At 48.6% G+C, this 104,099-nt stretch carries 75 protein-coding genes, 3 rRNA genes and 2 pseudogenes (2 of these 80 cut by a window edge); 36 read left to right on the forward strand and 44 right to left on the reverse strand.

Going from position 1 to position 104,099, the window contains the following annotated elements; all coding sequences use genetic code 11:
• Positions 1 to 1,689, reverse strand: partial view of a hypothetical protein gene (locus NX722_RS16480; protein WP_262563923.1) — the 5' portion only. The gene continues 732 nt to the left of window position 1, outside the view; 1,689 of the gene's 2,421 nt are visible here — the first part of the coding sequence; its start codon is at positions 1,687 to 1,689; its stop codon lies off the left edge, out of view.
• A gap of 394 nt (positions 1,690 to 2,083) precedes the next feature.
• Here NX722_RS16480 and NX722_RS16485 point away from each other — a divergent pair.
• Positions 2,084 to 2,491: pseudogene (locus NX722_RS16485) on the forward strand (PrkA family serine protein kinase); the annotation flags it as partial.
• A gap of 734 nt (positions 2,492 to 3,225) precedes the next feature.
• Here the strand turns inward: NX722_RS16485 and glgB (NX722_RS16490) are convergent.
• The 4 genes from glgB (NX722_RS16490) to pgm all read right to left on the reverse strand — a co-directional run bounded on the left by glgB (NX722_RS16490) (position 3,226) and on the right by pgm (position 10,152).
• Positions 3,226 to 5,424, reverse strand: coding sequence for a 1,4-alpha-glucan branching protein GlgB (gene glgB, locus NX722_RS16490; RefSeq protein WP_262563924.1), 2,199 nt, complete (start codon positions 5,422 to 5,424; stop codon positions 3,226 to 3,228).
• Between the two features lie 158 nt (positions 5,425 to 5,582).
• The gene (gene glgA, locus NX722_RS16495) at positions 5,583 to 7,043 is read right to left on the reverse strand and encodes a glycogen synthase GlgA (protein WP_262563925.1); all 1,461 of its coding nucleotides are present in this window, start codon (positions 7,041 to 7,043) and stop codon (positions 5,583 to 5,585) included.
• Complete coding sequence (glgC, locus tag NX722_RS16500; protein WP_262563926.1) at positions 7,033 to 8,256, reverse strand: glucose-1-phosphate adenylyltransferase; 1,224 nt, start codon at positions 8,254 to 8,256, stop codon at positions 7,033 to 7,035. Before glgC ends, glgA begins: the two co-directional genes overlap by 11 nt.
• A gap of 207 nt (positions 8,257 to 8,463) precedes the next feature.
• A complete protein-coding gene (gene pgm / locus NX722_RS16505) occupies positions 8,464 to 10,152 on the reverse strand; it encodes a phosphoglucomutase (alpha-D-glucose-1,6-bisphosphate-dependent) (protein WP_262563927.1) in 1,689 nt (562 codons plus the stop codon).
• Between the two features lie 41 nt (positions 10,153 to 10,193).
• Here pgm and NX722_RS16510 point away from each other — a divergent pair.
• A pseudogene (locus NX722_RS16510) lies at positions 10,194 to 11,540 on the forward strand (IS1182 family transposase); the annotation flags it as partial.
• Between the two features lie 416 nt (positions 11,541 to 11,956).
• Here NX722_RS16510 and glgX read toward each other — a convergent pair.
• The 4 genes from glgX to lamB (NX722_RS16530) form a co-directional block, all read right to left on the reverse strand.
• Complete coding sequence (glgX, locus tag NX722_RS16515) at positions 11,957 to 14,131, reverse strand: glycogen debranching protein GlgX (RefSeq protein ID WP_262563928.1); 2,175 nt, start codon at positions 14,129 to 14,131, stop codon at positions 11,957 to 11,959.
• A 55-nt stretch (positions 14,132 to 14,186) separates the two neighbouring features.
• On the reverse strand, positions 14,187 to 16,448 hold the full coding sequence (gene glgB, locus NX722_RS16520) for a 1,4-alpha-glucan branching protein GlgB (RefSeq protein ID WP_262563929.1): 2,262 nt from the start codon (positions 16,446 to 16,448) through the stop codon (positions 14,187 to 14,189).
• 76 nt (positions 16,449 to 16,524) lie between these two features.
• Complete coding sequence (locus tag NX722_RS16525) at positions 16,525 to 18,993, reverse strand: glycogen/starch/alpha-glucan phosphorylase (protein WP_262563930.1); 2,469 nt, start codon at positions 18,991 to 18,993, stop codon at positions 16,525 to 16,527.
• A gap of 697 nt (positions 18,994 to 19,690) precedes the next feature.
• A complete protein-coding gene (lamB, locus tag NX722_RS16530) occupies positions 19,691 to 21,022 on the reverse strand; it encodes a maltoporin (protein WP_265442362.1) in 1,332 nt (443 codons plus the stop codon).
• A gap of 331 nt (positions 21,023 to 21,353) precedes the next feature.
• On the opposite strand from lamB (NX722_RS16530), the gene NX722_RS16535 reads away from it, so the two are divergent.
• The 7 genes from NX722_RS16535 (at position 21,354) to malQ (NX722_RS16565) (ending at position 30,901) form a co-directional block, all read left to right on the forward strand.
• Positions 21,354 to 22,367 carry a LacI family DNA-binding transcriptional regulator gene (locus NX722_RS16535; protein WP_262563933.1) on the forward strand — a complete coding sequence of 338 codons (1,014 nt, stop codon included), beginning with the start codon at positions 21,354 to 21,356 and terminating at the stop codon, positions 22,365 to 22,367.
• Between the two features lie 138 nt (positions 22,368 to 22,505).
• Positions 22,506 to 23,384, forward strand: a complete 879-nt coding sequence (locus NX722_RS16540; RefSeq protein WP_262563934.1) for a hypothetical protein — start codon at positions 22,506 to 22,508, stop codon at positions 23,382 to 23,384.
• Positions 23,385 to 23,739: 355 nt separating this feature from the next.
• Positions 23,740 to 24,918, forward strand: a complete 1,179-nt coding sequence (malE, locus tag NX722_RS16545; RefSeq protein WP_262563935.1) for a maltose/maltodextrin ABC transporter substrate-binding protein MalE — start codon at positions 23,740 to 23,742, stop codon at positions 24,916 to 24,918.
• 69 nt (positions 24,919 to 24,987) lie between these two features.
• The gene (gene malF / locus NX722_RS16550; protein ID WP_262563936.1) at positions 24,988 to 26,523 is read left to right on the forward strand and encodes a maltose ABC transporter permease MalF; all 1,536 of its coding nucleotides are present in this window, start codon (positions 24,988 to 24,990) and stop codon (positions 26,521 to 26,523) included.
• A gap of 2 nt (positions 26,524 to 26,525) precedes the next feature.
• Complete coding sequence (gene malG, locus NX722_RS16555; RefSeq protein WP_262563938.1) at positions 26,526 to 27,416, forward strand: maltose ABC transporter permease MalG; 891 nt, start codon at positions 26,526 to 26,528, stop codon at positions 27,414 to 27,416.
• Between the two features lie 91 nt (positions 27,417 to 27,507).
• Positions 27,508 to 28,641, forward strand: coding sequence for an ABC transporter ATP-binding protein (locus NX722_RS16560; protein ID WP_262563939.1), 1,134 nt, complete (start codon positions 27,508 to 27,510; stop codon positions 28,639 to 28,641).
• 79 nt (positions 28,642 to 28,720) lie between these two features.
• On the forward strand, positions 28,721 to 30,901 hold the full coding sequence (gene malQ, locus NX722_RS16565) for a 4-alpha-glucanotransferase (RefSeq protein ID WP_262563940.1): 2,181 nt from the start codon (positions 28,721 to 28,723) through the stop codon (positions 30,899 to 30,901).
• Positions 30,902 to 30,968: 67 nt separating this feature from the next.
• On the opposite strand, the gene NX722_RS16570 is transcribed toward malQ (NX722_RS16565), so the two are convergent.
• On the reverse strand, positions 30,969 to 33,125 hold the full coding sequence (locus NX722_RS16570; RefSeq protein WP_262563942.1) for a TonB-dependent hemoglobin/transferrin/lactoferrin family receptor: 2,157 nt from the start codon (positions 33,123 to 33,125) through the stop codon (positions 30,969 to 30,971).
• Between the two features lie 704 nt (positions 33,126 to 33,829).
• Here NX722_RS16570 and NX722_RS16575 point away from each other — a divergent pair.
• Entirely contained in the window at positions 33,830 to 34,807 is a 978-nt protein-coding gene (locus NX722_RS16575; protein ID WP_262563943.1) for a hypothetical protein, read from the forward strand.
• Between the two features lie 22 nt (positions 34,808 to 34,829).
• Here the strand turns inward: NX722_RS16575 and NX722_RS16580 are convergent, their stop codons facing one another.
• The 6 genes from NX722_RS16580 to NX722_RS16605 are packed head-to-tail and all read right to left on the reverse strand — an operon-like array spanning position 34,830 to position 43,399.
• Positions 34,830 to 35,276: a hypothetical protein gene (locus tag NX722_RS16580; protein ID WP_262563944.1), complete on the reverse strand. Its 447-nt coding sequence runs from the start codon at positions 35,274 to 35,276 to the stop codon at positions 34,830 to 34,832.
• Complete coding sequence (locus NX722_RS16585) at positions 35,269 to 40,839, reverse strand: hybrid sensor histidine kinase/response regulator (RefSeq protein WP_262563945.1); 5,571 nt, start codon at positions 40,837 to 40,839, stop codon at positions 35,269 to 35,271. Before NX722_RS16585 ends, NX722_RS16580 begins: the two co-directional genes overlap by 8 nt.
• A complete protein-coding gene (locus NX722_RS16590; RefSeq protein WP_262563946.1) occupies positions 40,840 to 42,132 on the reverse strand; it encodes a methyl-accepting chemotaxis protein in 1,293 nt (430 codons plus the stop codon).
• Positions 42,125 to 42,637, reverse strand: a complete 513-nt coding sequence (locus NX722_RS16595) for a chemotaxis protein CheW (protein WP_262563947.1) — start codon at positions 42,635 to 42,637, stop codon at positions 42,125 to 42,127. The genes NX722_RS16590 and NX722_RS16595 overlap by 8 nt, the downstream gene beginning before the upstream one ends.
• Positions 42,634 to 43,011, reverse strand: coding sequence for a response regulator (locus NX722_RS16600; protein ID WP_262563949.1), 378 nt, complete (start codon positions 43,009 to 43,011; stop codon positions 42,634 to 42,636). The genes NX722_RS16595 and NX722_RS16600 overlap by 4 nt, the downstream gene beginning before the upstream one ends.
• Before the next feature lie 13 nt (positions 43,012 to 43,024).
• Positions 43,025 to 43,399, reverse strand: a complete 375-nt coding sequence (locus NX722_RS16605; RefSeq protein ID WP_262563950.1) for a response regulator — start codon at positions 43,397 to 43,399, stop codon at positions 43,025 to 43,027.
• Positions 43,400 to 43,724: 325 nt separating this feature from the next.
• On the opposite strand from NX722_RS16605, the gene pilB reads away from it, so the two are divergent.
• Positions 43,725 to 45,440 carry a type IV-A pilus assembly ATPase PilB gene (gene pilB / locus NX722_RS16610; RefSeq protein ID WP_262563952.1) on the forward strand — a complete coding sequence of 572 codons (1,716 nt, stop codon included), beginning with the start codon at positions 43,725 to 43,727 and terminating at the stop codon, positions 45,438 to 45,440.
• Between the two features lie 44 nt (positions 45,441 to 45,484).
• On the opposite strand, the gene NX722_RS16615 is transcribed toward pilB, so the two are convergent.
• The 3 genes from NX722_RS16615 to NX722_RS16625 form a co-directional block, all read right to left on the reverse strand.
• The gene (locus NX722_RS16615) at positions 45,485 to 47,356 is read right to left on the reverse strand and encodes a hypothetical protein (protein ID WP_262563953.1); all 1,872 of its coding nucleotides are present in this window, start codon (positions 47,354 to 47,356) and stop codon (positions 45,485 to 45,487) included.
• Positions 47,357 to 47,398: 42 nt separating this feature from the next.
• Positions 47,399 to 48,610, reverse strand: coding sequence for a type II secretion system F family protein (locus tag NX722_RS16620; RefSeq protein WP_262563954.1), 1,212 nt, complete (start codon positions 48,608 to 48,610; stop codon positions 47,399 to 47,401).
• Positions 48,611 to 48,836: 226 nt separating this feature from the next.
• Positions 48,837 to 49,334, reverse strand: a complete 498-nt coding sequence (locus tag NX722_RS16625; RefSeq protein ID WP_322740934.1) for a pilin — start codon at positions 49,332 to 49,334, stop codon at positions 48,837 to 48,839.
• A 313-nt stretch (positions 49,335 to 49,647) separates the two neighbouring features.
• On the opposite strand from NX722_RS16625, the gene NX722_RS16635 reads away from it, so the two are divergent.
• Both NX722_RS16635 and NX722_RS16640 read left to right on the forward strand, forming a co-directional pair.
• Positions 49,648 to 51,579 (forward strand): DUF1631 domain-containing protein, encoded by a 1,932-nt coding sequence (locus NX722_RS16635; protein WP_262563955.1) that lies wholly within the window; start codon positions 49,648 to 49,650, stop codon positions 51,577 to 51,579.
• A 28-nt stretch (positions 51,580 to 51,607) separates the two neighbouring features.
• Complete coding sequence (locus NX722_RS16640) at positions 51,608 to 52,642, forward strand: LysM peptidoglycan-binding domain-containing protein (protein ID WP_265442363.1); 1,035 nt, start codon at positions 51,608 to 51,610, stop codon at positions 52,640 to 52,642.
• 44 nt (positions 52,643 to 52,686) lie between these two features.
• On the opposite strand, the gene NX722_RS16645 is transcribed toward NX722_RS16640, so the two are convergent.
• Complete coding sequence (locus NX722_RS16645; RefSeq protein WP_262563958.1) at positions 52,687 to 53,037, reverse strand: PilZ domain-containing protein; 351 nt, start codon at positions 53,035 to 53,037, stop codon at positions 52,687 to 52,689.
• A gap of 107 nt (positions 53,038 to 53,144) precedes the next feature.
• Complete coding sequence (locus tag NX722_RS16650) at positions 53,145 to 53,840, reverse strand: cyclic nucleotide-binding domain-containing protein (protein ID WP_262563960.1); 696 nt, start codon at positions 53,838 to 53,840, stop codon at positions 53,145 to 53,147.
• Between the two features lie 623 nt (positions 53,841 to 54,463).
• Between NX722_RS16650 and pilM the strand changes: the two genes are divergently transcribed.
• The 5 genes from pilM (at position 54,464) to NX722_RS16675 (ending at position 59,505) form a co-directional block, all read left to right on the forward strand.
• The gene (pilM, locus tag NX722_RS16655; RefSeq protein ID WP_262563961.1) at positions 54,464 to 55,495 is read left to right on the forward strand and encodes a type IV pilus biogenesis protein PilM; all 1,032 of its coding nucleotides are present in this window, start codon (positions 54,464 to 54,466) and stop codon (positions 55,493 to 55,495) included.
• Positions 55,488 to 56,090: a PilN domain-containing protein gene (locus tag NX722_RS16660; protein ID WP_262563962.1), complete on the forward strand. Its 603-nt coding sequence runs from the start codon at positions 55,488 to 55,490 to the stop codon at positions 56,088 to 56,090. Before pilM ends, NX722_RS16660 begins: the two co-directional genes overlap by 8 nt.
• Positions 56,074 to 56,808, forward strand: a complete 735-nt coding sequence (locus NX722_RS16665; RefSeq protein ID WP_262563963.1) for a type IV pilus inner membrane component PilO — start codon at positions 56,074 to 56,076, stop codon at positions 56,806 to 56,808. Before NX722_RS16660 ends, NX722_RS16665 begins: the two co-directional genes overlap by 17 nt.
• A gap of 8 nt (positions 56,809 to 56,816) precedes the next feature.
• Positions 56,817 to 57,338: a pilus assembly protein PilP gene (locus NX722_RS16670; protein WP_262563964.1), complete on the forward strand. Its 522-nt coding sequence runs from the start codon at positions 56,817 to 56,819 to the stop codon at positions 57,336 to 57,338.
• Between the two features lie 79 nt (positions 57,339 to 57,417).
• On the forward strand, positions 57,418 to 59,505 hold the full coding sequence (locus NX722_RS16675) for a type IV pilus secretin PilQ (protein WP_262563965.1): 2,088 nt from the start codon (positions 57,418 to 57,420) through the stop codon (positions 59,503 to 59,505).
• A 119-nt stretch (positions 59,506 to 59,624) separates the two neighbouring features.
• Here the strand turns inward: NX722_RS16675 and NX722_RS16680 are convergent, their stop codons facing one another.
• From NX722_RS16680 to NX722_RS16710, 7 genes are read right to left on the reverse strand one after another with little or no spacing between them, the layout of a single operon-like run.
• Positions 59,625 to 59,957 (reverse strand): hypothetical protein, encoded by a 333-nt coding sequence (locus NX722_RS16680; protein ID WP_262563966.1) that lies wholly within the window; start codon positions 59,955 to 59,957, stop codon positions 59,625 to 59,627.
• A gap of 2 nt (positions 59,958 to 59,959) precedes the next feature.
• Positions 59,960 to 60,376, reverse strand: a complete 417-nt coding sequence (locus NX722_RS16685) for a type IV pilin protein (protein ID WP_262563967.1) — start codon at positions 60,374 to 60,376, stop codon at positions 59,960 to 59,962.
• Between the two features lie 3 nt (positions 60,377 to 60,379).
• On the reverse strand, positions 60,380 to 63,688 hold the full coding sequence (locus NX722_RS16690) for a VWA domain-containing protein (protein WP_262563968.1): 3,309 nt from the start codon (positions 63,686 to 63,688) through the stop codon (positions 60,380 to 60,382).
• A gap of 22 nt (positions 63,689 to 63,710) precedes the next feature.
• Positions 63,711 to 64,184 carry a hypothetical protein gene (locus NX722_RS16695; RefSeq protein WP_262563969.1) on the reverse strand — a complete coding sequence of 158 codons (474 nt, stop codon included), beginning with the start codon at positions 64,182 to 64,184 and terminating at the stop codon, positions 63,711 to 63,713.
• On the reverse strand, positions 64,177 to 65,064 hold the full coding sequence (locus tag NX722_RS16700) for a PilW family protein (protein ID WP_262563970.1): 888 nt from the start codon (positions 65,062 to 65,064) through the stop codon (positions 64,177 to 64,179). Before NX722_RS16700 ends, NX722_RS16695 begins: the two co-directional genes overlap by 8 nt.
• Positions 65,061 to 65,588: a type IV pilus modification protein PilV gene (gene pilV / locus NX722_RS16705; protein WP_262563971.1), complete on the reverse strand. Its 528-nt coding sequence runs from the start codon at positions 65,586 to 65,588 to the stop codon at positions 65,061 to 65,063. The genes NX722_RS16700 and pilV overlap by 4 nt, the downstream gene beginning before the upstream one ends.
• Positions 65,579 to 66,073 (reverse strand): GspH/FimT family pseudopilin, encoded by a 495-nt coding sequence (locus NX722_RS16710; RefSeq protein WP_262563972.1) that lies wholly within the window; start codon positions 66,071 to 66,073, stop codon positions 65,579 to 65,581. Before NX722_RS16710 ends, pilV begins: the two co-directional genes overlap by 10 nt.
• Positions 66,074 to 66,238: 165 nt before the next feature.
• Between NX722_RS16710 and NX722_RS16715 the strand changes: the two genes are divergently transcribed.
• Together NX722_RS16715 and NX722_RS16720 are read left to right on the forward strand one after the other, a co-directional pair.
• Entirely contained in the window at positions 66,239 to 66,703 is a 465-nt protein-coding gene (locus NX722_RS16715; protein ID WP_262563973.1) for a helix-turn-helix domain-containing protein, read from the forward strand.
• A gap of 322 nt (positions 66,704 to 67,025) precedes the next feature.
• On the forward strand, positions 67,026 to 67,430 hold the full coding sequence (locus NX722_RS16720) for a hypothetical protein (RefSeq protein ID WP_262563974.1): 405 nt from the start codon (positions 67,026 to 67,028) through the stop codon (positions 67,428 to 67,430).
• A gap of 127 nt (positions 67,431 to 67,557) precedes the next feature.
• Here the strand turns inward: NX722_RS16720 and NX722_RS16725 are convergent, their stop codons facing one another.
• Positions 67,558 to 68,592: a type IV pilus twitching motility protein PilT gene (locus NX722_RS16725; protein WP_262568684.1), complete on the reverse strand. Its 1,035-nt coding sequence runs from the start codon at positions 68,590 to 68,592 to the stop codon at positions 67,558 to 67,560.
• 586 nt (positions 68,593 to 69,178) lie between these two features.
• Between NX722_RS16725 and malE (NX722_RS16730) the strand changes: the two genes are divergently transcribed.
• The 5 genes from malE (NX722_RS16730) (at position 69,179) to malQ (NX722_RS16750) (ending at position 76,383) form a co-directional block, all read left to right on the forward strand.
• A complete protein-coding gene (gene malE / locus NX722_RS16730; protein WP_262563975.1) occupies positions 69,179 to 70,414 on the forward strand; it encodes a maltose/maltodextrin ABC transporter substrate-binding protein MalE in 1,236 nt (411 codons plus the stop codon).
• 101 nt (positions 70,415 to 70,515) lie between these two features.
• Complete coding sequence (gene malF, locus NX722_RS16735) at positions 70,516 to 72,057, forward strand: maltose ABC transporter permease MalF (RefSeq protein ID WP_262563976.1); 1,542 nt, start codon at positions 70,516 to 70,518, stop codon at positions 72,055 to 72,057.
• Between the two features lie 38 nt (positions 72,058 to 72,095).
• Positions 72,096 to 72,983, forward strand: a complete 888-nt coding sequence (malG, locus tag NX722_RS16740; RefSeq protein ID WP_262563977.1) for a maltose ABC transporter permease MalG — start codon at positions 72,096 to 72,098, stop codon at positions 72,981 to 72,983.
• A 52-nt stretch (positions 72,984 to 73,035) separates the two neighbouring features.
• Positions 73,036 to 74,169 (forward strand): ABC transporter ATP-binding protein, encoded by a 1,134-nt coding sequence (locus tag NX722_RS16745; protein WP_262563978.1) that lies wholly within the window; start codon positions 73,036 to 73,038, stop codon positions 74,167 to 74,169.
• Positions 74,170 to 74,181: 12 nt separating this feature from the next.
• On the forward strand, positions 74,182 to 76,383 hold the full coding sequence (gene malQ / locus NX722_RS16750) for a 4-alpha-glucanotransferase (protein WP_262563979.1): 2,202 nt from the start codon (positions 74,182 to 74,184) through the stop codon (positions 76,381 to 76,383).
• A gap of 45 nt (positions 76,384 to 76,428) precedes the next feature.
• Here malQ (NX722_RS16750) and NX722_RS16755 read toward each other — a convergent pair whose 3' ends face one another.
• Positions 76,429 to 77,577 (reverse strand): MalM family protein, encoded by a 1,149-nt coding sequence (locus tag NX722_RS16755; RefSeq protein ID WP_265442364.1) that lies wholly within the window; start codon positions 77,575 to 77,577, stop codon positions 76,429 to 76,431.
• A 460-nt stretch (positions 77,578 to 78,037) separates the two neighbouring features.
• Here NX722_RS16755 and lamB (NX722_RS16760) point away from each other — a divergent pair, with 460 nt between their 5' ends.
• The gene (gene lamB / locus NX722_RS16760) at positions 78,038 to 79,519 is read left to right on the forward strand and encodes a maltoporin LamB (protein WP_262563981.1); all 1,482 of its coding nucleotides are present in this window, start codon (positions 78,038 to 78,040) and stop codon (positions 79,517 to 79,519) included.
• Between the two features lie 264 nt (positions 79,520 to 79,783).
• Entirely contained in the window at positions 79,784 to 80,560 is a 777-nt protein-coding gene (tcdA, locus tag NX722_RS16765) for a tRNA cyclic N6-threonylcarbamoyladenosine(37) synthase TcdA (protein ID WP_262563982.1), read from the forward strand.
• A gap of 75 nt (positions 80,561 to 80,635) precedes the next feature.
• On the opposite strand, the gene NX722_RS16770 is transcribed toward tcdA, so the two are convergent.
• Both NX722_RS16770 and NX722_RS16775 read right to left on the reverse strand, forming a co-directional pair.
• Entirely contained in the window at positions 80,636 to 82,378 is a 1,743-nt protein-coding gene (locus NX722_RS16770; protein ID WP_262563983.1) for a SufS family cysteine desulfurase, read from the reverse strand.
• A gap of 329 nt (positions 82,379 to 82,707) precedes the next feature.
• Positions 82,708 to 83,943, reverse strand: coding sequence for an ISL3 family transposase (locus NX722_RS16775; protein WP_262563604.1), 1,236 nt, complete (start codon positions 83,941 to 83,943; stop codon positions 82,708 to 82,710).
• 185 nt (positions 83,944 to 84,128) lie between these two features.
• Here NX722_RS16775 and NX722_RS16780 point away from each other — a divergent pair, with 185 nt between their 5' ends.
• Positions 84,129 to 85,058, forward strand: a complete 930-nt coding sequence (locus tag NX722_RS16780) for a hypothetical protein (RefSeq protein ID WP_265442365.1) — start codon at positions 84,129 to 84,131, stop codon at positions 85,056 to 85,058.
• Positions 85,059 to 85,503: 445 nt separating this feature from the next.
• On the opposite strand, the gene NX722_RS16785 is transcribed toward NX722_RS16780, so the two are convergent.
• Positions 85,504 to 87,021, reverse strand: coding sequence for an IS1182 family transposase (locus NX722_RS16785; protein ID WP_262563985.1), 1,518 nt, complete (start codon positions 87,019 to 87,021; stop codon positions 85,504 to 85,506).
• A gap of 339 nt (positions 87,022 to 87,360) precedes the next feature.
• Here NX722_RS16785 and NX722_RS16790 point away from each other — a divergent pair, with 339 nt between their 5' ends.
• On the forward strand, positions 87,361 to 88,080 hold the full coding sequence (locus NX722_RS16790) for a hypothetical protein (protein ID WP_262563986.1): 720 nt from the start codon (positions 87,361 to 87,363) through the stop codon (positions 88,078 to 88,080).
• 245 nt (positions 88,081 to 88,325) lie between these two features.
• Positions 88,326 to 89,615, forward strand: coding sequence for a BamA/TamA family outer membrane protein (locus NX722_RS16795; RefSeq protein ID WP_262563987.1), 1,290 nt, complete (start codon positions 88,326 to 88,328; stop codon positions 89,613 to 89,615).
• Between the two features lie 50 nt (positions 89,616 to 89,665).
• Here the strand turns inward: NX722_RS16795 and NX722_RS16800 are convergent, their stop codons facing one another.
• The gene (locus NX722_RS16800) at positions 89,666 to 90,613 is read right to left on the reverse strand and encodes a LysR family transcriptional regulator (protein ID WP_262563988.1); all 948 of its coding nucleotides are present in this window, start codon (positions 90,611 to 90,613) and stop codon (positions 89,666 to 89,668) included.
• Positions 90,614 to 90,879: 266 nt separating this feature from the next.
• Between NX722_RS16800 and NX722_RS16805 the strand changes: the two genes are divergently transcribed.
• Positions 90,880 to 91,341, forward strand: coding sequence for a hypothetical protein (locus tag NX722_RS16805; RefSeq protein WP_262563989.1), 462 nt, complete (start codon positions 90,880 to 90,882; stop codon positions 91,339 to 91,341).
• A gap of 97 nt (positions 91,342 to 91,438) precedes the next feature.
• Here NX722_RS16805 and NX722_RS16810 read toward each other — a convergent pair whose 3' ends face one another.
• Positions 91,439 to 91,870 (reverse strand): PTS sugar transporter subunit IIA, encoded by a 432-nt coding sequence (locus tag NX722_RS16810; RefSeq protein WP_262563990.1) that lies wholly within the window; start codon positions 91,868 to 91,870, stop codon positions 91,439 to 91,441.
• A gap of 329 nt (positions 91,871 to 92,199) precedes the next feature.
• Between NX722_RS16810 and NX722_RS16815 the strand changes: the two genes are divergently transcribed.
• On the forward strand, positions 92,200 to 93,186 hold the full coding sequence (locus NX722_RS16815) for a LacI family DNA-binding transcriptional regulator (RefSeq protein ID WP_262563991.1): 987 nt from the start codon (positions 92,200 to 92,202) through the stop codon (positions 93,184 to 93,186).
• A gap of 111 nt (positions 93,187 to 93,297) precedes the next feature.
• Here the strand turns inward: NX722_RS16815 and NX722_RS16820 are convergent, their stop codons facing one another.
• Both NX722_RS16820 and NX722_RS16825 read right to left on the reverse strand, forming a co-directional pair.
• Positions 93,298 to 94,368 (reverse strand): PLP-dependent cysteine synthase family protein, encoded by a 1,071-nt coding sequence (locus NX722_RS16820; protein ID WP_322740935.1) that lies wholly within the window; start codon positions 94,366 to 94,368, stop codon positions 93,298 to 93,300.
• 386 nt (positions 94,369 to 94,754) lie between these two features.
• Positions 94,755 to 96,175, reverse strand: a protein-coding gene (locus NX722_RS16825) for an ISNCY family transposase (RefSeq protein ID WP_262563791.1) whose coding sequence is annotated in 2 segments (ribosomal slippage) — positions 94,755 to 95,731 and positions 95,731 to 96,175 — 1,422 coding nt in all. Because the reading frame shifts where the segments join, the coding sequence is not laid out codon by codon here.
• A 443-nt stretch (positions 96,176 to 96,618) separates the two neighbouring features.
• Between NX722_RS16825 and NX722_RS16830 the strand changes: the two genes are divergently transcribed.
• Positions 96,619 to 96,774, forward strand: coding sequence for a hypothetical protein (locus tag NX722_RS16830; protein WP_262563993.1), 156 nt, complete (start codon positions 96,619 to 96,621; stop codon positions 96,772 to 96,774).
• A gap of 153 nt (positions 96,775 to 96,927) precedes the next feature.
• Here the strand turns inward: NX722_RS16830 and hisA are convergent, their stop codons facing one another.
• Together hisA and NX722_RS16840 are read right to left on the reverse strand one after the other, a co-directional pair.
• Positions 96,928 to 97,683 (reverse strand): phosphoribosylformimino-5-aminoimidazole carboxamide ribotide isomerase, encoded by a 756-nt coding sequence (gene hisA, locus NX722_RS16835; RefSeq protein WP_262563994.1) that lies wholly within the window; start codon positions 97,681 to 97,683, stop codon positions 96,928 to 96,930.
• 88 nt (positions 97,684 to 97,771) lie between these two features.
• Positions 97,772 to 98,611: a tyrosine-protein phosphatase gene (locus NX722_RS16840; protein ID WP_262563995.1), complete on the reverse strand. Its 840-nt coding sequence runs from the start codon at positions 98,609 to 98,611 to the stop codon at positions 97,772 to 97,774.
• A gap of 107 nt (positions 98,612 to 98,718) precedes the next feature.
• On the opposite strand from NX722_RS16840, the gene NX722_RS16845 reads away from it, so the two are divergent.
• Complete coding sequence (locus NX722_RS16845) at positions 98,719 to 99,165, forward strand: YaiI/YqxD family protein (RefSeq protein WP_262563996.1); 447 nt, start codon at positions 98,719 to 98,721, stop codon at positions 99,163 to 99,165.
• Between the two features lie 40 nt (positions 99,166 to 99,205).
• Here NX722_RS16845 and NX722_RS16850 read toward each other — a convergent pair whose 3' ends face one another.
• On the reverse strand, positions 99,206 to 99,970 hold the full coding sequence (locus NX722_RS16850; protein WP_262563997.1) for an META domain-containing protein: 765 nt from the start codon (positions 99,968 to 99,970) through the stop codon (positions 99,206 to 99,208).
• 246 nt (positions 99,971 to 100,216) lie between these two features.
• On the opposite strand from NX722_RS16850, the gene trhA reads away from it, so the two are divergent.
• On the forward strand, positions 100,217 to 100,891 hold the full coding sequence (trhA, locus tag NX722_RS16855; protein WP_262563998.1) for a PAQR family membrane homeostasis protein TrhA: 675 nt from the start codon (positions 100,217 to 100,219) through the stop codon (positions 100,889 to 100,891).
• Positions 100,892 to 101,029: 138 nt separating this feature from the next.
• Entirely contained in the window at positions 101,030 to 101,452 is a 423-nt protein-coding gene (locus NX722_RS16860; RefSeq protein ID WP_262563999.1) for an RING finger protein, read from the forward strand.
• Between the two features lie 59 nt (positions 101,453 to 101,511).
• Here the strand turns inward: NX722_RS16860 and NX722_RS16865 are convergent, their stop codons facing one another.
• The 4 genes from NX722_RS16865 to NX722_RS16880 all read right to left on the reverse strand — a co-directional run.
• Positions 101,512 to 102,162 (reverse strand): hypothetical protein, encoded by a 651-nt coding sequence (locus tag NX722_RS16865; RefSeq protein ID WP_262564000.1) that lies wholly within the window; start codon positions 102,160 to 102,162, stop codon positions 101,512 to 101,514.
• A gap of 134 nt (positions 102,163 to 102,296) precedes the next feature.
• A 5S ribosomal RNA gene (gene rrf / locus NX722_RS16870) occupies positions 102,297 to 102,412 on the reverse strand.
• A gap of 84 nt (positions 102,413 to 102,496) precedes the next feature.
• Positions 102,497 to 102,612, reverse strand: a 5S ribosomal RNA gene (gene rrf / locus NX722_RS16875).
• Between the two features lie 333 nt (positions 102,613 to 102,945).
• Positions 102,946 to 104,099 (reverse strand): 23S ribosomal RNA (locus NX722_RS16880); it runs 1,779 nt beyond the window's last position.

A 104,099-nucleotide genomic window follows, 5' to 3' on the forward strand; every position in this document is an offset into this window, starting at 1 on the left:
TTCTGCTTGTTGATAGAGTCTGGCAACCTCATCATTTTCAGGAGTGTCAGCACTTTTTTCATAAATTTCTGTTATTTCTGCAATGTATTTAGCCGCCCCTGCTTTTCCTGCTATTTTATTTGATGAAAGAAGATTGTTGACTGTCTTCAGCACAGTGCCTCTTTTAGTTGCAGAGCAGTTTGCCAGAATGTTTACCAGTCGTTCAAAGTTATTCTGTTCGGTATATTGATTAGCAAGACTGGCGATAGTTGCAATAGTGCTTAGCTTGTTCGAAGGTAATTCATTTAAACGAACGGACAATGGCTGCAGAAGTGCAACAAATTGCACATCAAGCCCTCCTCCCTGCGGGTTATTATCAACACTGTTGCAGTTTTGACAGATCAACTTATTCGTTTGCTTTGGATGACCACAGACGCTGCACAGACTTCCGTCAGGCTCACCACCTCCTCCACCTTTTTCCCCATTATTTCCATCATTTCTCTTATCCGTTTCATCCTGAGATTGTGTTACAGAAACAGGGTTGGTAGAACGGTTACCTGTCGTTCCTTCAGCCCCGGTGTTTTGAGACTGCGGCTCCTGATTCTGCTTTGTGCCTCCGGGGCGCCCAATGGGAGCAGGAGGTAATCCGGGAAGTAATTCGATACGGTTCAGTTCTTTAAGGCTCAGAGGTAAATCCTCATAGCGGTACCGGAAATTCAAACCGGGATTTTGCCTCATAAATTGTTCGTAAGTTTGCTGAGGAGTCTGCTGAGGCTGACTGCCGATAGCGCCAAGCACTGCCGGATCACGATGGTGGTTATATAGCTGCATGGTGGAGAAGAGATGAGCAGGAATTGGTATTTCGATGTTTCGCCATGCATCGTACCAGACTACCAGATAGATAACGGGTTCCGCCTCGTGAATGTTTGTTCCCCCGGTCATCGTCATTAAGATATCAGGCACCTTTAACAACCATTCATAGACGACCAGCCCCCTGTTTCCACCGGGACGTTTATAAAAATCACCCTTGTCATCGTGATGACTGAATGATCCTCCGGTGGCAAGCAGGTCACCAGATTTTTTATCATATGCCGGTTTCTCGTAAGGAATGAGCTTATTCTTCGATAAATACTTTGTTAAATGGTCGTTCTGTCGAGTGATAGATACCCGGTTGGGGCCAGTGATCGTATTGGTGAATACAGAGCATGAGGCATCGTAGTACCAGTCTCCCGAATTATAATCGAGATGCGCAGAACCGCTGTCGTCCTTTGATTGCAAAAATACAAACGCTTTGTTATTGCCAACCCCTTCGTATCTGAGGCTATGCTCATCACCACCGCCCCGGAGTTTAATGTTCAGCGGGGAACGCATAGTGGATAAATTGCTCACCCGGTTGAAACATAACCTGAGACTGACCCCTGAGGTATTTTCTGACTCCGTTTCTTGTTCACCTGCTTGCTGTTCATCTATTTGTTGTTCATCTATTTGTTGTTCAACAGGGGTAAACCACTGAACCACAAGTTCTCCAGGCTCAGGCAGCTCGTCAACCCTATTTTGAGTAGTTCGTTTCAATACCATCTTCACAGTGGTCTTATGTTTTGTGTATTCAAACCGGTCATACAGTGATGCAAATACAAGCTGAACATAAAACAAACAAATCAGGGCAAGGACAGGCAAAAACAGAAAGGAACAAAGCACTTTACTTTTCATTAAACATCTCTCCTGAGCGGCAGCAGAAGTTATTAACAGGAAGTTGTTAATAGGTTGTTAATAGAGAGCATCGTCCATGTTTTAAAGAGCCGTAATTATAGAGTGCCAATATTCAGTTGATCGGAATTATTTCTACTCTGGTCAAAAACTGAAAACGTATTCAGTCATTTTTTCCTTTCCTGTCCTGCATCAAATCGGCTGACAATAGCCAACAAAACCTATAGACATTTGTACCTACAATCTCTATAAAGTGAGATACAGGGATTCAATACATACCCACTGTCGCTCGGTCCCTGCAATAATAAATGCGCACTGACAGAACAAAATAACCAGCATAAATAAAAGTAGTACGCCGAAAGGTTCACTAGAGGCCAGGCGGGGGAGCCAATAAAAAATGTCTATATTTAAGCACTATCAGCAACGGTTCGAATCCACTCAGCAGGAAGAGATGAGCCTCCAGGAGTATCTCGACCTTTGCAAGGTGGACCCCGGGGCATACGCCAATGCGGCAGAGCGAATGCTGGAGGCCATCGGCGAGCCAGAAGTCATCGACACGGCCCGGGACCCGAGACTCAGCCGGATTTTTTCCAATAAACTCATCAAGCGTTACCCGACGTTTCAGGAATTCTATGGCATGGAAGAAGCCATAGAGCAGATTGTTTCCTACTTCAAACACGCAGCCCAGGGGCTGGAAGAGAAGAAGCAGATTCTCTATCTGCTGGGTCCGGTGGGCGGTGGTAAGTCCTCACTGGCCGAAAAGCTCAAGCAGCTGATTGAAAACGTACCATTGAGTTCAATGAAAAAAAGAATGGATTTGTTTTCTGACTGCTACCTGATTTCATCGGAAAAAACTTTCTATGAACAGTTAAATAGTTATATTTTTCACGATTTGATAAAATCGAACTCAGACAAAATTTATGACGGCACCCCCTATTCAATAGATGCTCTTAATTCAGAACTCCGCTGTGCTCGAAAGGCATTAGGCCAGTACTGGGCATTTTCATCTCAGGAAAGGTTGGCTGAAGTAAGAGAAGCTGTTAAAAAAATTCATTTCATTCCAGTTTATGGCAATATTTTTTCCCGAGAGTTCTTAAAAAGCATGGGGAACATATTAACCCATCATGATGCGGTAGTTCACGCTTTAAACCTGACCAATGTTTTTGAGTACCATCCAAAGATAAAAGAACGTTGCACTCCCTATGACACAGAGAACACAATTGAAAAACCCAGTGAATTAGCTGATATTTTGAAGTTCTCTCCACAGGCTATTATTCATAGTTCAAGAATATTGAGGTCGGATAAGGGGTCGCGCTTTGATTCACCAGCAGACCATTTTCAAGCATTAGACGATTCACTTTCAGAAGATACTGAAGAACCAGGCATAACTTGCATTACATCTTGATTTATTTATTATTTTCTACCTGTGACAGGTACTCAACAATGACTGAAGCAACGATCACCCAAAAAATTCCAGTAAACGACCAGGGGTACAGGCTGGCATAAGCGAAATGTACTAATACCAACCTGTATAAGCCATTACTTCAGCTTAAGCATGACAGTCGCCAGAGGCGGCAGCGTCAGCTTCAGGCTCTGCGCCTGCCCATGGGCTCCACTCTCTTCAGTCATAAACTTATTACCCGCAGACACACCGCTGCCCCCAAAGCCCTGATCATCAGAGTTTAACAACAGCTTATACTCACCCGCGGCCGGAACGCCTACACAATAATCATGACGGACGACAGGTGTCAGGTTGTTGATGACAACAACGGGATGACCATCGTTACAGAAACGTACATAAGCCAGTACACTCTGCTGATAATCGTCCTGTACCAGCCACTGGAAACCGTTACTGCAAAGGTCCCTTTCATGCAGCGAAGGCTCAGACTTATAGAGTTTGTTCAGGGTCTGTACCAACTTCTGAACACCACTATGTGGACTGTCTTTGTCATCTACAAGGTGCCAGTCCAGTGACTGATGATGGTTCCACTCGTTCCAGCTGCCCAGCTCACAACCCATAAACAGCAATTTCTTGCCCGGATGCGTCCACATAAAGGACAGGTAAGTCCGCAGGTTAGCAAACTTCTGCCAGTCATCACCCGGCATACGGGTCAGCAGGGTACCTTTGCCATACACCACTTCGTCGTGGGAAAGCGACAACACAAAGTTCTCACTCCAGGCATAAACCGTACTGAAGGTTATCTGGTTATGGTGATACGGACGATGAACCGGTTCCTGCTTCATGTATTCCAGGGAATCATGCATCCAGCCCATATTCCACTTGTAACCAAAGCCTAAACCGTCGTCGTACAGTGGTTTGGATACGCCGGGATAACTGGTGGACTCTTCAGCAATGGTCATCGCCGTTGGGCAACGTTCGTAAACTGTCTTATTAAAACGCTTCAGGAAATGAATTGCTTCAAGGTTCTCATTACCACCATTACGGTTCGGTTCCCATTCACCCTCATTACGGGAATAGTCCAGATACAGCATTGACGCCACAGCATCCACCCGCAGACCGTCGATATGGTATTCCTCCAGCCAGTACAGTGCACTGCTGATCAGGAAGTCCTGAACAAAAGGCTTGCCAAAATCATAGATGCAGGTCTTCCAGTCCGGATGCCAGCCACGACGGGGGTCGGGATGCTCGTATAACTCAGTACCATCAAATTTCGCCAGACCGTGGTCGTCATTCGGGAAGTGTGCGGGCACCCAGTCCAGAATAATACCAATGCCCGCCCTGTGGCACTGATCGACAAAAAACTTAAAGTCGTCCGGGCTGCCATAACGGCTGGTTACAGAAAACATGCCTACGGGCTGATAACCCCAGGATTCATACAGAGGGTGCTCGCTGACCGGCATCAGCTCAATATGGGTAAAGCCCATTTTTTTAACATACGGCACCAGCTCTTTTGCCAGCTCCCGGTAGTTCATAATGATATTGCCGTCTTTACGACGCCAGGAACCCGCATGAACTTCATAAACAGACAGAGGCTTGTCGTACAATTCACCACGCTGACCCATCCACTGACTGTCTTTCCACTGATATCTGCTGTCATCGTGGACAATAGAAGAAAGGCCGGGCCACTGTTCAGAATAAGTACCAAACGGATCAGCCTTTAATGGCAGCTTGTTGCCATCTTTATCATGAATCTCATACTTATAGAGATCCCCGGCCGTCAAACCCGGAACAAACAGACGCCAGACACCATCATCAGCACTGGCCATGGGATGCAAACGGCCATCCCAGTTGTTGAAACTTCCCACCAGGCTGACAGAGCGGGCGTTCGGTGCATAAACACGGAACAAAACACCTTTCACCTGACGTCTGGTGTTCAGGGCATGGGTCATCAGGTGAGCCCCCTGATGACGATGCAGCGCATCGTAATCCACATGCTCTTCACGCAGAGTGTATTGACCAAACTGGTAGGGGTCATACACCCGGAAAGTGTGTCCGCCTTCCCCGGTAATGCTCAGTTCATAATTGAACAGCTTGCGACGGCGTGGCAAATGCAACTCAAACAAACCCGATTCAAAACGCTGCATGTTACCCAGCATTTTACCGGAAGGCTGCTCGATAATCGCAATAGCGTCAGCATCCGGACGCCATACCCGTAGCACCAGGCCTTTATGATCTGTCGCTTTATGCAGGCCCAGACAAGAGAAAGGGCAAGCACAAAGCACTTGCCCCAGTTCCTGCTCTGCGGCAGGTATTGTCGATTGAACAGCAATATTCATTGGATAAATTATCCTCGTCATTCCACTGACATTGGGAAACCCGAACACCGGGTTCCCCAAAGGCAGGATTTTCCTGTTAAACAGTCATGGACTGGAAATGCAGCGTAGTCACCTCAGTTAAGGAGTCCGGATGGCAGTCGTGCATTGTCACCGAATTATCATCGAAGAGAGCGATACACCGAGCAATACGCATCAGCGGCCTGTTCCCAGGTAAAGCGCTTGCTCATGGCATTATCTTGTAACTGACTGAACAGCTCATGCTGATAATAAACATGCAAAGACGTTTGCAGACAGTCAAAGAGTTCCTGTGGATCAGTACTGTTGAACACAAAGCCGGTTCCCTTTTCATTGTGTTCAGCAAACCCTGCCACCGTATCACTCAGTCCCCCTACGCGTCTGACAATCGGCAGGGTGCCGTATTTCAGACTGTATATCTGGTTAAGCCCACATGGCTCAAACAGTGATGGCATCAGAAAAAAGTCAGAGCCAGCCTCAATCCAGTGTGCCAGCTGATTCTCAAACCCATTATAAAAACGACATTTGTCTGGAAATGCCTGAGCCAGTTCCTCCAGGGCAGCTGCCGTATGCGGTTCGCCAGAACCCAGCAGGACCAACTGCACATCATTGTGCAGAAATCGCCACAGGGCTGGAATCAGGTAATCAAAACCTTTCTGCCCCGCCAGACGGCTGACCAGTCCGTAAACCGGCTTATGATGATTCACCGGCAAACCCATACGTTGTTGCAGTGCCGTTTTACATTCTGTCTTACCGGTACGGTCAGCCCGGGAAAAACGTGCCGGAATCAGCGTATCGGTTTCAGGGTTCCACTGTGTGTAATCGCAGCCATTCAAAATACCGGACAAATCCGTTTCCCGGCGTTTAAAGCTGTCCATCAGGCCGTGAGAGCCCAGGGGCGTCAACAGCTCTCTGGCATACTGAGGACTGACCGTATTAATCTTGTCCGCAAAAGCAATTCCGCCTTTGAGAATATTGATCATGCCAAAGTCTTCAAAACAGGCCGGATTGAAGTAGCGCCAGGCAATACCCAGACTGTCGATTTGAGAAACATCGGTTTTCTGCTGATAAGCCGCATTGTGAATTGTCAGCAGTGACCGGGTATCGACAAAGAAAGGATTGCTGCACTCATCCACTCTCAGATAGTAAGGCAACAACGCTGCCTGCCAGTCATGGCAATGAACGACATCCGGCTTGAAATCAAGGATGCGGCAGGTTTCCAGAACCGCCTTGCTGAAAAAAGCAAAACGACGACTGTTGTCGTGATAACCCTGACCGCCTTCGCCGTAGATACCACCACGGTCAAAGAATTCATCGTACTCAATAAAGTACACGTCAGTACCACGGAACTGACCATGACGAATCCCGAACCACAGGGTTTCATGATGATTCATGCGTACACCGCCACCTGCGATGGACACGGTTTCCACCTTGCTCAGCGCAGCGCGGTAAGCGGGCATGATCACCTTAACCCGGTGGCCGGCAGCTTCCATCACCGGCGCCAGGGCGCCAGCCGCATCGGCCAGCCCCCCGGTTTTAACGATTCCGTCGAATTCAGACACTGCGAAAACGACGTTGAGATTCAAGTTCAGGTCAGAAGCCAACCTTGGTACCTCTTGGAATAACAACAATGCCGCTGTCTGTTACCTTGAACAGTTTGCGATCTTCATCAAGGTTCACGCCAATTTTCGTGCCGGGAGCAATCTCAGCGCGCTTGTCGATAATGGCCTTGCGGATTTCGCAGCCTGCGCCAATCTTCACATTTGGCAGGATCACAGAATCAGAGATATGAGAGTGATCATCGATTTCAACGTTATAACCGACTACAGACTGATCCATGAATACATCGTTGACGATACAGCCGGTACCAATCATGGAATTATTAATATGCCCTTCCCGCACATTACGATCGAAAGCGATCAGTGCCGGTGGGTAAGGCGGTACATACGTATTGATTGGCCATTTCAGGTTGTGCAGCTCAATCGGCGGGTTTTCAGACAGCAAGTCCATATTGGCCTCCCAGTAAGCGTCCAGCGTACCCACATCGCGCCAGTAACCGGTTTTGTCACTGCCCGGCACTTCGTTTTCCGCGAAGTTGTAAACCATCACCTTCTCTTTCGGGAACAGCTTTGGAATGATGTCCTTACCAAAGTCATGACTGGACTCTTCGTTCAGGTGGTCTTCACGCAGAACACGTTCAAGGCACTTTCGCTCGAAAATGTAGTTACCCATGGAGGCCAGAACAAAGTTCGGGTTACCAGGAATCGTTTTTGGATTGGTCTTTGGCTTCTCTTCAAAACCGATCATACGACCAGTTTCGTCAATTTCGATGATGCCAAAGTGATAAGCTTCTTCCACCGGCACTGGAATTGCTGCAACAGTCAGAGCGGCGTCAGACTCTTCATGCAGGTTGACCATCTTGCGCACATCCATGGTATAGATATGATCGCCACCAAAAATCACCACCTGCTCCGGGTCCTGGGATTCAATCAGATGCAGGTTCTGGAAAATCGCGTCCGCAGTACCCTGATACCAGTCCTGACCTGTCCACATCTGGGCTGGCAGGGTATCAATAAACTTGTCAAACAGACCTGCAATCCTCCAGCAGCGCTGGAGATGCTTGTTCAGCGAATGAGATTTAAACTGGGTCAGTACATAGATTTTGTGCAGGTCAGAGTTAACAAAGTTACTCAGCACAAAGTCAATGATACGATACTGGCCAACAAACGGTACGGCTGGCTTGGCACGGTACCCGGTCAATGGCGACAGACGTGACCCTTCACCCCCGGCAAGAATCATAGAAAGAATTGAAGACACTAAACCTTACTCCCTCATAGTAAAAATACTTCATTTATCGTGCCGTCTTCCTTAATGCCTTTGTCGATCACCTGTTATTGCTCAGGTGTTGTTACTCCAACAAAGCTCCATTTCCCCCGCTGAGTTGACACAAAGCGGGAGCGTCGCCAGGAATAAAACCTTCCGGCTAATTCAATATTCAATGACTAAATTCTGATTGGTTTTTTATTATTCAGCGTTCCTGAAAACCTCAGACACCATAGCCTGAGCTTCTTCCTGAATCTGCTTCAGATGCTCTTTGCCCATGAAGCTTTCCGTGTAAATTTTATAAACGGCTTCGGTTCCGGAAGGGCGGGCGGCAAACCATCCATTAGCGGTTTCCACTTTAAGCCCGCCGATAGCCGCTCCGTTTCCTGAGGCGTGGGTGATTTTGGCCGTGATGGGGTCGCCCGCAAGGGTTTCTGCCCTAACCTTATCCGGACTCAAACCTGACAGAATTTTTTTCTGCTCATTGTCTGCCGGTGCCTGCAAACGTTCATAAACTGGGGAACCGTACTTTTCAGTCAGTTCGTCGTATAACTCGCCCGGATTCTTACCCGTTACCGCAGTAATTTCTGCTGCCAGCAAAGCCAGAATAAAGCCGTCTTTATCTGTACACCAGGTAGTACCATCACGGCGCAGGAACGCAGCGCCCGCACTTTCTTCACCACCAAAGGCCAGGTCGCCAGAGGTCAGGCCGTCCACAAACCATTTAAAACCAACCGGCACTTCACAGACTTCACGCTCCAGACCTTCAGCAACACGGCCAATAATACTGCTGGATACCAGTGTCTTACCAATACGGGCAGACTTCGGCCAGCCCTCACGATGGCGATACAGGTAATCAATGGCAACCGCAAGGTAATGGTTTGGATTCAGCAGGCCATGGGTTCTGGTAACAATACCGTGACGGTCAAAGTCAGGGTCGTTACCAAAAGCAATGTCGAAGCTGTCTTTCATGTTGATCAGTCCCGCCATGGAACAGGCAGAAGAGCAATCCATACGAATCTTGCCGTCTTTATCAACATGCATGAATGAGAATGTCGGGTCGACTTTGCGGCTTACCAGCTCAATGTCCAGACCATAACGCTCAGCAATAGGCTCCCAGAAGTACAGGCCGGAACCACCCAGAGGGTCTACGCCGATTTTCAGACCGGCTTTGCGGATCGCTTCCATATCCACGACATTTTCCAGATCGTTAACATACGGCGTAACGTAGTCGTATTCGGTCACATAATCCGATGCCAGGGCGTCAGTAAACGTCAGACGCTTAACACCTTTCAGTCCCAGTGCAATCAGCTCGTTGGCGCGATCCTGTACCCAGTTGGTAACGTCTGTGCCTGCGGGACCACCGTGTGGAGGGTTATATTTGAAGCCACCGTCTTCTGGCGGATTGTGCGACGGGGTGATAACAACGCCGTCAGCCTGAAGGTTCTTGTTTCGATCATTGTTTTGATTATTGTCACGATTAAAACTGACAATGGCATGGGAAATAACCGGGGTCGGCGTGTAACCACGACCTTCATGGATACGCACATCCACCTGGTTGGCAGCAAACACTTCCACAGCACTGATCAATGCTGGTTCAGACAGGGCGTGCGTGTCCATGCCAACAAACATTGGACCGGTAATGCCCTGGTCCCTGCGGTATTCGCAGATCGCCTGGCTTACGGCCAGAATGTGAGCTTCATTGAAAGTCGCCCGGGAAGAGGTTCCACGGTGACCAGAAGTTCCGAATTGCACGCGCTGGGCTGAAACCGCTGGGTCAGGACTGATGGTGTAATAGTCACTGACCAGTCGTGGAATGTTGGCCAGAATATCGTCTGTAGCAATTTTGCCTGCTAGGAGCCTGTCGGACTTAGAGCAAAAATCTGGCATAATTGCCAATAATCACTTTTCAAGCAAGCAACCTCTGACAAATGAAGAGATGGACTTTCAGACCCGTTGACCGCAGTATTCCAGACATGTTTCCCGCCAGTGTCGATGATTATTTGCCGGAACGTCATCTCGCCCGTTTTGTTGTAGAGGTCGTCGAGCAGCTCGATCTTGATCCGTTCATCAAGTCCTACAGCGGTAGAGGTTCCAAAGCCTGGCATCCATCGCTCATGCTCTCGCTGTTATTTTATGGCTATGCGACAGGTGTCTTTTCCAGCCGAAAGCTGGAGAAGGCTACTCACGACTCTATTGCTTTCCGCTATATCTGTGCCAATGAACACCCAGATCATGACAGTATTAATGCTTTCCGGAAGCGGTTTCGCAAGGAAATCAGCAACCTGTTTACCCAGATTCTAATGATCGCTAAAGAAGCCCAGTGGTTAAAAATGGGAACCATCAGTCTGGATGGCACCAAAATGAAAGCGAATGCCAGCAAACACAAAGCCCTCAGCTACGAGTATGCCTGCAAGCTGGAAAAACAGCTCAAGTCTGAGGTGGATGAGCTCCTGAAAATGGCAGAGAAAGCCGATGCAGAAGAGCAGCCTGAAGAGCTTTCTATTCCAGAGGAGCTCAAGCGTAGGGAAGATCGCCTTGCTGTTATTGCCGAAGCAAAAGCAGAAATAGAGCGTCGCGCTGAGGAGCGATACCAATACGAGCTGGAAGAATATGAGGAAAAAGTGGCTCGCAGGGAAGCGATCAGGGAGTCTGGAAAAAAGCCGAGGGGTAGAGAACCCAAAGCCCCAGAGGCAGACCCAAGAGACAAAGACCAGGTCAATCTGACAGATCGTGATTCCCGCATCATGCCAACATCAGGCGGCAGTTATGAACAAGCTTATAATGCGCAGGCTGCAGTTGATGTTGAAAGCGGACTGATCGTAGAAAAACACATTACTCAGGCAACAAACGACAAACAGCAGGTAGAGCCAGCCCTTGAAGAACTGGCAACTCGTGAAGACGAACTTGGCAAGCCCGAAGCGATCCTGGCAGACACAGGCTACTTCAGTGAGAGTAATGTGTCAGCTGTGGATAACTATGGCGCAACTGCGTATATCGCAGAGAAGCGTGATGCCCACAATAAACCTTTGATGGAGCGCTTTAAACCTGATGATCCTATGCCGGAAGGCGACGATGTAACAGCATTAGACCTGATGCGTTGGCGGCTGCAGACAAAAGAAGGTCGGGCTGTTTATGCCTTGCGGAAAAGTACGATTGAACCAACCTTTGGAATACAGAAAGAAGTGATGGGGTATCGCCAATTTCTGGTTCGAGGCTTTGCAGAGGTGTCTGCTGAATGGGATCTGCTCTGCACAGGCTTCAATCTGAAGAAAATGTTTGCCATGGCGATGGCGGACATTGAAAATTGGTTATTTATGATTCAACTTCTGGCTGCATACAGAGCTTTTTGGGCGATGTTTTACTATTTACGGGTAAGAGTGGCGGTTGTGAGAACAGCTTGCACAGTAGCTTAAACAGGCAGCAGGGTTATGATGCCGCCTTCTTTTCTGGACTTGTTACAAGTCCGACAGGCTCCTAGCGGATGCATGAGAGGTTCCTATTGATAATCAATAAAAATGAAGCCAGCGGTGCATTCGTTGAGGTGTTATGAGTCACCTGTAATATACGGCGGCTGATGTATAAAATACTCTTTATACCCAGCAAATTCACCAACGGTTATTACCTCAAATTATAGCGGAAGACACTTACCAAACGCCAGCTTATATGAAACAATTTCAATGACTTACCAAAGCTAACCTCTTTCCTCAATAATCACCAGACTATGCCCTTCCACAAGGTGCCAACCTCGGGTTAACAACACTTCCTGAGTGAATGGTTCAGCCCCGGCGGTGTCCATAAGGGTGAACCAGTAATTCTGACTATGTCGGTTAGTAAAAATAAACCGACGATTAACTTTTTCGTTATTCATCAGAATGTACAACGCCCCTGCGTTCGGGTCTGATTCTGATGCCATTATTTTCAGGACAAGACAGCCGCCTTCAACCTGCCCAAGCTGATGTTCATCTAACTGCGCACCCCGTCGATCCATCCAGCAGATATTTTTTCTACCACCATCACCCTGCAGCAACGGGTGTTTTTTACGCAGCGCAATCAGACCGGCGGTAAAAGCCTGCAGGTCTTTTGCCATCCAGGCCGATTCATCCTCCTGCCAGGACCAGTCAAGCCATGACAGTTCCGAATCCTGACAGTAGGCATTGTTATTGCCATCCTGAGTGTTGCCAAACTCGTCCCCCGCCATAAGCATTGGCGTGCCTCTGGACAGCATCAAAGTAGCCAGCATATTACGCTTTGCCCGCTGTCGTCTGGCCAGAACCGGTGAATGTGTCGTATGCCCTTCCACACCATAGTTGCAGGAGTAATTGTGGGCATCGCCATCACGATTATGCTCACCATTGGCAAGATTATGTCGTTGTTCATACGACACCAGGTCATTCAGCGTGAACCCGTCGTGACTGCAAATGTAATTAATACTACCGATGGGTCGATGATGGCCAAAGATATCCACAGACCCCACCATCCGCCAGCCAATATCTGCAACACGCTGATCGTCGCCGCGCCAGAACGAGCGAATGCCATCACGGTAACGGTCATTCCACTCTTGCCATTCACGGGGGAAGCCTGCCAGGCGGTAACCTTCAGGGCCAATATCCCAGGGCTCTGCAATCATCTTGCACTGTGACAGCACCGGGTCCTGATAAATGGCCTGAAAGAAGGCGCTGTCACCGCGAAAGACCCGTCCCTGCCGGGCCATGGTCGGTGCCAGATCAAAACGGAAACCATCAATCTGGTATTCTTCGACCCAGCTACGCAGGGCATCCATGGTCAGCTTCAGAGTCTGCGGACAATTAAAGTTCATGGTATTGCCACAGCCGGTATAGTTGGCGCTGTCGATCTTTTTATGACCACGGCCGTCTATGGTCTCGTCAACGAGATAGTAATCCCGTTCACTCAACCCCCGCAGACTAAGGCTCGGGCCACCGTGACCACTCTCACAGGTATGGTTAAAGACCACATCCATAATCACTTCAATGCCGGCACGGTGCAGCTCCCTGACCATGGTTTTCATCTCGGTAACCGGGTCATCAACCGCCAGTGAAGGTTCCGGTGCCATTAGACAAAGCGGGTTATAACCCCAGTAATTGCTCAACCCCATGTTATCCAGACGCTCTTCACTGACCCGGGAAGTTACAGGCAACAACTCAACTGCCGTCACCCCCAGCTGTTGCAGATAAGCGACAGACGCTGGATGACTTAAACCCAGGTAAGTACCACGGAGATGTTCGGGAATGGCTTTATTCTGTATGGAAAAACCTTTGACGTGCAGCTCATAGATAATACTATCGGTGCGGCTGGTGCCCGGCTTGCTCACCTGCTGCCAGTCAAACTCACGCTCCCTGACCACACTTCTTGGCATAACACCGGCGCTGTCTATCTCACTGATTTTCCAGACACCGGTTGATTTGGAGATAGAATAATCAAACAGTGCCGGATGCCAGCTGACTTCTCCCCTGATTTCACGACTGTAAGGATCAAGCAGAAACTTACGATTGTTAAAGCGGGGGCTGAGATCCGGATGCCACTGCCCATCAGCCCGATAGCCATAGCGCTGACCAGCGCCGATACTGGCAACGAACAGATGCCATACTCCCATGGCTGAAGGCAGCATCGCTAAGCGAGTCTCCTGATTTTCCTGGTTGAAAAGGCAGAGCACGACCCCCTGAGCCTCAGGCGCATACACCGCAAAATTAACGCCGTCAGCCTGTTCTGCAGAAGCCGTTAAAAGACTCTGTTCACCCTGTTTCATCAAAGTTGCTCCCTGCAACTCCGGACGTCCGGGAGCCGTCTCATAACTCACAGCGGTGTTTTGACCCGCTGCGTTTGGAAGAAGTTTGTTTTTTTCAGTCATTGTAAAAGGTACAGAGCCAAAAAAGTGCACGGGCAGACAATTTACTATCTGCATATCAATAATCAGGCATTAAGAAAACTGTCCCCAGAGGTGGTAACGTTAACACCAAGGATTGTTCATAACCATGAGCTTCGACAAACTCTGTCGATAAACTACCGGCATTAATCACACCACTGCCACCATAACAGGAACCATCGGTATTAATCAGTTCATACCAGGGATCCACATTCGGTACACCAATCCGGTAGTGATGACGAACTTCGGGAGTAAAGTTACAGACCACCAGAATGGGGGGCTGACTCCCTCCCCGACGAAGAAAAGCATAGACACTCTGTTCAGTATCATCGCCAATAACCCAGCAGAATCCCCAGGCGTCATAGTCCGACTGATACAAGGCCGGGTACTTGCGATACAACCTGTTCAAATCCCTGACTAACTGCTGCAAGCCCCGACTGTAATTGCCCCGTTCACTCTTTTCAGCTAACAACGGCCAGTCCAGCTGACCATCATGGTTCCACTCCGTCAGGCTGCCGATTTCTGCGCCCATAAACAGCAGTTTCTTACCGGGATGGGCAAACATAAAACCGTAGTAAGCCCGCAAACTGGCAAAACGACGCCAGTCGTCTCCAGGCATTTTCCCCAGCAGGGTACCTTTACCATGCACCACTTCATCATGAGACAGTGGCAGAATAAAATGTTCAGAGTAGTGATATTCCATGCTGAACATCAGTTCCCCATGGTGATAACGCCGGTACTGAGGCTCATGCTTCATATACTCCAGCGAGTCGTGCATCCAGCCCATATTCCACTTGTAGCCAAACCCCAGACCATTTTCGTATGTCGGCATTGAAACACCCGGCCAGCTGGTAGACTCTTCGGCAATGGTGACAGCCTCAGGATAATGCCCATAAATGGTTTCATTCAGTCGTTTAAGAAAATCTACAGCCTCCAGGTGCTCATTGCCGCCATGGATGTTCGGCTCCCATTCACCTTCTGACCGGGAGTAATCGAGATAAAGCATAGAGGCCACGGCATCGACCCGCAGGCCATCAATATGAAAACAGTCCAGCCAGAACAGGGCATTACTGATCAGGAAATCACGCACCGCTGGTTTACCATAGTCGTATATATGCGTCTGCCAGTCGGGGTGCCAGCCTCGTCGTTGATCAGCGTATTCATACAAAGGCGTACCATCAAAACGCCCCAGACCGTGTGGGTCCGAGGGAAAGTGTGCAGGCACCCAGTCCAGAATCACGCCAAGTCCACTCTGGTGACAACGATCAATCAGAGCCTTAAAGTCATCCGGCGAACCAAACCGGCTGGTTGGCGCATACAAACCTACTGGCTGATACCCCCAGGAACCCGTGAAGGGATGCTCCATAGGCGGCAGTAGCTCTATATGTGTAAACCCTTGTTCAACCACATAAGGAATCAGTTCGTTAGCCAACTCCCGATAAGTCAGCCAGCGCCCTTCGCGCCCTTCACTACCAGAACCACCAGAAGAGCCATCATCAAACGCCTGCTCTCTGCGCCATGACCCCAGATGAACCTCATAAATACTCATGGGCTGATGCTGTTGCCCCTGATGCTGCCAGTCCTGATCCTGCCAGCGATAACGCTTCTGGTCGTACACAATGGAGGCATTGCCGGGTGACTGTTCCGCATAAAAACCATAAGGGTCTGACTTATGGGGCAGCAGCTCTCCATCGGCATTTCTTAATTCGAACTTATACAGATCACCGGCACTTACGTGCGGTATAAACAGTCGCCAGATCCCATCATCACACCCCTGCATAGGGTGCAGCCGGGCATCCCAGCCATTAAAACTGCCGACAACTGCCACACTGCGGGCATGGGGTGCGTAAATCCGGAACATAACACCCAGAACATCCGGTCCGGGCACTGCTGGAATATTCACCAGCCGCGCGCCCATATAGCGATAAGAGCGATAGGGCTCAACAAACACCGGATTGAATACGTGATCACCAAACTGCCATGGGTCAATAAAGGTAAACGACTGTTGTTCTTTACTTTGGATTTCCAGTCGATAACAACGCAGTGGACTGCTGGCATCCAGACCCAACTCAAACAGACCACTGGCTACCTGCCGCATTTCCCCAACCCGTTCTTCACTGACAAGGTTAATCAGATGAACCGTCAGGGCATCGGGTCTCCATACCCTGACCACTTTCCCTTTTCCGGGGGAATGGCTGCCGGGAGGCCCGGTAGTCACATCATGAATACCCAATAAATCAAATGGCCGGGAACAACATCCATCCTTGAGGTCCTCAAGCAGAGACTCGATAGAATTTGTCATGGCAGAAACAGAAGTGAAAGAGAGAAAGGAGCAAGGTTTGCAGGGTCGTCAGACCCTACAAACCTCAGAAGGGAAATTACGCCATATTCCAGATGGTTTTCGCGTAATCCGTAATGGAGCGGTCAGAAGAGAACTTACCCATGGAGGCAGAGTTGGTTATGGCAGTCTTCCACCACAGCTCGGGCTTCTTCCAGGTCTCAACAATCTTGTCATGAGCGTCGCTGTAAGCCTGGTAATCCACCAGTGTCAGAAAGTAATCCCCACCCAGCAGTGAATCCACCAGCGGGCGGAAGGCATCGGGTTCTTCAGGACACAGGTCGCCAGACGCCAGCCAGTCAATAACGGCTTTCAGTTCTGCATTGCTGTTGTAGACATCTTCGGGGTTGTAACCACGATGACGCAGCTCAGCCACTTCTTCTACAGTCAGACCAAAGATAAAGATATTGTCGTCGCCGACCTCTTCTGCAATCTCAACGTTAGCGCCATCCAGAGTACCCACGGTCAGGGCACCGTTCAGGGCAAACTTCATATTACCAGTACCAGACGCCTCGAAACCGGCAGTAGAAATCTGCTCAGACACGTCGGCCGCCGGGATAATTTTCTCAGCCAGGCTAACGCGATAGTTAGGCAGGAAAACCACCTTCAGCTTGTCTTTAATACGACGATCGTTGTTTACACGCTCAGCAACACGGTTAATGGCATGTATAATGGTTTTAGCCACTTTATAACCAGGCGCAGCCTTGGCACCAAAAATAAACACACGCTGTGGTACATCCAGGTCCGGATTTTCCAGCAGACGACGGTACAGAGCCATGATGTGCAGCAGATTCAGTTGCTGACGCTTGTACTCATGCAGACGTTTGATCTGAACATCAAAGATAGCATCCGGGCTGATTTCAACATTGCACAGCTCTTTCACCACTGCGGCAAAACGAACCTTGTTGTTGCGCTTGATGGCGGCAAACTTCTTCTGGAATGCCGGGTCATCGGCATAGGCATTGATAGCATCCAGTCTGGTCAGGTCTTTGCGCCAGTCGGCCTCACCGTCCTTGCCAATGGTTTCATCAATCAGACTGGCCAGTTCCGGGTTACAGTAATCCACCCAGCGACGAGGAGTCACCCCGTTGGTGACGTTCACCAGTTTGTCCGGCCACATTTCGTTGAATTCCGGGAACAGTGAGCTTTTCACCAGACTGGAGTGCAACGCCGCCACACCATTGACTTTATGGCTACCCACAACAGACAGGTACGCCATACGAACCATCTGCTGACCTCCGGGACGCTCAGGCTCCTCGATAATAGACAGACGACGTTTCATGTTGTTATCACCCGGCCACTGAGCTTCCACTTCTGTATGCAGGAAGTGGTAGTTGATCATGTGAATGATCTGCATGTGGCGGGGCAGTACTTTAGTAATCAGGTTCTGCGGCCATTTTTCCAGCGCTTCCGGCAACAGGGTATGGTTGGTGTAAGCGAACACCTCACGACAGATAGACAGCGCCTTAGTGAAAACGATGTCTTCCTCATCCATCAGGATGCGCATCAGCTCTGGCACAGCAATCGCCGGGTGAGTGTCGTTCAACTGAATGGCTACTTTTTCAGCAAAGCCATCCAGGTTGTCACCGTTTTCACGCTTATAACGGGCAATCAGGTCAGCAATGGAACAGGCGACAAAGAAATACTGTTGAATCAGACGCAGCTCTTTACCAGCTGGGTGGTTGTCGTTTGGATACAACACCTGACTAACGTTTTCAGCCTGAATCTCTCCAGACCGGGACTCGTGATAACGGCCTTCGTCGAAACTGGACAGGTCAAAACCTTCTGCCGCACGACTCTCCCACAGGCGCAGCGTGTTCACCGTATCGGTACCATAACCGGTTACTGGCACATCCCAGGGCATACCCAGAATTTCCTGAGTATCTTCCCAGGCTGCCTTGCCAGCCCGCTCTGTTACCCGACCATACAGTTTTATCCGTTGTTTGCGTTTAGGGCGCTCGATACCCCACGGGCAGGACTCTTCCCTCCAGGCATCCGGGCTTTCTGTCTGCTTGCCACCAGCAAAGCCCTGTTTGAACAGACCAAAACGGTAGTTAATGCCATAACCGAAGGCAGGCAAATCCAGAGTCGTCAGCGAATCCATAAAGCAGGCTGCCAGCCGACCCAGGCCACCATTACCCAGAGCCGGATCGGTTTCATGTTCCAGAACGTCGGTCAGGTTGACGCCGAGGTTTGCCATGGCTTCTTCAGCCTGATGGTAAATACCCAGATTATGCAGGTTGTTCCCCAGCAAACGGCCAACGAGGAACTCTAAAGACAGGTAGTAAACCCGACGTGCTTTTTCATCACGCTCTTTGTGTCGGGTTTTGCGAATTAAATCCAGACCCAGCTCGCGAACGACCAGGCTCAGTGCTTCCCAGTATTCAGCGGGACCTGCCTCTTCCTGGTCAACACCCAGTGATTGCTGCAAATGACGCTTGATATTTTCGGCCAACTGCTCGGAATCAAGTTTTTTAGCAGCATACTGCTCAGTCTTGTTTACGCTCATGGCATCCCACTCTCTGTTTCTCAAAAACGTGATCGCATGACCTGAGGTTCATTATAATTCTGATTTCGGATCATTACGCATTTGTTCTAAATTATTCTTTGTGGGAACCAGTATTTAAAGTTTTAATTGCTTGTAAACGATTTCAGCTTACAGAGCCTGCATCTTACTTAAACGTCAGTATACGTATATTTCAGTCAGACTGAAGAATTCTGAAAGCCTTTCAGGTGTTGCCTCAGAAGAAGTCCAATGTCTTCTGCTTTCGTGGTTTTTTCGAGTATCTCATATAACAGCTCCGCCAGCTTCCGGAATACAATTTCTCTCTGATATGACACTAATATTGCCCGAATCACCGCGCTGAGATTTTCCAAAACAATCGAAAACAACCGCTTTACCCCATTTAAAATTTATGTTTTTAGAGAATAACTAAAATTGAGCCATCAGGGTTTATCCAATAAACATGCCTGAATCAAAGTATCAGAAATACTAGCCTATAAAACCTGACCTGTTGCATTATTTTGCGAACGATGACTGAAGCCCGGGGGATAAAATAATTGCGTAAAAAAAAGCCGGCACTGAACAGCACCGGCAAATCATAAAATATCTAGCCACTCACACATAAAGTAAGTCGGGAATTCAATTCCACTGACTTGAAAGGGGTACCTGAAAAGGAGGCGTGCCTCCTTTTCAGATCAGCTCCTTACCACCAGGCTTCCATCTGGACGCCGAAGGTGAAGCCGTCTTTGCTGCTACCGAATTTCTCGTTGTAGGCATCAGCATCAAACTTATCATCTTTACGGAATCCGTTAAGCGCCTGCTTGTCGTTCCACTTGGCATAAGTACCGAACACGCGGATGGTTGGACGAGCCCAGATGCTGGAACCGGCAGACCACTGTTGAGCAATGGTGATTTTGCTCATGTTGTAGGTCTTGCCAGAATCAATACCTACAACCTTCTTGTCAAACTTCACACGATCATAGCCCAGCTCAACCGCTGTGCTCATGGTCTCGTTCCAGTGGTACTGAGGGCGGATACCAGCAGTGTACCAGGTGCGACCTTTATCCTCATCGTTTTTCAGTTTATTCATCATGACTACGTAGCTCATGCTGAAGTTAGTATCAGGCAGGTCGAAAGCACCGTGATCAAGAACTCGCAGCAGTTTTTGCTTGGTTATTTCAGATTTATTAACTGGCTGAGTTTTACCTACAGTACCCATTCCCCAAGTACTCATAGCGTCAGTGGCATACTGAACTACAAACTTATTGAAGCCACCAAAGAAGTTAGTTTGAGTATGTTCGGCTGTCAGCAGGTAGCCGTTCTTTTTCATCTCTACTTCTTTTCCAGTATCTTTATCTGTGAACTTATAGTTTTTGTTCTCAGAAGCAGTACCATAGGTCAGACCCAGTTGCAGAAAACCATCGGTGTTAACAGCGATATCATTCAGGCGAACATCGAACATGTTACCAACGAATTTACCATGACCTGCCTGGAAGTCTTTTTCATCGTTATTCTGAGTCCATGCCAGATTCAGCTTACCAAAACCGACATCAACATTTTCCAGACCTGCACCTGGTCCGGAGATGTCGTAGTAGTAGAAATCGATCATGTGAACATCCTGACGCTGGTAGAAGCGCTGACCCGCCCATAAGCTGGCACCTGGCATGGACTCAAACAGGTTGTCACCTTTTACATAGGCTTCACGCAATGCCATTTCATTGTCGGTATCGCCGTTCAACTTAGCCCAGTCTTTGTTCTGGAATGTCTTGTACGCAATACGGCTGTTGAATGAGAAAGACTTGTCACCATCTTCCCAGACCTTGCTGCCCAGACCCAGCTCCATATAGGTTTCTGCTTCGTTACCCATACGATACTTGGAGCCAGCGCCAGTGGCCTGGAATGCCCATTGGTCACCGCCTTTACCAGTCATGCCCAGACCGGAACGGGCATAACCAGAAAACTGAATATCAGCCGCCGCAGCACCCGCTGAAAAAACAACCGCTGCAACCGCAGCCGCCAGTGGTAAAGCTTTCATAGTTTTAGCCAAACCGAATACTCCCAAATGGTCCAGTGTTTATCCGGCAAGTCATGATCAACACACAGCAAAAAATCCCCCGATTGCTGTACTCTCATGAAGCGCCTTTTAAATAGATGTAATAAATGAATTACGTTTTTAGCGTGATCTGCATTCTGCCAGTGAAAAGAATTGGCGCAATATGTAAAGGTTTTGAGGAGACCGATCAAAAAACAAACAACAACATCAAAACCCACCATTAATTGACCAGCGTCAAGTAAACACAATTTACAGATACAATTTTTAACATTACTGTTACCATCCGACCCCCACTACATGCAGCAGTTAATTTATGGCACGTAAGAAATCTGAAGGTCATGCCACAATTCTTCAGGTCGCCGCCCAGGCCGAGCTTTCCATCGCTACCGTCAGCCGTGTACTGAACGGTGGAAAATATGTTTCAGAAACCACCCGCAAAAAGGTATTAGACGCTGCCAAAAAACTGGATTACCAGCCCAATTACATGGCTCGACAACTGCATGGTCAGGACGATTTCAGTATCGGCGTTATTCTGGGCCTGGACCTGGGAACCATTTCGCCCTTTGCCCTGAAAGTGTATGAAATCCTGAAAGTTCATCTCCAGCAAAAAGGTTACCGGGCCAAACGCGCTAAATTCAGCATTGACGGCCAGCTGGAAACCAAAGCCAAAGCATTTATAGCCATCGGCATACACGAAAGCGACCCACGGTTAAAATCCATTCATGCAGAGGGCCTGCCAGTCATCTATATTGGCGAGCCAAAAGAAGATGCCTTCTGGGTGTCTTCCAACGATGAACAGGGTGGTTTTATTGCCACCCGTCATCTGCTGGATAATGGTTGCCGCACCATCTATTTTGTTTGTCTCAACGGTGAACACCAGGTCTCCAGGTTAAGGCATGCCGGCTACCGCCGGGCGATGATTGAAGCCGGCCTGATTCCTTCAGAAATCATTGAGATTGGTAACAGCACCGGGTTGCCTGCACTGGACAGTTACCGCCGGGTCCGCCCCCTGATGGAATCCGGTTTACGACCGGACGGTTTTGTTGCCTTCTCGGATATTGTCGCTACCGGCATCTGCATGGCACTGAATGACCTTGACAAACAGGTACCTCAAGATGTGCATGTTGTGGGTTACGACGGCATCGACGATGATCGTTATCACGCCCTGACTTCAGTCAATCAGGACATTGAAGGCATCGCCGCTAAAGCCGCCAGTCTGGTGTTCGAAGCCATTCGCAATGAAGCCCCAAGAGGTGAATTTCTGGATGTCTTTCTGCGCCAGGGGCATACCACAGGTGAGCCCGTGCTGACCGCAAAAGCTGGCTGACGCTTAGTTCAATAAAATACCCCTCCCTCTGAACACCCCGCTCCGGCACTGCGAAGTACTATTTTCAGCCCTTCCCAGTGCCTGCCTTCTACAATGGTGACCCAACCATCAATCTTTTTATAACAACAGGTATTGAATATGGGATATCCGGCAGAAGGTTTGTTGAATCGGGTTATAAAGACCGTGCCTCAATGGAAGCGGATTAGAACGCTTTATGTCCGTATCGGAATCACGTTGGTTGTTAGTGTCGCAACAGTGGCTGCCTTTCCTTTGCCAGCCCTGGCAGTAAACTGTACTGAGTGCAATCAAGAAATGGATGCAAACCAACTATGCCATAACCCCTCCTGCTCCGGTTCAACAGTTCATTGCATCAGACCTGCGACAGACACTCCGGCTCATCTGGTGCCAGCGGCAACAGCTTTACAGTCAAACACGATAAATCTGGATTTATCCAATTCAGAGGTTACAGGCAGCGAACCAGACGCGGTTAGTCAAGACGACAATCAAGCACCTCGCTGGCTTTTAAATATAAGTCACGAGATAGCACGCAATGAAGACAACCATCCGAATATCGGCGCGTTAATATCGCGTGACCATTTAATCTCTGCTCAACTTTCCTTCAGCAGCATAGACGAAGCGACCGATACCCTTCAGAACCTTCTGTCAACCAGACACCAGCACTTTGTCATCAGCTACTATTTTTGGATAGGCGAAGAAGAGTTTGCGTTTCATATGGCCATTGCTGTTGATCAGGGACGACGTATTTTTGTCCTGTCGAATATGAATCCTGAAGGACCGAGTGTGCAACCTGCAGAGAACATCCCCCCGCTGGATTGGCGTTACGCTACACAAGCAACCAGTAACGATATAATCAGCGCTCTGGGTCTGAATAATGGAAGCTTCCTGCCTTCTGAAGAAATAATGATAGTAAACTATTTAACTACCGTGCCACGAAGCATGGTACAACAACCCAGAGAAAAACTGGACACCATTATTGAGGAGAGTAGAAGCAAGTAGACAGAATAGTTGCAGCTAAGCGCTAAAAAAAATGCATGTGACACTTTCGTCATCCCCGCGAAAGCGGGAATGACGGAAATACGGAAGTTATTTCAGAACTACTCCTGATTCCCCCCAAAAAAGTGTTTTTTGCAGCAAAAATACCTGTTCGTTTTTCCTTTCAGAAAAGCAGTGTTATTGAGCACCAGTTGGAAACGTTTACACATTGATTCACAAAGCCTTTCACCAGAGCATAAGCGGCGTTACAACAATACCCAGCCCATAGCAATCTGCCTTTGACTAAATAAACATGGTCGTTTAGCCATGGTCGTTTAGCTATGTCGGCTAGCTAAAAAGCAGACTGTCAGGAGTAAACATGTTAAAGAAATCCCTCGCCGCAGCTATTGCGCTAACGGTTGCAGCAAGCACTGCTCATGCGTTTTCAAAAGACGAACTGACCATCTGGGTCGGTGGCGACAAAGCTCACCAGGGCATCAGCAAGGTGGGTGAACGGTTTGAAGAAGAGATGGGCATCAAGGTTCGTGTAGAAATTCCGGAAAACATCACCGACCGCTTCCAGCAGGCAGCTGCCACCGGTCAGGGTCCGGACATTCTGTTGTGGGCCCATGACCGCTATGGTGAGTGGGCTCAGTCTGGTCTGCTGGCAGAAGTTAAGCCTTCCAAATCTTTCTACGACGGCATCGTCGACCTGGGCTGGCAGGCTACCACCATCAATGGCAAGATTTATGGCTACCCGGTGGCCATGGAAGCCATTGGCCTGATCTACAACAAAGACATCATCAAAGAAGCACCAAAAACTTACGAAGAGATGTTCGCCCTGCATGACGAACTGAAGAAGAAAGACAAGGAAATGGCCACCATCATGTGGGACCAGGTTCAGCCTTACTTCTCCATGCCGATGCTGGCGTCTAATGGTGGTTACGTCTTCAAGGAAACCCAGTCCGGCTACGACGTTAAAACCGTTGGCGTGAACAACAAAGGTGCCAAAAAAGGCGCGCAGATGTTCGCCAAAATGATTGAAAAAGACGTTCTGCCACGGGGTGTTGACTACGGTGTCATGGATTCCACCTTCAACAACGGCAAGGCAGCCATGATGGTTTCCGGCCCGTGGGCATGGTCAAACCTGGATAAGTCCGACATCAACTACGGCGTTGCGCCACTGCCAACCATTGACGGCAGCCCGGCTCGTGCGTTTGTAGGCGTCTGGGGTGCCACCATTAATAATGCGACACCTAACAAGGATCTGGCGCAGGAATTTCTGGAAAGCTACCTGCTGAGCAAAGACGGCCTGAAAACCATGAACAACGATGTGCCTCTGGGTGCGGTGGCCAACAAGGCGTTTATGGAAGAGCTGAAGTCTGACCCTCGCATTGCGGCTACCTACGAAGGTGCCATGAACGGCCTGCTGATGCCAAACGTACCGGAAATGGGCAAGTTCTGGAGCTCCATGGAAGCTGCCCTGAACAACATCGCCAATGGGCGTGAAGAAGTGAACGCCGCTCTCGATAACGCCGCTAAACGTATTGTCAACTGATTGTCTGAAACCTCTTCAGAAACCGGGACCTGCTCCCGGTTTCTGCCTGTCCTGATCCGGAGAAGAAACATGAAACAGCCACAGGGTGCCGGCGGAGTGCTGTCTGGCAATGGGCTAAAGTGGGCGCTTGTTGCTGGGATTGACATAGCGCTGCTGTATATCGTCACCATGATGTACGCACAGGGAGAGATCGCTTTTGCCCTTGTGATCCTGCTGCTGGGAAGTATCGGAACCTGGGTCTTCACCAGTGAAAAAGCTTATAACTTCCGCTACGTCTACCCCAGTCTGCTGGGGGTGATACTGTTTGTGGTATTCCCTCTGATTTATACCGTCAATATTGCCTTCACCAACTACAGCTCAACCAACCTGCTGCCATTTGATCGGGTTAAACAGATTCATCTGGATAAAACCTACAGCAGTGGCGAAGAAAAATTCGCCCTGAGCCTGTACCAGCACAACGACGCTTACCAGTTGCAACTGACCAGCAAACAGAACAGCGACGAGTCTTACACGACAGAAGCCTTTACGGTTGCTGAGCTGCCTGCTGCCATCAGTGCCAATATGTCTACTGTCGCTGAAGGCGACAAGCTGTCTATGCGTGACGTGATCAAGCTGCGTGGCGACCTGGGTCAACTGAAAGTCATCTTGCCAAACCAATCCGAACTGGTGATGACCAGCCTGCGCGAATTTGGCTCAATGGCGCCTTTATTTAAAGAAGGTAACCACCAGAATCTGATCAACAACCAGACCGGCGACGTTTACCAACCAGACCATACAACCGGCTTCTATATGAGTCAGGATGGTGAGCGTATGGCGCCCGGCTTCACGGTTTATGTTGGCTGGGACAACTTTGTCAGAGTCCTCACCGATCCCGGCATTCAGGGCCCGTTCTGGAAAATCCTGGGCTGGACGGTTACCCATGCTGGCCTGACCGTGCTGTTTACCCTGGTTATTGGTTTGCTGCTGGCCTGTCTGGTGCAGTGGGAACCTCTGAAAGAAAGCGGCATCTATCGGGTAATGCTGATTCTTCCCTACGCAGTTCCTGCCTTTATATCCATCCTGATTTTCCGGGGTCTGTTCAACCAGAACTTTGGTGAAATCAATATGGTGCTCAACAGTCTGTTTGGCATAAGCCCCGAATGGTTCACCAATGAATACCTGGCCAAAGCCATGATCCTGATTGTGAACTGCTGGCTGGGTTACCCCTATATGATGATCCTCACCATGGGGCTGCTGAAAGCCATTCCGGAAGACCTGTACGAAGCATCTGCCATCGACGGTGCCAACCCGCTGCACAACCTGCGTCATATCACCGTACCGATGATTATTAAACCGTTGGTTCCGCTGTTGATTGCCAGCTTTGCCTTCAACTTTAACAACTTTGTACTGATCAACCTGCTGACCGGCGGTGGCCCGAACCTGATTGACGCCTCCACCCCGGCAGGAGCCACGGACATTCTGGTGAGTTACACCTTCCGTATCGCCTTTGGCAGCTATGGGCAGGACTACGGTCTGGCGTCCGCCATTGCCGGTCTGATCTTTGTCATCGTTGGCGTTATCGCCTGGGCCAACCTGAAAGCCACCAGCAAACTGCAGGAGCAATAAACATGGCAATGGTGCAACCAAGAAACCTGAAATACCGTGTTTGGGCAGCCCGACTGTTTCTGATCGTGTTCCTGTGCCTGATCATGTTTCCGTTCCTGATGATCATTTCCGTATCATTCCGGTCCGGTAACTTTGCCACAGGCAGCCTGATTCCCAGTAATCCGAGTCTGGAGCACTGGGCCATGGCCCTGGGTATTCCCTGGGAAGCAGCTGACGGCACCATTATGGAGCCGACCTTCCCGGTACTCACCTGGCTGTGGAACTCCGTGAAGATCAGCGTTGTGACATCCGCGTTTATTCTGCTGCTGTCCACTACCGGCGCCTATGCATTTGCCCGCCTGCGCTTCCGCTTCAAACAGGGGCTGCTGCAAATGATGATGATCATGCAGATGTTCCCGGCGGTACTTGCACTGGTGGCCTTCCACGCAATCTTCGACAAACTGGGCAACTTTATCCCATGGCTGGGGCTGAATACCCATGGCGCGCTGACCATCGCTTACCTGGGCGGTGTGACCATGAACATCTGGCTGATCAAAGGTTACTTTGAAAGCATTGATAATGCCCTGGAAGAGTCTGCCGCCATTGACGGTGCAACTCCCTGGCAGGCCTTCCGCCATATTCTGCTGCCCCTGTCGGTACCGATTCTGGCGGTGGTGTTTATCCTGGCGTTTATTGCCACGATTGGTGAATACCCGGTGGCTTCCGTTCTGGTGCAGGACATGGACAAACTGACGCTGGCCGTGGGTGCCAACCAGTTCCTGAACCCGCAGAACTATCTCTGGGGTGACTTTGCCGCTTCTGCGGTACTGACCGGCCTGCCGATCACGATTATCTTCCTGACGGCACAGCGCTATCTGGTCAGCGGACTCACCGCAGGCGGCGTTAAAGGTTAAACGACACTTTACAGCGAAAAATCAGAGTATGCTGGCTGGGTAAAAACAACACTCAGCCAGCCAAAACGACAAGATTACGGAATTCAATATAATGGCTGACTTGAAACTGGCAGGACTGGATAAAAGTTACGACGGCGGCAACTCTTACGTTCTGAAAAACATTAACCTGGATATTAACGACGGTGAGTTCGTTGCCTTTGTTGGCCCGTCCGGCTGCGGAAAATCAACCCTGCTGCGTATGATTTGTGGCCTGGAAGATATCACCGACGGCCAGCTGGAAATTGACCATGAACGTGTGAACGAAATGCCACCCAACGAGCGTCGTGTAGGCATGGTGTTCCAGTCTTATGCCCTGTATCCCCACATGACCGTGGCTGAAAACATGGCATTCGGCCTGAAACTGGCGAAAGTCAAAAAGTCCGTTATCGACGAACGGGTTAAAGAAGCCGCCCGCATTCTGCAACTGGAACCTCTGCTGGATCGTAAGCCCAAAGCCATGTCCGGTGGTCAGCGTCAGCGGGTAGCCATTGGTCGCTCGATTGTTCAGGAGCCAAGGGTTTTCCTGTTCGATGAACCACTGTCCAACCTGGACGTTGCCCTGCGGGTACAGATGCGTCAGGAACTGTCCCGCATCCACAGTCGTCTGAAAACCACTGCCGTTTATGTAACCCATGACCAGGTGGAAGCCATGACCCTGGCTGACAAGATTGTGGTACTGAGCCCGCTGGCACAGGGCGCAGAAAGCAACCTGGAGCAGGTAGGCGCACCACTGGAACTGTTCCATCACCCGCGCAACAAGTTTGTTGCAGGCTTTATTGGCTCGCCAAAGATGAACTTCTTCCGGGGTGAAATTGTGGAAGCCGGTGCAGAGAAGACCATTGTCCGCCTGGAAACCGGCGAACAGATTGTTGCCTGCAATGATAGCTCTTCAGCAAAGGCCGGTGACAAAGTCACACTGGGGATTCGCCCTCAGGATGCCCTGGCTGAAGCAGAAGGTGACAATATCATCACCGGCACCATCAAGGCGCTTGAGCGCCTGGGTACAGAATCCTTTGTGTATCTGAATCATCCGGCGATTGAGGAAGACTTTATTTTAAGAACCGAAGACTCCCGTCGTCGGGAAGAAGGCTCAGAATTCAAAGTCGGCGTGCCTGAAGAAAGCTGCCATCTGTTTAATGAAAAGGGTTTGGCATTCCCACGCACCAAAGCGCCACATTACGACTAATTACGTTTAAATTGTTACGTAGGTTGGGAAGAGCGTAACTCCCAACCTACAGGCTACAACTACCTGAAATTAAGTTATCATGTCAGATCACCAGTTGATTAATCAGCTCGCCGGGCTGTGCGGCATTTCCAGCGAATACCTGGATGCCGATGGATTACCGGTTACGATTACCCCTGAAAATAAAATCCCGCCTTTACAGGCTATGGGCTTTGATTCAGGCAGTAAGCAGTCCATTAAAAAAGCGATTGAAAAGAAACTCAAAGAGAAGTGGCAGCAAACGATTCCTGCTGTTGCCGTGTTGCATCAGGACAAGCCTTTTGCCATTGATATTCGCCTGTCTGAAAAAAAACTGCCTGAACAGTTTAAAATTACCGTTACCCTGGAATACGGCGAAGTTCGTATTTTCCGGCGTGAACTGAACGACCTCACGATTATTGAAAAAGGCAAAATCGGCAAAGACCCTAAGGTCTGCCTGTCACTGCCTCTGCCTGCTGACCTGCCTCTGGGTTATCACCAGCTGGAAGTTGCAGGTATCGCTTCAACCTGTTCTTTAATTGTGGCACCGGAAACCTGCTATGAATCGGAAGCCCTGATAAAGGGTGGAAAAATCTGGGGTTCTGGTATCCAGTTGTACTCTGTTCGCTCCAAAAACAACTGGGGCATGGGCGATTACCGGGACCTGAACGACATGGTCAGCCAGCTGGCCGATAACGGTGCTGACTTTGTAGGTCTGAACCCGGTGCATGCTCTGTACGCCGACAACCCACTGCACTGCTCACCTTATAGCCCATCCAGCCGTACTTACAGCAATGTGCTTTACATCAACCCTGAACAGGTGCCTGAGTTTAGCGAGTGTGAAGTGGCACGACAGCGTTTTTCTGAAAAAGATTTTCAGAGTCGTCTGTCCGAAGCACAACAGCAGGATTACGTTGATTACGAAACCGTTGCTTCCCTGAAGTTTGAAATACTGGAAAAGCTATACGACTTCTTCTGCAAGGTACATCTGAAAAACAATACAGATCGTGCTGCTGCATTCATCGATTACTGTAACGAGAACGGTGAAAGCCTGCGTCAGTTTGCGACATTTGACGCATTGTTTGAACACTTCCGCAAACAGGACCCGATGAACTGGGGCTGGCCTTGCTGGCCTCAGGCTTACCAGACGCCAGACACGAAAGAAGTGAAAGCGTTTGTGAAAAAGAATGAAAAGCGAATTCGTTACTTTGAATTCCTGCAATGGCTGGCCAGTGAACAGTTTGCTGTCGCCCAGAAAACCGCTACGGACAAAGGCATGATGGTAGGCGTCTACCGCGACCTGGCCGTCGGTGTTGATCGTGGTGGCGCGGATACCTGGAGCAATCCGAGCCTGTACTGTCTGGATGCCAGCACCGGTGCGCCACCCGATGCCCTTGGACCACAGGGTCAGAACTGGGGGCTACCGCCGTTTAACCCGATGGTTCTGCAAGAGCAGAAGTACGAGCCATTTATCCGCATGATCCGCAATAACATGCGCGACTGTGGCGCACTGCGCATTGACCATGCCATGGGGCTGTTCCGTCTATGGTGGTGCCCGAACGGCAAGAGCGCCGCTTATGGTGCTTATGTTCACTATCCTCTGCAGGACCTGCTGGGCATTATAAAACTGGAAAGCCGTCGTCTGAATTGTCTGGTCTTTGGTGAGGACCTGGGTACTGTTCCAAAGGAAATTGAAGAAGCCCTGCCACCGGCACGCCTGTATTCCAGTCTGAACGGTATTCACCTGCAGGAGGGTGATCGCTATCCAATGCCCGACACGTACAAACCCCGGGCCATGGCAAACCTGACCTGCCACGATACACCGCCATTGAAAGGGTGGTGGGAAGAGAAGGATCTTGACGTTGCGAACAGTCTGGGCATCTTTGATGATGAGCGTACCCACAAAGAACGCATCGACCGGGAATACACCCGTAAAGCCGTTGTGAACACGCTGGCAATGATCGGTGAGCTGCCTTATGGCATTAACCCTCATGCACAGAACAGTCCGGCTTTCAGTCGTGAGTTGATGGAGCGCTTTACCTACTATCTGGCACTGGCCAGCTCACAGATCACCAATGTGCAACTGGAAGACTGCATGATGATCAACACGTCCGTTAATGTCCCCGGCACCAGCACGGAGTACCCGAACTGGCGTCGTCGTTTAACGGAGAACCTTGACGAGTTTTTTGCTAACGAAGACAACCGTCGTTTCTTCCATAACATTTCCCAGTGTCGTAAGGCGTAACACTGAACAGCAGCCCGAATACCCATATTCGGGCTGCCATACCCAAACGTTAACCTGAAGAAGTCCCTTAGAACTTCCAGGAAACGGTGGCCTTAACATTGCGTCCCATTCCAGGAACCCGTGCTGCCAGATAAGGCTCGTAGCTTTTGTTAAACAGGTTATCCACCGATACCACAGCTTTCAGCCCGTTCAGATGGTTCGCCTTCGGCTCCCACTCCATAAACAGGCCGTGAACGGCATAGCCCTTGCTGCGACCATAAAGAGCATACAAATGATAATCCGGGTCCAACTCAATCACCGTATCACCGGAGTTTTTCACAAACTTGCCTCGCCAGCCCAGACGCACATCCTGTTCAAGCCATTTATATCCCAGAACCATATTGGCTTCCTGTGGCGGCACTTCGTTGACGGGAGCATCAACACCATTGGGATCCCGGGGCGTCCCTTTATACTCGCTGTCCATAATGGAGAAATTCAGAGAGGCGAATACTCTGGGCGCATCATAAAACAGTTCCGCTTCAATACCCTGAACGTAATAACCTTTATGATTCAGATAGTAGTCCTGCTTCGGCAGTTTAGATCCAGTGGAATCCCTCTTAGTGTATTCACCCAGACGGCTGTGGATATTATCCTTCACCTCCTGGTGAAAGAGTGTTGTTCTTACCAGCAGATTGTCGTCTGATGTAACAACCCCGTCAAAGGACTTCAGAAAGCCGACACGGATTGCGTTGATGGTTTCAGGTTTCAGGCTCCGACTCACCGCCGATACACCAGCACGCTGACTCTGAACATGATACAGCTCATCAACAACCGGTGCCCGGAACGAGTGACTGATATCACCAAACAGTGCCGTATTCTGGTTCAGACGATAATAGAGCCCAAGCCTTGGGGAGAAACCGGCATAACTCTTTTTGCTGTAGTCATGACCTGCTTCCGGGTTATTAAACTGTGGAGCCAGATTCGGAACCCCTTTATTGGTTATATGGTCATAACGCAGGGAGGGAGTAATAGTAAGACGATCAATAACAATTTCGTCCTGAATAAATGCTGACCAGAAAGTCTGGGTACCTCCCGGCATATAATAGGGCTGATAATAACCGTTATTGTATTCTCCTCTGCCTTCCTTGCTCAGATTAACCATCATGACATCCCGCTCCTCTTTATGAAACTGAACACCATAGGTCAGAGTGTTCGGCACTCTCATAACGTTGAAAGTCTGAACATTCTTTAACTCCGCAAACCAGGTTTTATAATCCGTCCAGTTTTTGTTACCCATGTTGGCCCCTTTAAACTTCGTAGCATTCTCAGGGCGCTTGTCATACTGATCGGTATTGGCCATAGAAAGGGTGAACGAGGTATCAAACCAGTCACCGGAGATGTAGTGGTGTTTAAACACAACCGTTTCATCATCCGTTTCACGCCAGACAGTTTTGCTCCTGAGATCCCCTCTGAGCTCAAACAGACCTCTTTTTGCAGCAAAGGGCACAGTGCCACCGTCTTTATTAAGGATATAAGTCAGGTTAATATCATGACCATTCTGAAAATCGTACCCCAATTTAATCAATCCAGACTTTGAATTCATGCCTGAATAATTAAAGGTATTGCCCTCACCGTCTTCCATATTACCGGCACGGCGTTTATTGATATTAACCACCACATCAAAAGGGTTGTCCTTGCCCCCGGCATACACACTGCCAGAGTAAAGTTCCATATTATTATTTGTACCAAAGCCATATTTAACCATCGCGCCCACGGTTTGATTCGGCTTCAGCAGATCATCTGCGTCTTTGGTTTCCAGATTGATTACGCCACCAAAAGCACCATTACCATATAGAGCAGAGTGAGGTCCTTTATTTACCTCAACGGCCTTTAACAGCTCAGGCTCAATAAAGAGGGAGCCCTGCCGATATTTTTGAAACATTTTAGGCGCACCATCAAGCCTGACCTGGACATCCTCCACATCGGCACCAAACCCCCATATGCTGATGGTATGCCCGCCTACCCTGGGGCTTCCACTTAAACTGGTGCCTGGCAGATCATCCAGCAGTTCCTGCACTGTAGTGGCCTGCCTCCGATCAATCTGTTCGCTTGTCAGAGTTGACTTTCCCACATTGGAAGCGTCAACCTTACTGGCAATTACCGACACCTGGGGAAGTACAATAACCTGATCATTGTCTAATGAATTGCTTTCACTGATATCAGCAATAACAGGACCTGTTATCATTACGGAAAGAAGAAGAGACCAATTTTTTCTCAACACAAAAACAATACTCCACTGACCTGGTAAAATAATGATTAGGAATAGTTCTGAAATAACTTCCTGGTTTGCACTTCACATCTTCGTAGTAATGACAAGTTCAGATACTTTGAAACAGGAACTTATTTCCAGATGAATAAAAGAGACCATCGCGGTGACAATTTTTTTAAAAAATAATCATCAATACGTTGTCTGAAAAAATTTGTTAAACCGTTATTGTTTGGAGTTGAGTAACACAGCCCCTGTGTCTTCTGAAAAACCTGCTGCACAGTTATGTACTCGCAACAGGGTAACTAACAGCTCCCAACTGAATTCGGTTTCTTGCAGCAATGACAGACTCAGCGCTCTCCTACCAACCACCTCGGTATATTTCTTTGAATTTCAAACGGTTAATTCTTAAAAGGTGCTTTATTTTATAAGTATTATGATAACAAATCAACGCTAATGATAATAATTATCATTAACTTTCTATATCAAATTTAGCTACTACGTTTAAGGCAGACCATTTTTCAGCAGCAACCCGCTTCCTGTGCAAAAAGCTGGACGAAAGTACCAGTCAATATGAGACTTTCATCCAAACGTTATAAATACTTTTCAATTCTCCCATCGCCTTGCATTTATCATCTACACTGACAGCCTCAACAGAGCCTATACTCGTTTTCGAGGGAATAATGACTCACCCGAAAGGTCTTTGCATTCATGTACTGGCAGTACTTCTCCTGTTCATGCCTGTACATGCTTCCGGACTTCTTTTTGTATTCAAATATGAAATTAAGCCAAATAATGCCAAACCATTTACTGCACGGGTTGAGATCACTTGTCCAGACCCGGCTGATCAACCACAAGTGCTGCCAGTTTCTTCTGCCTCAACACCAACAGGCACTATCCAGATCACTACCATCCTGACCACTGAATCAGAACAAAGTGACACGGCAAGCAGTTCTGCTGGTAATGGAATCCGAAGGATTCACTATTCCCTGCAACCTCTGCCCCCGGAGCAAATAGAGGATTCGGAGACAACCTACGCCTTACTTAATGATAACGATGAGCTAATTCAACAAGTCACTCTGGACCCTTTCACCCTTCAGCTATTAGAAGGCATTGAAACCTTACTGACACCAGCGGAGTTTCAACAGGCTATTCGTGCTGGAAGCCAACCGTTTTTTTTAGCTTTACTGCCAGCATTAATTGATAGCAGTTCCCAAATTGACTACCCAGTCTACCAATCACCCGACGAGCCTCCCGGCTCCGGCAATCAAGCATCTCCAATGGGGCTGGCACTTCAGACATTTCCTGACACACAAGAAACAGCAATCATTCACTATGAGAATTTTCTTGCCAACCACCGGCTAGCCTCAAAAGTAGAACATATGGAAACCAGTACCAATCAATCTCTGTTTACCATTACCCTGATGGAATGCGGTGAAATCACAAGCGAAGCGTCAGACACAGAAGCATCAGAAAGGACACCGGCAGGCGGTCGATATGCCAGCAGTGACAGCCAGAATCCATTGACTGCTTCTCACTCGGATGTTGCTTTTTCTGGTCTTCTTACCACTTTGAGGCTTATTCTGACTACAACCCAACTGAGACTGTCAACAACAAAACCTCCTGGAAATTTTTTCCGTGGTCGTTCATCCAGTATTTAGGCGAATCTCTGAGAACAACCCATTATTCGCGCATGTGGATAAGCACATTACACTCCAAACGTTGCAAATCCATACTGAAACAATGGTGTTCGCCAATTAGCACACTGTGCCTGAGGATGGCATTGGTTGTATGCTCCTGTTGCGTCTCTGACAGAATATCCGATGCTGAAATCTCAAAATCAATTTTCTGATCCCCGGCTATGGCAAAACACTTTCCATTTTGCCTTCTTATCATATGCAGCACCTTCGAATCAGACAGTTCTGGTCGCTCTTTTGCTGCACCGGCAATGATGCACCCAAGGTCAACAACCAGAGTGCTGAACCCATTCCAGACTACTCTTCCCAGAACCCAGTTAGGCTCTCCCGCCCTTACCTGTATCCGTGTATTTTTAACCGGCAGACTGCCAGCGTAGGCACTGGAAGGCAGAACGATATCAGTAACCCCTTTGATAATGACGACATTAAGCACAAGAAAGCTCCTGATCGGGTTTTATTTTACCTAAAATGTCAAATAACTCCTGATCCCGGTAAGGTTTTCCCAGATAACCCTGAACCCCAATATCTTCAGCGGCATCCCTGTGCTTTTGACCGGTACGGCTTGTAATCATAATAATCCCGATACCTTCCCATTTTGGATCTTTGCGCAGATGCCGTGCCAGCTCAAAGCCGTTCATTCGGGGCATCTCAACATCAAGGAGCAAAACATCTGGCTGGAAATCGGGTATTTTTTCCAGTGCATCCATGCCATCCCTTGCACTGTCGACAATATAGCCCGCTTCTGAAAGTCGTTTACTGGAGTACTTTCTCACTGTAATGGAATCATCAACAACAATGACCCGCAAAGGCTCTTTGTTATTATCCACTGATGTGTCAGGGATCAGGACTGTTTGTTCTCTCGTTAATTCTGATGTGTCAAGGACATAAGAAATCAGTCCATTGCGCAGAATGGCACTACCAGTAATGCCTTTAGTATCTCTTATCAGTTCAGGCATCCGTGTGACCTGAATATCTTCACGACCGAGGGTTTCATCAGCAACAAGAATTGCCTTGTCGGCACCTGCCTGGACCATAATCACAGTCATCATTGCGGACTGCCTGACACTGGCCTTACCAAACAACAAGTGTCCAAGGTCACAGATACGAAAGGTCTCTCCCTCCACTATCAGCTCACCAGACTCTGAAACAGACCGCGAGATTTCCTGTGCAGGCAACTGCATAATGCCATAAGTCAAATTAGATGGAATGCAGAAATTAACACCGCTAACACTGGCAATCACTGCGGAAATCGATGTGCTTACAAATGGAACAGTAATACTGAACGTTGTGCCTGCGCCTTTTTCAGAGGTTATAGAGAGCGTTCCGCCAAGCGTTTTGAGTTGTTCTGAGACAACATTCAGACCAACCCCCCTGCCTGAAATTTTTGTCAGTGTTTCTGCAGTGCTGAAGCCGGGCTGCAAAATCAGATTGTATATCTCACTTTCACTAAGGGTTGACGAGTTCTGGATCAACCCTTTTTGTAATGCGCTGTTTCTGACCGCCTCGGTATCAATGCCTCTGCCATCGTCAGACACGGACAGGGTCAGCTGTTCACCCGCCCTTTTGAGACTGATAGTAAGCGTCCCCTGTTCAGGTTTTCCCGCACTACGTCTTTCCTCCGTACTGGTCTCTATACCATGGTCAATTGCGTTTCTGATCAGGTGGGACAATGCCGGTTTGATAGAGTCCATCAACGACCGTTCAACCGGCGCACTACCATTTTCAATGGAAAAACGAATGTCTTTTCCCAGTTCCATCGCTGTTTTTTGCACCGTTCTTTTCAATCCTGGTGCGAACTCGTTCAGTGGTACAAGGTTTATTTCCCTGATGGTCTCACCGGCAACAGCTGTCGTATTCTGAATATTACTCAGGTTGTCTTTGGCAGACTGGAGAAACGAAAGCATCTGTTCCGACAGTTCAGAAAGGTCACCAATCGCCTCGTTCATAGAGACTGTTGTCTCATGAATACTGGAGTAACGATCCATTTCCAGCGGGTCAAAAGCCTGACTTTCTTCGGCATAACGGCTGGCTGCTATTTGTGACAGCATCTCCGTTTCCAGAAAACGGAGATGCCCGGTCAGTGTCCCTGTCGCATGCTCAAACTCCCTGTACAATGTATCCAGTCTGGCAATATCCCGGGACAGGGAACTTCCATTAAGAGTCGTTTCGCTGAGTTGTTCTGCAAGACTCGACAGCAGCTCGGTTTCAACTTTTATGGTTTGCTTTATGGTTACCGGTGGCTTTTCTTCCGCTTTTTTCGAGTTCGCTTTTTTCGAGTTCGCTTTTTTCGAGACTAGCTGTTGGACAGGCTCTACCGTTTGTTCTGAATCCCCGGTGCCTGTATCTGTTTCGGACTGGACGGTTTCAATGAGAACAGGAATCTCATCCGGGAAAATATCGGATCCCGTCACCAGCTCACGGAACTCAGACAGAGCATCATCGCTCTTAGCGTCGTCTGTTTCTGTGATGTCTGTTTCTGTGATGCCTGCTTCCGTATCAACATCATGGATAATTTTTTCAGCATCCGGCCTTTGCGTACCCAGAGACTCAACCAGACCCGGAAGCGCAGGAGACGTTATATCCTGACATTGAACAGCGACTGTGGACAAAGTAACAGACAGCTCTGTCTGTACAGTTTTCAGCAGCTCCAGATCCGTTTCAGTCAGCGCCCTGCGACCATCGGCACAACGCTCATAATAATCCTCCAGTGCATGTGTTACCTCGCCAAGTTTTTCCAGGCCAGACATTCTTGCCCCGCCCTTCAACGTATGCAAAAGCCTCTGTAGATTTTCCAGGGTTACTGCGCTAACCGGCAGGGTAAGCCCGTTAATAACAAAGCCAGCCTCTTCAAGAATATCTTCTGCTTCAGAAACAAAAATACCAAGCATCTCCGGGTCGATATGACTGTCGGGGGCTGTTTCATCAGCGGGCAAATCAATCGCGTCAGGAATGAGAGCGTCAGGCAAGATAGCGTCAGGAATGAACGAAGGATCATCGGTTTCGGCAGAAAGCCCCTCGTTATGTTGACTGTTCACCAATGCGATTAAATCAGAAGCGAGCATCCGTTCTGATTCCTGACTACTTTCAACGTCTGCTAGATCGTCAAGTTCATTGTCATCAAACAGTACCGTATTTTCTGTCGGCTGTTGCTCACTGTCTACAGCACTCTCTACAGCACTCTCTACAACACTCTCTACACCAGACAAAGGGGAGGAAAAGCTGTCAAACGAAATTTCTTCCAGATCCGGAGCTTCCTGCTGACTTATCACTTCAGCAACCTGCTCGCCCACTTCTTTAATTTTTTCAGCATCTACAGCAGCGGATTCTGCAATCTGATGGACACTTCGGCAAAGAAAATCAATGCTTATGGATACGACGCTGGCAACCTTTTCGCTTTGCCACATTTCAGCGGCGATAAAACCTGCATTTGCAGCCAGCAGGCTTAATTCATGTTGCCCGGTCCTGTTCAGAAGTTCGGCAAGCTCAATAAGCTCAATGTTCAGATAGGGAATATTAATCTGTTCCGGAAGCTCCCTGATTCGGCCAGCTGTTAACAGCTTTTCTAACTCAGCACCGGCATCAGATATATAATCAATGATCTGAAGTAATTGATGGGATAAATCAGCCTCCTCCTGCAGTTCCTTTTCGTTAAGACAAAAATCATTTATGGCGAGTACCTGATCTTCTGTTATATCCGGGAATGCCCTGACACTCTGCTCAACCAGAGACAGTCCGGTCTGAACTTTATGCGCCTGAATGTCGGTCATACCTATGGCACTGACAACATTATTCCTCACATAGTCGCCAATACATGCCGTCAGTTCTTTCAGTGGCTCAAATTCCACTAAACGGGAAATGCCAGTGAGAGTATGAAGCATCTGCAGCAACTGGTCTTTTTCTACAGAATGAATCTGCTCGTGAATAAAGGGTTCTATTGATGACAGGGCTTCATTTTTAAAAGACTGAATCAGGCTTTCATCAATGTCATCACTTTCAACGTCACTGGTTGTGTCGTTTTCAGAACCCTCAACAGCCTTATTGTTCTCAGGTTCACCGTCGGCATTGTCGTAAGCCAGCGCCTCTTCAATGACAATAAGCTGCTTCTCCAGGTCAGCAGCAATACTTTTAATGGTGTCCGCTTCACTTCCTGAATCGGTTTGAGCTGCGTCTTTCCCGGCTTCCGCAATCTCCTGAATAGACTCAATTCCAGCTTTATCACTGGCACTGCTGAGTGTCAGAAATGACCACCTGAGTTCATCGAGGTCAATCAATGACAGTCGGCTGCCTTTCGCCAGGATGAGATTTATTTTATCCAGCTCCTGCCACGCCTCAGTGACAAACCCTTCCGGAACAAAACCAGACGCCAGAGCGGTGGTTGCCTGTTGCAGTACAGCCAGCCTTTGTTGAGTACCCTCTGCAAATTCCAGAGTGGGCTGTATGCTCTCGCCCATCTCAATAAGCTCTACACCGTACGTCATGGCGGTAACCAGCTCAGCAATATACTCGATATAGAGCTTTTTTTTCTCCGGATGAGTTTCTGACTGTAAAAGCTCTGTCGTATTGACTGTCTGCACCGACAGTGCCGAAAAGTCGTCCATGCCCGCCAGTTTGAGAACATTTTCAATCTTATGCAGTTCTTTGGGAATGTCAGACAGGTAGAGCGGGTCGTAATCATTGATCACGTAGTCTGTGAAGGCGGCCTGAATATCAACAAGATGTTTTGAAGTCTCAATAAGAAGAGGATAAACAGAAGGGTCAAGCCTGTGCTTTCCTTTGACAGCCGATTCATTTTCAGTGATTAACGTTTCCAGAAAAGCGGAACACTCTACCAGAGGACAGGCTGTCTTTTTCAGTGCCTCAAAAGCCTCATCACCGCTGACTTCCGTCAGCATTGTACATACTGGCTCAAGCTCCGGCAGACTGATATTGTAACTGGCCGCCGTCAACAAAACATTCGACAGGCTGGCGGCTATTGACTGAACCTGTTCATACTGTGCCGAACCAGAGAAAACGATCTGGTTAATCTCAATGCCCGCTTCATCAATCTGCTCTTTCAGCACCCTGACAAACGCCGCCTGGGTATTACGATCAATAAGCGGCTTATTCTCTGCATTGTGCCATCTGCAGGTTCCTTCCCCGACATAAGGCAGGTATTGTTCCTGAGGCACTTCATTGCCTGCAAGGCACTGGAAAAGAATATGCCATGACAACTCTTCCTGCGCATCAGTAAAGAGTGAATCACCTCCGGTTGTTGCCGCCAGATTCAATTCTTTGGCGATCATTCTGGCAAGCAATAACCATTTCGGATATTCGTGAAGAGGCTTTTCAGTTAAGGCCAGAAACGGGAATTCAGACAGCTTCCAGAATAATTCCTGCCCTGACTGGCTGGTGATGTTCTGAATATACTTCAGGCATTTTTCTATCTTTTGAAAATCACTGCGCTGCAGCTGCTGTCCGGAAGACATTTTTGCCATGACTCTGGCGATGAAATGCTTGATTTTGGCCAGGTTCTGGCCGAGGTCACTGTTTGAACGGGCAACCTCTTTTTTCTGTTCATTCTCCTGTACGTCAAAAGGAGTGTCGGGAAGAGAAAGCAGGCTTCTGTCAATAACCGAAAGGCTTTCAATAGTCGCCATTAATTCGCTTTGTAACACGTATAACGCGACATCATTATTCTCGTTATGCTCCATCAGCCTCTCAATGTACATTGGAAGCTGTATCACGGCCTGGGTTAAAACCAGTAAAGGCGCAGAATCCATTTTGTTTTGTTCATGGCTGCTCAGGTACCTGGCAACGGCTGAAGCTGACACCACGCAGTTATAAAACTGATCCAGCCCGGCAAACCCCAGAGCGCCTGCAATCTGGTCTAAATCCCTGAAAATCAGGTTCATGCCTTCGGCACTGGGGGATTCTGCATACTCTTTCAGATAAGGCTGTAAAGCGCGCAGTGATGCATTGACCTGCTCGCAGATTATGCGGCTTCCATATAAATCCATTTATAAAGCAACCTCACTACTGTCAGGAGTTAAATGGTTTGACACCTGATCATCGGCTCTGACCTTGAAGCCCGCGATTGAAGTACGCATATCCCGCGACATGTTGTTCAGGCCCAGAACATTGGCCGCATTATCCTTGCTCTTCTCAACGTTGGCTTCTGTTGCCCGGTTGGCATCTTCTATCAGGGACTTGATTGACCGGGTCAGGGTTTCCTGCTCTATCACTTCATCGGTGATGGTCTGGGTAAGCGATTCCTGAGCATTGATGTTTTTCTGAATATCCGACAATGAACGGGCAGTAGCGTCAATCTGTCCGGCTCCTGTCACCACTTTATCGGTCGCCTGCTCCATGGATGTGACAGCCTGATGAGCGTCCTGCTGAATGGTTTTTACCAGTATGTCTATTTTTTTGGTCGATGCCGTGCAGCGTTCTGCCAGTCGCTGGATTTCATTGGCAACAATAGAAAAACCAACACCGGCATCACCCGCTATCGATGCCTGAACCGACGCATTGAGAGAGAGAATATTGGTCTGTTCAGCAATGTCATTGATAATTTCACCAATATCAGCAATCTGCTGACCACTCTCGCCCAGTCGTTTTACCCGCTTACTGGTCGTCTGTATCTGCTGTCTTATCTCGTTCATCATGGCAATCGAGGCTATCGCCTCTTTGTTACCTTTGTGGGCAGACTCAACAGAGCTGACAGCAAGACTACCGGTCGACTGCGCCGCTTTTGATATTTTCTGAGACCGGTTTTCCAGGTCCTCGGCCTGAGTGTAAATGGTGCTCATATCCTGTTGTTGCGCCTCAGCTTCGCTGGCCACCTGCAGAATGCCTTCTTTCACTGTTTTTGCGGTCAGGTCAACGTTTTGGGCAGAACTGTCAATGCTCTGCACCAGCCTCTGCAAGTTTTCAATTGCGTAATTGATAGAGTCAGCAATCGCTGTGGTAAACCCGGCGTTTACGTCGGCGCGGGTAGTCAGATCACCTTCTGACACCCGCTGAAGTTCATTCAACAGCTGAATCAGTGCGTTCTGGTTTTTCTGGTCTTCCAGGGCTATTTCATTCATGCGATTTTTCTGTGCTATTTTTTCTTCGCCACTGAGAAAAAAAACCAGAAAAAAACCCAACGCTGATAACCCGAAAACAAGAATCTCGCGGCTATCAGGCACTACCCCGACCGTAATACTCTGGTACGCGATTAGCCCACCCCAGACTGTCGGACACAGGAACGCAATCACCATTAGCACCGACAAGTTTGACTTGTAAGTATTTTTTTTCGCATTATCCATTTTGATGCCCCTGAACAAGTCTCAATAAATGATCAAGATCGATCATGTGAAATTTATCGAATTCGTATTCATAGAAAGGGAGCTGGGAGATCAGTACATTAGCACTGTCACAACGAGTCGGATCGGAAAGTGCCAGCTGGCGTACCGCTGTCGCCTTGTCAGCAAGCAGGGCAATGTCGTATGTTTTGGAGTAAACAATGACGCCCCTGTCCTGTGTTCGTGCTTCAGAAAAAAGCCTGTGCAGGGAAATCACAACATAGCCTTTTCCGCCAATATTGGTCATACCAAGAACATGCTCCCGGGCATTGGGTAGTCTGGCGATTGCGACATCAGCCGGACAAACACCTGAGATGGAGCCTGAAGGAATCACGAAACGGCTGTTGCCAACATAAACCGGAAGCACCTCCACAACGTTCTCAGGGTCATTGCTGACCCTGTCATTCATTGTCAGATACGAACGGACATCTTCATCCTGCTCATGTATGAAATCCCAGAATGCCTTCATGCCTGCTCCAGTTTCCCGGCAACTTTTTCCAGCTCTACCTTCAACTCTTTATCATTAACCGGCTTGGCGAGATAACCTGATGCTCCCTGGCGAAGCCCCCACTCCCTGTCTACCGGGCTGTTTTTTGAAGTGATGTAAATAACAGGAATATCCTTGAGTGACTTTTCCTGACGCATATTTCTTACACACTGATAGCCGTTCATTTCCGGCATCAATACATCCATCAGAACAACATCAGGTAATAGTTTCCGGCTCTTGATCAGGCCTTCGGACCCATCGGCTGCTTCAAAAATAACCCTGTAATCCAGCTTTTTAAGCTTGTTTTTCAGAGCCAGCCTTTCAGTGGTGCTATCTTCTACGATTCCAATTCTCATTTTCGTTTCTTATTTACTGGCAATATTTGTTAATGGCAGTTAAAAGGTCATCTTTGGAGAAAGGCTTGGCAATATGGGCACAGGATCCAACGATTCGCCCTTTTGCCCGATCAAAAATCCCATCTTTTGAAGAAAGCATGATGACCGGTATCTCTTTGTACTGTTCGTTATGTTTAATCAGTGAGCAGGTCTGGTAACCGTCAAGACGCGGCATCATAATGTCTACAAACACAATGCTGGGCGTGTTATCACGAAATTTAGACAGCGCATCAAATCCATCCGCCGCCGTTTTCACGGTATAGCCTTCCCTGGTAAGAATCGTTTCCGCTGACCGCCTTATCGTATTACTGTCGTCTATAACGAGAACAACAACATCCTCATGTTCCATCAATGAAACCCCCTGACTTTTGGCTGCATAATAATCTGAAACACTTGAGACAAATAACAAAAGACTGATTCAGCGCACGTTTGGCGCACTGACACACTTTTTTTACCCTCTGTTTTCGCTGATACTTTTCGCTGATACTCTTCGCTGACACTTTTCGCTGACACTATGGGCTCAAATCCACCCTGCCGGTTAAAAAACCAAAGTCGTACACCTCTCCGCTGTTACATTTGTCACCCTCAGGAACAATTCAAAGTCATTAAATCGAAAGGTTTGCGAATGAGCTGATACATTCGTTATCACTCAAAACCGTTGCAGTTAACTCACTATGGCTCCAAATACACTCAGCACTTTTCTGAACCGGCTTGTCGCTAAAGGTCTGATTAATGAAAACTCAGCCATTGAAGCTCAAAACCGTGCCGACGAGGCAGATTCCAGCGTTTACGATATTCTGCTGTCACAGTACAACCTGTCTTCTGAGCAGCTGACACTGGCAACGGCAGAGCAGTTTGGCATTCCCTATCTGGATTTAAGTGCTTTTGACCCGGCCTTTCTGCCCGAAGAGGCAGTGAATGAAACACTGACCCGCAAACACGGGGTAATCCCCCTTTCCAGCAGAGGCAAAAAACTGTTTATCGCCATAACAGACCCGCTGGATCACTCGGGTATTGATGAGTACCGGTTTATGACCGGCAGCACCCCTTCACCCGTACTGGTAGAAAAAGACAAGCTTCTGGCACTGACAGAGCATCTCTTCAGCTCTGAAGACATTGCCATCTCGGACTTTGATGAAGAAGAGTTTGGAGCCATCGACGACCTGGACATTTCGTCAGCCGCAGACGATGACAGCGATATCGTCGATGTCGACGGAGAAAACGACACCCCCGTTGTAAAATTTGTCAACAAAATGCTGCTGAATGCCATTAAGCTGGGCTCATCAGACTTACACTTCGAACCTTACGAATACAGCTATCGTGTGCGATTCAGAACCGACGGCGTACTCCACGAAGTCTCTTGCCCACCCATCGCCCTGTCGCCAAGAATTGCATCGCGCCTCAAAATCATGTCCTCCATGGACATTTCTGAGCGCCGCAAGCCCCAGGATGGCCGTATCAAACTGAAGCTGTCCAAAACCAGGGCCATCGACTTCCGGGTCAACACCCTGCCCACCCTGTGGGGTGAAAAAATCGTACTGCGTATTCTCGATCCTACCAGTGCGCAGATGGGTATCGACGCTCTGGGCTATGAAGACGATCAAAAGACACTTTACATGGAAGCCCTGTCGCAACCCCAGGGCATGATTCTGGTGACTGGCCCAACCGGTTCCGGTAAAACCGTATCGCTTTATACCGGCCTGAACATTCTCAACACCACTGAAAGAAATATTTCAACCGCAGAAGACCCCGTTGAAATTAACCTTGAAGGCATTAACCAGGTCAACGTCAACCCAAAGCAGGGCATGGATTTTTCAGGCGCACTCAAGGCTTTTCTACGACAGGATCCGGATATCATCATGGTGGGTGAGATCCGGGACCTGGAAACCGCAAACATCGCCATCAAGGCCGCCCAGACCGGCCACATGGTCATGTCCACCCTGCACACCAACAGCGCACCGGAAACCCTGACCCGACTACAGAACATCGGGGTACCCGCTTTCAATATCGCCACTTCCGTCAGCCTGATCATTGCCCAGCGACTGGCTCGCAGGCTTTGCAAGCACTGCAAAACGGAAGACCGCATGTCCAGAAACAGCCTGCTTGAAGAGGGTATACCGGAAGACCTGCTCAACAGCGCCAGTATCTACGCAGCCAGCCCGAATGGTTGCAGCCATTGCGCCAAAGGTTACAAAGGGCGGGTGGGCGTTTATGAAGTGGTAAAAATCACCCCGTCTTTGCAGAAGGTTATTATGAATGAAGGCAACTCTCTGCAAATTGCTGAAGTGGCCGAACAGGAAGGCTTCAACAACCTGCGTCAGTCCGGCCTGAAAAAAGTACTCCAGGGCGTCACCAGCCTTGAAGAGGTGAACCGGGTCACGCTGGATTAAGGCCGGTAACAATCAGAACATCAGAACATTAGAAAATCAGAACATCAGAACGAATAATCAGGCGCAAGCCTTTCTGTCGCAAAGGCAGCCCCCTGCACATAGCGCGCCTTTGCTTTCCAGCACAACGACGCTTTCGCCATATCCGCCACGCCGGTAATGACAGGTACAGCCTGCCCTGTTGCAAGGGCACTGATTCGCTCCGACAGCTCCGACTCCATGCCGTCACTAAGGGGCAAAAGCACATAACGGCAGCCCGGGGCTGCCTTCCACTGTTCGCCCACCCCGGACACAACCGCGTGCTGAAGGTCATCAAGCCTGCTGACGAACCAGTCCACAGCGCTCGCCTTTATTGCAGGATGAATATTGGTACAGAACCGGAGTATGTTGGCGACCCCTGCAGACTGCTGCAAGGTAGATTCAGACAGCGGCATAATGAAATCCACCTCTGTCATTGCCGCCGCATACCCCTTCACCTGTTCCAGCATCTTTTCTTCGATCACCCCGCCGGTCAGAGGGTCTGCCAGCCACTCATTCACATCCACCTGCCCTTCAGACCCGGCAATATGCACGATGTATAACGGCCTCGAACCATCGCCTTCCAGGTGCACAACGGGATGGTAAACCGGAAATATATCACCCTTATCGATGCTGCACTCAGCCAGTGCGACCCTGTCGCCCTGTTCTGTCATGGCCATTTTCAGGTCCGACTCCTGAACTTCAAGAAAACCAGAGGAGTTCTCGTGGGCTTTTTTTGCTGCGGCTATAACAATCGGTGCCAGTGCTATTTCCCCGACAGATGACGTATTACTATCAGCCACTGCGGACGCCAATGCACCCGCCACCACCGAGTGAGCCTCGCACAGCCCCAGTACCGTCTGGCGCACAGTGTCCGTCAGCTCTCCATCCACTGTGATAAAGTAACCGCCATCCAGATAGTGAAAAACAGACCCGAGGGTGATCATCTCACTTTCCAGCGAAGCCAGGGCGTCATCCAGCAATTCCGCATCCAGCTCGAACTCCGCCTGAAACTCCGGCTTGCAGACATAAAGCAACACAAATTCATGACCCGAAACCGAATACTCCAGCAGCCGCGCCCTGAAATCCCTGCGGCTACCTGCCACAACAGGCACCAATGACTCACGACCACTGTCCGGTGGTTGAACCACCCCGACCTCATCGCCCTGAGCACCCTGTTGCTCAAACAACATAGCCAGTGCCGGCTCGCCCCCGGAAGCCGATGCCGTGACCGTCACCTGCCAGACAGCTTCCGAAACCGGAAGCACCAGATCAGGCATCGTCACCGGTTCAGCCACCGCCGACTTCATGGCGGTGATCAAATCGCTGCGGGACCCGGCATCTACAAGGTCAACAATGGAGACAAAATCGTCATCAATCTCAAACAGCTTCTGAAAGGCCGGGTTAAACTCCACTACCATGCCGTCTACGGTAAAGCACAGGGGCGGCATCACTGACTGCAAGGTCTGAAACCTGTCTGAGTCAGCCAGCTGACGCCTTACGTCCAGAAACTGATCCCGCTTCGCTTCGGCCTTGCGGACAAGCAGCCGGATATGCTCTGGAATACGATCAGGCCGCAGCCCCGGAACCACCCATTCAGCGCCTTTTTCTATACGGGACGCAATCGTCTTTTCATCCGGCGCTTCCATCAGTACGCAGACCGAAACCCCTCTGGACCCGGTATCCAGCACCCGGCAAACCTGTTCAATGCTCACCCAGGACAACGGCTCTGCCATCAGCACCAGAGACAGGGATTCAAAGCCTCCACTTCTGGCAAACGCCGCCAGGCTGTCGCCATCGCAGATCACCTCAAGCCTGACTCCCAGCTCCACAAAAGCCTTTTCCAGCTCGATGAATTCATTGGGTGTCTCACCCAGACCAAGCACTGTATTTTTTTTCATGACTGCACTACTTTCCCGGGCGAACCACTCATCAACACCCACTCACACCTGGTTACCCATTTCAAAAATGGGCAGGTAGAGCGCGATAATCAACCCACCCACCACAACCCCGAGAAACGCCATGATCATGGGCTCAATCATGCTGCTCAGGCCATCCACCAGGGTGTCAACGTCTTCTTCGTAGATGGACGCCACATTCTTCAGCAACTCATCCACCGCCCCGGTTTCATCACCAATCTTCAGCATCTGCACGGTTAACGGCGGGAACAGCGCCTGATTTCTGACCGCAATATTTAACGCTGTACCCCCGGATATTTCGTGCTTTATTTTCTGACAGGCTTCTTCGTAAATAATATTGCCCGTTGCCCCCGCCACCACATCAAGGGCTTCAATCATAGGCACACCGGCTGCAAAGTTAGTCGACAGTGTTCGTGCAAACCGGGCAATGGCGGATTTTTCCAGAATCGTGCCAATCACCGGCAACCTCAACACCAGCCAGTCCCGGTTTCTCGCCGCATTCCGGTTGCGCTCACAGAGAGTTTTTACACCGAACACCACGGCTGCAATAGTAGCCACCATAAACAGCCAGTTCGCCTGCATGTATTCGCTCATGGCCACCACCATTCGGGTGGGTGCCGGAAGCTCTCCGCCCATGCCGGAAAACACACTTTCAAAGGACGGCACCACCTTCACCAGCAACAGCACGGTCACCGCACCGGCAATCACCAGAATAGTGACAGGGTAGGTCAGGGCTTTCTTGACTTTCTTTTTGGTGGACTCACTTTTTTCCCGGTACAGCGCCAGTTGCTCCAGCATATCGTCCAGCTTACCGGAGCTTTCACCGGACTGAACCAGGCTGCAATACAGGGTGTCAAAGTACTTTGGCTGACGTTGCAGGGCTTCGTTAAAGCTCATGCCGCTGGCGACATCTTCATGCAGGGTACGAAGAATTTTTTTGATACTGGGGTTGGACGCCCCTTCCGCCATCAGCTCAAAGGTATCGAGCATGGGTACGCCACACTTGAGCATGGTCGCCATCTGCCGGGTCATGGTGGCGATATCCGAACCCTTGACCTTTTTTTCTGAAGAAAACAGTTCCAGTTTTTTGGAGACACTGGAAACATTGATGCCACGCCCCCGCAGGGCTTTTTTGACCGCATTCGCCGACACTCCGGCTTCTTCCCCGGACTGCTTATTGCCCGAACGGTCTTTACCCTTCCAGATAAACGTGTATTGCTTTTCTGTTTTTGCCATACCACTTAACCCCGCTGCATCCGCTTTATTGTCACTCAGCCAGCGGGCTCAGGCTCTATTGGGGCGCACGTTTGGCACTTTTACAGATCAATTGAAAGAGGGAGCTTAAAGATAAGAAATCGAAACATTCAAAGAAGTCTACTGCGAAAGGAAGGCGTGCTTCAGCCCCAGGAAAGGAGAGGAGGTAGGGCTGAAGCCGCCTGTTAAACTCAGCTAAGCTGGTAGATCAGTCAATTTTAGGGGTTTCAGTGGTTTTAGTATCAGCGGTTTTAGTATCAGCGGCTCTACAAGTGGCAGGAAGATACTTGTTATCAATACCGCCTGCTTTACAACCCCATCCACCATCTTTATCTCTAGCGAGAAGCAGCGTTTTACCTTTAGTCTCTGGCTTAGCCTTGTCACCGAATGTAAATGTTACTGTTCCTGCTCCTGCTACTTTTTCATCCTTAGATAAGGTAATCTCACCCAGTGACGAGGCAGTAACCCCAATCTGATCTTTATCGTCATTAGAGGTTGGAAACTTGCCTTCAGTCAAAAAGAACTCCTCAACAGGACCTTTCAGGTTTTGAAGAGTAGCAAACCCTGCAGCCACCTCAGAGCGTACGGTATAGCTCTGATAGCGCGGTACAGCAACAGCACCAAGAACACCAATAATCGCAATAACAATCATCAACTCGATCAGCGTAAAGCCCTGATCTTTGCTTTTCCTCTTTTGAGGTATCATTTTAGTTTTCCTGCCTGGTTTAATCTGGTTTAAACACACAACGTCGGCTATGAGCTTTTTTCAAAATAACCAAAATCCGAATGGCGAAAAAAGAGATACAGAAAATACGGACCCCCGTAAAAACCGAAACACCCACACCCTTGAACAGAAAGACAACCGTCGTTCACTCGGGGAATATACCTCTGGGTGACCTCTGAGTGACCTCTGGGTGACCTCTGGGTGACCTCTGGGTGACCTCTGGGTGACAAAGGTGCGCACAACTATCCCGCCATTGTCGCTCACCGGTCATAATTCAAAACCGGAGGGCTGAACTATGGATATAGCGGGTGTATTTTCCCGAACCCTGCACGGCATGATGTCCCGGCAGGATACAGACAACAGACTGAACACCATCGACACCGATCAGATTATGTCGTTCTGTCAACAGGACAGGAACCGGGATAACGCAAGTGCCGATGCCGGTGGGTTTTCCTTTGGCTTTCTGCAAAGCCCGGGCGCACTGAAAATCAGCCGGCAAAAGGGCAAACTCTGCGATAGCCTCAGACGCGAACCTCCCGTGCAGGCACTGATGGCGCAGACAAAGGATTCCGGAGTTGATATTGATCCGGTGGTGATTGTCGATGCCATCAGCGAGCACCTGCAACAGCAGGGCACCAGCGACGAAGAAACCGCCGACCTGATGGTCACCATGCAACGCTGGCCCTGGGCGTCTGTCTATGCAGACACGCTGGCAGCGGTTGCTTCGGACACAGACAGAGACAGAGACACAGACACAGACTCTGCCACTCCAGCGCAAAACCCTCCTCAGTCTCCGGCAGCTGAACCCTCTCCGGAGCCATCCCCCGAACCCGCACCGGACGATACCGGGAGCGATACAGCAGAGAACGAAGAACCCACTTTTGAATTCCGGGTAGCCGCCACCGGCACCCCTGACACACACTCACCGGCAACCCCTGAGCCTGCGGCTCCGGAATCGATGGCGGAGGATATACACGCCCACCGACTGAACCTGTCACACCAGATTGCCGAACTGGCAGAGCACCAGCCTCAGGGCAATACCCTGCGACTGTCCCAGATGCAGGAACCGATTATCGAGTTGCTGAGCACACACCAGGAAACCAGCGCGGATGTAGACGCTGAAATAGTTTCCATGCTGAGCGACGGGTTTGACGACCTTCTGGACGACCCGGATTTCGAACCCCCGTTGAAAGCCATTTTCAGCCGTCTGCAACTGCCCCTGTTAAGGGTTGCAGTCATGGAGCCGGAATTTCTGCTGAACCCCGACCACAGTGGTCGCCGCCTGCTGAGCCAGCTGATTGATACCAGTTACGGCATCAGCGCCAGAGACCTGCACAGGGATCAGCTGTATGCGGATATGGAACGGATCGTAAAGCAATTTCTGACACAGTTTGAGGAGTCCGGCGTAACGGCGGCCACTGAAGCCTGTGTCGAACTTGAACGCCTGGGACAGGAAAAAGAAAAACGCTATATCTCGGCAGCACAAACCAGCCTCCGACAGGTGGAGTGCAAAATTCGGGTTGACCTGATCAAAGAGGGCATGCTGACCGACATCCGGGAACGGGTTCATGGCGTTTCCTTAAGCGAGGCAGTGGAAGACCTGGTGTTTAACGGCTGGGGGCTGTACCTACGGATCACGAATGATCGTTATGGCTCCGACTCAAAACAGATGCGTATCGCCTGGCAATATCTTGATTATGTGGTGCAGGCCTGTTCACTGTTGCCTGACAGCGATAAGAGAACAGCAACTCTGAGCCAGCTCGATAAAGTCACCCGGGGGCTGCGCAAAGGTTTGACGGGCATCGGCTTCGGGCAGGCCGTCATCGATCACTGGATGACGGGTTTAACGAGTATGATCAAGGATCAGTCTGTCCGCACAGCGTCAGAACCCGACACTGAAGTCACACCGGCTGACCCGGACCTTCCGGCCCATCTCGCCGGGAAATACGAAATCATTGACACTCTGGAACCCGGCTGCTGGTTCCGCTTTACCCGGGGCGAGAGCACACTGCGCGGAAAGCTGGAAAAAGTCATGGAGCACAGTCAGCACTATGTATTTCTCGATCACAACGGGGGCCTGCTGATGAATTTCAGCCGCAGGGAGCTGGCCGAGGCCATGGTCTCGGGCGATGCCATCAAAATCGAGGAAATCCAGGTTTTCGAAAAGTCTCTCAGAAACATCCTTCATGACATGAAGCATATTCAGCGAGAAGAAGGGATAGTCTAGCGAGGACAGCAGCAAATTGGACAAGAACATGAAACGCCTGATACCCGCCCTTCTGTGCGCCATCACTTTATTGACGACACAGTTATCTGTTGCTGACCGGTCACGGCTACAGATTGACAAACTGGATCCTTCCTCCGTTTATGTGGTCAGGCGCGGTGACACCCTGTGGGATATTTCCGAAGCCTTTTTTTCCGATCCCTGGCTCTGGCCATCTATCTGGGCGCAGAATCCGGACATTGACAACCCCCACCTGATCTATCCCGGCGATGTGCTGGCACTGGTCAACAGGGAAGGAAAAAACGAAATCGTCAAACTGGAAGGCGAAGAGAAAGAACACGCCAAAAAATTACTGGCGACATCCGGACGCATGGTCAGACTGTCGCCATCCATGAGACAGATCAAGCCCGCTATCAGGGACCACAACTCCATTATGAACCTGTGGCGCAAGACCGATCTCCAGAAGTATATGAAGGACTATCGACTGCCTGACTACGCCCCGTGGCCCGTTACCTCCTCCAACAATAGACGACTACTGGCTAACGGGAATACGGTAACGATTGAGCGCCTGAGCAAGAACTACCCCGACCGAATCGATATTCTCACAACAGAAACGGGCGGAGATAACCCCCTGTTCCTCAAAATCGCAGAAGCCGTTCTGACCGAAACACTCAATGGTAAAGGGTATTACCGGCTGGAAAATGTAGTCGAACCGGTTGTTAAAACAGCACTGGCTGTTCGCCACGGCGATGGACAGGGCATTGAGAGCCACAAAGTCTCAGGCTGGTATAAAGGGTTAGCAACGACCCGGATCAATCACCTGGAGGGCGGAAAACTTCAGACCGGAGTCTTTTCATCGATTGTGCTCAACGCAGGCAGCAGCCAGAACATCTCCGCCGGAAAGGTTCTGGAGATCAGAGAAAAGCTGGAAGATGGCCGCCAGAAAATCGCAGGTGCCGTCATGGTTTACTCGGTATTTCCCCAGTCCAGTATCGGGCTTGTCCTGAGCAGTAATCGCGAGGTTAAAAAAGGCATGCTTGCGACCAGCCGTGACAACAGCCTCTGACCGGGAGGCTGACTGCACGGCATGGGATGGGAGATTCCCGAAAATCACATCGTGTGAGTCAGCCTCTGGCTGCCCGTGGAGGTCACCAGATGCGCTTCTATCTGGCGCTTTATATCCTGGCTGTCAGGATCAAACTGAACGCCAATGCCACTGACCTCCTGCCCACGACAACTGTCTGGCGTTACCCAGACCACTTTACCGGTTATCGGAATTTTGTCAGGCCCATCCAGCAGGGAGAGACGGATAAAAAGCTGATCGCCCGCTTCATAAGAGTCCGTCGTTGCTATAAACAGCCCACCCCCTTTTATAAAGGGCAGATAGGCGTCATAAAGATCGGGAAGGGTTTTCAAATCCAGCGGCAATATATTTTGCCCTTTCCTGATTGTGGTAGACATATATCAATAGCACTCCAGCCCAATATAAACATGCCGCAACGTCAGGTACCGCATCAGAAACGATTCTAAATCTATGCTCCAAAGCCATGCCCAACATCACAGCCAATTTAATTGTCTTTCATCGGCTCTGCTTTCGAAAGCAGGTTTTCGGCTTTTTCTTTGTCAAAAAGAAACAGTCCATTCCCGGGCTTTGGTATTAAAATACCTTCCTGCTCCAGCACCATAAAGACCCTCGCTGAGTTTCTGCGTTTTACATCAGCCATCATCCGCATTTCTTTCTTCTGCGCCTGAATCACATACTTTCCATCCTCCTGATACATAGAAGGAAACTGAGACAGATCCACAAGTGCCTCAGCCACCCTGTCTTTGTCGTGCAACCGGGCGTTCCGGTAGATAATTCTGGCACTTTCAAGGGTTTCGTACTGCATACACAACAGACCTATACGCGCCACCTTTTCATGCTCAGTCAACAGCTCTCTAAAGGCCGATTTGCCTATACGGATAAGGGTACAGCCATCTCTGACCACCAACTTAAAAGACTTTCTGAGCAGCACCGGTCTGTTGATGATATCTCCCGGAAGATAGTGACCAGTGTATTGCAGAACAGAAGGCTCTGGCCTTACGTAATACCTGAAAACAGAACCACCTGCCAGTAATAAAATATCATCTCTTTGTCGTATTTCTGCATCTTTTTGGAGATATTCGACGCACTTATTTTTTGCCAGAAACCTGTACGCTTTTTTCCAGGCTTCAATCAATTCGCTGTCCCCAACAATTGCCCGGGGAATAGGGACTTGACTCATCAGTATCATTTACACCACAGCTTCCATTATTGTTAAGCTTGCTTTGCCCTCCACGTATTTTTTAGTCATTTATTGCTTTTATACGACCTCAAAACGCCCTGTCAGAAAAGCAACCCTGCCGAAGAAGCAAAAGTTGCCTGCTCAGGTTAATGAGCATTTTTAATATTCTGAAAAGATAAGAGTACAACCAGTTATTGGAATACCAACCTTTAAGCTGATGGCAATTAAATCATTTTTTTTTGCGAACCATAAGATTATTTTTATGAAAATTGATATAAAACAATTATTTCACCTGAAGAAAAGCATCCGAAAGGATCACCTAACCAGAACTATTTATTTTTCAATAGATATAATTACCTGTTTGCAAAAAACACCATTTAATAAATCACAATTACAGATCAATAATTTTCACAACAGAATAAGATTTTCCTGCATTAAGAATCAGCCATAACCATAAACACTATCGAACAAATATCTTGAAAAACACCGCACGTTTGTCGCTTATATCGCATTTATTTTTCAAAGCAGATTTACTTCTGTGTAACCCTCTGCCTCAGGTAAGTTCAGACTGAGACAGACAAGTGTCTTTATTTTCATATAACAAAAAATCAGGCGTAGTAGGTGTGGATATTGGCACAAGCATCGTTCGTTTTGCTTTTGTCGACAATTCTTCAGGTTCACCTTTAATCAGAGCCGCAGGTGCTTCGCCAACGCCCGAAGGTGCTGTGACAGAAGAGGGTATTGCACACCCTGAGCAGGTAATCGGGGTCCTTGAAGGGTTGCTGCAGAAATACAAAATAAAGGAAAAACGGCTGGCATTCTCGCTGAATACTTACCAGACCATTCAAAAAGTCATAGAGCTGCCCTCCTCCCTGACAGACCAGGATATGGAAGAGTCCATCAAAATAGATGCCTCTTCTTACATTTCATTCCCCATTGAAGAAAGTTATTTTGATTTCAGGGTTATTGGCCCACTGGAAGCATCCAATGGTTCGCTCAATGAGGTAATGCTGGTCGCAACACGAAAAGAACACGTCGATAATATTGTCGATATGTTTGAGACTGCCGGTTATCTTCCTCTCATTGCCGACACCGCTGGTGACTGCGCAGCCCGTGCCGCAGCAACCATGAACCTGCAAGCCGCAACCGGCAGCGACATACCGACGCAGTACAGACTGATGCACATTGACCTTGGCGGCAAAAAAATAAAAACCCATATTTTCAGCAAAAACGGTGTTATGGAGGGCTACAGGGAAGGCGCTTATCAGGCCGGGCAGATTTTACAGACTCTTGCCACTGAATCTGAGTGGTCAGAACCGGATGTTTATAAGCATTTGGTAAACGGTAACACCAATGAGCAGTGGGAAGATGCTATCTCCCGGGCAATCAGTGAGATCGTAGAAGTAGCCCAGCAACACCACCAGTCATTGACTGGCTCTGGAGCAGCTTCCATACCGGACGTCGCAGTGGTATCCGGAGGTCTTTCAATGTTGCCCGGCGTTATTACAGCTCTGTCTGAAGCAGTTGATATTCCAGCCACACTATTGATTCCAACCACTGCATCCACCCCTAAAAGTCATTACCTGTCTGCGTTTGAAACCGCTGCCTACGCTTCCGCCATTTCCCTTTCCATGCGGGGTTTAAAAAATGTATGAAATTAACCTGATCCCATGGCGAGAGAGGTTGCAGAAAAGAAAACTCAAGGCGTTTATTACTTTGCTGACGCTCTGTTTTGGTATCGGAGCCATTATTGTCAGCACTGCCTGGCTGATAGCCAGCGATAACAGACGCATTGAACAGGCCCGTGCCGATTACCTTGACTCAAGGATTGCTTTTGTTAACAGCCAGCTTCGGGAAATTAAAGAAATTGAAGATAAGAAAAAAACGATTACGGAACGAATAAAAGTGATCAGCAGCCTTCAGGGAGACAGGCATTTAATTGTCCGCCTGTTTGATTCTCTGGCAGAAAACACCCCTGATGGCGTTTACTTTACTTCTGCGACTAAAACCAAAAACCTTTTAACCCTTACCGGGCTGAGTACAAAGAACAATGAAATAGCAGATTTGTTGAGAAACCTCGACCGCTCTGATGTTTTTTCAAATCCAAATCTAACCTATGTCAATAAAGTTGATAAAAACTCTACGGTAGGCCGCTCTGGTATGCACAGTGAATTTCTATTAACTGTCATTCAAAATATTGAAACCGGAGATGATGCCGGAGAGGGAGCAAAACATGCCAAAGCTGAATAAGCTCCTGAAAAAAATAACAGCACAGAAAAAAAGACAAAAAAAAAACAGGCTGCAGAAAAAACCTGAACCCATTGCGATAAAACGATTTTTCAGCAACAGCCTCAGCGAGCTGAAAACCTTTGATTACGCCTCCATGTCAACCAGGAATATCGGTTCCTGGCCAGCAATGTTGCGTTATCTGATCGCTTTCTCTGTGCTCGCAATAACTGCGATCACGGGTACGACGGTTGCTGTCATGCCCGTACTGACAGACACCAGCCGTCTGATTGAAAAGCAGGAGGAGTCTTATCAGATGTATGGTTTCAAAGCCAGAAAGGCGGCTTATCTCCCTGAATACCGGGAGCAGATGAAAGAAATTGAAAGTACTTTTTCCATGCTGCTGCAAAGGCTCCCAACGGATACTGAAGTACCGGGATTACTTGAAGACATTACCGAAGTGGGCAAAAGCGCTTCGATGAAGTTTGAAAAAATTGCCCTTATGCCAGAAGTTGAGCAGGAATACTACGTCGAGCTGCCCATTAACATTGATGTTCTCGGTGGCTATCACGACATTGCCAATTTCGTCAGTGCTATGTCTAACCTGCCCCGCCTTGTCTCTCTGCACGATTTCAGAGTAGAGCCAGTGCCTGGTGACAACCGGTTAATGAGAGTAAACATTCTCGCCAAAACTTACAGGTACAACCAGAAGGGGCAGGAGCAAAACGGGGGAAGCCAATGAGGACCTTAATGATTATTCTGTCCGCCCTGGTGCTGGCCGGCTGCGGCCATGTCCCGGACTTTTCTGACATTGATCAGCGCCTTGAACGGCTGCGACCAGAGAAAAAAGGAAAGATCGCCCCACTGCCTGTTTTTGAAGATATTCAGGGTTATGCCTACAAACATTCCGGCAGCCGCAGCCCGTTTTTACCCCTGATCATTAAAGTCGACCCGGTCAAGCTTCAATATAAACTGTCAGAACGAAAGCCAGACCCTGACAGAGAAAAAACAGACATGGAAAAGCACAGCCTCGACTGTTTTTCCATGCGTGGGACGATGAACCTGTCGGAACCTATTGCCCTGCTGTCCTGCCAGGGAAAGCTGATGTCAGCAAAGGTTGGGGATTACATCGGAAACAAGCACGGCTTGATTAACGCCATAACAAACTCCCATGTTGAGGTCGTGGAACTGATACCCGTTGGTGACGGGCACTGGTCAGAAAAACCACAAGTGCTTTATTTGCAGTCCGGTACAGGCCTGGTGACTAAGTAAGTCACAAAGTAAGCGACGAAGTAAGTCACGAAGTAAACCCCGAACAGGGTCTGCACCTTGTCAATACACTGAGAAAATAATGAAATTTGGAAGATTTTTACAATTAGTGGCTATGTTGATGGCAGCAGAGTCAGCTTTTAGCTCGGTTATTACATCGGTTGAATCGGGTACCATTAATAACCAGAGTTATATCGATGTTGGCTTTTCCGGTGAACTGCCAGCCACCACCACGTTTAACTTATCTTCCCCACCACGCATAATCGTCGACATGGAGGGCGTGACCGCTTCCATGGTGGACAGAAAGCTGACCACTGAAAGCCCGTTAATTCCGAATTTTGAATTAATCTCGTCCGCTCATGAAGCAAGACTGGTTGGCAAATTAAAGCATCCGGCATCACTGACAGAACAGAGACTTGAGAACAGCATTCGCTTCTTTTTCTCTAAAAGCACGCCTGAAGAGGTCAACCGTCATGCCACCAGCCCCACAGCAACCCCTGATGCCCTTTCTGTGAGCAATCTCAGTTTCCATCGGTACGGTGAAAACAACGGTAAAATTCTCCTGTCATTTAACCGCTACCCTGATGCGCTGTCCGTGTCAGAAGCCAGCTCTATTGACGGCAGCTATCAGCTGACTATTCCCGGGGTGCAGGTACAGGAGGGTATTGCCGGTGGTTTTGATGTCTCTGACTTTGGTACCGTCGTCGATCAGATTCACCTTAAAAGCAATGCCGATAACACAGTCATTAATGTGGTTCCGGCAGTCGACGCATCCCTGACCCACGACTGGTCATTAGACGGTAAAGAACTCATCCTGCTGCTGACCCAAAAAAAGAGCTTTGATGAGGTTGATTATGTCGGTGAGCGGGTGAGCATGAATCTTCAGGATGTTGAAGTGCGCGACGCCTTGCAGATTCTCGCCGACCAGAAGCAATTGAACCTTGTGGCTTCTGATCAGGTCACTCAACGTATTTCAATCAGGCTGGATGATGTACCCTGGGATCAGGCCATGGATACCATTCTGACCACAACCGGCCTCGATAAACGACTGGTCAATAATGTCCTGATGATTGCACCGACAGAATCACTGGCAGATCTTGAGCGATCAAAACTGAAGGCAGCGGAAGACCTCGCTGACCTGATGCCTCTCCACACCACGGTTATCGAGCTGAAGTACGCCAACGCGCAAGAAGTGGCGGCGATGCTTGAAAGTGGCGATGAAGAAGGGGTTCTTTCTTCCAGGGGCTCCATCAGTATTGTCAAACAATTAAACGCACTGATGTTAAAAGACACCGCCGCCAGCATCCGTGATGTTAAAGAGCTGATCAGTCTGATTGACAAACCGGTCAAACAGGTATTCATCGAAGCCCGTCTTGTCGCCATCGACTCCAACAGAAAAGATGAACTGGGTGTTGCCTGGTCGGGTGGCCGTTATCATCTCGGAGGCAGCGATCAGATTTTAGTGGGCGGCAGGGGAAGCAACTTCAACTATAAGGAAGGTGATACCGTTCTTTCGGGTGATCAGTTTAACCGACAAGGAAAAACCAGTTTTACTGGTAAAAATCCGTTTCTTGATTTTGGTGTAAAAGGAGCAGGTTCCAGTGGTCTGGCCCTGGCGTTTGCCAATGATAACCTGATGCTGAACCTGGAAATCTCGGCTCTGATCAGCGACGGCGGTGGTTCAATTATCTCAGAGCCCACGGTGATCACCACTAACAATACTGAAGCCAGAATATTGAAAGGTAAAAAAATCCCTTATGAAAAAACCGAGGGCAATGGCTCTAAATCGGTAGAATTTCAAGAAGCGGTACTCTCTCTGGCGGTGACCCCCCAGATTATTCCGGATGACAAATTGCTGCTGAAAGTGGTTATAACCAACAACGATACAACCACGACAACAAAAACTGGAGTACCCATTATCGACGCCAACGAGCTGGTGAGTAATATTTTAATTGAGGATGGTTCAACCGTGGTTCTGGGAGGCATTCGCCGAACCGCCGAAACCAGCGGACAACAAAAAGTGCCATTGCTGGGGGATATTCCCGGGGTTGGCCGACTTTTCCGTCAGGATAAAGAGAGCTTTGAATCTCAGGAGCTGTTAATTCTTATTACCCCCAGGATCGTCGATGATGAAGCCATGAAGGCGATGGCTGCTGCCCGATATCGTTGATCACTGTTTGTGTCTTAACTGTTTGTGTCTTAACTGTTTGCGTCTTAACAAAAAACGCCCGGACTTACCATCCGGGCGTTTTTTAATGCTTTCTTCTTTGCTGTTCCGGTTTATCCGGTTTAATAGTCCATTACCTCAAAGCCCAGCTTTTTTGCTTTTTTAAGGTCGATGCCACGAATAACAAATCCGTTCGCCATTCCTGTGGGTTTGCCACACTGCTGTTCAGCCGGAGGAAGTTTTGCCCTGAACTGGTCACTGACTCTCACACCTTTTGATTTAAGTTGCCTGCGGTCACTTTCCTGAGACCTGCCAGGTTCGTCAGAACACTGGACAGAGCCATCGGGTTTATAAACAGCAATATCATCGGCACTGACTGCTGTTATGCACAGGCAACCCATGAGTGCAACAACAATGGACACTGGTCGTTTTGTAAAATAACGGGCTCTGTTCATCGTTACCATTTGTTTCTCAAAGTATCGGTGCCGCCCTGAAGGCCGGTTGAGTCAAGAGTAAGGGTACCTTTGCCAAGGGTACCTTTTTGCGTAGAAGTTGCCGTCAGCTGATAAGAAGCAGAATCTGCTGCTGTGATAGTCAGATTAAAGTAAGGCGAATTATCATCAGGCGAGTGCGCCGGAAAAATGGCAGGCGCTCCCGTATCCCTTTTGCCTGCGGCGGCACCTGCATAGGTGCCTGTCCTCGCCCGGTGTCTTTCCATTGCGGCAGCCAGGGACACCAGCGAGGTTTTACCTGTCTCAATCGCCGAATTGGTTACATACTGCTGATAACGGGGGATACCAATTGCGCTCAGGATACCCATGATCGTCAGTACAACAAGCATCTCTATCAGGGAAAAACCCCGCCTGTTCTTCATTTATTATTCCTCCTGCTTCCAGTAAAGGAGTCCATCGCTATTTCCCCCAATTGAAGTGACAGGGAGGCTCTCGGTACCTGCCGTACCTCCGGAATCCGTTCCGCCTTCATCATTTTTGATAAAGAAGAATCGCGTTGAGGGGGGAATACCCGGCGTTTTTAAATTGGTGAACCGCTTATTATCAAAAGCCGCTGCACCATTGCTCAAATGCACGGTGTAAGCTCTGGAGCTTCCTGCCACCACCTGACAGGGCAGGCGCGGGATACCGGAATCCTCTGAAGGCGGTCTGTAAGTATTAAAATAAATTAATCCGTTGAACGTTGTCGCAGGGGAGAGTACCTGCTCTTTGTCGTCTAAATCAATGTACCAGCCTCCGGTCCAGTCAGATACTTTTCTGTCAATCACTCTTTCACCAGGCAAGTCTTTAGCCGATACCAGGTTAGCACTGTAATCGGTGATTATGGTGTGGCTGGGTACCCGCTGACCACTGATAACACCAGACTGATCGAGGGGGAGCATGGCTGAATGGGGCGTTAAGTAAACATAAAAACGGTTCTTCAGATACGAATACTGGTAACGACTGGTGGGGTCAGGCCGACTGCCAGTGCCTATGCCTATCGCCATATACATCTTACCGTTTTTAAAGCTGAGGCTGACATCCGGCTCAACATATATCTTGGTCTGCCGTTCCGGGTTGTCTTTTACCCCGGCAACGGCAAACACTCCCTCATCTTCAGCCCAGACACCATCGCCGTCACTGTCAGAAGGCGAAATAAACCGATCTTCACTGACCCCGATTGCAGCAGAAGTACAGCCCAGCTGGTTTTTGATGCAGTTGTTGATAAAAAAGCGCCAGACCTGCCCCCTGGTGTCTGCTGCAAACAGCTGGTCTGCGTAGCCATCAAAGTCAATGTCAGCCACTCGCACACCGCCGGGCATGGAATATTTCATTTTGCTGAGATTAAGATTGTGGCTGTATTTTTGATTTTTTATGGTGCCTATCTTTTCCCAGGTATCCGGGCTTGTCGAAGGTCTTTCACCAATGTTGGTTCTGCGTGCTTTGTAAATATAATCGCCTTCCATCACGCAGGCCTCATACTCAAAGCCAAACCAGGCTCCAGTTGTCCGGCAGTCGATGCCTGAGACGCTATTATTACGATAGTACTGTCTGCTGCTCCAGGCCTTATAGCCAGAAGCGTCCATGCGGGGCAACAGGCTCTGAGCCTGCCCTCCGGCAGACCAGAGCAGCTCGCCAGTTGTTGCGTCTACCATGAAGATTGCATTGCCATACCTGGCTTCTTTATAGTCAAACTCATAATCCTGATTAGTGTCATTACCGCCTGTGAAAAAAAGTACTTTCCTGTCTTCCCCCTTAAAACGAACCTTTGTAGCAATAGGCTTGCTCCAGGTTTGACCAAGCTGTGCAAAGTCTCCTTTGCCACCCTCAATCACCCACAGCAGCTTTGGCTTGTCTAAGCGAGTCACATCAAATGCGTAATAATGTCTGCCACCACGGCGCATGCCAATATAGGCATAAATGTGCTCCCCACTGTTGAGAGTGCTTTTATCAAGAATTTCAGTCGTTTTTCCGTCACCATCCTGATCAAGTGTGTCCATACCCCCAAAAATAACCCCGTTCCGGTTGACATCATTGACCCACAGGGTCACCGAACCGTCGATGCCATATATACGACCATGGTCTTTAGTACGAATGGTTTCCTGGTTCTTCTGCAAGGCAGGCAGTTTTGGCAGAATCTCTTTTGGGATGAAGCTAAAGTACTCTGATCCGGTCTGAGCATTAACGGCGTGAAACTGTCCGTCGTTGGTTCCAAAGAACAGGGCCATATCCTGTTTATCTTCCGGGCAAACCTGTGAAGCGCCCTCATCGAATTGCTGGCATCGATAAGTAGCCACTCCCGGCACCGAATGCATTGGATCACCCAGGTCTTTATCGGGATCTCTCAACCAGTCAATGGCTGTATTTTTTCCACTGGTATCGCCGACTGCCAGATTGAATAAATCAGGGGTCAGCCCGGGGTTGCTGGCAGTAAAGGAATTTTCGCCCTCAGTCAGGTCGACAGGTGTTGAAAAGTCGTATTGACCCAGATAGGTGTAGACCTTTCTATCTTCTTTAGTTGGCAGTTTTTTACTGACACCTCCAAGCGCAACATCATTGCCATCATTGATGTCAGACCAGTAGCTTTTGCTGCTACTTTTAAAAAAACCTGTGCCCGGATCAATGGCATTAGCGCCGTTGGAGTCAACAATCCTGAGGGTAGATGAGCCCGAAGCAGTGCTGTCAGTCATTGCTTTGAGGCGATATTTTTTAACGTTGCCATTCCAGCGGTCGTTTAGTGAAGGCGTGAACAATGAGAAAAAAATTGAGTTCAGGTGATAGGCGTTGGAAAAGTTATTGGCTGTCACTCCCGGTACGGTATAGGTTGTGCTTTTGTCCAGAACGCTGCGCTTCAGATAACCCAGGATATCTTTCAGATTTTCTGCGTTACTGGCGTGGGCGTATTTGCCCTGACCAAGCTTTGCCACATCGTCTAAAAATATCTTTGTCTGAAGGCTCTTATTACTTTCCCCAAGGGCAAAACCAATGGTATGGACTTTTACAGACTTGGCCACTGAGCCCCCCGTCGTTGCCATATAGTCTGCCAGCTCACGAACGCACCATTCTCCGCGACTAACCCTGTTGCCTGCGGAATTGTAGCCGGTACACCCTGTTATTCCAGAAAAATCCCTGAAACTCCTGCTGATATTGAAGTCACTTGGCTGACCATCTGTAAGTAGTACGATGTGGTTGTTCTGACACTGTTCAGTTACCGGGCAGGTGTAATGCTTGAAAGAACCATCAAAATACTTCGACGCATCCATCAATGCAGGGCCAAGCGGTGTATTGATGCGGTATGAAACTGGCTCAAAATTATTGAGAAAATCAATCATGCCCGGCCTGACATTTTCGACAGGTGCAATAGGATAAAGAAGTCTGTCGCTTATTGGACGACCATAACTATCTACCAGTCCTGAAGTACTAAAAACCATGAGGCCGATATTGACCGCTTCTAACTCATTGATGAGTTTAATTAATCCTTCACGAATGACTTCAGCACGACTCTTATTGTCTTCAGTGACCGTCCTGAGCATGGAGCCGCTGTTATCCAGAACGAACAGGATATTAGGACTGTCTACTCTGGTCCTGGAGGTACCACCCAGGAAAACGTCGGTATCATCTGCCTGCAGAGGTAACGTAACAGACAGTGCAATAAACAGTGTAAAAAAATGTATGAGGCGTTTTATTTTATTCATGATCTGTCTGTACTAACTTTTATTAATTGACTTCCCGTGACTTGTATCCCGCTTCCAGATTAATACTGGCCCTGGTATCCGGGTCTCTTGCCTGGCTGGTTGTCGTGTAAATGAAAAACTTCGTACCTCCGACGCCCTCCGAAATACTGTTTCCAACAGGGTCGGGTCGGGTAATTCGGGTGACGGCATCGGCCCGGATTTCACCACCGGGCAACGAATCGCTGGCACCAGCTCCGCGACTGGATGTTGTTACTCTCAGGCCATTGTCACTTCTGGCCTGCATACGTGCAGCAGGGGAATCACGAAAGTCCCTCAATGAGCGATGCAGTGCGCTGTCTGCCAGCTGAAAAGTCGTTGCTTCCCGCTGAAAGAGATAAGAAGAGCGGTTTGCCAGTGCTGAATTTTTAGTCGTAGAAATCACGGCTATAGCGGATAACAACAAAATAACCATGCAGACAAGCAGAGCCATACCGGTTTGATTTTTTAATCTATACACTGGTGTTTCTCAGCTTAACGGTTGTAGTAAACGACCTCTGAATTTTTTGATCGGGACTGGATACGGTGATGGTAAACCGTAAGGATTCAGCATCACCAAACTTGCATGCGGCATCACAATCATCCCGGTATCGAAGCTTGCCATTGCTCCTGAGGCCATACGCCACCTGTAAGTCGGTGATATTGTCCACCATTCTCACGCCACCCCGGAACAGCGAAGTGCCGGCAGACCCCGGAAAAGAAGGAGCAATGCTGTAGACGCTCTCCCCGGGCTGGCCAAGAATATAAAACTCAATGTTGCTGCATGGGTCTGCCCGCTTCTCCCGACTGCAGAACAAATCCACAATCGATACCGTTCCGGGCGGCACCACCCTGTTACTCGTTGTCGTTGCTGTCGCCTGACTTCTGAAAATGACACTCTGTTTGCAATCAGTGATCAGAAATTCAGTCTTTTCATTGACCGTAATATTTCTGCCAAGAACGATCTCGGGAGCGTTTGCGGCAATATTTATGTCCTGTACCACTATCGGTGCTCCCAACCTCGCGGCATTGAATATCTGCAGGGTGTCGGGCTGACCCGCTGGCGCATTAACCCCAAAAACGGCTGCTTTCGGTAATCTCGCGGCGTCGTCGGCTTTCGGCTTCTCCCGAAAACCGACACAGCCCTGGTACCCTGCCATACGAAGATCTCTGGCAATCAGCTCTTTCGCCAGTTGCGCCCCTTCTGCAATACTTCTGACTCCCTGCTCTGACCGGGTATTCATGGAGCTTTGTGTAAAATTATCAGACACTACAATAGTGATAATGGAACCCAGCAATATAGCGATCATCATTTCGCTCAGACTGATTCCCTGTTGCCTGTTTGTGCGACCCGCTTTCATAAAAAAACCCTCTGGCGATAAGACACCCTGTCGTTGGTATGGGATGACTGGTTAGCCTCCTGCCAGAAAATACTGATGATAAATGTCCTGTTATTCCGGGTCAGGCTGGCGGTAGCCCCGGGGAGCATTGGAACATAGCCGCTCCCGTCTGCTCCCCAGCCCTGCTGGTCATTTATATTTTCCAACCATTCCCTCATGTCGCTACTGGCCAGCTCCTGATCATTGCACTGCACTAGTGAACAATCTTTGCTGACAGAAGGAATAACCTTCTGCTTATTACCCTGAAGGCTGATACTGTCGTAGTTCCCTGCAAGAGCGGCATCCGGATTAAGCTTGATTCGCTCTGCCAGATCGCTCGCCAGCATGATGGCAGTGTTACGATGCAGGCTTTCACCCGTTGACTGCATTGAATGATTCTGAAGTTTCGACAACTCTGTAATACCCAGTGCCATAACCAGCAGAGCCACCAGCACTTCAATTAAAGAAAAGCCCCGGTCGCGCCCGGTGCGCCGGATCAGTTGCATGCGACCAATCCTCCCTTGCTGACCTGGCCAGACCCGTTAATCGATAAAGCCAGCGCACTGGCGGGTCCCCGCTGATCACAAAACGACAGGGTGACCGAACCTGCGACGAGCTGCCCCCGGTTATTGAAGTCTATGGAAATGCCTTTGGGTCTGATCTCTATGCCCTGACGTGCTGCCGGAATCCGAAGCAGCACATTGCTGCCATTGATAACGGCTGCACCTGCGCTGAGCAGGCCATTTTTGTTGCAGGCTGCTTCCTTGCTGTCGGCACTGCAAAGATGAACCGTCTGTTTCCGGGTGAAGGCTTCTGCCCGTGCGTAATTGATAGCCCCCATGAAAGCATTAGCCGATTCGTTCAGCCTGCCGTTCGCAATCGAATGATTGAAATTGGGAATACCAATGCCTGCTGCAATGGCTATCACTGCCACTGTGACCAGAGCCTCAATGAGACTGAAACCCGATGACTCTCTCTTCATCTCTGTCATTGCCCTGCCTGAACCATTTAATCATGGCTAGTAGACAGCCCGGATGGCATTTTTTCAAAACCGATGCGGGTTGGCAGGCACAAATGTCACTCTGAGACTTTATTTTTTTTTCTACGCAACCGAATTAGTGTGAACTAAATAACAAAGAAGCTGGCGGGTAGAAAAATGATCAGTTGCAACATCAAGTTAAAACAAGAGGAAAAGGCTGCACTTGAACGCTATCTTGAGACTAAAGCCCTTTCTTTGGAAAAAAGCATCCGGGCACTTATTATTCTTTTTGCCAATGAAGGAAAAACAATAAAGGGGACAGCCCGCGAGCTTGAGATACAGCCAAGAGATGTCAGACGCTGGAGAAAATGCTGGATTAAATCTGACCATACCCAGATAGTCTCCAGACGGCTGGAAAACCGGGGTAGAAAACCCTGTCTGACTCGTGCCCAGAAACAACAACTGACTGACCTGATAAAAAGCAGTCGACCACTTAAAAGCTTTAACTCTATTGCTGAAATGGCAGTCGAGTGCGGCATAACGAAATCAATATCCGCAGAAACCGTTCGGAATATCGCCCGTTCTGAAATGAAGATTCAAGGAAGTGCTTATGCACATTTTTATCGAAAAGGAAGAGAATAAGTGTACTAATACTTTTCCAGCGGCTTTCTTTTCCAATGGCTTTCTTTTCCAGTGGCTTTATTGTGTACTCAATAAGACAAGTCGTTTTGTGACTTACTGAATAAATTTTATTCTACAACAACCTTATGAATGACAGCCTTAATATGTCTAAACCGATATTTACAAAGACTTTTGTTAACTTACATAAATGGCAATTTCTATGAGGCAGAAAGTTCTGTTACTATTTGTAACCTTATCTGTCAAAAAAGATGAGCAGTACAACTTAAAACTTCCATAGCGGTGAAACAAAACGCTTTCGAAAACACCATTACCTGAGGTGTATATGAAAAGTTATTCAGGGTTGTTTCTTGCGATAAGCCAGCAGTCCAGAAAAGGCAAACTCTTATACTCCAGCCCTAACCCGGATACATGGAATAAGAAGTGGACTCTGAAAGACAACGACCAGGATAAGCCGGACAGCCGTCCTGAGCTTGAAAGCTGGATTGAACAGCATCTTGACCCGAATTGCCTGGACAGTATTGAGTCATTGGCTGAATCGATAACATCCGCGATTGAGACTGATCAGAAAGAACTTTTCTTTCAGCTTATTGATCAGACTGACTCTGGCAGAGTGCATACCGAAGCTTCACTGGATAAGCGCAATTCTGAATGGCTGACAGCCAGGATGCGATATGACAGTGAACTGGAATGCGATATTTGCACAAGATTAATGGATGCTCAGTTTTAACCTGCCTTGCCCTGGCAGGTATACCAGCTCTCTCCGTCTGCGCGAGGTCTGCGCGAGGATGACGTACGACACCCTTCTTCTTAATCAGGGAAGGGTGTCAGAAAAAGGGTGTCAGAAAAAGCTACGATCAGAACCTGTCCGGATCCCTGGCTTTTTTTCTGGCTTCTTCCTGTTCAACAACGCCATTCTCTACCAGTTTTTTAAGACTGTCATCCATAGTCTGGCTGCCGATCTTGCCAGAGGTTTGTATTTGTGAATACATCTGCGCGATCTTATTCTCTTTAATCAGATTTCTGATACTGTTATCAACAACCATTATTTCGTGTGCTGCAACACGACCACCGCCTTTCTTTTTCAGCAGCGTCTGACTGACTACTCCCTGTAACGATTCTGCAAGCATTGCTCTGACCATTTCTTTTTCACTGGCTGGAAACACGTCAATAATCCTGTCGACTGTTTTGGCTGCTGAGTTAGTGTGCAGGGTTCCCAGTACCAGGTGCCCCGTTTCTGCCGCAGTTAATGCCAGCGAGATAGTTTCAATGTCGCGCATTTCTCCAACAAGAATACAATCTGGATCCTCCCGCAGTGCAGCTCTCAATGCAGAAGAAAAAGAAGCGGTGTCACAACCAACTTCACGATGCGTTACAATGCAACTTTTTGGTTCATGCACAAATTCTACCGGGTCCTCGACGGTCAGGATGTGACCCTTTTTGGTGGTATTATAATAATCCAGCATGGCTGCCATGGTGGTCGACTTGCCTGAGCCCGTAGGGCCAGTCACCAGAACCAGTCCCCTTGGCCGGGAAGCAAGCTTCCTGAAGACCTCACCCAATCCCAGCTGTTTCATAGTGAGAACATGGCTGGGGATGGTTCTGAATACAGCACCAGCTCCCCTGCGGCTGTTCAGGGCATTAACACGAAATCTTGCAACCCCTTCAATCTCAGTTGCAAAGTCAGCATCTCCGGAATCCAGATAACCTTTCATCTGGTCATCATCCATCACTTCGCCAAGCAATGAATGGCAGTCGTCATTGCTCAGGGCAGGGAGGTCATAGTAGACAATATCACCATCAATTCTGACTGCTGGCGGTAAGCCAGAGCTTAAGTGTAAATCTGAGGCGCCATTTTTATGAGCTTCTGACAGCAGTTGCTTTAAACTGATTCTATACACACGCGTCCCTATTACGTTGAGATTGGTTGATGGTGATCTCCGTTACCGGTCAGGCACCATTAACTTTGACAGGCTGATCATTACAATCAAAATTCAATAAATCTAAATTGCTGCTGGCAGGTGCGCCATTTGTAACAGCTTCCGGGCAGACTGCTACAACCGGGATCTCAAATTTTGGCTCTTCATGGACTCTTCATGGGCTCTTCATGGGCTCTTCATGGACTCTTCATGGACTCTTCATGGACTCTTCATAGATAAAAGCAGGATAAATAACCCCGTAAGATCGTATTGTTATGCTTTGAAAAAATATGCGACAGTTTTTTTATAACCACAGGCTAACTCAAAAACCACTGCACGAATTTTCGCACCATTATCCCCAGTGCTTCTTCTACAAGAAACTATATTTGTAAGGGTTTATAACAGTCCCTGACCCAAATTCCCTTAAATCCTGTTTCTGGTCTGAGGTTCATTCTCTGAGTCATAGCGCTATTTGGCCGTTACGAGCTTTCGTTGCTCTGTCGGCTGTCTCAGAGAATACGCTGGAAAAAGGGCACATTATTGTCTGGAGTTTTGACAGATGATCAAACAACTTGCCAACACAGTGACTAAAACACTCGCCAGCCAGGTTGCCGCAACGACCCTGGCCGCCGCAACGGTGGCAGTAAGCATGACGATGGGGGCATCGACAGCACTGGCTTTCAGTGACGATGAGCTGGTTCTGTGGGTCGGAGGCGATAAGGCTTACAACGGTATACGGCAAATGGGCAAAATTTTTGAAGAAGATACCGGCATCAAGGTCAAGGTAGAAATTCCGGAAAACATTACCGACCGCTTCCAGCAGTCAGCAGCGTCCGGCAGCGGACCGGACATTTTGTTCTGGGCTCACGATCGCTTTGGCGAGTGGGCACAAAGCGGGCTTCTGGCTCCTATCAAACCATCCTCACCATTTAAACGTGAAGTTATTGATATGGGCTGGGACGCTGTATCAGTTGACAATAAAATCTATGGTTACCCTATTTCGCTGGAAGCCATCAGCCTGATCTACAACAAGAAAATACTGCCTGAACCGCCCAAAGCCTATGAAGATATGTTTGCCCTGGATACACAGTTGAAAAAAGCCGACAAGGGCATGACAACCATTATGTGGGACCAGGTACAACCGTATTTCACCATGCCCATGCTGGCAGCCGATGGCGGTTATGCCTTTAAGAAAACCGCGACCGGTTACGATGTCAAAGACACAGGTGTCAACAATAAAGGTGCCATGGCCGGGGCCAAAATGCTGACCGACCTGATTGATAAAAACGTTCTACCCAGAGGGGTTGATTACGGTGTCATGGAATCCACTTTTAACAAAGGCAAAAGTGCCATGATGATCAGCGGCCCCTGGGCCTGGGCCAACCTGGATACCAGTGGCATCGACTACGGGGTTGCACCGCTTCCCAGCATCAACGGCCAGCCCTCAAAAGCCTTTGTCGGTGTGTGGAGTGCCGCTCTGAATAACGCCAGCCCCAACAAGGCACTGTCTAAAGAGTTTCTGGAAAACTACCTGCTGATTGACGACGGGCTACGTACGATGAATAAAGACGTGTCGCTCGGAGCCGTTGCCAACAAAATCTACATGAAAGAGCTGCAGAAAGATCCCCGCATCAGCGCCACCTACGACAACGCAATGAACGGGCTGCTGATGCCTAATGTTCCTGAGATGGGCAAATTCTGGTCAGCCATGGAAGCCGCCCTGAGAAACATCACCAGCGGACGCCAGGGCTATAAAGAAGCACTGAATGACGCAGCCAAACGTATCGTCGACTAATCTACTGACCAGTGAGTCTGTTCAGTCTCACTTATAAGACTACTGTCGTTGTTTTGGGCAGTCAGAACAGCGACACCCCAGAGTTCAGGAGGCTTGCCGTTATGGAGGCTATCAGCTCTGCCGGAAATAAGTCCGGCAACCCTGGCAGATGGGTCGCATTGGGGCTGCTTGCCGCTATAGACCTGATCCTGCTGTATGGTGTCACCATGATGTATGCCAGCGGTGAAATGGCTTTTGCCTTGCTGGTGCTACTGATTATTACCACCGGCACCTGGGTCTTTATCAGCCATAAAGGCTACTCTTACCGATACGTTTATCCGGCGTTGCTGGGCGTATCCGTCTTTATTGTATTTCCCCTGCTTTATACGGTGAATGTCGCTTTCACCAATTACAGTTCCAGCAATCTTCTCCCTCTTGAACGGGTAAAAGCCATTCACATGGCAAAAACCTACAGAACCCCGGGAGAGTCATACAATTTCAAAGCCTGGCAGCAGGGTGAAAACTATCAGCTGCTGTTTATCAGTAATAAAGACACGGACAAGCACCTGATCAGCGCACCATTCGGGGAGTTAACCGAACCAACAGAAGTGACAGCCCGGCTGTCGTCTGAACTGCCTGATGGAAAGGAGCTGGCTTTTCGCGACACCATCCGGATTCGCCATATCCTGAAGCTGTTAACCATCATGCTGCCTGATGGTGGTTCGTTATCAATGACCAGCCTGCGTGAGTTTGGCCCACAGGCCAGAATATACGACGAAGGTTCCAATGATATACTGATCGACAGTCGCAACGGTGACATACTTACCCCGGATATGACCACCGGCTACTATGTTGACAACACTGGCGAACACATTAGTCCGGGGTTTACGGTATTCAACGGCTGGGACAATTTTTCCAGGGTGATCTCAGACCCGGGGATTCAGGGGCCATTTCTGCAAATTTTCACCTGGACCCTGACTTTCTCTGCGCTCAGTGTTCTGTTCACACTGATTATTGGCCTGTTGATGGCCTGTCTGGTGCAGTGGGAACCGCTCAAGGGCAATGGCGTCTATCGTCTGTTGCTGATTCTCCCCTACGCCGTCCCTGCGTTTATCTCCATCCTGATTTTCCGGGGTCTGTTTAACCAGAACTTTGGTGAGATCAACATGCTGCTGAACATGCTGTTTGGCATTCAACCTGAATGGTTCAGTAACGGTTTCCTTGCCAAAACAATGGTGCTGATCGTTAATACCTGGCTGGGTTACCCCTACATGATGATCCTCTGTATCGGGCTGCTGAAGTCTATTCCTGATGACCTTTACGAGGCGTCGGCGATTGATGGAGCCACTCCGGTACAAAACCTGTTCAAAATCACCATTCCACTGATCATCAAACCATTAATTCCACTGCTGATTGCCAGCTTTGCTTTCAACTTTAACAATCTGGTGTTGATCGCCCTGCTCACAGACGGCGCGCCCAATATCATTGGTGCGACCACGCCAGCCGGTGCTACTGACCTGCTTGTCAGCTATACCTTCCGTATCGCCTTTGGTCAGTACGGACAGGACTACGGTCTGGCATCAGCCATTGCCACCTTTATCTTCCTGATGGTCGGGGTCATCGCCTGGCTCAATCTCAAAGCCACCAGGCGGTTTACTGAATAAAGGGTTCCCGGAATATCGAAAGAGTGCAGGTAACCACTATGATTGTTCAGCCAAGAAACCTGAAATACCGGGTATGGGCCACAAGAATTTTTATGATTCTGTTTCTGTGCCTGATTATGTTCCCGTTCCTGATGATCATCTCTGTGTCATTCCGGTCCGGCAATTTTGCCACGGGAGACCTGATCCCCAGCAACCCCAGCCTTGAACACTGGTATCTGGCGTTTGGCATCCCGTGGGAAAACGCAGACGGTTCCGTGATTCAGCCACCCTTTCCAGTGATGTTATGGCTGTGGAACTCCATTAAGGTGGCATTTGTTTCAACCATACTGATTCTTCTGCTGTCAACCACCGGAGCCTATGCCTTTGCCCGGCTACGTTTCAAATTTAAAGAGCATATGCTGACTGCCATGATGATTCTGCAAATGTTTCCGGCAGTACTGGCACTGGTGGCCATTTACTCACTGTTTGACAGGCTGGGTAACTATATTCCATGGCTGGGACTGGACAGCCTTGGGTCTGTCACCGTCGCCTATCTGGGTGGGCTGGCACTGCATATCTGGTTGATCAAAGGCTATTTCGAAACCATCGACAAATCACTCGAGGAAGCAGCAGCCATTGATGGGGCGACACCCTGGCAGGCATTCCGGTATGTACTCCTGCCACTGTCTATTCCCATACTGGCTGTCGTCTTTATTCTTGCCTTTATCACCAGCATTGCCGAATACCCTGTGGCGTCGGTACTCCTGCAAAGTATGGATAACCTGACTCTGGCCGTTGGCTCCAGACAGTACCTGAACCCACAGAACTATCTCTGGGGCGACTTTGCGGCGGCAGCGGTGTTATCCGGTTTACCGATATCGATCATCTTCCTGCTCTGTCAGCGCTGGATAGTCGGAGGGCTTACAGCAGGTGGTGTGAAAGGTTAAACCGTTCCTGACACAGGTAATCAGTAACCGGTAACCGTTAGCGGAAACAGACATGGCAGAAGTAAAACTTGTTAATATTTCCAAGAGCTACGATCAGGGTAAAACCTGGGTGATCAAAGACGTCAACCTTAATATAACTAATGGGCAGTTCGTCGCTTTTGTAGGGCCTTCCGGCTGTGGCAAATCCACCCTGCTCAGAATGGTCTGCGGGTTGGAAGAGATCAGTGCCGGTGAAATGTTTATTGCCGGGGAACATGTTAATGACATGCCACCGAATGAACGACGGGTTGGCATGGTATTCCAGTCTTACGCACTTTACCCGCATATGAGCGTTGAAGAGAACATGGCCTTTGGGTTGAAGCTGGTAAAAGCCGATAAAGCCCTGATTAACGAACGCGTTCAGGAAGCCGCAAGGATTCTGCAACTGGAAGCGTTACTGGATCGCAAGCCAAAAGCCATGTCAGGCGGTCAACGACAGCGGGTTGCCATTGGCCGGTCTATTGTTCAGCACCCACGGGTATTCCTGTTTGATGAACCACTGTCCAATCTGGACGTTGCCCTCAGGGTACAAATGCGGCAGGAACTGTCCCGGTTACATACCCGGCTGAAGACAACGTCCATCTATGTTACCCACGATCAGGTGGAAGCTATGACCCTGGCAGACCAGATCGTGGTGCTGAGTCCCTTGCAGCCTGGTGCCAAAACTAACCTTGAGCAGGTGGGTAAGCCACTGGAACTGTACCACCATCCCGCCAACATGTTTGTGGCAGGCTTTATTGGTTCGCCTAAAATGAACTTTTTTGATGGCCTTATCGAAAAAGTTGGTAAAAAACAGACCGTCATCAAACTCACCACCGGAGAAATACTCCAGGCCAATGCCAATACAGAAAGGGCAAAAGCCGGAGACCGCGTGGTTCTGGGCATTCGCCCGGAAGATGCCCTGGCAGAAACCGATGAAGGCAACGCCGTGGAAGGTAAAGTAGAGGCTCTGGAACGGCTGGGTGCTGAATCATTTATCTATATGACCCATGACACTATTCGGGAACACTTCATCGTGCGCGTAGAAGATTCCCGCCACAGGTCAGAAGGGATCAAAATGAAAATAGAGCTTCCTGTGCATTTCTGTCATCTGTTTGATGCGGATGGCAAAGCCTTCCGTCGTACTCAAGCCCCGGAAGTCGATTAGGAAGGAGCAGATATGACCATTTCAACCTCGCTCGATCAGCCACTGGTTGAGCAGCTCGCAGCCCTGAGTGGCGTCTGTGGCAATTATGAAGACTGGGCAGGCCGTCCGGTGAGCGTACCAACGGAACTGAAGATTCCCATTCTGCAGGCCATGGGTTTCAACCTCAGCAATAATGACAACACCAGAGCCGCGATTGACCATTGTCAGCAACAACAGTGGGAGCATCTCGTTGCACCGGTCAACGTTGTGCATCAGGGACAACCTTTTACCATTGATATGTACATACCGGAAAGCCGGTTAAGTAACGCATTTAAGGGCGAGTTCGAGCTGGAAAGCGGCCGCCGTCGCTCAATTTCAGTCAAAGCTGACTCTCTGGAAATAATCGACAGACAATCCTTTCCTGATAGAGATCTGGTGAAACTGTCTCTGGAACTGCCGGAAGACCTGCCAACCGGCTACCACCGGCTGACTTTGAAAAACCGGAACCTGGAAGCCATCAGCCTGATTATTGTTGCACCAGCCACCTGTTATGAGCCTGAATCACTGAAACAGGGGCATAAAATATGGGGGTCTGCCATACAGCTTTATACCCTGCGTACCGAGCATGACTGGGGAATAGGCGACTTCAGTAGTCTGAAACAACTGGCTGAGAAGCTCGCCAGCCAGGGGGCTCATATTGTCGGGCTTAACCCGATCCATGCGCTGTACCCTGCCAATCCCTTACACGCCAGCCCATACAGTCCTTCAAGCCGGAACTTCATCAATCCGTTGTATCTGGATGTGACAGCTATTCCGGAATTTGCCGATTCCACTGAAGCCCGGGCAATGGTCAATGACCCCGGGTTTCAGGGTGCCATTGCCGATGCCCGCAAGGCTGAATACGTGGATTATGTACAGGTGGCCTCGCTAAAATTCAAAGTGCTGGCGCTGCTCTTTAAAGAGTTTCAGCATAACCATGTCAAAACAGGCACACCACGGGGCAAAGCCTTCCTGAACTTCTGCGATATTCGTGGTGCCAGCCTTGACCGGCATGCCACCTATGAAGCCCTTTACGCACACTTCAGACAGCTGGATATTATGAGCTGGGGCTGGCCCTGCTGGCCCGATGACTACCAGACACCTGACTCAGACGCCGTTAAAGGGTTCAGTGAACAGAACAGGGATGCCATTGACTATTACAAATATCTGCAATGGCTGTCTGAAATCCAGCTGGCGGAAGCCCAGAAATCCGCCCTGGACGCAGGCATGCAGGTAGGCATTTACCGGGATCTGGCGGTTGGTGTTGACCGGGGTGGTGCCGATGTCTGGAGCAATCGCGCAGTTTACTGCCTGGATGCCAGTGTCGGAGCGCCTCCCGATGGCGTTGCGCCACAGGGGCAAAACTGGGGACTGCCGCCGTTTAATCCGGTTACCCTTAAACAGCAGCATTATGCCCCCTTTATTGAAATGGTCAGATCCAACATGAGCCATTGCGGCGCGCTTCGCATTGACCATGTGATGGGGCTGTTACGCCTGTGGTGGTGTCCTAATGGAAAGACCGCAGATTTTGGCGCATACACGTATTACCCCCTGAATGATCTGCTGGGCATTATTAAACTGGAAAGCCAGCGTCGTGAATGCCTGGTATTTGGTGAAGACCTCGGCACGATACCGCCGGAAATTGAAGCCAGCCTGCCGCCAGCCAGATGCTATTCCAATGAGGTGGTGTTGTTCTCCTGTGAAGGGGATCGCTTTATGTCACCCGGAGAGTTCAGGCCAATGGCCCTGACCTGTATTTCCAATCACGATGTCCCTACGCTCAAGGCGTGGTGGAATTGCCTTGATCTGGATTTACGACACGAGCTGGGTATTTATAATGCTGAAAAAACCGAAGCCCAAAAGCTGGCAAGGCATCAGGATAAAATGGCGTTGGTCCATACCCTGATTGATATTAATGAACGTCCCCGGGGTATGAATCCGGATCATATATCGACACTGGGTTACACCAGGGACGTGATGGAAAAGCTGCACTACTATCTGGCTAAGACCACATCGAAAATAGTGGTACTGCAACTGGAAGATGTCTTGCAGATTGAATCACCGGTCAATGTTCCAGGCACCAGCTCCGAGTACCCTAACTGGCAAAGAAAGCTGACCGAAACCCTGGAAAGCCTGTTTGCCGATGAAAGCAATCAGGCACTGTTCAAAAATATCTGTAATATTCGTCAGGCCTGAAACGGAAAAATCGTCGTTCCCGCGAAGACGGGAACGACAAACTCCTTATCGATCAAATAAGCGATCCACATCCGCCTGCAACGCCTTCACTTCATCCAGCATTTGCAATGCAGCAGAACCCTTACCCTGTTTTAAATAATCGCTTATGCGTTCTTTATATAACTGCCGGGCTTTATCAGCAAAGCTGCCACCAGCGTTTTTTCCAACACTTTGAATCACGGCTTTGGATTTACCGTAATTATTGAGAAAATAATGCTCTGCATCCGCCGTAACAGATTTTAACTCAGCCCGCTGGTCAAGCGCAGCAGTAACATTGCCCTGATCCAGGGCGCTTTTCACCCCGTTCAGATAATGGTTACGTATTTCCCGGGTATGCTTGTCCAGCGTCAGGCTGGCAGGCTCAGCAAACTGGCGGGGAGCCAGTGTCGCACTGGTCTGATGATTCGTAACAGCCGGTACAATAGCAGGATTAACAGCTACCAGCCCGTCGCTTTTCATGGCAATGGTCAGGTGCCCGGTATTCCCGTGCCGGGCCACCGGATCAGGACCGGGGTTCGGCACCACTCCACGAGCTTTGGCGTACTCTTTCTCTTCACTGGTCAGGGTAGTTGTACCTTTCCTAAGGTCATCTGTCGTATAAATTAACAGGCATGAAGGTTTGTCCGCGACCGAGCCACGGTTATCGATGGTAAATGATGTGCCTACACCTTCTTCTGACGTAAAGCCCGGCTTTTTGTAGCTAACATGGTGCGGGTCGACCTTGCTGGTCATTACATTGTCTTTATTCAACAAGGCTATTTCAGGATAAAACAACTCATTATCCCCTGAACCGGCAGTACTCTGCCCTGAATGACGGACAACAAAACTGTCTATGCCTATTTTGTGCACGCCCTGCTCAGGTATTTTATAGGCCAGCACCGGAGTAAGACCTGACGGCAGTTGCAGCCGGGCAGTCTGCTCATTAATGACAACTCTGGCTGTATCTTTTCCCGGCATCAACGCCAGGGGCTGACAGGTTATATCGGCAATAGAATGAAATGTCTTGCCCTGGTTGGAATCAGGTACGCTGACAAGCTTGTCACTCTGAAACGTGGAACATCCATACCCTGTTGCCACAAGAACCAGTGCCGCTGCTTTTATCGCAGGCTGCCAAATTTTCTTATGTCTGTCGTTTATTGACAGATGACTCTTCATTTTCATATTCGTTTTCAGGTAGCTATTCAAGAGACAACTCACTGCTTTCATAATCGAACCTTGTTACACCCCATAAAATACAGGGCACAGGTTATCAATGCGGTGAGCTTATTACCAGAAGCCGGCAAAACATAACGTTAAAAGCTGAAACAAAGATAAACAAAAAAGACTTTCCACTGGTTGCTGAGTATTAAACCCTGAACTATTTTGGTATGAGGTGAAAATAAATATTCACCTTTAAAACAGAAAAGCCTTCACTATGGTTCCGGAATCTGCTGTAAAACGGTGAGTTCGTCATTCAGAGATGTTCATATTATCTAAAAAAAATACTATCGAAATTTATATAACAGACAACAGTTGCAGTTGATCTGCTCGCTGTCGGCAAGACTTCAGGTCTCTGTATAGCTCGAGAATTCCAGATAGTTTCCGGATAGTTCAAACACACACAAGGTGTTTTGTCATGACTCAGGAACAATCCTCGCTGGCCAGCACTCTGCGTTCCGCACTGTGTAGCCTTGGAGTCGTTTCGCTAGCCGCAATTTCTGGCCCTGAAGTTTTTGCACAGGGGATGGAAGACCAGAGCGGTTCTGCCGCCGAAAGGATGGATCTTACTTACTTCGGATACGCCCGCTCAGGCATTGGCAGCTCCGCAAAAGGGGGTAAGCAGGCCTGTTTTCAGGCAGCTGGCACCCCCTTTAAGCACCGGCTGGGAAATGAGTGCGAAACCTACACAGAACAGGGTTTGCAGGCTACACTGGCAACCGACAATGGCACAGTGTTCCAAGTGAATACCCGGCTTTCCTATAAAGTCGATCAACAAAAGGACTCCGAAAACCCGAGCAAGGACGATAACGATTTTGCCCTCAGGGAAATCAATATAATCGCTGAAAATCTTTTCCCGGCCTTACCCGGTGCCAAACTCTGGGCAGGAAAACGCTATTACCGACGCCACGACATCCACCAGCTTGACTGGTTCTACTGGAATGTTTCCGGCCCGGGCGCTGGCATTGAGGACATTGATGCAGGCTTCGGTAAATTTCATCTGGCCTGGATCAGGAATGAAGCCGATGTTTTTTTTGACTCTTCTTATGATTCCGGAGTTGAAAAAATTCTTTATAAAGACAGGCCCATTGCCACCAACATTATCGACTTAAGGCTCAGCGACCTGAAGCTGACGGACAATCTGGCTCTGGAATTGGGTCTTAACTACGGCAAGGGGTCTCCGGGAGACAAAGTACCTGACAAAAAGCTGTACGACAAAGACGGCTTTATGGGAACCGCACAGCTGACCTATTCGTTTCCCATGGGCGGGTATAATAGCTTTGTCGTACAATACGCCACCGACGCAATGACTGGCCCCGGACTGGGCGAAGATGGCAGGACCTCACAAACCTCCAAGTGGTTCGATGGCAGCAAGATGTTCCGGTTTCTTGATTTCGGTCAAATACCCATAATGGATCGTCTGGATATGACGTATGTGGTGGCATGGACCAAAATGGACTACTCCGATGAGATTAAAAAAGTAGCGATGGCTCCGGACAAACTGGAGTGGCTGACTGTCGGTATCCGCCCTCAGTGGAAATGGAGCGAACTGACCAGTACGGTTCTTGATCTGGGGTTTGATAAAGTCAAAAATGGTGCTGACTTTACGATTCCCTTGCTTGGCCCAAAGTCAGGCTACATAAAAGCCTATGATGACTCCCAGCTCTACAAAGTCACCCTGGCACAACAATTCCACCCACGTTTCGGAGCCATGGTGAGGCCTGTTATCAGGGTCTTCGTCACCTACGCCAACTGGGACGAAATCAAGTGCCCTGCCGGAGCCGTCAACTGCAACCCCAGTACAGCAGGAGTTGGTGGCGACAAAAAACTGATCGCAGAAAACTTTGGCAAGGCAACGGACGGCATAACCTTTGGTGTACAGATGGAAGCCTGGTGGTAAAACGGCAACACACAGCTCTCTAATCATTTAATTCAGGGTGGATTTGTCCGCCCTTTTTTCTGTCTATTTTTTGATCAATCATTCAAACCAGTTACTTCATCGGCATCAGAAAAAGTTGCCACAAAGTTATACCCCAGGTTATCCACAGACTTTGGGGATAACTACCTCTTAACTGAAAGAGTGCTCTCTGCCGAAATAGCGCTCAACAGGAGTTGGTATTATAATCCGCGCCTTTTCTACTGAATGTTGAGCCCAACGAACGTTATGAGTACCACCCTTGATGAACGCTTTGGTGGCATCCGCCGCCTCTATGGCATGGACGCTGAAAAAAAACTGGGACAATCCCACGTTTGTGTCATTGGCATTGGTGGGGTCGGTTCCTGGGCAGCAGAAGCACTGGCCAGAACGGCTGTGGGTAAAATTACTCTGATTGACCTGGACGATATCTGCATAACCAATATTAACCGTCAGCTGCATGCTACAACAGACACCATTGGTCAGTCTAAATGCGAGGTAATGCAGGCGAGAATCAAGGCAATTAACCCGAACTGCGACTGCCAGATCATTGAAGACTTTATTACACCAGAGAACATCGCCGAACTGATGACCAGCGAGTTTGACTATGTTCTCGATGCCATTGACAGCTTCCGGATTAAAGCCGCCCTGATCAATCACTGCAAGCGCAATAAAATACCCATCATTACCACGGGTGGAGCGGGTGGTCAGACCGATCCGACCCAGATCCAGATTACCGACCTGACCAAAACCTGGCACGACCCCCTGGCACGTAAGGTCAAAACTCACTTAAGGGACTTTCATGGCTTCAGCAAAAACACCAAACGTAAGTTCGGTGTTGACTGTGTTTTCTCCAGTGAGCAGGCCGTTTATCCACACCCTGACGGTAGCATCTGCCAACAAAAACCCCACGACCTGGGTTCTACCAAAATGGACTGCGCCGGTGGCTTTGGTGCATCGACGGTTGTAACGGCGACGTTTGGTTTTGTCGCCGTCTCCCGAATCATCAAAAAACTCACGGCCTGACTGAACTTTTTACTTTTCACCCTGCACCGGACAGCGGAAGACGGAAAGCGGAAAGCGGAAAGCGGACAGCGGTCTTTAATGATAGCGATGCGCCTGTGACAGAATCTCGGCAACAATAGCCCTGAGTCCGTTACCTCTGGACGGACTTAAATGAGTCAGTAACCCTAACTGCTCAAAATAACCATCCATATCAAAACGACTTATGTCGTCAGGTTGCCGGCCATTGATTTTTGCCAGAACCAGTGCAATTAAACCGCGAATCACCCTGGCATCGGAGTCAGCAGAAAAATACAGCTGCATGGTTTCCTGATCGTAATAATGATGAATCCACACGGTGCTTTCACAACCATGCAGCCTGGCGTCTTCGGTTTTCCAGCTATCAGGCAGTGAGGGCATACGCTTACCCAATAGCATGATCTGACGGTATTTTTCCTGCCAGTTATGGCTGTCGATCAGGCTGGACGGGACAGGCTGGTCATTGAACGCTTTTATGGTCTGATAAAATTCTGGTAGCCCGGAACGTTGGACAGCCAGCCCCTGAAACTCCTCATCGGTGTGATATTCAGAAGTCACCAGTAATCTCATTGCCGACAAAAAGCGATCGACATCTTCTTCAGTGTTATAGACCGAAAACGACGCCCGGACGGTTCCCGACAGGTTAAGCCGTTCCATCAGCGGCATGGTGCAATGGTGACCCGTTCGCACAGCAATACCCTGCTGGTCCAGCAGTAAGCCAATATCCTGATTGTGCAGAGTGTCACAAATAAACGACACGACTGATACTTTTTCAGACGCCTGCCCAATCAGCTTGATTCCCGGTATGTCACGCAGGCCTGCTTCCGCTTTTTGCCTTAATGAAAGCTCATATTCAGCCAGCTTAGGCATGTTGAGCGATTGTAAGAAATCAAGCGCAGCTGCCATGCCGATCACACCGGCAACATTGGGCGTACCCGCTTCAAACTTGAACGGCAGGGTATTAAAGCGAGTGCCTGAAAAACTGACCTGTTCAATCATCTCGCCCCCCGCCTGCCAGGGCGGCATGGTTTCGAGCAGAGCTTTGCGACCGTAAAGTACGCCAATGCCGGTCGGCCCAAACACTTTGTGTCCGGAAAAGACATAAAAGTCACAACCCAGCTTTTGCACATCAACGGTTTGATGCGCCACCATCTGCGCACCATCGACCAGAACCAGTGCTCCTAAATTATGTGCCGCAGCTATTATTTCAGCCACCGGCGTGATAGTACCAATGGCATTAGAGGCGTGGGTGACACAGACAATTCGTGTTTTGTCAGACAGCTGCCTTGTAAAACTGTCCATACACAGCTCACCATCCGGCCTGATATCCACCACTTTGATGACGGCTCCTGTTGCTTCTGCCACCAGCTGCCAGGGAACAATATTGGCATGATGCTCCAGGCAGGTCAGCAGAACTTCATCCCCGGCCTTTAAATTCGCCCTGCCCCAGCTATTGGCTACCAGATTAATGGCTTCCGTTGCTCCTCTGGTCCAGATAATTTCATCAGAAGAAGAGGCATTCAGGAACTGCTGCACCTGTTCCCTTGCCATTTCAAACGCCCTGGTTGACTTGGCACTCAGATAATGAGAAGCACGATGCACATTGGCGTTCTGTTCCCGGTAGTAGCCATTGACTGCTTCTATAACAGATTCAGGCTTTTGCGTTGTTGCCGCATTATCCAGATAAACCAGTGGCGAGCCATGAGCCTGCTGGCTGAGAATCGGGAATTGCTGGCGCGTTCGTTCCGGATTAAAGGGTTCCGAATCAAACTGAGCCTTATGTGAAGACTGCGTCTTCTTCATGGTGTGGTTACTTTTGTCACTGCTTAGGAGTCGGCAGTTTACTGTATGTTGAGATACAAAGTCAGTCTGATCTTTCAAGCCAAATCCTCTCCCTTTAGTCTCATTTAATATTGGAAGAGACTACGGCTTGCACACACCAGTTTCTTATCTACTATCTTATGGCTGCAGAGAAAAACGCAGTTCACCAGAAAGCATAAACATAATAAGAGGTTCCGTTATGAGCTCCTCTCGCTCATTCCCAAAAGATAACAGAACAGCCAGAGGAAAAAGTCGCCCGTCTGTCTTTTTCGCTCTTTTTTTGGTTCTTCCCTGTTTTAAGTGGGTAGTTTTCAACGATGTACGCCAGTGGGGTACAAGTCCAAGCCTCCAAGATGAAAGTAGATCGCTGTCTTATATCTTTCACGGTTTCGAAAGCCACAAGCCCGATTCTTCAAACTCTGAATCTTGCTGTTCACTCCCTCTGCTCGACCGTTATTAGCCTCAAGGACAATAGCGTTGATGATACCCCACAAGTGCTCTTTGACCGTTCTGGCAACTTCTTTTATGGGCTCAAGCCGACATCTCTGCGCCCAGCATAGCCACCTCTTCCAGGCCTTGATTGCCCAAGCTCTGGACTTGTAATTCCATAAGCTCATTGCCATTTGCCGGATGGCCCAGGCGCGAGCTGTTTTAAGTGTCGAGTTTCTCAGTGGTTCGAAGTTATCCCACTGCTCTTCAGACATGTTTTCAGGGTTAGTCAGCCAGTCGTAGCGAGTCCCCTTAAGCAGCTCTACACCTTGGTTTACAAGGGCTTTGTTCTCTTCTATCCGAACCTTGTTGACAGCTTTACCCAGAGACTGAGCAACGTGAAACTTATCAAATGCAATCTTCTGATCTGCGTCTGGAACATTCTCACTGACTGACTTGATGTAAGCCTTGGACATGTCCATCGTCACGCATTCGATCCCCTCTTTATGGTCATAGGGCAGTGTGTCAAAGTACTCGTTGAGACTGTCACTTTTACGGTCATCAGAAACGTGAATAACAACGCCTTGGTCGTGGTCAGTGACCACTGTGACGTATTCATGATGCTTTTGAAATGAGGTTTCATCAACAGCGATTCGTTTTGGTGGCTTAGCATCACGACGAGCCAGTCCTCTCTTCACTGCACGCTGCTGAATACCGTCTATGGCATTCCAACCAAGCTTCATTTGTCGTGCAACTGCCTTCGTAGTTGCCTCCTTTAGCCAGTCAATAACAAGGGCTTCAAACAGAGCTGTATATCGAGAGTCAGATTCAGCCCAGGGCACATTGATGGCTAACACCTTATGCTCAGGGCACTGGGTCCGTGGAACCCTGGCAACTAGAATAGTCTGAAACTGACAGGTATCCAGATGACGCCACTTCTGAGTGATGTGGTCGTAGCCAGAGCAGGGCTTATCGCAAACACTGCATTTGCAGGCCTTTTTACCATTGTGTTCAATGAATACCCGAACCTGTTGATCCTGTAATGACAATTCAACTTCAGAAACGAACCAAGGAGACTCAATACCCAGTATTTGAGAATAGAGTTGCTTATCACGCATCGGTGCATCCTTGCATTGAGTGCTTCAGAATATAATAAATCACCCACTCAAATTGAGGAAGAGCCCTTTTTTTACTGTTCAACCCATACTCATACAATATTCATGCCGTCGAGCAGGTAACTGTTCGACTAGGAGAACATTTCATCGGTTTTCAGGGCTTCACAAGAGAGGATCTTGCTATAGCAATGACCGAAGAATTACAAAGAGTTCTTCAACCAGAGCAGGAAACAGCCAGCGCCTTGACCCTATCAACGCTGCCGGATCAATTTAGCTCAGCCATCAGCGATTATCAAAATGGGATAATAGACAGCTATCGTCTTACTCAAAGATTTCATTCCCACCAAACAGACAGGCGCTCAGAGCTTTTAGAAGAAGTCTCATCTCTAAATGTCCACGGTTACTTAACAGGTGAATTAGGCGGCTGGCACCCCTCCAGATACATGTCTGATGATGTAAGCCTTTCACTTAGAACAGAACCTACACAAAACCTTTTAAACAATGCCCAGTTTGAAGAGTATCCAGAATCCTCCCTGAACGAAGTGTTGAGCAACCCGGATCAATACAACCTCCTTGAAGCTTTAATGGCTGCGCACAGTTATCTTCTTAACAGTTACAGGGAAGCCAGAAATTATATGAACAGGCAAGGCTTTAACGACATGGATTCTTGTTGGCCACAAAGGTTCTGGGCAATACAGGACTTGATTCTGATTATCCATATTATCAACAAATACTCTTTTACAGACTCTACCGTTGGGGCTGCTGCTGCCACACCACTTAGAGAATTGACTGATGATTTGATCCAGGGTTTTGTAACTCGTCCTCCAGTAACCATACAACTGGATCACAATGACCCTGGATATGAATTTGAGCTTAACGTCCAGAAAATGGATGAATCCAAAAAGGCTCCACCTCATGCCTTTGCATTCCGACAGCAATGCCTGACTGGCAAAGCCGACTTATATTTCAACCTGTATATGAAGTTTGTCTCAGAGGTAGTAGTGTCATTCAAACAACACCTTGTCCAGCATCCGATTATTGACGACCTTAACCTGCTAATGCAAAGCATAAACCAAATACAGGATCAGCCAGAGCAACACCAGGCATCAGGCACTTGATCACTTGAGGGGCATTAACAAAACAAGCCTGAAGTTAGCGACAAACGAAAAAGATTCCATCACTGTCTGAAAAACGGCAGTTTACTGTATGTTGAGATACAAAGTCAGTCTGATCTTTCAAGCCCAACCCTCTCCCTTTAGTCTCATTTAATGTTGGAAAAGACTACGGCTTGCACACACGAGTTTCTTATCTACTATCTTATGGCTGCAGAAAAAAATTATGGAAAAAAGTCACCCGTCTGTCTTTTTCGCTTTGTTTTTACTGCTCAACGCATACTCACTCAATATTCATGCCGCCGAGCAGGTAACTGTCCGACTAGGAGCCTGACCGAGAATAGCTTAGGCAGTCCTCCTAAAGGTTTCGCAAAATTCAAAATGAGCAAAAAACAACCACTTTTTGAGGTTGATTTGCTCATTTTTGCCAATTTACAGCTTTTCTTTACCTTTATGCCGCTTTTTCAACCTTTTTTAAATCCTCAAGACGGAGTGACCCCGTTAAAGCTTTCTTCACAATTTTTTTGAAATTATGCACTGTGCATACCAGTGAAAACTCTGCTTCCACTTTCTCTTTCCCGCGCAGACTGAAACTCCTGAATCCAGAGTTTTTTATCTGACCAAACGGCGGTTCCGCTATTACTTTGCGACGTTCGTATACCGCTTTCGCTTCGCTTGTTTCCATTTTTTTATTCATGGCTTGTCGTGCAGTTTCAAACTTGTCTGTGCGAATTACCTTGCCTGCACTTTTCTTGGAGCCACTGCATCTGGAGCGGTAAGCGCACTCTCGGCATACTTCCTTGTTTGCCCGGTAGCCTTTCCTCTTAGCTTTACTGGCTGGATTGGTAACCAATTTTTCCCCAGCCGGACAGATGAAGACGTCAGCTTCAATATTGTATGTAAAATCCGCTTTGACAAATTTTCGATCAGTATTTTCAAGGTCCGTAACAGCCGGTTTTTCTTCCTTGTCAGTAGCGATATAACCGTCTATTCCATGTTTATCCAAGGTGTGCAGATTTGGCCCTGAAAAATAGCCGTTGTCCATACTCCATTTATCCACAGCCGCGCCATCGGTAGATTCTGACAAAGCCTGAAGAGCAGGCTCTACTTCCTGTACGTCGTTGGCGCGTTGACTGATGTGTTGGCCGACAATGATCTGGTGATCCGCATCTACATTAATTTGAGCATTGTAGCTGTATTCGCAGTACCCCTTCTTGCTCATCATCCGGGCATCATGGTCTGCAAAGCTAATCTGTTTCTTGTCGTCTATTGGCTCGTCCGGATTGAGGGCTTTCTCACGCTCTTCCAGTGCTTTTTTAGCAGCCTTAATTTTCTTCAGCCGTTCTTCTTTAAACAGGAGGTCTTCAGGAATACTGTAGCCATTGGTTTCTTTGTAGGCGTCGTCTTCTTCCTGATCGCACTGGCTGGCTTTTTTGATCAGTTCATCAACCTCAGCGCTGAGTTCTGCCTCTTTGGCTTTAAGCCGGCCGTAGCTCATGGCCTTATGCTTTGAACTGTTGGCTTTGAATTTCGAACCATCCAGGCTGATATGCCCAAGCGATGCCAGTTTCAGCTCCATCGCCAGCTTGACGGACTGTTTGAAACAGTCATGAAAAAACGACAGGTTGTTTTTGCGGAAGTCCCCCAGGACCCGAAAGTTTGGGCAATTCATCTGAGAGATGTACATGAATGCCAAGTCCTGCCGACACCGTTTTTCTATTTCACGGGAGCTGAATACACCATGACTGTAGGCGTAGATCAGGATACCTACGATCAGCTTGGGTGGGTAGGCATGCTGTCCAAGGTGATGGTACTGCTTTTCAACTTCCGAGGTATCAATGTTCTGGAAGATGGTCTCATAGATGTAGCAGTCATGATCTTTGGGAAGAAGATCAAAGATGTTGGTTGGAAACAGCAGGTGCTGGTCGAACTCAACAGGGCTATCCTTGAATTTTGGTGGTGGCGACATCAGGCTTCATCAGGGCTGCGTTTTGAACGCTATTATATCAGATAAATCCTATTCTCGGTCAGGCTCCTAGGAGAGCATTTCATCGGTTTTCAGGGCTTCACAAGAGAGGATGTTGCCACAGCACTAACCGAAGAATTAAAAAGAGTTCTTCAGCCAGAGCAGGAAACAGCCAGCGCCTTGACCCCGTCACCGCTGCCGGATCAACTCAACTCCGCCATGAGTGATTATCAAAATGGAATAATAAACAGCCATGACCTTGCTCAAATATTTAATTCCCACCAAACAGGCAGGCGCTCAGCCCTTTTGCAAGAAACCTCACGTCTACCGGCTCATGGTTACTTGACAGATGTAACAGGCAGTAGATACCCCACCAGATTCATATTCGATGACCTGAGCCTTTTACTTATACTTAGAACCGCGCCTACACAAAACCTTGTAAATAATGCCTGGTTTAACAACTATCCAGAAGCCACCCTGAACGAAGTGCTGAACAACCCGGACCGATACAACCTCCTTGAAGCTTTAATGGCTGCGCACAATTATCTTCTTAACAGTTTCCGGGAAGCCAAAAATTATATTAACAGACAAGGCATTTACGACATGGACGCTTGTTGCACACAAAGATTCTGGGCCATACAGGACTTAGTGTTGATTATCCATATTATCAACAAGTATTCCTTAACAGACTCTGCCGTTCAGGCTGCTGCCAACGCACCACTTACAGAATTGACTGACGATTTGATCCAGAGTTTTGTAACTCATCCTCCAGACAGCATACAACTGAATCATAATGACCTTAGATGGGAATTTGAGCTTGCCATCCAGGAAGTGTACAGATCCGAACAGGCTCCCCCTTATGCCTTTGCATTCCGACAGCAATGCCTGACTGGCAAAGCCGACTTATATTTCAACCTGTATATGGAGTTTGTCTCAGAGGTAGTAGTGTCATTCAAACAACACCTTATCCAGCATCCGGTTATTGACGACCTTAACCTGCTAATGCAAAGCATAAACCAAATACAGGATCAGCCTGAACAACACCAGGCATCAGGCGCTTGATCACTTGAGGGGCATTAACAAAACAAGCCTGAAGTTAGCGACAAACGAAAAAGATTCCATCACTGCCTGAAAAACGGCAGTTTACTGTATGTTGAGATACAAAGTCAGTTTGATCAGTTTGTAAATTGAGGCAACACCTTATTCAGGCAGCCTCTGATTCAACGGATAATCCCCTGATAATCCACATGTTTATGCTGCGACAGGAACCTGTCGTTCATTAATTGCTGACTACTCATAAAGACAGAATGAATAAAACCAACAGACTGGCAGGTTTACTGCTCTCTGGTTTACTGGCACTGACGCTTTCCAGCCCGGCTCTATCGAATGTCGAGGTCGTACCTGAACAGGAAGATTCTATCAATTTTTCTGTGGTGCCTTATGCGTTTCAATCCCGGGACTGGGGAACAGCGGTCGGAGCATCCGGTATCGTAACGGGGTGGTTGCAACCGCAAATGTCGGTGTTTGCCACAGCCATTGCTTCAGACAATGGTTCCCGACTGGGGTTTGCTGGCATGAACAACCTGATGATTCCCGGACAGAGCCAGTGGCTGTTCGATCTGCAATTGCTGAACAGCTATTACGATGCCACTGATTATTATGTTTCCGGAAATCCTGACTATCAGCATGAGAAAGCAGGCAGTAATGATTCCAGCGCTGAAAACTATGTTCGTACCTCAGGCAAAGAGGCCGAGTATCTGGCCCGCTTCCGGTACATTCTTCCTATCGGTGATGGTATCAATGGCGCACTGGCCAGCATGATGCACCGTAAAGGGGAAACCAGCCATAAGTCGGGCTCCATGAATCCGTTTACCAATGGCTTTACCACGGTGGAAATCGAGCCTTTTTATCTGCGCCAGGATCTGGGTGAAGCCACACCAGCAAAAGAGGACACTAGTACCAATGGTATTCGCCTGATCCTGGATTATGACAATCGGGATTCCACCCAGGAACCCACCACCGGTAATCACGTAGAGTTAAAGGTCACTCAGGGCTGGAGCAGAAAACGTCGCAACGCATGGCGTACCTGGGAGTTGAAATTCAGCCAGTTCTTTGATCTGGGTGCTAGTGACCTGTGGCAACAACAGGTGGTTGCCCTGAATGGCTGGGTGGCCGATACCCCCACCTGGAACAGAACTGAAAAACTCAATGGTGCTGAAGAATACCGACGACCGCCGTCTTATGCCGGAGTCTCTCTTGGTGGCTGGTATCGACTGAGAGGTTACAACATGAATCGTTTTTATGGTCGTTCAGCGGTATCGTACAGCGCTGAATACCGGGTCAAACCCCAGTGGCAACCTTTGCAACAGTTACCACTACTGGGTGACTGGTATAGCCTGCCCTGGTGGCAGTGGACAGTATTTGCCGATGCCGGGCGTGTCGCCGATACCTTCAGTGCGCGGACACTGCACAGTGATATGAAATTCAGCGTAGGTGCAGGCATTCGTTTTAAGGCGGAAGGTGTGATTGCCAGAGCCGAGATTGCCACCAGTGAGGAAGGCAGTCGGTTAATTGTGTTTATCAATCAACCTTTTTGAGCAAGCTTGAGCGAGCCGGTGCATTGTTCCGGGGAGTTGTTCCGGGGCGCTCAATTTGCCCCTTTGGGTTCCCTTTGTGGAAACCTGGCGATCTGACGAGCTTGAATAAATGCCGTCAGATCGTCCCGAATAAATTCCCGCAACCATCGGTGTGCGCGGTTTAATGCCCAGTACTCTGGCCATACCATACTGTAATACACTTCCGGAACATCCATCGGCACTTTGAGTACCACCACACCCTCCAGACTCCGGGCAAAGGTTTTAACGGAGCCGGTCGCCAGAAAAACACTGTCGGTGCCTTTTACCAGATTCATACAGCCCATAATGCTGGGAGCAAACGCACGAACTTTAACCTTATCGCTTAATGAACGAATGTAGTCGTTCATTATCTGATGTGTATTCTGGTCATTCTTCTGCATAATAAACGGAAACTGCAACAACCGTTCCTGAGATAACGGCTCACGGGCTAACGGATGATCTTCACACACGACCAGACAAACCTGCTCTTTCATTAACTGGTAGCCCGACAAACCTTCTTCCGGTTCACCAATGTAGCCCACCATTATGTCAATTTTGCCGTTACTTACCGTTAGTCCGGGATGCAGAGCCAACAGCTCAAAGGTAAAGTGAGGTGCCTGCCGCCAGATTTTGTGAATAATGCCAGGCATAACCTCTTCCAGCACCATGTGACCGGTCGCAATACGAAAGTGTCGCTCTGTCGTGGTGGGATCAAACTGCTGGTTCTCAAAAATGCTGTTGGCAGCATGAACTACTCGATTGACCTCTTCATGCAGGCTCAGGGCTTTTTCAGACAGATAGATATGGTTTCCACTGCGAATCAGAATCGGGTCATTAAGGGCTTCACGCAACTGGCCCAGCGTACGGCTCATGGCAGACTGGGTCACATGCATCACCTGTGCAGCCTTGGAAACACTTTGTGTATCCAGCAATGCTTTGAGGCCTGGTAACAGATTCAGATTCAGTCGGGATAGATTCATAGATTCACTAGGCAAATCGAAAAGAGGGTAAAAGGTATCACTGAACTGGAAAAGGGAGAAGTCCCGGAAGCAGTTCTACTGATTAAGGGCAAATTTTTTCCACTGCCCGATCAGTCTCTACAGAGACAGCATGGATAAATACGTATTCCGACTTTCCTTTGTATTGAAATTCGGTACACTGGAAGAGTGCTCTCATAGCAGTTTATGACAAAGGATGTCATGGCTGCTTTTCTCAAGCGAAGCTAACAGAGCTGTATGGAGGGTTCATGAGCCATAACAAGTATAAGAATGACGACCTGCAAAGCCTTGTAGATAATTACATGGATTCAGGTTTGTCTGCCAAAGAATACGTAGAAGCCTGTGTCGACTCTGGTGAAATCAGTGCCGCTGAAGCCCTGAAGCTGCTTTCCGTATTACGAGACGCTCAGTCAGTGACCTTTAAGCTGGCCGAAATATCAGATCCTGAGCATTCCGGCCTGCAGATGACACTGAAACGAAAAGGGGCTGACCTTGAGCAACCACCACTGTTCAGAATCTTTGTCGACGAAGACCTGAACGATGATAAAGATGAGGTGATCGACCTGCTGCAGAACTTTGCCAAGGAACTGGCTGTTGTTGCCACCCGTGAAGAACTGGCTGGCGGTGAAGCCGTTGACTCAACCGATGAAAATCCGGAAGAGTGGCTTAGCCACCCCAATATCATGCCAGCCAGTGACACCCGTCACTGAAACACTCAACGAAACTGGAATAACCCTCTAACCATCGCCGACAGACATTGGGCGATGGTTATATACACCCTCTCGGCAGGATTCAAGCGATATTCCGTTAACAGAACCTGGTAATCGACTGGTAAATCTGGTCTACCTGTTTGGTCACCGCCAGTTTACGACACAATTCCGTATCATCCAGAGAACAGGCAAGCTGACTGAGCATTGTTAAATGCTCCTTTCCATTAGCAGCCAGGGCGCAAAGAAGAAAGGCTCGATTGTTATCCCCCCAGTCTACCCCCTCTGGAAACTGCATAATAATCATACCACTGTTGTTTATCTCTGAACGACTGCCTGGCACCCCATGCGGTACCGCAATTCCATTATCCAGGTAGGTAGACGACAGTAGCTCACGCCTGCACATTCCGTGAAAATAGCCAGGTTCAACCATACCTGCCTCAATCAGTTTCAGGCAAGCCTGTTTAAGAGCCCTGTATTTGTTCGGCGCAAATTGACGCAAAAATATATGCGACTTTAATAAGTGATCCATAGAACAGACCATCAGGCTATTCGTTTCCCACAAAGTAACCGGAAGCTTTAGACAGCCCAAAATAGAAATAAAATTTCTGTAAAAAAAGCGAATATTAGCGCGATCATCATTTCATTGTCACATTACTCGTTCTTAATATACGACAGTGATCATACATGTAGATCTCTTAATCGAAGCAAACTATAGCTGAACCGATTCAGCTTGCTCATAATAAATTTATCTTAGTCATCATTTTTTAATAATTATTCAACACGCATGTCGTTTAAAAGCAATCTTTGAAATAGCAACTATCCTTCTGTTGTAGGCTACTCGCAGTACTTTACAATGATATGAAACTGGAAGAACTGGCACGTCTGGCAGGTGTTTCCAAAGCAACAGCCAGTATAATTCTGAATGGTCGTGCTGAGCAGTATCGCATCAGCAAGTTGACACAGGAAAGAGTGACGGCTCTGGCAGAAAAGTACTATTACATTGCCAATGTCCAGGCGGCTGGTCTGCGTAATCATACCAGTCGGCTGATCGCCCTGATCGTTCCTGAACTCACACATCAGGGCTTTGCCAGTTATGCCAGAGCCCTTGAACTGCGACTCAGGGAACTGGGCTATCACCTTCTGGTAAGCTGTTCAGAAGATGATCCAGAAGTAGAAGCCTGTGCGCTTCGCGCCCTGATTGGACATCAGGTTGATGCCATCGTCACCGCCAGCTGCCTCAACAGTGACCAGACGTACCAAAGACTCACTGATAACTGCATCCCAGTCATCCTGATAGACCGGAAAATTCCGGACAGCAGCTATCCCTGTATCATCAGTAACGATCTGGACACATCGCTTCAGCTGACATCACTGCTACTGGAGTCCAGCCAGCAGCAACCTGTCTACCTTGGCGGTGTTCCGGGCATGTGCAACAGCCTGAACCGTCTGCATGGCTACCGGAAAGTGTTAGATAACGCCGGCATAGACGTTAACGAAGATTATATTTTTCACCACAGTTACACGGCTGAAGCTGGCTATGGAATGATGACGGACTATTTCAGCCAGCATCATGCACTACCGGAAAACCTGCTAACGGCTTCATTTACCTTGATGGAAGGTGTTTTGTCCTTTGTTCGGGAACACTATGCTTTATTACCAGAAGCCCTGAACTGGGCAACGCTTGGTGATAACATGATTCTTGACCTGTTGCCATTTTCCATCCACTCCGCCCCACAGGGTTATACGTCAATGGCAGAACACACCATTCACCTGTTGCTGTCCGGTCTTGCTGGCGATTCGGAACAGCAGGCAATTGTCCTGTCCCGTGACATAATCCGGCGCTGATGACCAGTACATTGTTTCATTATGGTTTCATTATGGTTTCATTATGTTTGACTCCCAACACGGGAACTCAATGCTATTCACCGTGTTGGGGGTCACCGGGCTTCGGGTCTGTCAGGCTTTCAGTTCGCCATCAAGATAAAAGCATTCCAGCTCTCTCAGATACGGCTTAATATCGCCAATATTGCTGGCGACCCACTGCTTATCGTAACAGGTGTCAAGGTAGCGCTCGCCGCTGTCGCAGATCAGGGTAACCACTGACCCGGCTTCGCCACGAGCTTTCATCTCACTGGCTATCTGCAATGCACCAAAAAGGTTGGTTCCGGTACTGGGACCAACTTTCCTGCCTAACAGTTTTTCCAGCCAGTGCATAGTGGCAATTGAAGCGGCATCGGGGATATGGCGCATTTCATCGACCACTCCGGGTATAAAAGAGGGTTCGACTCTTGGCCGCCCAATGCCTTCAATACGGGAACCCGCATCCAGCGTCAGAGATTTATCACCGGTTTTGTAGTAATTCAGAAAGACTGAATTATCCGGGTCAACAACACACAACCGAGTATTCAATTGCTGATAACGGATATAACGACCAATGGTTGCAGAAGTGCCGCCGGTTCCGGGACTCATCACAACAAATTTGGGTTCAGGATGTTGTTCCCGCTGCATCTGCTGAAACATTGAATTGGCGATATTGTTATTGCCTCGCCAGTCTGTAGCACGTTCAGCGTAAGTAAACTGATCCATATAATGACCGTTCAGCTCTTTCGCCAGCCGCCTGGACTCTGCATAAATCTGGCTGGAATGATCTACCAGATGGCAACGACCACCATAAAACTCAATCTGGCGAATCTTCTTGCTGGCGGTACTCTTGGGGATTACAGCAATAAATGGCAACCCCAGCAGGCGGGCGAAGTAGGCTTCGGAAATAGCCGTACTGCCTGAGGAAGACTCAATCACAGGCGTACCTTCTTTTATCCAACCGTTACACAGGGCGTAAAGGAACAAAGAACGTGCAAGCCTGTGCTTCAGACTGCCTGTGGGATGCGTACTCTCATCTTTCAGGTACAGGTCTATGCCATTAACAGACGGCAGATCAAGTTTTATCAAATGCGTGTCTGCACTGCGCTGAAAGTCTGCCTCAATCTTACGAACAGCGTCATTCACCCACTGATGAGCGTTATCCATCATGCCTCCTCAAATCCCGAAAATAAGTAATGCCTCATTTATTGTAAGCAGCCTTAGTCAGAAATAGTTTTCTTTCTCAGGGCTTAAAATCATAGCTTAAAGAGTAACTTTCTATGAATGGCATGATTTTAAGAATATTCTTCCCGGCAGTCGACCTACCGTACGATCAATGCTAAATAGTGCCTGTCAGAAAACCTATGAAAATTGAGTCACTGACATTCATCAAACAGTAGAACTGCTCCGCAAGCATTATCAGAGTCTCGCTTATAGGGCACTTCTTGATCAAAGTGCTTGCAAAATAGCCAAAACTGCCATTTTACGAACGTGCAGAACCCTCATGCACCCATGATCAAATTTCGGACGGCAAAAGACTGCTGTCAGTAGGGCTAAAAATCCCGTTCTTGTAAAATCCTGCCCAAGCGCTTCAGGTTGCCACCCACAACCGCAAGGGCAACATAGCGCTTGAAGGCATCAATGCCCTTGTCCGGACATTTATCGAGGCCATTGGCTTCCAGAGCATTAATGTCAGACTCTACGGCGGAATGCTTTCTTTTTGCCCGGGTAAACTCAAGGTGGTGCTCTCGTTTTTTGTCTTCTGCGGAAAGCCTGCCTTTCTTCGGCAGAATGGTTCGTTCCAGAAAGCCATCAAGTTCCTCAAGGTTGGCGGGGCTCCAGAACCCTTTGTCATAACTGACCTGGCTCAGCATGGGAAAGCGTTGTTTTGCTCCTTTTGCGATAGGCACTGCAACCTGATCGTCTGTCTGCTTTTGCATCACATGGTGATTCAGCGTGAAGCCAAACTGGTCTTGCAGTACGCATACCCGCAACCCCAACTCTACAGGAACTCCGGCTTTACCCTTGCTGATCCATTCTGTGTGGGGTTCAAAAATCGAGAACACCTTGTCGCTGTGAGGAATCTGCTGATGCTCGATCACCCGACGATAAATCAGATTAATCTGGTGACGACTGTGGGCAATGTAGTATTTGAGATTCTCCAGCGCAGACTCATCGGGGGCGCTTTTTTCTACCAGGGCAGCTGTGCTTTCTGCCTTGCGGATAATGTCGAGACTGTACTTAATGTATTCAAGGTGTGCCGTTTCAATATCGTGCTGACGTGACCGCTGTTTAAACTCGCAGGCAGCAACGGAATGTTTCAGATTCCGCACCTTGTGATAGCGCTTTCGATGCTGTTTTTTCAGGTATTCCCGCTGACGCCACGCTGGTAACTGGTACTGGCCAGCCAGGGTGGACGCAAACTCAATAGCCTTACGACAGGCATCGTTTAACAGGCTGATGTCTGTGGGAAAATGAACATCGGTCTTGACTACAAACGAATCGGCACGGCCATATAGCGGCTCATCTTTTTTTTAACCAGTTGATGGCCTGCTGCCACGACAATCTGGTTTACCTGGTCCAGTATTTCGGGCGTGAACAGGCTGATATTATCCTGCAATGTCTGGATATGATAAGAGTGCGTGCAGTAAGGACCGTGCCCAAGCATTTTCCGTAGCGTGCCGTGTTCATTGGCCAGCTCCTGAAGACGGTCATAATCACAGTTAGTGACCAGCCGCAGGGTGCCAAACACCAGTATGTTCCAGAGATCCATACCGGGACGACCATTATTACTGCTGGCAGGAATCATACTTTCAAGAACTTGAAAGACCTGCTCTCTCAGATCAGGTGTAACCCATATGTGCTGCAAGCCCCGCAAAAGCCGGGGAATATCATCTCTGGACTTGGGGTTGAATGTGATGGCGGAGATATCAACCTCGCCCAACTGCATTTGTGGATTAATGGTTTGACGCATAAACTCGAAAACAGCCTGTCTGGGAAAATCTTCGAGTATTATATTTGGCCTCAGGCTGTGTTTTTCAAGGGCTTGAGGGTTTTCGGACAGGCACTAAATACCCGTACAATAATTAATCGTTCTATCACACTGAACATATGTTCAATAAAAAAGCATACCCCTTTACAGTGTAATAATCGTCACTGGACAAGTTTTGCTCTGGATCAACAATCATTATCAAATTTTATTAAAGAATTAACAATAAACCTTTATTACTGAATTGACTGTGTTAGCATGAGTCTATTGGCCGAATGACTGAGATAATTCTCAGCATCCGCTTTACTTTGTGTTACCACCACACAATCCCTCGTCTCACACGCAGGCATAGACGACCATTTTAATATGCCTCCTTCAAGTAGAGAACGTAAGAGGACAATTTATTTAATTGATACAGGTATTAGACAATGAATAACTACAATTGCGATCAAACAGTGCCATGCAACGAAACAGAAAATAATACTCTGGCTAACTGTAAGAAAAATAACTGGCGTCAACGCTGGGAACGAATGGATGAAACCTCTCAGGAAAGCAAATGGCGCCGGGAAGGTAAACTGAAATAAGCATTCAAAACAACAGAACACTCAGTCTGGACATTTAACAAAAGTCAGCTACTACAAGGCTCAATACATATCCACAGAGCCAGTTTCAAATAACTGATGGGTGTTATAAGAAGGATTCATTACGAATCCTTTTTTTGTTTAACCCTAAACACGCTACTCTTTGCAGCGCTCAACAACCTCTTCATAGTTTAGTGAGCCTCCGAATATATCCAATGCACTGCCTATCGTGATGTGGATTCTATTTTTACCCGCAGTCCTGACGGCTTCAATATCCTCAATGGTGGCTATTCCGCCTGCATAAGTCACCGGAATCGGTGAATGTTCAGCGAGCAGGGCAACCAGTTGCAAATCCGGCCCGGCCATCATTCCCTCAACAGAGGCTGCATGAACCAGAAACTCAGCACAGGAATCCGCCAGTTCATGAAGCGTTTCTCTGGACACTTCCGTTTCTGTATACGTCTGCCACCGGTCTGTCACGATATAGTAACGCCCGTCTTTCTTCTTACAGGACAAATCCAGAACCAGTCGTTCGCGCCCTACGGCACTGACCAGTTGTTTCAAATTATCCTGATGAACCTTCCCTTCCCGAAACACATAAGAGGTCACCACAACGTGGGAAGCGCCCATTGCCAGATAGCCAGCTGCATTGTCAGCCGTAATTCCTCCACCCACCTGCAACCCTCCGGGCCAGACTGCAAGGGCCTGCTCTGCGGCGGCATCATTACCGGGTCCAAGCTTTATAATGTGTCCGCCCTGAAGGTTATCTTTGCGATAAAGCGATGCAAATTCTGCCGGTGAACGATCACTCTCGAAGTTAACGGTGGCTGAATTATCTGAATCCGATAACGAACTGCCGACAATCTGTTTAACCTTGCCATTGTGTAGATCAATACAGGGACGAAACTGCATAAACAATAACCTTTGAACGATTCATTACCAGCAACTCATAACCAGCAATTCATAACAGCAAGCCGCCGAAAACCTGAAGGCCTGAAGGCTAGTCTGTCACCAGCAGATTTTTCCGCAGCTGACTGACTTCTTTCGATGTCATCTCAAGACACTGCCTTGCGTATTGAGCAAAGCTACCACACTCTTCATTGATGTGGCTGAATGTGGCCTGTAGAAACTCTTTCTGAACACTCAACAGCGGGCGCAGAAAATCAGGGTTCACCCCTTCTGGCATCCAGCTGAATGTCACTTTACCCGTAGTACGCGCTTCAATATATTCCGCAGACAGCTCATTAGACAGCAGGAAATCATCCATTATCAGCACATCGGCAACCCCCAGTAACTTCAGCAGTAAAGCTGTTGCCACCCCCGTTCGGTCTTTGCCAGCAGTACAGTGATAAAGCTGAGGGTAACTGTCATCACTGAGAAGGCTATGCAGCCACTCGGCATAAACATGACTGAAATCAATGACCATACTGCGGTACAGTTCGCCCAGCCATCGAACGACCTCTTCAGCTGAATCGACATTCTGCAACACCCGCATCATTTCAGCACGGCCATTATCTCCCATAACCGGTATAGGTCGATGGATAATATCAATATCATTCACCGGCCATTGATGAGGCGTGTTTTCCTGTTCAAGGCTGGAGCGGAAGTCAGTGACAACCTTTAATTGCAGCGTGTCCAGTCGTTTCTTACTCTCACTGGAAAGTTGTGCAACCGAATCAGAACGATAGAGTTTTCCGGCAGCAATAGCCTTCCCCTCCTGCGTACGGATACCAGCCAGAGTGCGAAGATTGTGGGGCGTCCCCATGGGAATATGACGCTGATGTTTGCTCAGCGAACCAGAAGGAAAGCAATTCAGGGATTCTGTAATCTCTATCGACACGGTTAATCCTGTACCCAATGCTTTATAATTGTTCTCTTAACTTGTTTTTTTATAACATGATCTGGAACTATTGTATTGATGTAAGTTCCAGTCACGAGGTCTTATAGATGCACATCTGGGTCGATGCCGACGCCTGTCCAAATTTAATCAAGGAAATCCTGTTCCGTGCCGCCGAACGAGTCAGGGTACCTTTAACCCTGGTGGCTAATCAGTATTTGCGTACACCACCATCTCCCCTGATCAAAGCAGTGCAGGTTCCAGCCGGTTTCGATGTCGCAGATAATTACATCGCCCAGCACGTTCAGCCTGATGATCTGGTTATCACCGCAGATATCCCTCTTGCAGCTGAAGTTGTGGGTAAACAGGCCCTGGCACTGAACCCAAGAGGTGAGCTGTATACAAAAGAAAATGTGCAACAGCGTTTATCCATGAGAAACTTTATGGACGAGCTGCGCAGCAGCGGTGTCGATACTGGCGGGCCTTCATCCCTCTCTGCTCAGGACCGCCAGGCTTTTGCGAACCAGTTAGACCGATTGCTGGCAAAATACTCATAAATATTTGTCGCCAGCCCCAGTGACTGGCAACAAAATCTGCTTACATGCTTTTTATTGGCTCCGCTTTAACCTCCAGTGCCGCTTTATCCAGATTCAAAGGGTAGTGGCTCCGGCTGGTGTAAAGCAGCTTGCCATGCTGACGCACCTCTACAGAGATTGCGTACGTGTGGCCTGCCTTAATCAGGTGCGGTGCATAAGGCAGGTCAAAAGCGACCGGACCGAGAACTTCACCTTTAATCTTGATCTTCTGTTCGCCAATGGTCTGTAAGTGGGTATCCTGCTTACTAACGTCAATAAGCCGGACCATCATCTGAGAATTACGGGGAAAACTCCCTGTAGAAGAATGTACCTCACCTCTGACACGACCTGTCTCAGCCATGAAAACGATTGAGTCCTGACCACCTGCTTCTTTCAGAATCAGCATTCTGTCGTCCATAAGCATCTGGTTCGTTTTCTGCAGCGTAGTATGGAACGCCATCTCCTGCTGCATCACAGGTTCCCGACAAGCCATCATTGATGAACCAATACGTCCAAATGAAACCTGGCCTTGCTCTATCTGATAGCCACCAAAATAACTGTTACAAGGTCCTCTGCCATTTACCTTACCCTGAGAGGCAGAACCTTGCGTCAGCTCCATCGTAATTCGTTTTCCACCAACCGGAGCTTCCCCATTGAGTGAACTCATTACCCAGATCTGCCCCTGTAGCATGTCCGGTGTGACAACAACAGGCTTATGCGTTGAACTGCAGGCTGCCAGCATAGAGCTAACGGTCAATACCGTCGCAAAACGGCCAATGGTTCTCATGATATCTATCGCACCTCTTATCGCTTGAGTACAGATTGAACTTCAGAGTCCAGGAGATTGTTGCAATCTCCTGTGGGATGGAGAAAGTACCCGGAATATTACGCCTGACAACCGGTTCGGTGAAGTTATCGGAAGTAAGCTCACCGTAAAATTCAATAACTTCAGAATTTAAAATGGTTTTTCCATGACATTTGCCAAAAAAGCACAGTATGATCTTTACCCGAATCAACCTGCTTATGACTGATCATGAATCGCTACTCACCCCCAAAACCACCTATGCTCAACAGGGCTTACAGCCTTGGGGAAGAAATAGCCAATAGCGTAACCCACGGTATCGGAGCCATGCTAAGTGTAGCAGGGCTGACACTGTTAGTGACTTACGCGGCCATACAAGGCGACATCTGGCGTGTAGTTAGTTTTAGTATTTACGGCGGAAGCATGATACTTCTGTTTCTCATGTCGACCCTTTACCACAGTTTCCAGAACGAGAAAGTAAAACAAGTCTTCAAACTGCTGGATCACTGTGCCATTTATTTACTGATTGCAGGGACTTATACACCTTTCCTGCTGGTTACCCTCAGAGGAACGACTGGATGGATACTTTTTGCCATCATCTGGCTGCTGGCATTCACAGGCATTATCTTTAAGCTGGCATTCAGGCATCGTTTCAAAAAACTTTCGCTGCTGACCTATGTGGCAATGGGCTGGCTGGCACTATTTGTAGGGCAAGAGCTGGCACGAAGCCTGTCAGCCGGAGGCATGGCCTGGTTAATTTCTGGTGGGCTGGCCTACACTCTGGGCGTGATATTCTATGTTTGGAAAAAGCTACCCTATAACCATGCCATCTGGCACCTGTTTGTATTAGCCGGGAGCCTTTGTCACTACACAACTATTTTTGTTTATGTTTTGCCTGACAACTAACCTGACCACCCCTTCCTGACCTGCTGTCCAGCAAGAACTGGCAGGCAGTTTCCAGAGTCCAGGTCAGGTTCCTTTACTTTCAGGTCTGGAACTTTCCTGATGATTCAAAGTCGAATACCGGGTTATCTGTAAACTCGGATGTATTTGATGAACATTGACACAAACTGCCCCATTTGCCTTGAAACACGCCTGGATGGCAGTGACAAAGTGCAGCACAACAACGGCTCCTGCAATAAGTTTTTCCACCGAACCTGCATAAAAACCTGGGTGGAAAGAACAATTTTTAATCAGTATAACGCTAATCAATCTGAGCCGATCCGTTGTCCGGCCTGTACAGTAAGAGACGATTTCCCAGAGCTGATTCAGATGGAAAGCGACGTTCGAAGAAAAACAGATGAAGAGAATGAGCCGGTAATCACGTTGTTCGGGCGCCCCGGACGCAGAGGTAACATGGTTCAGGTAATACGCAGGCGGGATTTACCTAAGCTTTTCCTATTTTCAGCAGTAGCTGTTGCTACGGTTGCTGTGGTGTTTGCCGCATCCTATATAAAACAAAGGTGACTTACTCTCACATGATGCCTGCCCGACAGGCAACTGTGCAGGAACTGATTCAGCACCAGTCAGGCGTTAAATAATCTGACCGTTTTTTTTGCCGCTACCAGCCCCTTACCAAAACCCGATTCGTATCGTGGGTTAACTGCCAAATTAAGTCTGTTTATTACTTTCGGCCACTCGGGGCTTGGCGAAGGTGGTGAAGGAAAGCCCTCAGGCCATACAGCCCCTATTACCGATGAATTTAAGATACTGCATGGAAAGCAAACTTCACATATTTTTTTAAGAATCGGAAATACTGAATACAGGGAATCCATGGGCAGAGCAGGCATACTAAAACCATTCATGTCCATCGCATCAATCAAATAAACATAACCTTCCTCACTCTTATTATCTGCACGATTAATAATATACTCAGCTGCTGCTTTTGCACAAATGGTGGTTGATATACCGTCACTTCCCGTATAGCTAGGCGGGGATGAGCCAGTCATCCTAACTACTTGATACATTGCATTTACTGGGTGCCGAATCATAAAACCCTCCTCAAATATAACGCGCGGAGGTCTGTCATCAGCCCTGAAGACATATCCAGAGAAGTACCTGGTAGCTCCATACTCTTTGGATTCTCCGGCAGGGATACATCTGCTACCGGGTATGATTGTTGTATTCTGAAATTTTAAAGGGTTTGTCAGTTGCAGCACAGTATATTCTGAGTGCATATTCTTATGCTCCTTTAAACAGTATTGCCTGGCTAAAGAATAGTGCAGAGAAGAATAGTGTAGAGATTGGCTATTTTATTTTGCACATAGCAAAAACCCCAACCGAATTCTCGATTGGGGTTTTCTAATTAAGTGCCTGACAATGACCTACTCTCACATGGGGAATCCCCACACTACCATCGGCGATGTGTCGTTTCACTTCCGAGTTCGGGATGGGATCGGGTGGTTCCAACACTCTATGGTTATCAGGCAAATTTTGTGTGTTTCAAAGTCTTACTATTGATTGCTTTGAAACAAAGACACTGAAGCAAAATTCAGTGTTTTTTAATTGAGTGCCTGGCGATGACCTACTCTCACATGGGGAAGCCCCACACTACCATCGGCGATGTGTCGTTTCACTTCCGAGTTCGGGATGGGATCGGGTGGTTCCAACACTCTATGGTCACCAGGCAAATTCTTTTTTGAGTTGCAGCTTTGGGGGCTTTCGGTCGTATCCCGTGGCCCGTATCCCGTGACCCGTTTGGGCTGCTGCATACTCTGGAATCCTGTTTCTTAATAAGCTTTTCGAGTTTTCTTGCTTTACACTCTTATTGCCACGGATGGCATGTATGCTGACAATGCACGCCTACAGGGATGTAGGTGTTAGGGTAACGCAGGAGCAGTTACCGGGGAGCAATTGTCAGTGCTTGTGCATGGCTGCTAACGGGTTACGGGCTACGGGTAACGGGCTTCGTTATCCTCTAGCGGGTAACACAGTCAACATTCAAATCGCTTTGGCGTTATATGGTCAAGCCTCTCGAGTCATTAGTACGGGTTAGCTCAACGCCTCACAACGCTTACACACCCCGCCTATCAACGTCGTAGTCTTCAACGTCTCTTATGTGACCTCAAAGGTCAAGGGAAGTCTCATCTTGAAGGGGGCTTCCCGCTTAGATGCTTTCAGCGGTTATCCCGTCCGAACTTAGCTACCGGGCAATGCGTCTGGCGACACAACCCGAACACCAGTGGTTCGTCCACTCCGGTCCTCTCGTACTAGGAGCAGCTCTCCTCAAACTTCCAACGTCCACGGCAGATAGGGACCGAACTGTCTCACGACGTTCTAAACCCAGCTCGCGTACCACTTTAAATGGCGAACAGCCATACCCTTGGGACCGGCTTCAGCCCCAGGATGTGATGAGCCGACATCGAGGTGCCAAACACCGCCGTCGATGTGAACTCTTGGGCGGTATCAGCCTGTTATCCCCGGAGTACCTTTTATCCGTTGAGCGATGGCCCTTCCATTCAGAACCACCGGATCACTAAGACCTACTTTCGTACCTGCTCGACCTGTACGTCTCGCAGTCAAGCTGGCTTGTGCCTTTACACTAACCGCACGATGTCCGACCGTGCTTAGCCAACCTTCGTGCTCCTCCGTTACTCTTTGGGAGGAGACCGCCCCAGTCAAACTACCCACCACACAATGTCCCCGGTCCCGGTAAGGGACCTGGGTTAGAACCTCAATATTGCCAGGGTGGTATTTCAAGGTTGGCTCCATGCAGACTGGCGTCCACACTTCAAAGCCTCCCACCTATCCTACACAAGCAACATCAAGATCCACTGTGAAGCTGTAGTAAAGGTTCACGGGGTCTTTCCGTCTAGCCGCGGATACACTGCATCTTAACAGCGATTTCAATTTCACTGAGTCTTGGGTGGAGACAGCGTGGCCATCGTTACGCCATTCGTGCAGGTCGGAACTTACCCGACAAGGAATTTCGCTACCTTAGGACCGTTATAGTTACGGCCGCCGTTTACCGGGGCTTCGATCAAGAGCTTCGCGCTCTCCATAAAGAAGAGTCTAACCCCATCAATTAACCTTCCGGCACCGGGCAGGCGTCACACCGTATACGTCCACTTACGTGTTAGCACAGTGCTGTGTTTTTAATAAACAGTCGCAGCCA

The sequence above is a fragment of the Endozoicomonas gorgoniicola genome, assembly GCF_025562715.2.
Classification (GTDB): domain Bacteria; phylum Pseudomonadota; class Gammaproteobacteria; order Pseudomonadales; family Endozoicomonadaceae; genus Endozoicomonas_A; species Endozoicomonas_A gorgoniicola.

Coding starts and splice junctions, on each gene's coding strand:
- glgB (WP_262563924.1), bottom strand. CDS start 5,424: ATGAATATTGCTGTTCAATCGACAATACCTGCCGCAGAGCAGGAACTG.
- pgm (WP_262563927.1), bottom strand. CDS start 10,152: ATGCCAGATTTTTGCTCTAAGTCCGACAGGCTCCTAGCAGGCAAAATT.
- glgX (WP_262563928.1), bottom strand. CDS start 14,131: ATGACTGAAAAAAACAAACTTCTTCCAAACGCAGCGGGTCAAAACACC.
- glgB (WP_262563929.1), bottom strand. CDS start 16,448: ATGACAAATTCTATCGAGTCTCTGCTTGAGGACCTCAAGGATGGATGT.
- NX722_RS16525 (WP_262563930.1), bottom strand. CDS start 18,993: ATGAGCGTAAACAAGACTGAGCAGTATGCTGCTAAAAAACTTGATTCC.
- lamB (WP_265442362.1), bottom strand. CDS start 21,022: ATGAAAGCTTTACCACTGGCGGCTGCGGTTGCAGCGGTTGTTTTTTCA.
- NX722_RS16535 (WP_262563933.1), top strand. CDS start 21,354: ATGGCACGTAAGAAATCTGAAGGTCATGCCACAATTCTTCAGGTCGCC.
- NX722_RS16540 (WP_262563934.1), top strand. CDS start 22,506: ATGGGATATCCGGCAGAAGGTTTGTTGAATCGGGTTATAAAGACCGTG.
- malE (WP_262563935.1), top strand. CDS start 23,740: ATGTTAAAGAAATCCCTCGCCGCAGCTATTGCGCTAACGGTTGCAGCA.
- malF (WP_262563936.1), top strand. CDS start 24,988: ATGAAACAGCCACAGGGTGCCGGCGGAGTGCTGTCTGGCAATGGGCTA.
- malG (WP_262563938.1), top strand. CDS start 26,526: ATGGCAATGGTGCAACCAAGAAACCTGAAATACCGTGTTTGGGCAGCC.
- NX722_RS16560 (WP_262563939.1), top strand. CDS start 27,508: ATGGCTGACTTGAAACTGGCAGGACTGGATAAAAGTTACGACGGCGGC.
- malQ (WP_262563940.1), top strand. CDS start 28,721: ATGTCAGATCACCAGTTGATTAATCAGCTCGCCGGGCTGTGCGGCATT.
- NX722_RS16570 (WP_262563942.1), bottom strand. CDS start 33,125: ATGATAACAGGTCCTGTTATTGCTGATATCAGTGAAAGCAATTCATTA.
- NX722_RS16575 (WP_262563943.1), top strand. CDS start 33,830: ATGACTCACCCGAAAGGTCTTTGCATTCATGTACTGGCAGTACTTCTC.
- NX722_RS16585 (WP_262563945.1), bottom strand. CDS start 40,839: ATGGATTTATATGGAAGCCGCATAATCTGCGAGCAGGTCAATGCATCA.
- NX722_RS16590 (WP_262563946.1), bottom strand. CDS start 42,132: ATGGATAATGCGAAAAAAAATACTTACAAGTCAAACTTGTCGGTGCTA.
- NX722_RS16595 (WP_262563947.1), bottom strand. CDS start 42,637: ATGAAGGCATTCTGGGATTTCATACATGAGCAGGATGAAGATGTCCGT.
- NX722_RS16600 (WP_262563949.1), bottom strand. CDS start 43,011: ATGAGAATTGGAATCGTAGAAGATAGCACCACTGAAAGGCTGGCTCTG.
- NX722_RS16605 (WP_262563950.1), bottom strand. CDS start 43,399: ATGGAACATGAGGATGTTGTTGTTCTCGTTATAGACGACAGTAATACG.
- pilB (WP_262563952.1), top strand. CDS start 43,725: ATGGCTCCAAATACACTCAGCACTTTTCTGAACCGGCTTGTCGCTAAA.
- NX722_RS16615 (WP_262563953.1), bottom strand. CDS start 47,356: ATGAAAAAAAATACAGTGCTTGGTCTGGGTGAGACACCCAATGAATTC.
- NX722_RS16620 (WP_262563954.1), bottom strand. CDS start 48,610: ATGGCAAAAACAGAAAAGCAATACACGTTTATCTGGAAGGGTAAAGAC.
- NX722_RS16625 (WP_322740934.1), bottom strand. CDS start 49,334: ATGATACCTCAAAAGAGGAAAAGCAAAGATCAGGGCTTTACGCTGATC.
- NX722_RS16635 (WP_262563955.1), top strand. CDS start 49,648: ATGGATATAGCGGGTGTATTTTCCCGAACCCTGCACGGCATGATGTCC.
- NX722_RS16640 (WP_265442363.1), top strand. CDS start 51,608: ATGAAACGCCTGATACCCGCCCTTCTGTGCGCCATCACTTTATTGACG.
- NX722_RS16645 (WP_262563958.1), bottom strand. CDS start 53,037: ATGTCTACCACAATCAGGAAAGGGCAAAATATATTGCCGCTGGATTTG.
- NX722_RS16650 (WP_262563960.1), bottom strand. CDS start 53,840: ATGAGTCAAGTCCCTATTCCCCGGGCAATTGTTGGGGACAGCGAATTG.
- NX722_RS16660 (WP_262563962.1), top strand. CDS start 55,488: ATGTATGAAATTAACCTGATCCCATGGCGAGAGAGGTTGCAGAAAAGA.
- NX722_RS16665 (WP_262563963.1), top strand. CDS start 56,074: ATGCCAAAGCTGAATAAGCTCCTGAAAAAAATAACAGCACAGAAAAAA.
- NX722_RS16670 (WP_262563964.1), top strand. CDS start 56,817: ATGATTATTCTGTCCGCCCTGGTGCTGGCCGGCTGCGGCCATGTCCCG.
- NX722_RS16675 (WP_262563965.1), top strand. CDS start 57,418: ATGAAATTTGGAAGATTTTTACAATTAGTGGCTATGTTGATGGCAGCA.
- NX722_RS16680 (WP_262563966.1), bottom strand. CDS start 59,957: ATGAACAGAGCCCGTTATTTTACAAAACGACCAGTGTCCATTGTTGTT.
- NX722_RS16685 (WP_262563967.1), bottom strand. CDS start 60,376: ATGAAGAACAGGCGGGGTTTTTCCCTGATAGAGATGCTTGTTGTACTG.
- NX722_RS16690 (WP_262563968.1), bottom strand. CDS start 63,688: ATGAATAAAATAAAACGCCTCATACATTTTTTTACACTGTTTATTGCA.
- NX722_RS16700 (WP_262563970.1), bottom strand. CDS start 65,064: ATGAAAGCGGGTCGCACAAACAGGCAACAGGGAATCAGTCTGAGCGAA.
- pilV (WP_262563971.1), bottom strand. CDS start 65,588: ATGCAACTGATCCGGCGCACCGGGCGCGACCGGGGCTTTTCTTTAATT.
- NX722_RS16710 (WP_262563972.1), bottom strand. CDS start 66,073: ATGACAGAGATGAAGAGAGAGTCATCGGGTTTCAGTCTCATTGAGGCT.
- NX722_RS16715 (WP_262563973.1), top strand. CDS start 66,239: ATGATCAGTTGCAACATCAAGTTAAAACAAGAGGAAAAGGCTGCACTT.
- NX722_RS16720 (WP_262563974.1), top strand. CDS start 67,026: ATGAAAAGTTATTCAGGGTTGTTTCTTGCGATAAGCCAGCAGTCCAGA.
- malE (WP_262563975.1), top strand. CDS start 69,179: ATGATCAAACAACTTGCCAACACAGTGACTAAAACACTCGCCAGCCAG.
- malF (WP_262563976.1), top strand. CDS start 70,516: ATGGAGGCTATCAGCTCTGCCGGAAATAAGTCCGGCAACCCTGGCAGA.
- malG (WP_262563977.1), top strand. CDS start 72,096: ATGATTGTTCAGCCAAGAAACCTGAAATACCGGGTATGGGCCACAAGA.
- NX722_RS16745 (WP_262563978.1), top strand. CDS start 73,036: ATGGCAGAAGTAAAACTTGTTAATATTTCCAAGAGCTACGATCAGGGT.
- malQ (WP_262563979.1), top strand. CDS start 74,182: ATGACCATTTCAACCTCGCTCGATCAGCCACTGGTTGAGCAGCTCGCA.
- NX722_RS16755 (WP_265442364.1), bottom strand. CDS start 77,577: ATGAAGAGTCATCTGTCAATAAACGACAGACATAAGAAAATTTGGCAG.
- lamB (WP_262563981.1), top strand. CDS start 78,038: ATGACTCAGGAACAATCCTCGCTGGCCAGCACTCTGCGTTCCGCACTG.
- tcdA (WP_262563982.1), top strand. CDS start 79,784: ATGAGTACCACCCTTGATGAACGCTTTGGTGGCATCCGCCGCCTCTAT.
- NX722_RS16770 (WP_262563983.1), bottom strand. CDS start 82,378: ATGAAGAAGACGCAGTCTTCACATAAGGCTCAGTTTGATTCGGAACCC.
- NX722_RS16775 (WP_262563604.1), bottom strand. CDS start 83,943: ATGCGTGATAAGCAACTCTATTCTCAAATACTGGGTATTGAGTCTCCT.
- NX722_RS16780 (WP_265442365.1), top strand. CDS start 84,129: ATGACCGAAGAATTACAAAGAGTTCTTCAACCAGAGCAGGAAACAGCC.
- NX722_RS16785 (WP_262563985.1), bottom strand. CDS start 87,021: ATGTCGCCACCACCAAAATTCAAGGATAGCCCTGTTGAGTTCGACCAG.
- NX722_RS16795 (WP_262563987.1), top strand. CDS start 88,326: ATGAATAAAACCAACAGACTGGCAGGTTTACTGCTCTCTGGTTTACTG.
- NX722_RS16800 (WP_262563988.1), bottom strand. CDS start 90,613: ATGAATCTATCCCGACTGAATCTGAATCTGTTACCAGGCCTCAAAGCA.
- NX722_RS16805 (WP_262563989.1), top strand. CDS start 90,880: ATGAGCCATAACAAGTATAAGAATGACGACCTGCAAAGCCTTGTAGAT.
- NX722_RS16810 (WP_262563990.1), bottom strand. CDS start 91,870: ATGGATCACTTATTAAAGTCGCATATATTTTTGCGTCAATTTGCGCCG.
- NX722_RS16815 (WP_262563991.1), top strand. CDS start 92,200: ATGAAACTGGAAGAACTGGCACGTCTGGCAGGTGTTTCCAAAGCAACA.
- NX722_RS16820 (WP_322740935.1), bottom strand. CDS start 94,368: ATGGATAACGCTCATCAGTGGGTGAATGACGCTGTTCGTAAGATTGAG.
- NX722_RS16830 (WP_262563993.1), top strand. CDS start 96,619: ATGAATAACTACAATTGCGATCAAACAGTGCCATGCAACGAAACAGAA.
- hisA (WP_262563994.1), bottom strand. CDS start 97,683: ATGCAGTTTCGTCCCTGTATTGATCTACACAATGGCAAGGTTAAACAG.
- NX722_RS16845 (WP_262563996.1), top strand. CDS start 98,719: ATGCACATCTGGGTCGATGCCGACGCCTGTCCAAATTTAATCAAGGAA.
- NX722_RS16850 (WP_262563997.1), bottom strand. CDS start 99,970: ATGAGAACCATTGGCCGTTTTGCGACGGTATTGACCGTTAGCTCTATG.
- trhA (WP_262563998.1), top strand. CDS start 100,217: ATGAATCGCTACTCACCCCCAAAACCACCTATGCTCAACAGGGCTTAC.
- NX722_RS16860 (WP_262563999.1), top strand. CDS start 101,030: ATGTATTTGATGAACATTGACACAAACTGCCCCATTTGCCTTGAAACA.
- NX722_RS16865 (WP_262564000.1), bottom strand. CDS start 102,162: ATGCACTCAGAATATACTGTGCTGCAACTGACAAACCCTTTAAAATTT.